This is a genomic window from Plantactinospora sp. A48 (genome assembly GCF_055793945.1).
On record NZ_JBTIXF010000007.1, the window covers coordinates 1 to 115,343 of the forward strand.

93 protein-coding genes, 3 tRNA genes and 4 pseudogenes (1 of these 100 running past the window's edge) are annotated in these 115,343 nt (G+C 72.2%); 52 read left to right on the top strand and 48 right to left on the bottom strand.

Features of this window, described 5'->3' with window-relative positions; translation table 11 throughout:
- Positions 1-94: 94 nt before the first annotated feature.
- Together ACXN5W_RS05725 and ACXN5W_RS05730 are read left to right on the top strand one after the other, a co-directional pair.
- Positions 95-259, top strand: a pseudogene (locus ACXN5W_RS05725) (DUF58 domain-containing protein); the annotation flags it as partial.
- Positions 253-2,787, top strand: a complete 2,535-nt coding sequence (locus tag ACXN5W_RS05730) for a transglutaminase TgpA family protein (RefSeq protein WP_473157089.1) — start codon at positions 253-255, stop codon at positions 2,785-2,787. The pseudogene ACXN5W_RS05725 and the gene ACXN5W_RS05730, both read left to right, overlap by 7 nt.
- Before the next feature lie 140 nt (positions 2,788-2,927).
- On the opposite strand, the gene ACXN5W_RS05735 is transcribed toward ACXN5W_RS05730, so the two are convergent.
- The gene (locus ACXN5W_RS05735) at positions 2,928-3,908 is read right to left on the bottom strand and encodes a sulfite exporter TauE/SafE family protein (protein WP_473157090.1); all 981 of its coding nucleotides are present in this window, start codon (positions 3,906-3,908) and stop codon (positions 2,928-2,930) included.
- A gap of 134 nt (positions 3,909-4,042) precedes the next feature.
- Entirely contained in the window at positions 4,043-4,867 is an 825-nt protein-coding gene (locus tag ACXN5W_RS05740; protein ID WP_473157091.1) for an SAM-dependent methyltransferase, read from the bottom strand.
- A gap of 124 nt (positions 4,868-4,991) precedes the next feature.
- Between ACXN5W_RS05740 and ACXN5W_RS05745 the strand changes: the two genes are divergently transcribed.
- The gene (locus ACXN5W_RS05745; RefSeq protein WP_473157092.1) at positions 4,992-6,035 is read left to right on the top strand and encodes a class I SAM-dependent methyltransferase; all 1,044 of its coding nucleotides are present in this window, start codon (positions 4,992-4,994) and stop codon (positions 6,033-6,035) included.
- A 315-nt stretch (positions 6,036-6,350) separates the two neighbouring features.
- On the opposite strand, the gene ACXN5W_RS05750 is transcribed toward ACXN5W_RS05745, so the two are convergent.
- Positions 6,351-7,808: a non-reducing end alpha-L-arabinofuranosidase family hydrolase gene (locus ACXN5W_RS05750; RefSeq protein WP_473157093.1), complete on the bottom strand. Its 1,458-nt coding sequence runs from the start codon at positions 7,806-7,808 to the stop codon at positions 6,351-6,353.
- A 335-nt stretch (positions 7,809-8,143) separates the two neighbouring features.
- Between ACXN5W_RS05750 and ACXN5W_RS05755 the strand changes: the two genes are divergently transcribed.
- The 3 genes from ACXN5W_RS05755 (at position 8,144) to ACXN5W_RS05765 (ending at position 10,798) form a co-directional block, all read left to right on the top strand.
- Positions 8,144-8,974: an alpha/beta fold hydrolase gene (locus ACXN5W_RS05755; RefSeq protein ID WP_473157094.1), complete on the top strand. Its 831-nt coding sequence runs from the start codon at positions 8,144-8,146 to the stop codon at positions 8,972-8,974.
- 109 nt (positions 8,975-9,083) lie between these two features.
- Positions 9,084-9,437, top strand: a complete 354-nt coding sequence (locus ACXN5W_RS05760) for a YciI family protein (RefSeq protein WP_473157095.1) — start codon at positions 9,084-9,086, stop codon at positions 9,435-9,437.
- Between the two features lie 131 nt (positions 9,438-9,568).
- Positions 9,569-10,798: an RNA polymerase sigma factor gene (locus ACXN5W_RS05765; protein WP_473157204.1), complete on the top strand. Its 1,230-nt coding sequence runs from the start codon at positions 9,569-9,571 to the stop codon at positions 10,796-10,798.
- 30 nt (positions 10,799-10,828) lie between these two features.
- Here the strand turns inward: ACXN5W_RS05765 and ACXN5W_RS05770 are convergent, their stop codons facing one another.
- Positions 10,829-11,671, bottom strand: coding sequence for a hypothetical protein (locus tag ACXN5W_RS05770; RefSeq protein WP_473157096.1), 843 nt, complete (start codon positions 11,669-11,671; stop codon positions 10,829-10,831).
- Between the two features lie 156 nt (positions 11,672-11,827).
- Here ACXN5W_RS05770 and ACXN5W_RS05775 point away from each other — a divergent pair, with 156 nt between their 5' ends.
- Entirely contained in the window at positions 11,828-12,664 is an 837-nt protein-coding gene (locus ACXN5W_RS05775) for a DUF1028 domain-containing protein (RefSeq protein WP_473157097.1), read from the top strand.
- A gap of 110 nt (positions 12,665-12,774) precedes the next feature.
- On the opposite strand, the gene ACXN5W_RS05780 is transcribed toward ACXN5W_RS05775, so the two are convergent.
- Entirely contained in the window at positions 12,775-13,500 is a 726-nt protein-coding gene (locus ACXN5W_RS05780) for a maleylpyruvate isomerase N-terminal domain-containing protein (protein WP_473157098.1), read from the bottom strand.
- Positions 13,497-14,405: a phosphatase PAP2 family protein gene (locus ACXN5W_RS05785; protein WP_473157205.1), complete on the bottom strand. Its 909-nt coding sequence runs from the start codon at positions 14,403-14,405 to the stop codon at positions 13,497-13,499. The genes ACXN5W_RS05780 and ACXN5W_RS05785 overlap by 4 nt, the downstream gene beginning before the upstream one ends.
- A gap of 173 nt (positions 14,406-14,578) precedes the next feature.
- Here ACXN5W_RS05785 and ACXN5W_RS05790 point away from each other — a divergent pair, with 173 nt between their 5' ends.
- From ACXN5W_RS05790 to ACXN5W_RS05800, 3 genes are all read left to right on the top strand, one after another.
- Positions 14,579-15,250: a DUF3159 domain-containing protein gene (locus tag ACXN5W_RS05790; protein ID WP_473157206.1), complete on the top strand. Its 672-nt coding sequence runs from the start codon at positions 14,579-14,581 to the stop codon at positions 15,248-15,250.
- Positions 15,251-15,353: 103 nt separating this feature from the next.
- Positions 15,354-15,971, top strand: coding sequence for a hypothetical protein (locus ACXN5W_RS05795; RefSeq protein ID WP_473157099.1), 618 nt, complete (start codon positions 15,354-15,356; stop codon positions 15,969-15,971).
- Positions 15,968-18,553, top strand: coding sequence for a M48 family metalloprotease (locus ACXN5W_RS05800; RefSeq protein WP_473157100.1), 2,586 nt, complete (start codon positions 15,968-15,970; stop codon positions 18,551-18,553). Before ACXN5W_RS05795 ends, ACXN5W_RS05800 begins: the two co-directional genes overlap by 4 nt.
- A 71-nt stretch (positions 18,554-18,624) precedes the next feature.
- On the opposite strand, the gene ACXN5W_RS05805 is transcribed toward ACXN5W_RS05800, so the two are convergent.
- The 6 genes from ACXN5W_RS05805 to ACXN5W_RS05830 form a co-directional block, all read right to left on the bottom strand.
- Positions 18,625-19,023, bottom strand: a complete 399-nt coding sequence (locus ACXN5W_RS05805) for a DoxX family protein (RefSeq protein WP_473157101.1) — start codon at positions 19,021-19,023, stop codon at positions 18,625-18,627.
- A gap of 209 nt (positions 19,024-19,232) precedes the next feature.
- Positions 19,233-20,087 (bottom strand): LLM class flavin-dependent oxidoreductase, encoded by an 855-nt coding sequence (locus ACXN5W_RS05810; protein ID WP_473157102.1) that lies wholly within the window; start codon positions 20,085-20,087, stop codon positions 19,233-19,235.
- A gap of 260 nt (positions 20,088-20,347) precedes the next feature.
- Entirely contained in the window at positions 20,348-23,257 is a 2,910-nt protein-coding gene (locus tag ACXN5W_RS05815; protein ID WP_473157103.1) for a glycoside hydrolase family 48 protein, read from the bottom strand.
- Between the two features lie 820 nt (positions 23,258-24,077).
- Entirely contained in the window at positions 24,078-24,500 is a 423-nt protein-coding gene (locus ACXN5W_RS05820) for a roadblock/LC7 domain-containing protein (RefSeq protein WP_473157104.1), read from the bottom strand.
- On the bottom strand, positions 24,497-27,406 hold the full coding sequence (locus tag ACXN5W_RS05825) for a sensor histidine kinase (RefSeq protein WP_473157105.1): 2,910 nt from the start codon (positions 27,404-27,406) through the stop codon (positions 24,497-24,499). The genes ACXN5W_RS05820 and ACXN5W_RS05825 overlap by 4 nt, the downstream gene beginning before the upstream one ends.
- Before the next feature lie 189 nt (positions 27,407-27,595).
- Positions 27,596-29,044, bottom strand: a complete 1,449-nt coding sequence (locus tag ACXN5W_RS05830) for an FGGY family carbohydrate kinase (RefSeq protein ID WP_473157106.1) — start codon at positions 29,042-29,044, stop codon at positions 27,596-27,598.
- Positions 29,045-29,285: 241 nt separating this feature from the next.
- Between ACXN5W_RS05830 and ACXN5W_RS05835 the strand changes: the two genes are divergently transcribed.
- Positions 29,286-31,265 carry an anthranilate synthase family protein gene (locus tag ACXN5W_RS05835; RefSeq protein WP_473157207.1) on the top strand — a complete coding sequence of 660 codons (1,980 nt, stop codon included), beginning with the start codon at positions 29,286-29,288 and terminating at the stop codon, positions 31,263-31,265.
- A 158-nt stretch (positions 31,266-31,423) separates the two neighbouring features.
- Here ACXN5W_RS05835 and wrbA read toward each other — a convergent pair whose 3' ends face one another.
- Positions 31,424-32,044, bottom strand: a complete 621-nt coding sequence (wrbA, locus tag ACXN5W_RS05840; RefSeq protein ID WP_473157107.1) for an NAD(P)H:quinone oxidoreductase — start codon at positions 32,042-32,044, stop codon at positions 31,424-31,426.
- Positions 32,045-32,341: 297 nt separating this feature from the next.
- Between wrbA and ACXN5W_RS05845 the strand changes: the two genes are divergently transcribed.
- The 4 genes from ACXN5W_RS05845 to ACXN5W_RS05860 all read left to right on the top strand — a co-directional run bounded on the left by ACXN5W_RS05845 (position 32,342) and on the right by ACXN5W_RS05860 (position 37,666).
- Positions 32,342-33,088 carry an SAM-dependent methyltransferase gene (locus tag ACXN5W_RS05845; RefSeq protein ID WP_473157108.1) on the top strand — a complete coding sequence of 249 codons (747 nt, stop codon included), beginning with the start codon at positions 32,342-32,344 and terminating at the stop codon, positions 33,086-33,088.
- 175 nt (positions 33,089-33,263) lie between these two features.
- Positions 33,264-34,139: an alkaline phosphatase family protein gene (locus tag ACXN5W_RS05850; protein ID WP_473157109.1), complete on the top strand. Its 876-nt coding sequence runs from the start codon at positions 33,264-33,266 to the stop codon at positions 34,137-34,139.
- Positions 34,140-34,235: 96 nt separating this feature from the next.
- Positions 34,236-35,012 (top strand): SDR family NAD(P)-dependent oxidoreductase, encoded by a 777-nt coding sequence (locus tag ACXN5W_RS05855; RefSeq protein ID WP_473157110.1) that lies wholly within the window; start codon positions 34,236-34,238, stop codon positions 35,010-35,012.
- 296 nt (positions 35,013-35,308) lie between these two features.
- A complete protein-coding gene (locus ACXN5W_RS05860) occupies positions 35,309-37,666 on the top strand; it encodes a beta-L-arabinofuranosidase domain-containing protein (protein WP_473157111.1) in 2,358 nt (785 codons plus the stop codon).
- A 96-nt stretch (positions 37,667-37,762) separates the two neighbouring features.
- On the opposite strand, the gene ACXN5W_RS05865 is transcribed toward ACXN5W_RS05860, so the two are convergent.
- On the bottom strand, positions 37,763-38,938 hold the full coding sequence (locus ACXN5W_RS05865) for a metallophosphoesterase (RefSeq protein WP_473157112.1): 1,176 nt from the start codon (positions 38,936-38,938) through the stop codon (positions 37,763-37,765).
- A gap of 190 nt (positions 38,939-39,128) precedes the next feature.
- On the opposite strand from ACXN5W_RS05865, the gene recQ reads away from it, so the two are divergent.
- Positions 39,129-40,967, top strand: a complete 1,839-nt coding sequence (gene recQ / locus ACXN5W_RS05870) for a DNA helicase RecQ (protein WP_473157113.1) — start codon at positions 39,129-39,131, stop codon at positions 40,965-40,967.
- Between the two features lie 12 nt (positions 40,968-40,979).
- Here recQ and ACXN5W_RS05875 read toward each other — a convergent pair whose 3' ends face one another.
- Complete coding sequence (locus tag ACXN5W_RS05875; RefSeq protein WP_473157114.1) at positions 40,980-41,777, bottom strand: class I SAM-dependent methyltransferase; 798 nt, start codon at positions 41,775-41,777, stop codon at positions 40,980-40,982.
- Between the two features lie 196 nt (positions 41,778-41,973).
- Here ACXN5W_RS05875 and ACXN5W_RS05880 point away from each other — a divergent pair, with 196 nt between their 5' ends.
- Positions 41,974-42,537, top strand: coding sequence for a histidine phosphatase family protein (locus ACXN5W_RS05880; protein ID WP_473157115.1), 564 nt, complete (start codon positions 41,974-41,976; stop codon positions 42,535-42,537).
- A 56-nt stretch (positions 42,538-42,593) separates the two neighbouring features.
- Here the strand turns inward: ACXN5W_RS05880 and ACXN5W_RS05885 are convergent, their stop codons facing one another.
- Positions 42,594-43,505 carry an alpha/beta hydrolase family protein gene (locus ACXN5W_RS05885; protein ID WP_473157116.1) on the bottom strand — a complete coding sequence of 304 codons (912 nt, stop codon included), beginning with the start codon at positions 43,503-43,505 and terminating at the stop codon, positions 42,594-42,596.
- A gap of 96 nt (positions 43,506-43,601) precedes the next feature.
- Between ACXN5W_RS05885 and ACXN5W_RS05890 the strand changes: the two genes are divergently transcribed.
- Positions 43,602-44,198 (top strand): TetR/AcrR family transcriptional regulator, encoded by a 597-nt coding sequence (locus ACXN5W_RS05890; protein ID WP_473157117.1) that lies wholly within the window; start codon positions 43,602-43,604, stop codon positions 44,196-44,198.
- 220 nt (positions 44,199-44,418) lie between these two features.
- Here ACXN5W_RS05890 and ACXN5W_RS05895 read toward each other — a convergent pair whose 3' ends face one another.
- Positions 44,419-45,258, bottom strand: a complete 840-nt coding sequence (locus tag ACXN5W_RS05895) for a helix-turn-helix transcriptional regulator (RefSeq protein ID WP_473157118.1) — start codon at positions 45,256-45,258, stop codon at positions 44,419-44,421.
- A 159-nt stretch (positions 45,259-45,417) separates the two neighbouring features.
- Between ACXN5W_RS05895 and ACXN5W_RS05900 the strand changes: the two genes are divergently transcribed.
- Both ACXN5W_RS05900 and ACXN5W_RS05905 read left to right on the top strand, forming a co-directional pair.
- On the top strand, positions 45,418-46,368 hold the full coding sequence (locus tag ACXN5W_RS05900) for an aldo/keto reductase (protein ID WP_473157119.1): 951 nt from the start codon (positions 45,418-45,420) through the stop codon (positions 46,366-46,368).
- A gap of 266 nt (positions 46,369-46,634) precedes the next feature.
- Positions 46,635-46,929, top strand: a pseudogene (locus ACXN5W_RS05905) (NF041680 family putative transposase); the annotation flags it as partial.
- A gap of 63 nt (positions 46,930-46,992) precedes the next feature.
- On the opposite strand, the gene ACXN5W_RS05910 reads toward ACXN5W_RS05905, so the two are convergent.
- Positions 46,993-47,652: a VOC family protein gene (locus ACXN5W_RS05910; protein ID WP_473157120.1), complete on the bottom strand. Its 660-nt coding sequence runs from the start codon at positions 47,650-47,652 to the stop codon at positions 46,993-46,995.
- Between the two features lie 562 nt (positions 47,653-48,214).
- Here ACXN5W_RS05910 and ACXN5W_RS05915 point away from each other — a divergent pair.
- Positions 48,215-48,403, top strand: coding sequence for a hypothetical protein (locus tag ACXN5W_RS05915; protein WP_473157121.1), 189 nt, complete (start codon positions 48,215-48,217; stop codon positions 48,401-48,403).
- Between the two features lie 12 nt (positions 48,404-48,415).
- On the opposite strand, the gene ACXN5W_RS05920 is transcribed toward ACXN5W_RS05915, so the two are convergent.
- The 6 genes from ACXN5W_RS05920 to ACXN5W_RS05945 all read right to left on the bottom strand — a co-directional run bounded on the left by ACXN5W_RS05920 (position 48,416) and on the right by ACXN5W_RS05945 (position 53,952).
- Positions 48,416-49,876, bottom strand: coding sequence for a hypothetical protein (locus ACXN5W_RS05920; RefSeq protein WP_473157122.1), 1,461 nt, complete (start codon positions 49,874-49,876; stop codon positions 48,416-48,418).
- A gap of 147 nt (positions 49,877-50,023) precedes the next feature.
- A tRNA-Val gene (locus ACXN5W_RS05925) sits at positions 50,024-50,098 on the bottom strand.
- Positions 50,099-50,125: 27 nt separating this feature from the next.
- Positions 50,126-50,196 (bottom strand) — tRNA-Cys (locus tag ACXN5W_RS05930).
- Positions 50,197-50,230: 34 nt separating this feature from the next.
- Positions 50,231-50,303, bottom strand: a tRNA-Gly gene (locus ACXN5W_RS05935).
- A gap of 401 nt (positions 50,304-50,704) precedes the next feature.
- Positions 50,705-51,742, bottom strand: a complete 1,038-nt coding sequence (locus ACXN5W_RS05940) for a TAXI family TRAP transporter solute-binding subunit (RefSeq protein ID WP_473157123.1) — start codon at positions 51,740-51,742, stop codon at positions 50,705-50,707.
- Entirely contained in the window at positions 51,739-53,952 is a 2,214-nt protein-coding gene (locus ACXN5W_RS05945; RefSeq protein WP_473157124.1) for a TRAP transporter permease, read from the bottom strand. The genes ACXN5W_RS05940 and ACXN5W_RS05945 overlap by 4 nt, the downstream gene beginning before the upstream one ends.
- Before the next feature lie 159 nt (positions 53,953-54,111).
- On the opposite strand from ACXN5W_RS05945, the gene ACXN5W_RS05950 reads away from it, so the two are divergent.
- On the top strand, positions 54,112-54,714 hold the full coding sequence (locus ACXN5W_RS05950; protein ID WP_473157125.1) for a TetR/AcrR family transcriptional regulator: 603 nt from the start codon (positions 54,112-54,114) through the stop codon (positions 54,712-54,714).
- Positions 54,715-54,897: 183 nt separating this feature from the next.
- Positions 54,898-57,024, top strand: coding sequence for an acyltransferase family protein (locus ACXN5W_RS05955; protein ID WP_473157126.1), 2,127 nt, complete (start codon positions 54,898-54,900; stop codon positions 57,022-57,024).
- 125 nt (positions 57,025-57,149) lie between these two features.
- Here ACXN5W_RS05955 and ACXN5W_RS05960 read toward each other — a convergent pair whose 3' ends face one another.
- Complete coding sequence (locus ACXN5W_RS05960; RefSeq protein WP_473157127.1) at positions 57,150-58,043, bottom strand: hypothetical protein; 894 nt, start codon at positions 58,041-58,043, stop codon at positions 57,150-57,152.
- A 251-nt stretch (positions 58,044-58,294) separates the two neighbouring features.
- On the opposite strand from ACXN5W_RS05960, the gene ACXN5W_RS05965 reads away from it, so the two are divergent.
- The 5 genes from ACXN5W_RS05965 (at position 58,295) to ACXN5W_RS05985 (ending at position 63,346) form a co-directional block, all read left to right on the top strand.
- Positions 58,295-58,963 carry a class I SAM-dependent methyltransferase gene (locus tag ACXN5W_RS05965; RefSeq protein WP_473157128.1) on the top strand — a complete coding sequence of 223 codons (669 nt, stop codon included), beginning with the start codon at positions 58,295-58,297 and terminating at the stop codon, positions 58,961-58,963.
- A gap of 9 nt (positions 58,964-58,972) precedes the next feature.
- Positions 58,973-60,139 (top strand): cytochrome P450, encoded by a 1,167-nt coding sequence (locus tag ACXN5W_RS05970; protein ID WP_473157129.1) that lies wholly within the window; start codon positions 58,973-58,975, stop codon positions 60,137-60,139.
- 159 nt (positions 60,140-60,298) lie between these two features.
- Positions 60,299-61,231: an ATP-binding cassette domain-containing protein gene (locus ACXN5W_RS05975; RefSeq protein ID WP_473157130.1), complete on the top strand. Its 933-nt coding sequence runs from the start codon at positions 60,299-60,301 to the stop codon at positions 61,229-61,231.
- Entirely contained in the window at positions 61,224-62,525 is a 1,302-nt protein-coding gene (locus ACXN5W_RS05980) for an alpha/beta hydrolase family protein (RefSeq protein WP_473157131.1), read from the top strand. The genes ACXN5W_RS05975 and ACXN5W_RS05980 overlap by 8 nt, the downstream gene beginning before the upstream one ends.
- The gene (locus ACXN5W_RS05985) at positions 62,522-63,346 is read left to right on the top strand and encodes an ABC transporter permease (RefSeq protein ID WP_473157132.1); all 825 of its coding nucleotides are present in this window, start codon (positions 62,522-62,524) and stop codon (positions 63,344-63,346) included. Before ACXN5W_RS05980 ends, ACXN5W_RS05985 begins: the two co-directional genes overlap by 4 nt.
- A 475-nt stretch (positions 63,347-63,821) precedes the next feature.
- On the opposite strand, the gene ACXN5W_RS05990 is transcribed toward ACXN5W_RS05985, so the two are convergent.
- From ACXN5W_RS05990 to ACXN5W_RS06015, 6 genes and pseudogenes are all read right to left on the bottom strand, one after another.
- Complete coding sequence (locus tag ACXN5W_RS05990) at positions 63,822-64,478, bottom strand: response regulator (protein ID WP_473157133.1); 657 nt, start codon at positions 64,476-64,478, stop codon at positions 63,822-63,824.
- Positions 64,472-66,079, bottom strand: a complete 1,608-nt coding sequence (locus tag ACXN5W_RS05995) for a sensor histidine kinase (protein ID WP_473157134.1) — start codon at positions 66,077-66,079, stop codon at positions 64,472-64,474. Before ACXN5W_RS05995 ends, ACXN5W_RS05990 begins: the two co-directional genes overlap by 7 nt.
- Before the next feature lie 32 nt (positions 66,080-66,111).
- A complete protein-coding gene (locus tag ACXN5W_RS06000; RefSeq protein WP_473157135.1) occupies positions 66,112-66,330 on the bottom strand; it encodes a hypothetical protein in 219 nt (72 codons plus the stop codon).
- Positions 66,330-66,734 (bottom strand): annotated as a pseudogene (locus ACXN5W_RS06005) (MerR family transcriptional regulator); the annotation flags it as partial. The pseudogene ACXN5W_RS06005 and the gene ACXN5W_RS06000, both read right to left, overlap by 1 nt.
- Before the next feature lie 91 nt (positions 66,735-66,825).
- Positions 66,826-67,530: a dethiobiotin synthase gene (gene bioD / locus ACXN5W_RS06010; protein WP_473157208.1), complete on the bottom strand. Its 705-nt coding sequence runs from the start codon at positions 67,528-67,530 to the stop codon at positions 66,826-66,828.
- A 134-nt stretch (positions 67,531-67,664) separates the two neighbouring features.
- Positions 67,665-68,804, bottom strand: a pseudogene (locus ACXN5W_RS06015) (aminotransferase class I/II-fold pyridoxal phosphate-dependent enzyme); the annotation flags it as partial.
- A 153-nt stretch (positions 68,805-68,957) separates the two neighbouring features.
- Between ACXN5W_RS06015 and bioB the strand changes: the two are divergent.
- Together bioB and bsaP are read left to right on the top strand one after the other, a co-directional pair.
- Entirely contained in the window at positions 68,958-69,953 is a 996-nt protein-coding gene (gene bioB, locus ACXN5W_RS06020; RefSeq protein ID WP_473157136.1) for a biotin synthase BioB, read from the top strand.
- Between the two features lie 17 nt (positions 69,954-69,970).
- Complete coding sequence (bsaP, locus tag ACXN5W_RS06025; protein ID WP_473157137.1) at positions 69,971-70,291, top strand: biotin synthase auxiliary protein BsaP; 321 nt, start codon at positions 69,971-69,973, stop codon at positions 70,289-70,291.
- A 72-nt stretch (positions 70,292-70,363) separates the two neighbouring features.
- On the opposite strand, the gene ACXN5W_RS06030 is transcribed toward bsaP, so the two are convergent.
- Positions 70,364-72,823, bottom strand: a complete 2,460-nt coding sequence (locus tag ACXN5W_RS06030) for a glycoside hydrolase family 9 protein (protein WP_473157138.1) — start codon at positions 72,821-72,823, stop codon at positions 70,364-70,366.
- Positions 72,824-73,063: 240 nt separating this feature from the next.
- On the opposite strand from ACXN5W_RS06030, the gene ACXN5W_RS06035 reads away from it, so the two are divergent.
- Complete coding sequence (locus ACXN5W_RS06035; protein WP_473157139.1) at positions 73,064-73,762, top strand: pyridoxamine 5'-phosphate oxidase family protein; 699 nt, start codon at positions 73,064-73,066, stop codon at positions 73,760-73,762.
- A gap of 286 nt (positions 73,763-74,048) precedes the next feature.
- Entirely contained in the window at positions 74,049-74,840 is a 792-nt protein-coding gene (locus ACXN5W_RS06040; RefSeq protein ID WP_473157140.1) for a hypothetical protein, read from the top strand.
- Between the two features lie 206 nt (positions 74,841-75,046).
- Here ACXN5W_RS06040 and ACXN5W_RS06045 read toward each other — a convergent pair whose 3' ends face one another.
- A complete protein-coding gene (locus tag ACXN5W_RS06045; protein WP_473157141.1) occupies positions 75,047-76,135 on the bottom strand; it encodes a GNAT family N-acetyltransferase in 1,089 nt (362 codons plus the stop codon).
- A gap of 451 nt (positions 76,136-76,586) precedes the next feature.
- A complete protein-coding gene (locus ACXN5W_RS06050) occupies positions 76,587-77,309 on the bottom strand; it encodes an ACT domain-containing protein (protein ID WP_473157142.1) in 723 nt (240 codons plus the stop codon).
- A 205-nt stretch (positions 77,310-77,514) separates the two neighbouring features.
- Between ACXN5W_RS06050 and ACXN5W_RS06055 the strand changes: the two genes are divergently transcribed.
- The gene (locus tag ACXN5W_RS06055; protein WP_473157143.1) at positions 77,515-78,747 is read left to right on the top strand and encodes a phosphotransferase family protein; all 1,233 of its coding nucleotides are present in this window, start codon (positions 77,515-77,517) and stop codon (positions 78,745-78,747) included.
- Positions 78,748-79,974, top strand: a complete 1,227-nt coding sequence (locus ACXN5W_RS06060; RefSeq protein WP_473157144.1) for an acyl-CoA dehydrogenase family protein — start codon at positions 78,748-78,750, stop codon at positions 79,972-79,974.
- Positions 79,975-80,034: 60 nt separating this feature from the next.
- Here ACXN5W_RS06060 and ACXN5W_RS06065 read toward each other — a convergent pair whose 3' ends face one another.
- From ACXN5W_RS06065 to ACXN5W_RS06075, 3 genes are all read right to left on the bottom strand, one after another.
- Complete coding sequence (locus ACXN5W_RS06065) at positions 80,035-81,078, bottom strand: LacI family DNA-binding transcriptional regulator (RefSeq protein WP_473157145.1); 1,044 nt, start codon at positions 81,076-81,078, stop codon at positions 80,035-80,037.
- Positions 81,079-81,160: 82 nt separating this feature from the next.
- Complete coding sequence (locus tag ACXN5W_RS06070) at positions 81,161-82,594, bottom strand: GH1 family beta-glucosidase (RefSeq protein ID WP_473157146.1); 1,434 nt, start codon at positions 82,592-82,594, stop codon at positions 81,161-81,163.
- A 100-nt stretch (positions 82,595-82,694) separates the two neighbouring features.
- Entirely contained in the window at positions 82,695-83,240 is a 546-nt protein-coding gene (locus ACXN5W_RS06075) for a plasmid pRiA4b ORF-3 family protein (protein WP_473157147.1), read from the bottom strand.
- Positions 83,241-83,387: 147 nt separating this feature from the next.
- Here ACXN5W_RS06075 and ACXN5W_RS06080 point away from each other — a divergent pair, with 147 nt between their 5' ends.
- Positions 83,388-84,257, top strand: coding sequence for a pyrimidine reductase family protein (locus ACXN5W_RS06080; RefSeq protein ID WP_473157209.1), 870 nt, complete (start codon positions 83,388-83,390; stop codon positions 84,255-84,257).
- Between the two features lie 16 nt (positions 84,258-84,273).
- Here the strand turns inward: ACXN5W_RS06080 and ACXN5W_RS06085 are convergent, their stop codons facing one another.
- Positions 84,274-85,290 (bottom strand): CapA family protein, encoded by a 1,017-nt coding sequence (locus ACXN5W_RS06085; RefSeq protein ID WP_473157148.1) that lies wholly within the window; start codon positions 85,288-85,290, stop codon positions 84,274-84,276.
- A 238-nt stretch (positions 85,291-85,528) separates the two neighbouring features.
- Between ACXN5W_RS06085 and ACXN5W_RS06090 the strand changes: the two genes are divergently transcribed.
- The 11 genes from ACXN5W_RS06090 (at position 85,529) to ACXN5W_RS06140 (ending at position 99,070) form a co-directional block, all read left to right on the top strand.
- Complete coding sequence (locus tag ACXN5W_RS06090; protein WP_473157149.1) at positions 85,529-87,292, top strand: ATP-binding protein; 1,764 nt, start codon at positions 85,529-85,531, stop codon at positions 87,290-87,292.
- Positions 87,293-87,302: 10 nt separating this feature from the next.
- On the top strand, positions 87,303-88,622 hold the full coding sequence (locus ACXN5W_RS06095; protein ID WP_473157150.1) for an exonuclease SbcCD subunit D: 1,320 nt from the start codon (positions 87,303-87,305) through the stop codon (positions 88,620-88,622).
- On the top strand, positions 88,622-91,093 hold the full coding sequence (locus ACXN5W_RS06100; RefSeq protein WP_473157151.1) for an AAA family ATPase: 2,472 nt from the start codon (positions 88,622-88,624) through the stop codon (positions 91,091-91,093). Before ACXN5W_RS06095 ends, ACXN5W_RS06100 begins: the two co-directional genes overlap by 1 nt.
- Complete coding sequence (locus ACXN5W_RS06105) at positions 91,094-92,110, top strand: hypothetical protein (protein ID WP_473157152.1); 1,017 nt, start codon at positions 91,094-91,096, stop codon at positions 92,108-92,110.
- Positions 92,111-92,228: 118 nt separating this feature from the next.
- Complete coding sequence (locus tag ACXN5W_RS06110; protein ID WP_473157153.1) at positions 92,229-93,086, top strand: spermidine synthase; 858 nt, start codon at positions 92,229-92,231, stop codon at positions 93,084-93,086.
- A 25-nt stretch (positions 93,087-93,111) separates the two neighbouring features.
- Positions 93,112-93,843, top strand: coding sequence for a sigma-70 family RNA polymerase sigma factor (locus tag ACXN5W_RS06115; RefSeq protein ID WP_473157154.1), 732 nt, complete (start codon positions 93,112-93,114; stop codon positions 93,841-93,843).
- Positions 93,840-94,628, top strand: a complete 789-nt coding sequence (locus ACXN5W_RS06120; protein ID WP_473157155.1) for an anti-sigma factor family protein — start codon at positions 93,840-93,842, stop codon at positions 94,626-94,628. Before ACXN5W_RS06115 ends, ACXN5W_RS06120 begins: the two co-directional genes overlap by 4 nt.
- Before the next feature lie 369 nt (positions 94,629-94,997).
- On the top strand, positions 94,998-95,678 hold the full coding sequence (locus ACXN5W_RS06125) for a COG4315 family predicted lipoprotein (protein WP_473157156.1): 681 nt from the start codon (positions 94,998-95,000) through the stop codon (positions 95,676-95,678).
- 435 nt (positions 95,679-96,113) lie between these two features.
- A complete protein-coding gene (locus ACXN5W_RS06130) occupies positions 96,114-96,998 on the top strand; it encodes a DUF4142 domain-containing protein (RefSeq protein WP_473157157.1) in 885 nt (294 codons plus the stop codon).
- 62 nt (positions 96,999-97,060) lie between these two features.
- A complete protein-coding gene (locus tag ACXN5W_RS06135; protein WP_473157158.1) occupies positions 97,061-98,035 on the top strand; it encodes a Pecanex-like protein 1 in 975 nt (324 codons plus the stop codon).
- Positions 98,036-98,158: 123 nt separating this feature from the next.
- Entirely contained in the window at positions 98,159-99,070 is a 912-nt protein-coding gene (locus tag ACXN5W_RS06140) for a DNA-3-methyladenine glycosylase family protein (protein ID WP_473157210.1), read from the top strand.
- Positions 99,071-99,207: 137 nt separating this feature from the next.
- Here ACXN5W_RS06140 and ACXN5W_RS06145 read toward each other — a convergent pair whose 3' ends face one another.
- Positions 99,208-99,708, bottom strand: a complete 501-nt coding sequence (locus ACXN5W_RS06145) for a DUF1990 family protein (RefSeq protein WP_473157159.1) — start codon at positions 99,706-99,708, stop codon at positions 99,208-99,210.
- A gap of 127 nt (positions 99,709-99,835) precedes the next feature.
- On the opposite strand from ACXN5W_RS06145, the gene ACXN5W_RS06150 reads away from it, so the two are divergent.
- The gene (locus tag ACXN5W_RS06150; RefSeq protein ID WP_473157160.1) at positions 99,836-100,903 is read left to right on the top strand and encodes an ATP-dependent DNA ligase; all 1,068 of its coding nucleotides are present in this window, start codon (positions 99,836-99,838) and stop codon (positions 100,901-100,903) included.
- Positions 100,904-101,401: 498 nt separating this feature from the next.
- Positions 101,402-101,998 (top strand): hypothetical protein, encoded by a 597-nt coding sequence (locus ACXN5W_RS06155; protein ID WP_473157161.1) that lies wholly within the window; start codon positions 101,402-101,404, stop codon positions 101,996-101,998.
- Between the two features lie 315 nt (positions 101,999-102,313).
- Here ACXN5W_RS06155 and ACXN5W_RS06160 read toward each other — a convergent pair whose 3' ends face one another.
- Positions 102,314-103,165 (bottom strand): SAM-dependent methyltransferase, encoded by an 852-nt coding sequence (locus tag ACXN5W_RS06160; RefSeq protein ID WP_473157162.1) that lies wholly within the window; start codon positions 103,163-103,165, stop codon positions 102,314-102,316.
- A 514-nt stretch (positions 103,166-103,679) separates the two neighbouring features.
- Here ACXN5W_RS06160 and ACXN5W_RS06165 point away from each other — a divergent pair.
- On the top strand, positions 103,680-104,282 hold the full coding sequence (locus tag ACXN5W_RS06165; protein WP_473157163.1) for a hypothetical protein: 603 nt from the start codon (positions 103,680-103,682) through the stop codon (positions 104,280-104,282).
- A gap of 276 nt (positions 104,283-104,558) precedes the next feature.
- On the opposite strand, the gene ACXN5W_RS06170 is transcribed toward ACXN5W_RS06165, so the two are convergent.
- From ACXN5W_RS06170 to ACXN5W_RS06180, 3 genes are all read right to left on the bottom strand, one after another.
- A complete protein-coding gene (locus tag ACXN5W_RS06170) occupies positions 104,559-105,365 on the bottom strand; it encodes an HAD family hydrolase (RefSeq protein WP_473157164.1) in 807 nt (268 codons plus the stop codon).
- Complete coding sequence (locus tag ACXN5W_RS06175; RefSeq protein ID WP_473157165.1) at positions 105,362-106,264, bottom strand: NAD-dependent epimerase/dehydratase family protein; 903 nt, start codon at positions 106,262-106,264, stop codon at positions 105,362-105,364. Before ACXN5W_RS06175 ends, ACXN5W_RS06170 begins: the two co-directional genes overlap by 4 nt.
- 194 nt (positions 106,265-106,458) lie before the next feature.
- Positions 106,459-107,292: an alpha/beta fold hydrolase gene (locus ACXN5W_RS06180; RefSeq protein WP_473157166.1), complete on the bottom strand. Its 834-nt coding sequence runs from the start codon at positions 107,290-107,292 to the stop codon at positions 106,459-106,461.
- Between the two features lie 55 nt (positions 107,293-107,347).
- Between ACXN5W_RS06180 and ACXN5W_RS06185 the strand changes: the two genes are divergently transcribed.
- Positions 107,348-108,139, top strand: coding sequence for a TetR/AcrR family transcriptional regulator (locus tag ACXN5W_RS06185; RefSeq protein ID WP_473157167.1), 792 nt, complete (start codon positions 107,348-107,350; stop codon positions 108,137-108,139).
- Between the two features lie 127 nt (positions 108,140-108,266).
- Here the strand turns inward: ACXN5W_RS06185 and ACXN5W_RS06190 are convergent, their stop codons facing one another.
- The 3 genes from ACXN5W_RS06190 to mmsA all read right to left on the bottom strand — a co-directional run bounded on the left by ACXN5W_RS06190 (position 108,267) and on the right by mmsA (position 112,430).
- The gene (locus ACXN5W_RS06190) at positions 108,267-109,367 is read right to left on the bottom strand and encodes a substrate-binding domain-containing protein (protein ID WP_473157168.1); all 1,101 of its coding nucleotides are present in this window, start codon (positions 109,365-109,367) and stop codon (positions 108,267-108,269) included.
- A gap of 106 nt (positions 109,368-109,473) precedes the next feature.
- Complete coding sequence (mmsB, locus tag ACXN5W_RS06195; protein WP_473157169.1) at positions 109,474-110,886, bottom strand: multiple monosaccharide ABC transporter permease; 1,413 nt, start codon at positions 110,884-110,886, stop codon at positions 109,474-109,476.
- Entirely contained in the window at positions 110,883-112,430 is a 1,548-nt protein-coding gene (mmsA, locus tag ACXN5W_RS06200) for a multiple monosaccharide ABC transporter ATP-binding protein (protein ID WP_473157170.1), read from the bottom strand. The genes mmsB and mmsA overlap by 4 nt, the downstream gene beginning before the upstream one ends.
- A gap of 299 nt (positions 112,431-112,729) precedes the next feature.
- On the opposite strand from mmsA, the gene ACXN5W_RS06205 reads away from it, so the two are divergent.
- Positions 112,730-113,476, top strand: coding sequence for a helix-turn-helix domain-containing protein (locus ACXN5W_RS06205; RefSeq protein WP_473157171.1), 747 nt, complete (start codon positions 112,730-112,732; stop codon positions 113,474-113,476).
- Positions 113,477-113,534: 58 nt separating this feature from the next.
- The gene (locus ACXN5W_RS06210) at positions 113,535-114,194 is read left to right on the top strand and encodes a dihydrofolate reductase family protein (protein WP_473157172.1); all 660 of its coding nucleotides are present in this window, start codon (positions 113,535-113,537) and stop codon (positions 114,192-114,194) included.
- Between the two features lie 71 nt (positions 114,195-114,265).
- Here ACXN5W_RS06210 and ACXN5W_RS06215 read toward each other — a convergent pair whose 3' ends face one another.
- On the bottom strand, positions 114,266-115,030 hold the full coding sequence (locus ACXN5W_RS06215) for a DUF427 domain-containing protein (protein ID WP_473157173.1): 765 nt from the start codon (positions 115,028-115,030) through the stop codon (positions 114,266-114,268).
- 80 nt (positions 115,031-115,110) lie between these two features.
- Positions 115,111-115,343: the 3' portion of a cellulose binding domain-containing protein gene (locus tag ACXN5W_RS06220; RefSeq protein WP_473157174.1), read on the bottom strand. The gene runs 967 nt beyond the window's last position; 233 of the gene's 1,200 nt are visible here — the last part of the coding sequence; its start codon lies off the right edge, out of view; it ends in the stop codon at positions 115,111-115,113.

A 115,343-nucleotide genomic window follows, 5' to 3' on the forward strand; every position in this document is an offset into this window, starting at 1 on the left:
GACCTGCTCCGTGGCCCGGTGCTGATCCTGGCTGTGGCGTTGCTCACCCTGCTGCTCGGCCGCCGGGCCGGGCTGCCAACCTTCGGCCTCGGTGCACCTGGGCCGGGTCGGCGCGCTGCGCGGGGCGTACCCGTCGGTGGTCGTGGGGATCTTCGGCGCCGAGGGCCCGGTCCCGGCGGCGGCGCCCGGCGTGCTGGTGATCGCGGCCGGTGACGGCGCCGAGTTCGCCGCCGAGTGGGACGGGGTACGCCGGTGGTGAGGTGGCTGCGCACCCTGGTCGGGCCGGTCGTCCTGGTGGTGCTGGTGGGTCTGGCCGGCGTCGTGCTCGGGCGGGTGTACGCCGACGCGCTGCTCGGCTGGCTGGTCCTCGGCGCCGCGGCGGGGTCGGTGCTGGTCAGCGTCGCGGCCCGGCGGCTGCCGTCCTGGCTCGTCGCGCCGCTGTCCGTGCTCGGCCTGCTCGGCTACGCCACCGTCGGCCTGTGGTTGGCGGCCCGGCACTCCGACGTCCCGGGGGCGTTGCCGGCGGTGGCGCTGGACGCGGTCCGCAACGGTATCCCCCGGCTGCTGACCGCGCTGATCCCGGTCCAACCCACCCCGGACACCGTGGTGGTGCCGCTGGTGGTGGCCTGGCTGTCCGGGCTGGCCGGAGCCGAGGTGGTGTTGCGGACCAACCGGGTCCTGCTCAGCTACCTGCCGGCCACCCTGTTCTACGCGGGCGCGCTGTACGTGGTGGGGCCGAACGCCGAGCGCGCGGTCTGGCCCTCGGTGGGCTTCGCCGCCGCCGCGGCGGTCGGGCTGGCGGTCTCCGGCCTGCGCGCCGACCCGCCGGGCGGTGACCGGACCGACCCGGCGGCGGCGCTCACCCCCGCCCTGCGCGCCGCGCTGCGACTGCGGCTGCTGGCCAGCACCGCGGCCGGGCTGACCCTGGTGGTGGGGCTGTCCGCCGTCCTGGCGCCGGTGGTGGCCGGGCGCGACGACGGAGCCCCGGTGGACCCTCGGCAGTACGTCGAACCGCCCACCGTCGACAGCCTGGACGAGAGCCCGCTGATCCGGATCTCCGGCTGGGCGCTGCACCCGGACCAGGAGTTGTTCCAGCTGTCCAGCCAGCGGCAGCCGCGTACCGGGCCCGACCATGACGGCGGCGCGGTGGCACCCACCGACGACGCCGACGGCGATCCGGACGGCGCCGATCCCGGTGACACCGATCCCGGCGGTGACGATCCGGGCGACACCGATCCCGACGGTGGCGCGGTCGCCGGGCTGCCCGTGCGGCTGGCCGTGCTCAGTGACTACGACGGGGTGACCTGGCAGGTCGGCGCCACCTACCGCAACGCCGGCCGGATCCTGCCGCCCACCCCGCCGGACCCGGACGTCACCGTCGACACCGTGCGGCAGGACATCACCATCACCGGGCTGAGCGGTCAGCTGCTGCCGGCCGTGGCCACCCCGGAGCGGGTCGCCGGGGCCAGGGTGGCGTACGACGCGGCCACCGGCACCCTGATCCGGCCCGAAGGCCTGGCCCCCGGGGTGCGGTACGAGGTGGTCTCGGCGCTGGAACGGCCCGATCCGAACGCGCTGGCCCTGGCCGACGTGCCGGCCGGGGACGAGGTGGCCCGGGTACTACAGGTCCCCGACGGCGCCCCCGACCAGTTGCGGTCCCTCGCCGAGCAACTGGCCGACGGCAACGGCGCCCCGTACGCCCGCGCCGACGCGCTGCAGAGCTTCCTGTCCGAGCACTATCGGCTGGTCTCCGACGCGCCCAGCGGACACGCCTACCCGAACCTGAAGTTCTTCCTGTTCGGTCCGCGCAACGGCGGCGGGCAGCGCGGCACCTCGGAGCAGTTCGCCGCCGCGTACGCGGTGTTGGGCCGGATGATGGGGTTGCCCACCCGGGTGGTGGTGGGCTTCTCGTCGGCCACCGGCAGCGGGCCGGTGCGCGCCGCCGACGCGTACGCCTGGCCGGAGGTGCTGTTCCAGGGCGTGGGCTGGGTGGCGTTCGACCCGCTGCCACGACCCAACACCCAGCCCCGGCCGGTCGAGGAGGACTTCAAACCCAAGCCGGAGGATCCGCCGCCCACGCCGGAGGACGACCCACCGACCGCCGCGCCGACACCGTCGGCCAGCGCGGAGCCGGCCGCCGCGGCACGGCACGGCGGAGGCGTACCCGCGCCGGTGCTGGCCTCCGGCGGTGCCGGTGGGGTGCTGCTGCTGATCGCCGCGCTGGCGCTGACCCTGGTCCTGCTGCGCCGGGCGCAGCGCCGCCGCCGGTTGGCCGAGGGCAGCCCGGCCGAGCGGATCGCCGGCGCCTGGCAGGAGGTGGTCGACGCGCTGCGACTGGCCGGCCGGCCCGCTGGCCTCGATCTGTCCGCCAGCGAGGTGGCCCGGCACGCCCGCGCGGTGATCGAGGCTCCCCCACCCGGCCGGCGCTCGGGCCGCCGCGGCGCCGGTGCCGGTACGGCTCCTCCCGCCGCCCCGGCCACCTCAGCCCCGGCCGCTTCCACCGCCCCGGCCACCTCCAGCCCGGCCACCTCCGCCTCGGCCGCTCCCGCCCCGGCCACCTCAGCCTCCGCCCCTTCCGCCGCTCCGGCGTTCACCGGCCCGGACCTCGACCGGCTCGCCGATCTGGTCAACCGCAGCGCCTTCGCCCCGGACTTCGTCGACGACCCGGCCGCCCGACAGGCCGCCGCCGACGCGGTCGCGTACGCCACGGCGCTACGCGAGCGGCGCCCCTGGTGGCGGCGACTGTGGTGGTCGGTCAATCCCGGCCCGCTGCGCTGGCGCCGCTGACCCCGCCCGCGGTCCCCGCCCGCCGTCTCTCGATCAACTCAATGCCGGCGATATCGGGGTGTCCGGATCAGCCCAACCCCCCGATATCGCCGGAATTGTGTTGACCATGGGGTTGGCCACGGCTCCCGTGGGCGGGGTATCTAGGCGGACCGGGGCGCGTCGACGAGCTCCCTCGGCGGAGCTAGCAGGGCGCGTTCGGTACGGGCCAGCGCGGGCAGCCCGTGCCGGCGACGGATCGCCATCCAACCGAAGGTCGCGGCCAGCACCACAACTGCCAGAATCGTCAGCAGCACGGCGTCGGGCGCGTCGAGCAGCTTGACCGCGCTGGCCACCAGCACCACGGTGAGCGCGCGACGGACCAGGCCGCCGGGTGCGCGCGCCGACAACTGGGCACCGATCCAGGCCCCCGGTATCGCGCCCAGCAGAAGCGAGGTGGTCAGGTCCATCCGGAAGTCGCCGAAGAGCAGATGGCCGCTGGCGGCGGCGGCGACCAGCGGCACGGCCTGGATCAGATCGGTGCCGACAAGCCTCGCCGGGGAGAGCAAAGGGTAGATCATCATCATTGCGATGATGATGAGCGAACCGGAGCCGACGCTGGTCATACCGACGACCAGCCCACCGACCGCGCCGACCAGTACGGTCGGCAGCGGCCGGACCCGCAGCGCCGCGTCCGGCACCGCCGCGTCGGACTCGGTGGCACCACCGCCGGCCGCCCGGTTCCGGCGCTCGGCGGCGTGCGCGACCATCCGGGTGTAGGTCCGGAACACCAGACCGGCGGCGGCCAGCAGCAGGGCCACCCCGAGTGCCGTCTTGATGCCCTGTTGGAGCCGCTCGCCATCGCCGAGCGCCCGCAGCAGCCAGACCCCGGCGAACGCGGTGGGCACGCTACCCACGCAGAGCCAGCCGACCAGGGGCCAACTCACGGTGCGACGGCGGATGTGTACGAGCCCACCGACCGGTTTCATGATCGCGCTGACCATCAGGTCGCTGGACACCGCCGCGAGCGGCGGAACCCCGAAGAAGATGACGAGCATCGGGGTCATCAACGCCCCGCCGCCCATGCCGGTCAGCCCGACAACGATACCGACGCCGCAACCGGCCAGCACCAACGCCCAGTCCACTCTATCGAGGATGGTGGCTCTCTCGGTAAAAGTCGAGCTTTCCGATGGGAAAGGTTTAACCCCCGTTCGGGCGCCACCGCCAAACGCCGAGGTCGCGGCGGCTCGTGTCGGTATTTGCGACAGGTGAACATTGGTCAGGGCTTGCGGGCCACCGCTCCGTACGCGGCCACGTCGGCTGGCGCGGGTCGCGATCCGGGGTCACCGTCGGGCCGCCAGTCCACCACGGACACGACGCCCGGCGGCACCAGGTCCAGCCCGGCGAAGAACCGGACGAAGGCGTCGCGGCTCCGTGGCACCAGTGTGCCCTGCTCGGGGGTCATCGCGCCGCGCACCTCGGCCACCTGCTCGGGCGGCATGAAATCCAGGGTGCCGTGCGACATGGCCAGGTAGCTGCCCGAGGGCAGGGCGTCGACCAGCCGCCCCACCGCGTCGAACGGGTCCTCGTCCGCACGGACGAAGTGCAGCACGGCGACCAGCATCAACGCGATCGGCCGGCCGAGATCCAGGGTCGCGATCAGGTCCGGATGCTCCAGGATCTTCTCGGGCTCCCGCAGATCCGCGTCCAGGTACGCCGTCCGCCCCGCACCGGAGCCGGTGAGCAGGGCCCGCGCGTGTGCCAGCACGATCGGATCGTTGTCCGCGTACACGATGCGGGTCTCCGGCGCGATCGACTGCGCCACCTCGTGCGTGTTGTCGGCGGCCGGGATGCCCGTACCGATGTCCAGGAACTGCCGCAGCCCGGCCTCACCGGCCAGGTACGTCACGGCCCGGCGCAGGAACCTGCGATTCTCCACCGCCGCGGTGCGGACCGTCGGGAACACCGCGGCCATCGCGTCCCCCGCCGCCCGGTCGGCGGCGAAGTTGTCCTTGCCCCCCAACAGATAGTCGTACCGCCGGGCCGGGTTCGCCACCGTCGTGTCGATCCGTGGCCCCGCCCGCCCATTATCCACTCCGGACACCGATGACCTCCCCCGTCGATCTGCCGTCCGTTCATCACCGTACCCCGGGGACCGGCCGGCGGTCGGTGCCGTCGACGGGCGGCACCGGGCCGGCTCGCCGCCGACCACTGGCATGATCGTCACCATGTCCGTCGAACCCGCCCCGCCACCGGACGCGCACCCCACACCGCCGCCCGGCAGCGGCAACGGCAGCAGCGGCAGCGGCGGCAGCAGCAACGGCAACGGCCCCGCACCGAACGCCGAATCCGCCGCGCCGTCCGGCACCGGCCCCGCATCGTCGCTCGCCAACGCCAACGCCAACGGCACCGGCACCGACACCGGCATCGCGCCGTCGGCCGGCACCGACCGAGCGTTGACGGCGTTCGATGACTGGGAGCGGCGGGCCTGGCGGGACCGGGCCGCTGTCTACGCCGACAGCTACGCGGTGGTCTGCGCGTACCCGGCCGAATCACTGCTGGACGCGGCCGGAGTCGGCCCGCGGACCCGGCTGTTGGACGTGGGCACCGGTCCCGGCACGGTCGCGGGGTTGGGCGCCGCGCGCGGCGCCCGGGTGACCGCGGTGGACGCCGAACCCAGCATGGTACGGCTGGCCGCCAGCCGGGTACCGGACGCCGAGGTGCGGGCGGCGGTCCTGCCCGACCTGCCGTTCCCGGACGGCGCCTTCGACGCGGTGACCGGCAACTTCGTGATCAACCACGTCGGACGACCGGTCGCCGCCGTCGCCGAACTGCGTCGGGTGACCCGCCCCGGCGGCCGGGTGGCGCTCACGGTCTGGCCACAGCCACCGGCACCCACGCAACGGCTGTGGATCGAAGTGCTGGCCGCCGCCGGGCTGACCGGTCCGGATGACCTGCCAACGGTCGCCGACGCGGACAACTTCGCCCGTACCCCGGAAGGATTCAGCGGGTTGCTGCGGGCCGGCGGCCTCACCGACGTCATCTGCCAGCGGTTGGACTGGGAACTGCGGATCGATCCGGACCGCTGGTGGCAGGGGCCGGCACACGGGCTCGGCCAGCTCGGCCGGGTCCTCCCCCGGCTCGACCCGGCCGGACAGGCCGTGCTGCGACGGCACTACGACCGGCTGTCCGCCCGGTACCGCACCGCCGACGGGCAGCTCGCGCTGCCCACCACCGCCCTGCTGGCCACCGGCCGCGTCCCGACCGGCTAGGGCCGTGGCAAGCCTCTGGCCGGTCGCCTAGGGTCGCGTCAAAACCCCTGGCCCGCCTGCGTTGGCGTCGGCTCGATCGAGGACTTTGACACCGACCCCAGCCGTCCTGGAGGCGCACCGCCAGACCGGCCCACCGGAACCGGCAGACGGGCCGCTGGTCGACCGGCCCCGGCGGTGGTCGGTCCCCGCGCGAACGCGGCGGGGCCCAGCCGTGAGGCCGGGCCCGCCGTTTCAGATCCGCCCGATCCGGACCACCCGCCACCGGGCGGGCGGTGGGTGGTCCGGACTGCTCGGGCTGGTTACGGGGTCGGACGATCAGCGCTGCAGGGTGAGCACGCCCGGCCGCCAGGGCAGCAGGTTGTAGTCGCCGCTGGCGGTGGGCGACTTGCCCTGGTAGAGCAGTTGCAGGTTGCAGGGGTCGATCGTCTTGGTCTGGTCGGGGTTGTTGCGGACCAGGTCACCGTGGCTGATGTCGTTGGTCCAGGTGGCCCCGCTGTTGGCCTTGCCGGCGAACGGGTTGCTCTCGCTGGCGGCGTTCGGGGTCCAGTTGCCGCTGAGGCTGCTGGCGGTGAACGAGCGGAAGTAGCGGTTCTCGCTCGCCCCCCGCGCCTCGACCATCATCAGGTACTGGTTCTGACCGGCGACCTTGTAGACCTCGACCGCCTCGAACAGGTTCTTGGTCGTGTCGCTCAGGACCGTGGTGTAGTTCGAGCCGAAGCTGCTGGGGAAGTTCCCGATCGGCATGCTGGCCCGGTAGATCTTGCCGTTGTCACCGGCGAAGAACAGGTACATGTTCTGGCCGTCCCCGATCAGGGTCTGGTCGATCGGGCCGTAGGGGGCATCGGGGACGCTGCCGGTGAACAGCGGCTGCGGCGCGGACCACCCGTTGGGGTTCGTCGGGTCGCTGGAGGTGCGGTAGATGAACGGCCAGGAACCCCACTGGTACGCCAGCACCCAGATGTTCTTCGGGGCGAAGTAGAACAGCGTCGGGGCCACGGTGCCGGAGTTCATTCCGGTCTGGGGGGCCGATGCCATGTCGGACCAGTTCGTGAACGGGCCGAAGGCCATCGACCCGTACGAGCCGGAGGAGTTGACGTTCGACGCGTAGACCAGGTGCTTGCCGTTGTAGACGACGTTGGTGAAGTCCTTCACCGACACCCACCCGTTCTTCGGGTTCGCCAGCGAACCCGTCGAGGTCCACCGGTACGACGACGGCAGCGAGCAGTTGTTCGGCGGCGGGCTGGTCGGCGGGGCGCTCGTGGGTGGCGCGCTGGTCGGCGGCGCGCTGGTCGGCGGCGCGCTGGTGGGTGGGGTGCTGGTCGGCGGCGCGCTGGTCGGCGGTCCGCTGGTCGGCACCGTGCCACCGTCACACGCCACGCCGTTGAGGGCGAAGTTCGTCGGCGTCGGGTTGCTGCCGGTCCACGAGCCGTTGAAGCCGAACGAAACCGTGCCGTTGGTCGGGACCGAGCCGTTGTAGCTCATGCTCTTCGCGGTGACGGCCGAACCGCTCTGGGTCAGCGCCGTGTTCCAGGCCTGCTGCACCGTCTGCCCGGCACCGAACGACCAGGTCAGCGTCCAACTGGACACGGCATCGCCGAGGTTGGTGATGGTGACGTTGGCCCCGAAGCCGCCCTGCCACTGCGACGACACGGCGTAGTTGACCGAACATCCGGCGGTGGCGGCGGAGGCCGGCAAGGCCATGATCGCCGGCAACGCCAGCAACGCGACGCCGGCCGACACCAGGCCGGCATTCGTCGCTCTGAATCTCCTCATAACGCACCCTTCCTGGGGGATGGCGACCTACGCATTTGCTGGGACCACTTTGTGAGCGCTAACAGTCGTATCGGGTATGTTACGGGAGCGCTCCCAGACCCTCAATGCTCTTCGATGAGTCGCTGCCACGAAGCCGCGCTCCGTCGCTGGTCAGTGACGCAGAAGGCAACCGCCGGCAGATACGGACCGCAACGGTGCTCACGTTAAGGAAGGGCCCCCTGTTATCGCTTTCGGTAGAGGAGGGGCCCCTTCCTGGCGCCCCGGACCGCGTTCCGGCCCGGTGGGGCGCGAGCGGGACTAGTATCCGGCTCATATCCGGGCAAAAGGGGGAAGCGGTGCCGTATCTATCGGTCGGGGCGGAAAACTCGGGGACCATCGACATCTACTACGAGGACCACGGGGACGGGCCACCCGTGGTCCTGATCCACGGCTTTCCGCTCAGCGGGGCGGCCTGGGAGAAGCAGGTGACCGCGCTGGTCGCCGCCGGCTTCCGGACCATCGCGTACGACCGGCGCGGCTTCGGCCGCTCCAGCCAGCCCGTGGACGGGTACGACTACGACGTCTTCGCCACCGACCTGGCCGAGTTGCTGACCGTGCTGGACCTGAACGACGTGGTGCTGGTGGGGCACTCGATGGGCACCGGCGAGGTCACCCGCTACCTGGCCCGGTTCGGTTCGGACCGGATCAGCAAGGTCGTGCTGATCTCGCCGATCCCGCCGTACCTGCTGAAGAAGACGGACAACCCCGAGGGCGTCGACCAGAGCGTCTTCGACCAGATCAAGGCGGCCATCATGGCTGACCGGTACGCCTACCAGACCCAGTTCCTGCGCGACTTCTACAACCTGGACCAGAACCTCGGCAAGCGGGTCAGCGAGGAGGTGGTCCGGGCCAACTGGACCGTCGCGGTCAACGCCTCCCCGATCGGTACGCTGGCCTCCGTCGACGCCTGGCTCACCGACTTCCGCCCGGACGTGGCCGCGATCGACGTACCGGCGCTGATCATCCAGGGCGACGCCGACCGGATCCTGCCGTTCCCCGCCACCGGACAACGGCTCGCGGCGGCGATCCCGGACAGCAGACTCATGGTCATCGAGAACGGCTCGCACGGGATCCCGTGGACCCACGGCGACGAGATCAACCGGGAGTTGCTTACCTTCCTCAAGTAGGCGCCGGGAAAACCGGGCGAGCTGTCGAATCCGCGTACCGGCGATCGTGTAGAGGGCGCCGGCCCGGCCGCACCGGCCGGTCCACCCACGGTACGAGGAGGATGGCGACATGAAGCAGTACCTGCTCAGCATCTACCAGCCCGACGGCGGCACTCCCCCGCCCGAGGTACTGGAACCGATCATGCGCGACCTCCGGGCGCTGAACGCCGACCTGCGCGCCGCCGGCGCCTGGGTCTTCTCCGCCGGCCTGCACCCACCGGAGAGCGCCACCGTGTTGCGGGCCAGCGGCGACGACGTGTCGATGATCGACGGGCCGTTCGTGGAGGGCAAGGAACACCTGGGCGGGTTCACCGTGATCCGCGCCGCCGACCTGGACGAGGCCCTTGACTGGGGTCGCCGGCTGTCCCTGGCCACCACGTTGCCGGTGGAGGTGCGACCGGTACAGGACGGACCCCCCGCGTGAGCCCGGCCCCGCCGACCGATCCGCCGAGCGGCGCACCGAACAACCCGGGGGCTGGACCGGCGGCCGATCCGCCGACCGGCTCGGTGCGCGACCCGGGGGCTGGACCGGCGGCCGATCCGCCGACCGGCTCGGTGCGCGACCCGGCCGTCGGCACGGCGGACATCGAACGGGTCTTCCGGGCCGAGTACGGCCGGGCGGTGGCGGTCCTGGTCCGCCTGGTCGGGGACATCGACACCGCCGAGGAGGCCGTCCAGGACGCCTTCACCGACGCCGTACGCCGCTGGCCCCGGACCGGCCTGCCGCCCCGCCCCGCCGGTTGGATCATCACGACCGCCCGCAACCGGGCCATCGACCGGCATCGTCGGGAGGCCCTGCGGCTGGACCGGCACGCCGAGGCCATTCTGCTGAACGCCACCGACGAGCCGACCGGGGAGAGCGCCGTGCCCGACGACCGGCTCCGACTCGTCTTCACCTGTTGCCACCCCGCGCTCGCCCCCGATGCCCGGGTCGCGCTGACCCTGCGGCTGCTCGGCGGGCTCACCACCGCCGAGATCGCGCGCGCGTTCCTGGTGTCCGAGCCGACGATGGCGCAGCGGCTGGTCCGGGCGAAGAACAAGATCCGGACGGCCGGCATCCCGTACCGGCTGCCCCGGGAGGCGGACCTGCCCGCCCGGCTGCGCGCGGTGCTGGCGGTGATCTATCTCGTGTTCAACGAGGGCTACGCCGCCACCTCCGGTGCCGCGTTGGTCCGGGCCGACCTGTGCGCCGAGGCGGTCCGGCTGGGCCGGTTGCTCACCGCCCTCATGCCCGACGAGCCGGAGGTGTGGGGACTGCTGGCGCTGATGCTGCTCACCGAGTCCCGCCGGGCCGTCCGCACCGACCCGGACGGTGTCCTGGTACCGCTCGGCGAGCAGGACCGGACCGGTTGGGACCGGCCGCTCATCGCCGAGGGCCAGGCCATCGTGCGGGGCCTGCTGCGCCGCGACCAGCCCGGTCCGTACCAGATCCAGGCCGCCATCGCCGCGGTCCACAGCGCCGCGCCGACCGCCGCCGACACCGACTGGGTCCAGATCCGCATCCTGTACGACCAGCTCCTGACGTACCGGCCGGATCCGGTGGTGGCGCTCAACCGGGCGGTGGCGGTGGCCGAGACCGACGGGCCGGCCGCGGCGCTCGCCCTCGTCGACGGCCTGGACCTCGACGGATACCACGTCTTCCACGCGGTCCGGGCCGACCTGCTGCGCCGGCTCGACCGGATCGCCGAGGCGACGACGGCGTACGGGACAGCCGCCGAACGCGCCGGCAACAGCGCCGAACGGGCGTTCCTGCTGCGTCGCCGCGCCGCCCTCGGCACGGAATAGCCCGTACCGTCCGACGACGTTCCGGGCCGCCTACCGCCGGTCGGCCCGCAGCATGCCCACACCGGAGCTGGCGTCCAGCTCGACCCGGTCCTTCGTGCGCGCCCAGTCCGGCTGCTGGATGACGGTCCCGCCGCCCACACCCCCACGCCGGTCGCCGTCGACGTCCACCAGGCCCGCGCCGCCGCCGAACCGGACCCGGATCGGGGCCCGGCCGCTCAGGTGGACCAGGACCTGCCCGGCACCCCCGCGCACGCCCAGGACGACCTGACCCTGCGGCGCCGGCAGGGAGACCTCGATCCGCGCCGCCCCGCCGACGAACTCGATCCCGGCCACCCGGCCCGCCCGCAGCTCGAGGGTCTCCTCCCGCGCCCCGCCGGCCAGGCGAAGGCGCCAGCGCACCGTACGGTTGAGCGTGATGCTCACGATTGCCGTGCCCGAGCCATCGGTCGGCGCCAGCCGCGCCACCACGGTGTCGTCGTCGACCGTGACGACCGGCCGCACCCGGGAACCCTCCGGAGTGGAGACCCGGGACAGTTCGTCGCCGAGGTCGGCCGTGGAGATACGTACCGCGTCCGCGTTGTCGACCAGTTGCAGGGTGGCCTCGCGTTGGTCCGGTGCGGGCGGACGCCGGCCGGGGGAACCCGCCATCCTCTGGTCGTCGGCGGGCTCCGGTGTGCTGCGGCCGGAGGCGGAACCCACCCGGCGGCCCTGGGGCGGAACGGGTTCGGTGGGTGCGCCCCGGCCGGTCCGATCATCCAGCCGTCCGCCGTCGCCCGAGCGCCGCTCGGGCGAGGTGCAGCCCGAAACCAGCACGGCCAGGACGGCGAGTCCAGCCAGGACCAGCAGATACCGGCCCTTCCTCCGCGTGGTCATCGAAGCCTCCTCGCTCGTGACCCGTGTCCTGACCCGACACTCTCCGCGAGAACCTCATGTTATGCAAGATCATGGCGGACCGCCAGCAGCGCCCGAACCCGTACCAACCGCCCGCTGGACCTCGCCCGGCCCGACCGCGACCGTTATCGTTCGCGGGTGACCTTCTCGATCGTGGCCCGCTCCACCGACGGCCGGCTGCACGGGGTGGCCGTGGCCAGCAAGTTCCTCGCGGTCGGCGCGGCGGTGCCGGGCGCCGAGGCGCGGGTCGGCGCGGTCGCCACCCAGGCGTACGCGAACCTCGCCTACCGGCCGCAGGCGCTGGCCATGCTGCGTACCGGGGTGGCCGCGGCCGACGTGGTGGCCGGGCTGATCGCCGCCGACCCGGGTCGCGACCAGCGGCAGGTCGGGGTGGTCGGCGTCGACGGTGACGGCGCCACCTACACCGGCGGCGGCTGCCACGACTGGGCCGGTGGCCAGGCCGGGCCGGGCTGGGCCGCACAGGGCAACATCCTGACCGGACCCGAGGTGATCGACGCACTCCGGGACGCCTGGCTGGCCGGCGCCGACGAACCGCGGTTCGCCGTACGGCTGCTCGCGGCGCTGCGCGCCGGGGACCGCGCGGGCGGTGACCGGCGGGGTCGGCAGAGCGCGGCGTTGCTGGTGGTGTGTCCCGGCGGCGGGTACGGCGGTGGCAGTGACGTGCTGGTGGACCTGCGGGTCGACGACCACCCGGACCCGGTCGCCGAACTGGGCCGACTGCTGGACATCCACACCATGCTGTTCGAGAAGCCCGATCCCGACACCCTGCTGGACCTCACCGGTGAGCTGGCCGCCGAGGTGGGTCGCCGGCTCGCCGCGCTCGGCCACCCGCCGACCGGTGCCGACCTCGACGCCGCCCTGGAGTCCTGGGCGGGTGTGGAGAACCTCGAGGAACGCCTGGTGCCCGGCCGGATCGACCCGGTGGTCCTGGAACACCTGCGCAAACTGCCCTGAGTCCGGTCCGTCAGACAGCAGGTGCCCGCGCCACGGGCGAACCACGGGCGCGGATCCGCCAACCGGAACGGATCCGGGAACGGTCGTCGTTCACGTACCAGGGGGTCGGGTCAGCCGAACGAGAGCCAGCGCAGGCCGAGGCGGTCGGCCGCGGTCCGCTCGGCTGGGCTGATCGGTGCCCGGCCGGTGGCCTTGGCGATGAAGGTCCGCCGGTCCCAGCCGAGGTCCGCGTACCGGGTCGGCCGGTCGTCGACCGCACCGTCGTCAACCGCACCGTCGCCGGCGGTCCCGGTCTCGGCCGTCTCGCCGAGCAGCAGGCGTTCGATGGCCTCCGCGGCCTCCGGGCTGAGCCACGGCTGCCGGTCGAGCGCCGCCGCGAGGTCCAGCCCGTGTACGCCGAGTTCGACCACCCGGGTCAGCAGGAACTCGTCCAGTTCCATCGGGTCGCCGTGCCGGGTGAGCACCAGCCGGTCCGGCGGTTGGTCGGCGACGGCTTGCCGGACGGCCCGGCAGGTACGGTCCAGTTCCTCGGCGATGGCGCGCCCGCTGGACGCGCTGGACGCCTCGTTCCGCGCGGCCACCACCCGGGCCGCGTCGGTGGCCGGGAGGAACTTGGTTGGCGCGTAGTAGCCGGCGGCGTCCACCTCGGCCCGCTCCGGTGCCGGTTGGGCCAGCATCTCCAGCACCCGCGCGGTGGCCGTACGCACATGGGCGAGCAGGTCGGCCACGGTCCACGGCGGACAGTCGGTGGGCCGGACAAAGGATTCCTCGGGGAGGTCCAGCATCACCTCGGTGAGTCGCCCGGCCTCGGCGGCGAAGGCTGCCCGGACCGTCATGTCGGCTTGAAGCCGGTGGAGTCGGCGAGGCGGGGCACCACCCGATGCACGGTGGCCAGCACCAGGCCGACGACCAGACAGGTGGTGCCGGTGATGCCGAGGGCACTGCCGGCGTACGCGACCAGCAGCCGGTTGCCGCTCAGTTCGTCGGGCGGGGTGGGGCGCAGGGCGAGGGTCCAGTCGGCGGCGTACCAGGCCGCCGCCAGCGACGCCACGGCGCCCATCAGCAGCAGGCCGGTGGCGATCCGGTGGGCGTCGGCGGACCGAGGCTGGGTGTCCAGCCGGTCGGTCTGCAACAGGCCCAGCCCAACGAGCGACGCCCAGACCCCGACGATGAGCAGCGAGGCGACCGCGTCGCTCGGCCGGTGCCAGCCGGCCGACAGGGTGGCCACCCCCGCCAGCGCCGTGTAGATGGCGCCGATGAACGTCCCCCACACCCGGGCGGTACGCGGCAACACCATGATCAGTGCGACCGCCACCGAGGCGGCCACCGCGGTGTGTCCGCTGGGCAGACTGTTGCCGGCCGCGGCCCGCTCCGGGTCGATCCCGAGGTCGGGCCGGGCGATGAGGTACTTCAACACCTGCACGGTGATGTTCGCCCCGGCGATCAGCAGTGTGGCGAGAATGGCCAGGGCGACCCGCCGGCGGATCAGCGCGATGAACCCGATCACCGCCGTGGCCACCAGCAGCGACACCGCCGACATGGCGTTCAGTACGGTGCCGACCAGCCCACTGATATGGTCACGGCCGATGTAGTTCCCGGTCAGGGCGACCGTGTCCAACCACTGGCCGGCCTCGGTCCGCACCGCGAACCGCCAGAGCGCGACGAACGCGAGCAGTTGGACGGCGGTCAGGAATACCAGCCAGGTGGCCATCAGGCCGGTCCGCCGATTTTGCATGCGCAGAGGCTAGCGGTAGGTCGCCCGCCGCGCCCCCGGGGAGGGTCGCCTTTTTCACGCGTCGTCAGGACGCGGGTTTCACGTTTGGTCGGGACACGGACCGGTGCCGCACCGCGCGGTTCGTCGATGATCCGAGCGGTTGGTCAGGGTACCCTCAGCAGTTGCGAGAGGAGACTCAGATGCCGGCCGACACCGAGCGGACCGACGGCGAGTCGTTGACCGAGCTGCTCGGTGGCCGATCCGGCGCGGTGGATGCCACGTTGCCACCGGTGGCGTTCGGTCTGGGCTGGCTGCTCGGTGGTCGGTCCATCCCGGTGGGCGTGGTCGCGGCGCTGCTGGTCGGCGTGGCCGTCGCCGGCTGGCGGCTGCGACGCGGGGACCGGCCGCGGTCGGTGTTGATCGGGCTGCTGGCGGTGTGCGTCGCGGCGCTGGTGGCGCTGCGCACCGGCCGGGCCGCCGACTTCTTCCTGCTCCAGGTGGTGTCGAACGCGGCCAGCGCGCTCGCCTTCGCCGTCAGCATCGTGCTGCGCTGGCCGCTGCTCGGCGTGGTGGTCGGCACCGTGCTGGGCCAGCGCGGCCGGTGGCGGCGGGACCGGGCGCTGCTGCGCGCGTACGGCCGGGCGAGTTGGCTGTGGGCGGCGGGCTACCTGCTGCGGGTGCTGGTGTTCGTACCGCTGTATCTGGCCGATCAGGTGGTGGCGCTGGTCGCCGCCCGGGTGGTGCTGTCCTGGCCGCTGGTGGCCCTCACCCTGGCCACGAGCTGGTGGGTGATCCGGCGGTCGCTGCCCGCCGGCCACCCCGGCCTGCGGCATCCGGTCGAGCCCACCCCGGCGGACCACCCGGCCAGGTAGCCGGTACGGCGCGTCCCCGACCGACGCCGATCGATCAATTGATTCTGCTCTCTATCCTGGCTGGTACGTCGGTTCGACGCACCGGACGGCGAAGGGGGGCGGGATGAGCGCAGTAGGGGATCGATCTCTGCTGGACGATCTGGCCCGGCCCGTCGTCGTCGAGTTCGCGCCAGGCGAGGCGGAACTGTTTCCGCTGCTCGCCGACGCCTACCACGCTGGCCAGCCCCGCAGCCGCGGCGGGTCGCCCGGTCCGCTGGAGTTCGGCCTTCCGGAGGCCACCGCGCTGCTGACGCCGATCCTGCTCGGCGCCCTCACCGAGACGATCGGTTATCTGGTCACCGAGGCGGCTGCCAGAGGCGTCACGTTGACCGCCGATGCTGTCCGGCGGATGTTCCGCCGCCCGGCCGCGCACACCACAGCGCCTGCCGTGCCGCCTGCCGTGCCGGCCCGACCGGCCGCCGCAACCGCCCTGCCACCCGGACCGCCGGCTGAAACGCCCGGACTGCCCGTGGAGGCGCCCGAGCTGGGGCTGACGGATCGGGAGTGGCGGCGGATCCGCGAGATCGTCGAGCAGACCGCGCGGCGCGGCGGCGTCGACCCGGACCGGGCGGCGCTGATCGCCGACGCGGTGGTCGGGCAGGGCCGCTCCGGCGCCGACGACCGGGCCAGCCCGGAGCGTTCCGACGACCACGTTGACCCGGGCCGGGCGAGCCGGAAGTGACAGCTCTCGACGTACCGGTGGCGCCGGACGTCACGCGCCGGTGGCGGCCAGTCCCCAGCGCGACCACCATCCGATTCGCCCTGCTGATCGGTGCCGTCCTGGCAACCAGCACCTTCCTGTGTCTCACCGTCAGCCTGGCCCTGCCCGGCCGGGCCGACGCGGTCATCGCCGGGCTCGACCGCTGCGAGGCGGCCCAGTCGGTCGACCCGGACCACACCCGCCCGGTACGTACCCAGGCCGACGCGAAGCTGGTCCTCGCGGCGACCGCCCGGTGGCGGGCCTGCACACGGCGGGTCCTCACCCCGCAACTGGTCGCGGTGGGCGGCGGTCTCGGCACGTTGACGGCCACCGCCGGTTTCGGCTATCTGCTGCACCCGTGGCTGCTGGTCCGGCGGCGCTCACTGCGCCGGCTGACCGTCGCGGACGCGCCCAGGCTGGTCACCGAACTGGACCGGCTGGCCCGAGCCTCGGGTCTGCGCCGCTCGCCGGAATGGCTGCTCGCGCCGGCCAGCCAGACGGCGGGCGGGCAGGCATTCGGGTTGCCGGGACGACGCCGGGTGTGCCTGGACGCGGGGCTGGCCGTCCGGGCGGTCACCGACCCGCCCGCCTTCCGGGCGGTGGTCCGGCACGAACTGGCGCACCTGCGCAACCGGGACGTGGACGTCACCTATCTGACGGTGTGGATCTGGCGTGCCTTCCTGGCCGTGGCCGTGCTGCCGTACGCGGCGTTGACCCTGCATCCGCACCTGCTGAGCGCGCCGCTCGACTGGCGGTGGCAGCGGTGGGGGCCCGGGACGACATCCCGGGCCTCAGTCGTCGAGTTCGCCGCGATCCTGATGCTCACCGTGCTTGTCCACCTGACCCGCAACGCGATCCTGCGGATCCGTGAGTTGCAAGCCGACGCGGTCGCCGCCCGGCACGACGAGGGGGCGTTCGTCGCCGTCCTGTCCGGGATGCCAGCGCCGGGCCGCCGGTTCCGGTTGGCCCGCTGGGGGCTGCATCCGTCCCCGGCCCTCCGGCTCGCCGTGGTCCGCGATCCGGCCCGGGTGCTGCGCCCGGGGTGGTGGGAACTGCTGGCGGCCGGTCTGGCCGGCGGGCTCGCGAGCGTCAACGCGATGCTGCTGCTCGGGCTGGTCGCCGGGCTCGAACCGGTGCTCGGGGTGGCGCTTCTCGGGCTGGTGGTCGGCCCGCCGCTCGGTGTGCTGCTCGCGGTGACGGTCTGGCGGGCGGGTGTGGCAGCCGCCGGTCAACCGATCCCGGCGCGAAGCTGGCTCGCCTGGCCCGCCGCGATGACCGGAGGACTCGTCGTGGGGCTGTTCGCGACCTGGTCCAATCCGCTCGTCGGGCGGCACGAACTGGTCGACGTGCTGGGCTCGTGGGTTGTCGCCGCCCCGGTGCTGCTCGCCGGGGCGGTCCTGCTGACCGGCTGGACCGTCTCCGCCGCCCGGGAGGTGCTGGCCGCGGACCGGCGATGGTGGGCGATGCCGGCCGTGGTGGGCACGGCGGGGGCGGCCGGTGCGGTCCTGCTCGCGGTGTGGCTGCCGTACAGCATCGCCGCGCACCAACTGGGCTGGCACTGGGGTTCCCGGCCGGCCACGGGCGCGGACATCGGCTGGTACGTCCAACTCAGCGCATACAGCGGCGTACAGCTGGGACCGGCGGCCCGGTTCGTCCGCAACCCACTGACGCTGCCGGTGCTGACGCTGCTCTGGCTGGTGCCGGCGCTCGCCGCGTTGCGCCGCCCGACAACGCTGGCGGCCACCGTACGCCCGGCCCCCGCCATCGCCCCGGCGGCCGACGCCCCTTCCTGGGACCGCCCGTTGCCGCTGCGCCGGGCCCTGGTCCCGGCCGTCGTCGGCGCGCTCGCCGTCGCGGTGGCCGAGGCGCTCCTGCCGTACGTGCTGCGCTCCGCCCTGCCGTTGGAGATCCGCACCGACCTCCCGGCCGGCACCGACGGGCTGCCGTTCGCCGCGGTGCTGGACAACACCACCGTCGGCCTCCCGTCGCTTGCGGTGGCCCTGGTGACCGTCGTCGTGGTGGCCCGCACCCGGCGCCACCGCGCGGCCCTGGCACTGCTGGCGGCGACGGTGACCGGCCTGCTCGGTACGGCGGTCGTCTGTCTGGTGGGGTTGCCGATCCAGTGTCGGACCAACGTCTGGGGTTCGGCTCCGGCGCCGACCCGCTGCTTCTCGTCGCAGCCGCCCGAGCTGATCTCGATGGCGCTGCACTGGATTGTCGTTCAGGGCCTGATCCTCGCCGCTCCGCTCGTGTTGCTGGTTCTCGCGGCCGGCGCGTTGGCCGCGCGCTGGCGGGCCCGGACGGGTGCCGGCGAATCCGACCGGTCGAGAACCCGGGAGCAACCGGCCACATCCGACCAGCCGGCAATATCCGACGAGCCGGCCACATCCGACGAGCCGGCCACTCCGGACCAGCCAGACACGCCCGCCGGGTTGGTCCGGCCGCCGAACACGTTGCGCCACCTTGGCGGCGTCGCGCTGCTGGTGGTGCTGGTCGGGCTGGTCGGATGGCTCACCTGGGCCATCCTGCCCACCGCCGCGGACCTCTGGCTGGGCGTGGGCTGACAACGCCGTTGACCGGGCCCGCCCGGCGAGATCGACCGGCTGGTGGTTGCGCCGTGGGACCGGTCAGGCGGTCAGGCGGTCAGGCGGCCGATGATGACGAAGACGCAGAGCGCCAGGATGACGGCGTTCGCGGTGATGTTGCCGGCTTCCCGGTTGCCGTGACCGGCCGCCCGGTCGGCCCGCAGCAACCGGCTGTGGCTGGTCAACGCGCCGGTCATCACGATGGCCAGGCCGACCGCGGCCAGCGGCGTGAGCACCGGCGCCACACCGGTCAACCCGGGCAGGATCAGCCCGAGCACCGCGAGCAGTTCGGCGTACGCGGTCAGCCGGATCACCGGCAGCGGGAAGGGCGCCACGCCGGTCTGACCGGACGCGATCAACCGGTCCTTGGGCTGGGTGCCCTTCACGAGCCCCGACCAGAGAAACAGGGTGGCCAGCAGGATCTGCACCACCCACAGCGCGATGTTCATGACTCGTACTCCCGGTCCTGGTGGTTGTCTGTACCAGGACCGGCGCAGCGGGCCGAGATGTGACGAGCTGTGCCCGGCGTCACCGGCGGACGCCGATGCGCTGGTGGGCGCCGATGCGCCGGCGGACGCCGATGCGCCGGTGGGCGCCGGGCCGCCGGCAGGCGCCGGTGCGGGCCCCCGCCCGACACCGGCGTGTCAGAGACGGGCGGTCACAGCACCGCGTCGGCCAGCCGGTCGACCTCGTCGAGGGAGCCGACGCTCGGGTAGAAGAACATCTCGGTGATGCCCGCCTCGGCGAACCCGTCCGCCAGGTCACGAGCCTGCTTGGGATCGCGTATCGCCGACTCGACGATCGTGTCGACCCACTGCTCGAGGAACCCGTAGTAGTCCCGCAGGGTGGCCCGGGAGGCGGCCTCGTCGCCAAGGCCGAAGTAGACCATGGCGGCGAACCGGGGCTCGCCGTCGCGGCCGGCGTCCCGCCACGCCTGCCGCACCTTGGCGATCATCGGTGCGGCCTGCTCGGGGCCACCGGCGCCGGCCGTCCACCCCTCGGCGTACTTCACCGCGCGGGTCACGGTGGCCTCGGAGGCGCCGCCCATCAGGATCGGGACCCGGTTGCCGCGGACCGGCTCGGGGCCGACCGGGAACTCGTCGCCGGTGACGCTTTCGCCGGCCCAGGAGCGGTGCAACAGGTCGAGGGTTTCGTCCATCAGCCGGCCCCGGCGCTGGAACGGCCGGTCCAGCGCCGCGTAGTCGTCGGGCCGCCCGCCGACCCCGAGGCCCAGGGTGAGCCGGCCGCCGGACATGACGTCCAGGCTCGCGGTCTGCTTGGCCAGCAGGACCGGAGGGTACGCCGGGGCGAGCAGGATGTCGGTGAACAGCCCGATCCGCGAGGTCGCGCCGGCCGCCACCGCGAGGGTGGTCAACGAGTCGAGGTTGGGATACACGATCCGGTCGACGGTCGCCAGGCCGGCGAAGCCCCGTTCCTCGGCCCGGCGCGCCCAGTCGGCCACCAGGGGCCCGGCGTTCCGCACGGTGTTCGGCAGTCCGATGCCAATATCCATGCCTGCCACTCTATGTCGGGCGACGCCGATCGGGCAGAGTCGTTGTAGAGGTGGCGGGCCGGCCAGGACCGCTGCGTCGGCCAGTCAAGGCCGGCCCGCCACAGGTGGCCCAACCGCGGGTAGGTCGGGCCTGACCCGGCGGTGGGGGCGCCGGGCCGGTACTCGGGGCCGCACACCCTGGGTACGCGGCCGGTTGGTCAGTCGGTTGGGAAGGGCCCCTTGTACATCAGAAACCGATAACAGGGGGCCCTTCCTTTCGATCAGCCGATCAACAACCCGTAGTCGGCCAGGGCCAGTGCGATGTCCGTCTGTGCCCAGAACCGGTGGTAGTTGAACGTCGGTGCCGGTCCGGTGCCGTCCAGGTAAGCCTTGACCCTCGCGTAGTCCGGGTCGTTCTTGTAGAACGACCGGATGTCCAGGAAGGACTTGCCGGACGCGATCACGTCACCGTTGGGCATCTTGCCGTTGAAGCCCGACGGGATGAAGAGCCCGTCGTGGGTGCTCGAGTTGTAGACGTCGTCCAGCCGGTCGTAGTCGGCCCGGGTCTCCGTCACCGAGACACCCTTGGCGTCGGCGTGCGTGAGGATGCCATCGAGCAGCGCCTTGGCCATGGTCTTGGCCTGGGTGTTGCCGGACTTGGCGCCGTAGTAGGTGAGCGTACGGGCGTACGCCCCGGCCACCCCGACGTCGTTGGTGTAGTCCTTGATGGTCACGTGCAGGCCGCTGTTGTTCACCGAGGTGGTGCCGGCGCTCCAGTTGCCACCCGGCTGGCCGGTCCAGGTCAGCGTCGACGGGATCTGGTAGTTCCCGCCGGTGCCGATCGTGGTGTTGGCCATCGCCCAGGCGGCCCACTTGTCGAGGATCGCCTTGGCGCGGGTGTCACCGCTCTGGTGGTAGTACTCGGCGACCCGCTCCATGCTCCACGCCTGGAAGCCGAACCACTGGTTCGACGGCGGGTCGTGGTAGACGGGCTGCCAGTCGTACGCCAGGCCGTAGAAGGTCGGCGTGCCGGACGGCGGGGTGCCGTACCCGCCACCCCAGCTGTTCGTCGCACCGCCGGCGATGGCGCCCTCGGAGGACTGCAGCCAGGTGTAGAAGTCGATCTGCCGGGTCAGGCTGGTCGCCCAGTCCGACTTGGCGGAGGCCGACTTCGGGGTCAGCTCCGGAACCGTGGACAGCGCGTACGCCGCCATCGGGTTCTGGTAGCCGCTGTGGTTGTGGCTGGAACCGATCCGCCAGCTCCACGAGCCGTCGATCGCCGCACCCCAGGCGTAGTACCAGGAGAGCAGGTAGTTGGACGAGTCCTTGCCGGTGCCCGCGGCGCAGGACGGCGTGGTGCAACCCGGCTTCTTGAAGTACTTGTCGTACATCGCGTAGCGCAGGTAGTCACCCATCTTGGCCGCCTTGGCCACGGTGGCCGCGACGTCCGCCTGCTTGCCCTGCTCGGTGGCCCACTTCAGCGCCCAGTAGGCCGCCTCGACCGCGCGGGCGTCGGCGTCCGGCGCGTCGGTGAACTTCCACTGCTTGGCCGGGTTGGCGTCCTGGGTGAACAGCGGGCCGAAGCCGCTCGGGCCGCCGGAGGTGAAGGTCTCGCAGGACGGCTGCGGGATGGTCTCGAAGACCGACTCCTGCGGGCCCCGCTGGTAGGTGTTGATGTACGCGACCCGGGTGGTCTTGTCACCGCACTTACCGAAGCCGTACACGTTGTCGACGTCCATCAGCCAGTGCATGCCGTAGATGTCGCTGTTGCCGTAGGTGGCGGTCAGCTCGTCGTACAGCGGGTCGGTGCCGGCCTTGACGTTGCTGTCGAAGGCGACCGGGTACTGGTCCGGGTACGCCTTCTCCGGCGCGTACGTGGCCGGGCTGTTCTTGTTGTAGCCACCGGTCTTGTAGTCGCTGCCGCTGGGGATGATGTACTTCTCCATCGTCATCCAGGCGTTGTTGAACGGCGTCCAGTCCTTCTGGACCCGTCCGTACTCCGCCTCCAGCCACAGCCAGTAGCTGAACGCCTCTGACGTGGTCTCGTGACCCTGGTCCGGGGCCTCGACGAGGAACGTCTCGACCGAGTGGTACGGCACGCCCTCGGGGCTGAAGTAGCCGTTGGACGGCGCGTGGATCTTGTTGTACTGCTTCAGGAACTCGGCCACGTAGGTGCCGCCGGCCACGTCGTCGTCCGACTCGGTGGCGGTCACCAGGGAGGTCGTGTAGCCGGTGGCGGTGGCGGTGATGGTCGCCGAGCCGTTGGTGCTGTCCGAGTCCTGCGCCGCCGAGACGGTCACCGGCACGCCGGTGTTCCAGTTGCTCGTGCCCAGCGTGACGCTGCTGGCCGACAGCGTGATGTCGGCGTCGCCGCTCTTGGCGAGCGCGACCGAGACGTTGCCGCTCGGTGCGGTGCTGAGCTTGTACGTCAGCGTCGCGGAGCTGCCCTCGTTCACGGTCACCGCCGTCGGGCTGGCCACGATGGCCGGACCGGTGGCCGGCGCGACGGTGAACGCCTTCTCGGCCGTGGCGGTCAACGCCGGGGTGCCGTTGTCGTACGCCTTGGCCTGGACCGTGTAGTCACCGGCCGGCAGTCCGGCGAGCGAGTAGCTGTACGGGGCCGTGGTGTCGGTGTTGACCAGCAGGCCGTTGCGGTAGAACTCGACCTTGCTGATCGTGCCGTCCGGGTCGCTGGCGGTGGCGGTCAGCGGGACGTCCGCCGGGGCGGTGAACGGGCCGCTCGGCACGCTGAGGCTCACCGACGGCGCCTGGTTGGACTGCTGGCCGCCGCAGGTGACGCCGTTGATCGAGAACGATGTCGGCTTGCCGTTGGTGCCGGTGAACGTGCCGTTGAAGCCGATGTTGGTGCTCGCGCCGGTGCCCAGGTTGCCGTTCCACGGCATGCTGGTCGCGGTGACCTGGTTGCCCGTCTGGGACCAGGTGGCGGACCAGCCGTTGGTGACCCGCTGGTTGCCGGGGAACGCGAACTTGAGGTTCCAACCGTTGATCGGGTCACCCATGTTGGTCAGGGTGACGCTCGCGGTGAAGCCGCCGCTCCAGTCGTTCGTCGTATATGCCACGTCACATGACGCCGCCGCCATGGCGGGCGTGGCCGGCACGGTGAGGCCTGCGGTGGCCAACACGGCCGCCGCGACCATCGCCGTACGGCGACGTTTCGCCCACGTTCTCATTCTCTCGGGTCCTCCTCGCCGGACCATTGGTCGGGCCGGTGCGGCCTCGACCGGACGCCGCCAGCGACGGAGCAGTCGCGGGCTGCCGTCGATCCGGCGGGACGAGCGGGCTGGTGCCGGCAGGTGGGCCGGGAACCGGTGGGCTCGGTGCGGATCGGCGAACTGCTGTTGCGGCGGCGCGGAAACTTACAGGGGGTGGTCCGTCCGGACGCCGGCGACGGTGAGACTGTCGCCGCGACGGGACGGGGGTGCCCGGGATGGGGACGCCGGTCCGGTTCACACCGGATGCCCTCGGCTGCCCACGACGCGCGCTGGCTCCGCGAAGTACTTCGAGAGTCTTCCATGGGAGCGCTCCCGCCGCAAGTGAGCGGTCTGGTCCTAGCGCTCTGAGCAGGGTCTTCGTCAATCAGATGTTTCGATCTTGTTTTAGGTCTTTTCCAAACCCGTTACGACCGACTACAGTCCTCAATCACCATCCGATGGGAGCGCTTCCATAGAAGAAGCGTTATCCGTACCACCCGATGGGTCCGCTGCCCGGCGGACACATCGTACTAGTTCGTCAGGCCGGCGGCGGTCCTGCCCGGACTCCGCCACCGGCCGGAGGCACCATCGAAGGGAGGTGCATCAGCGCCACTCGCGTGGCCCGGCTCCCGCGCGGCACGTACGGCCCTCGTACGTGCGGACGTCGATGATGGGGACGGAGTTGCCCTCTCCGTCCCCACACCGACGACCACATCCGGTCCGAAGAGGACCGGGTTCGAACAGATTAGCGGTTCGACCCGTGCCGGTCAGCTCATCCGGCCGGTCAGACCTCCGCCAGCTAACCGGACAGCGCCTGCTGCAACTCCGCCCGCAGCGCCGGGGTGAGCATCTCCCCCGCCTGCTTGGCCAGTCGCGCCATCTCGTAACCGACCACCCCGATATCGGCGTCTGCGCCGGCGAGCGTGGCCAGGATCGAACCGTCCCGTACCTGCATCACCAGGAAGTACCCGCGACCCATCTCCACGACGGTCTGCTTGACCACGTCGCCGTCGAACATCTGCGCGGCGCCGGCGGTGATGCTCATCAGTCCCGAGGTGACCGCCGACAGTCGGTCGGCGTGGTCGCGCGGCAGGTGACCCGACACGGCCACCAGCAATCCGTCCGACGAGACCACGATCGCGTGCGCGACCCCCGGTACCCGCTCGGCGAACGCACTGACCAACCAGCTCAGGTCCCGCGCCTCTTGACTGAGGGATGTCACCTGTTCTCCCTTTCCGCCCAGGCACCGTTCGGCGCCATGGAAATCTCTGTGGTTTCTTCCTCCTCGGCCCGCCGGACACCGCCGTAGAACCGGGACAGCATGCCGCTGACCGCCTCCGGATCGGGTTCCGGACGTGGCGCGGGCGCCGTTGGCCGGGCCGGTGTGGTGACCGCCGGCAGGTGCGCCATCGGCACCCGCATCGGCAGCCCCCGGCCGGTCAGCGTCGGAGCGACCGGTTCCGGGTCCACCGCCGTCCCGCCGGGGCCGGTCGCACCGACCGGCACGCCGCCCTGTCCTGCCGGCCCGCCGACGGACCTGCCGTTACCAGCCGACGTGCCATTACCAGCCGACATGCCGTTACCAGCCGACGTGGCCCGGCCGGCCCGGGGCAGTCCGTCCCGGGTCGACCGGCGGCCGGACCCACCCGGCCCGCCACGTCCACCCCGGGTCCACCACAGGCTGCTCTCCGTGGCCGGCGCCGACTCGGTGACCGACCCCATCCCGGCGACCGGTGCCAGCTCGGCCGGGGTGGCCGTCCGGCGCGGCAGCCCGCCCTCGGCCGGCTGACCGGTCCCGTCCGACGCACCCGTGGGCGCGGGTGGCACCGGGCCCGTCCCGTCCCGTCGGACCGGCGCCAGGTAGCCGGCCGGGGCCGCCAGGCCGGGTGGTTCCAGCACCGCCGAACCGGGCACCACCACGGCCTCCGGCCACCCGGTCGGCCGCGCCGCCGGACCGGAGACCGCCGACGTGCCGTTGTTCCGGCCCGCGCCGGCGGCCATCCGGGCCGTCAACATCCGCCGGTCCGGCCCCTGGTCGGCCTCCAGGCCGGACTCCTCGGCCAGCAGCGCGGCCGGCAACCGTACCGTCGCCACCACGCCACGGGCCGCGGCCCGCAGCCGCACGGTGATGCCCTGGCGGGCCGCCAGATGGCTGACCACGAACAGACCCATCCGTTGCGAGGCGGCCACATCGGCCACCGGCGGCGCGGACAGCAGCTCGTTCGACTCGGCCAGCACGGCCTCGGTCATGCCCATGCCCTCGTCGGAGATCTCCACCACCGCGCCACCGGCACCGTCCAGCTGCCCGGTGAGTTCCACGGTGGAGTCCGGCGGGGAGAAGGAGGTCGCGTTCTCCAGCAACTCCGCGAGCAGGTGGACCAGGTCCGCCACCGCGTGCCCGAGCACGTACGGATGGCCGGTCACCCGGTGCTGGATCCGCTGGTACTTCTCGACCTCGGCCACCGCCGCGAGCATCACGGCCGTCAGCGCCACCGGCTGCGACCACCGGCGGGTGGACTCGGAGCCGGCCAGCACCAGCAGGCTGTCGTCGTTACGCCGCATCCGGGCCGCCAGGTGGTCCAGCCGGAACAGGTTGTCCAACTGGTCCGGGTCGCTCTCCTCCCGCTCCAGCTCGTCCAGCAGCTCCAACTGGCGCTCCACCAGCACCTGGCTGCGTCGAGCCAGGTTGACGAACATCGTGTTGACGCTCTGCCGCATCTGCGCCTGCTCCACCGCGAGCATGACCGCGCTGCGGTGTACCGCCACGAACGCCTCGGCCACCTCACCGATCTCGTCCAGTGACCGCACCACCGCCGGAGACACCTCGATCCGGGCGCGGTCCACCTCGACCGCCCGCAGCCGCTCCAGCGCGTCGGGCAACTCGATCTGCGCCACCTGGATCGCCTGTCGGCGCAGCCGGTTGAGCGACTGCGCGAGCGACCGACCGATCGCCACCGAGGTCAACACCGCGGCCAGCAGGACGACCAGGACGACGCCGGCCACCAGCAGGGTCCGGCGCAGCTGGTCGGCGCTGGCGGAGTTCGCCAGGTCGATCGCGTCGCCGAGAGCGCCGTCCTCCACCCCGCGCAGCAGGTCCAGCCGCTGGGTGCTGGCCGCCCACCAGCGATCCGGGTCGAGCACCGCCGGCTCCCGGCCGCCGACCGAGATCGTGGATTCCTCCAGCCGGGTGGCCGAGGCGAACTCCGGGCCGTCCGCGGCCTGCTCGTAGCGGCGTACCTGCCGCTGGGTCGCCGTCGCCCGGAACTCGGCCAGCGCCGCGAACTGCTGGGCCCGCAGGTCGGTCAACCGCACCAGGTCGTCCGGTCCGTACCGGCCGGCCCGGGAAACGCTGTACAGCTGCGCCCGGATCTGCGACCCGAGATCCTGCACCCGCGCCAGCTGCACGTACCGCAGCACCGAGTCGGTCAGCTCGCCCTGCTCGGCTCCCGGCGACGGCTCCGCGAGCAGGGCCAGCAACGCGTCCACCACCCGCGCGTAGTTGCCCAGCACGGTGCTCGGGTTGAGCACCCCGGCCAGCACCGCGCCGCGGATGTCGGGCAGCTGGCGCAACGCGTCGTTGGCCCGCGCGTACGAGATCCGCCACGAGGCGTCCGAGTCGGCCAGCGGTTGTGCGCTCTCCCGCAACCGCGTCACCGCGGTGTCCACGTCCGAGTAGATCGGCTGCAACGCGGACCGGGCCTGGTCCGGCGTGGTCCGTTTGCGCGGCAGCGCCCGCGGCCCGGGTGGGGTGCCCGGGGTCGTGCCGTCGCCGTCGGCCTCGTCGGGCGCCGACGACACCTCCTGGGTGGCCAACCCGGCCAGCTCACCGGCCGTGCGGTCCCGCTCCCGGTGCAGGTTGTCGAGCACCGCGGTGATCTCCCGGCTGACGCCGACCTGCCCGGCGAACTCGTCCAGCGCGCTGGCCTCGCCGAACAGCGCCCCGGTCTGCAGGCTGGCCAGCACGAGGAAGGCAACCGACGGCACCACCAGCACCGCGGCCAGCTTCGTCCGGATCCGCCAGTCCCGCACCCGCAGCGGCGAACGGCGCCGATGCGGGACGACCCGGACGTCAAGCCGGTGCCGGTGGCTGGACACCTCGTCTCCTGTCCTGCCCGGATCAGCACTCACCTTGCCTGCCTCCAACCGGATCACGGTCCATCGCGAGGTGGAGTTCATCCAACCAGGCACGGAACCGCTGTCAACGTCTCCGGTCCGGCCGTCTCCCCTGGGCGAGGGGAGCTGGCCGGGTTCGCCAACCCGTGGCGGACGGAGACGCACGGCCGGCGGGGGCCGGCGCGCGGTGCAGGAAGAATACTGTCACCAGGGCCGTTCTGTCGCCGGGGTCGCCCGCCGCCGGTCCACCCGGGCCACCGGAACCAGATCTGTCGCCTCCGCGATCCGGCCCGTCGCCACCAGTGCGGCACCCGTCGCCCCGATCTCCGGGTGCGTCACATAGCACACCTCGCGCGGACTGAGCGTCTCGGCGAACGCCCGTCGCCACCACGCCGAGGCGGTCACCGCACCGCCGCCGAGGACCACGGCGACCCGTCGCTCCACCGTCGACTCGATCTCGCCGAGGCCGACCTCGACCTGCCGGCACAACGCGCCCATCAGGCCCGCGACGATGTCGACGGCAGTGGTGTTGAACCCCAGCCCGGTCAGCCCGCCCGATCCCGCCGGTGCCAGCCCCGGCGGCCGGTCACCGCCGAACCGGGGATCGGCCCCCACCCCGCCGAATCGGGGATTCGTCACCAGGTCACCGCCGAGCCGGGCGTCCGTCGCCACCTCGCCGGGTGGAATCTGGTCCAGGGCCGTGTGCAGCTCGTCGCCCTCGGGCAACCTCAGCTCCCGGCGGGCCCAGGCGAACAGGTTGCCGCCACCGGAGAACGCCGTGCCGGTCACGATGTGCGCGTGGTCCACCCGGTAGCGCCACAGCGCGTCGGGCAGCGGCGGCAGGCAGCCGTCCTCGGGCACCTGCTGCACCAGGCGCACCGCGGCGGACGTCCCGACGGTGATCGCCGCCCGCCGCTGGTCCACCGCCTGGCAGCCCACGTTGGAGGCCGCGCCGTCACCGACCGGTGGCGCCCACCGCGCGGCGCGCAACGCGGGCCACCGCCGGGCGTGTCCGGTGCGCAACCGACCCCACCAGTCGGCCGGCGCCAGCTCCGGCAACTCCCCCGGCCGTACCCCGGCCAGCTCGCCAGCCTCGGCGTCCCAGTCCAGCGCGCTCAGGTCCAGCAGACCTGTCGCGGACGCCTGGGACACCGACATCGGCGCCGAGTCCAGCAACTTGCCGTAGACGTACTCGACCAGCCCGACGAACCGCACTGCCGACCCGCACCGCTCCCGTAGCCAGGGCAGCCGCACATTCCAGTAGAACCGGTGCCACCAGGTGCCGGTGCGATGGTGGAAGGCGGTCGGGTCACCCGGCCCGCGCGCCCCGGCCGGCGGCGCCGGACGGGTGTCCAGCCAGGTCAGCACCGGGCTGACCGGGTCCCCGGCGGCGTCCAGGGGCACCACCGAGTGCCACTGCGCCGAGGCCGCCACCAGCTCCACCCCGTCCAGCCGACCCGCCTCGGCCAGCTCGTCCAGACACTCGCCCAGGGCCGCCAGGTAGGCCGGGCCGTCGAGCGTGGCGGCGCCGTCCGCGCCGAGCGCGATCGAGACGGGCCGCCGGGCGAGCGCGCCCGGCAGCGGCACGGCGTCCAGGTCGAGGACCAGGCCGCGTACCGAGGAGGTGCCCAGGTCGAGAGCCAGAATCGTCATCGCGGCACACCGTACCCGTCTACCGGGCGCCGCGGGCCCGACCAACTGATCTCCGACTGGGGCCCCACGGCGACGCCCGATCGCGTACGCTGAACGCCATGCCCGCGCGCCCGTCCTCCTGGTGGCCCACCCGACCGGTGGCCTCCGACAGCGCGTAACGCCCAGCTGGCCGCCCCCCGGTGGCCCCGCGTTTCTGCTCAGCCGGCCACCGAAGCTGGCCCCGAGCCTTTCGAGGAACGCGATAATGAAACTGTCCGAGCTGCTGTCGACCATCATGGCCGGCAACGATCCTGGCCCGTTCGTGTTGTTGCACCGCGCCGACGAACCGGACCTGGAGATCATCACCGGCACGGTCGACCCGGTGGACCGGCTCGCCGACCTGCCCCTGCCGACCGGGCCGGGACCCCGCACCCTGGCCCTGGTGCCGTACCGGCAGATCGTCGAGCGTGGCTTCGAGTGCATCGACGACGGGACACCGCTGGAGGCGCTGGCCGTCGACACGTACGGCCGGGCCCCGCTGGCCGACGCCGTCGCCGCACTGCCGGACGTTCCCGTGGTCACCAGCGACGGCCGGTTCGACGTTCCCGACGAGGAGTACGCCGAGATCGTCCAGGACGTGCTGGCCGACGAGATCGGCCGGGGCGAGGGCGCCAACTTCGTGATCCACCGGGTGTTCATGGCCAACCTCGACATGCCGCCGCTGGTGGCTGCCCTCGCGGCGCTGCGCCGGTTGCTGACCGACGAGCGGGGCGCGTACTGGACCTTCCTCGTCCACACCGGCACCCGCACCCTGGTCGGCGCCAGTCCGGAACGGCACGTCAGCGTCACCGACGGCTTGGTGATGATGAACCCGATCAGCGGCACCTTCCGGCACCGCGGCGCCGGGGCCGACGAGGCGGCTCTGCTGCGCTTCCTCGCCGACCCCAAGGAGATCGACGAGCTGGACATGGTGCTCGACGAGGAACTCAAGATGATGGCCGTGGTGGCCGAGTACGGCGGCCAGGTCATCGGGCCGTACCTCAAGGAGATGTCCCAGCTGGCGCACACCGAGTACCTGCTGGCCGGGCGGGGCTCCCTGGACGTCCGCGAGGTGCTCCGGCAGACCATGTTCGCCCCGACCGTCACCGGCAGCCCGATCGAGAACGCCTGCCGGGTGATCGCCCGACGGGAACGCCGAGGCCGGCGCTACTACTCGGGCGTCCTGGCGCTGCTCGGTCGGGACGAGGCGGGACGGCAGACCCTGGACGCGCCGATCCTGATCCGGACCGCCGAGATCCTGCCCGACGGCACCCTGCGGGTGCCGGTGGGCGCCACCCTGGTCCGGCACTCCACCACGGCGGGCGAGGTGGACGAGACCCACGTGAAGGCCGCCGGGGTCCTGGCCGCGCTGGGCGTCTCCACCCGGCCCGGCGTGCCCGTCGGTCCGAGCACCCCGCCCGGCACCCCGGCGTCCTCGGCCGACGGTACGGCCGCCGTACCCGAGATCCCGGCCCGGCTGGCCGACCTGCCGACCGTGCAGGCCGCCCTGGTGTCCCGGGCGGACCGGCTGGCCCGGTTCTGGCGGGAGCAGCGGGACCCGGGCACCCCGCCGTCGACCACGCTGGCCGGTCGGGAGGTGCTGATCATCGACGGCGAGGACACCTTCACCGCGATGCTCGCCCACCAGTTGCGTTCGCTCGGCCCGCGGGTCCGGATCGCGCCGTGGCACGACGTACCCGCCGGACTGCCCGGTGATCTGGTGGTGGTCGGCCCCGGGCCCGGTGACCCGAGCAGCCCCGACGATCCCAAGATGGTGGCGCTGCGTTCGATCGTGACCGGGCTGCTGGCCGAGCGCCGGCCGATCCTGGCCGTCTGCCTGGGCCACCAGATCCTGAGCGCGCGGCTCGGCCTGCCGCTGCACCGACGGGCCAGCACCTACCAGGGCCTTCAGCGGGAGGTGGAGGTGTTCGGGGCGACCCGTCGGGTCGGCTTCTACTCCACCTTCACCGCGCTGGCCGAAACGGACCGGCTGGACACCGCGTACGGCCCGGTCGAGGTCGCTCGGGACAGCGTCGACGGCGCCGTACACGCGATCCGGGGTTCCCACTTCGCGGGCGTGCAGTTCCACCCCGAGTCGGTGCTCAGCGCCGACGGCCTGACCGTGCTCACCGACCTGGTGACCGGGCTGCTTCCGGATCCCGCCGGAGTCGGTGCCGGACCCGATGGCGGTCTCGGCGATTAACCGCCCGATCCGAGGGTAGCGGACAGGAGCCGGTGGTCCGGGTGGGTTGAGAGCCCCCACCCGGACCACCGGCCCGCCGCACCGGTCGGCCCCGACCGCCGGCCGCGAGCGTGCGGGCCGTCAGTCAGGACAGCGGTCGCGACCGGTCGGGCCGTGGGTCAGACCGCTGCCCGGCCGCGGCGCAGCACGTCGGCCACCTGTACCGCCCGGCGGGCCGTCAGCGCGGTCGCCCCCAGCGCCACCGAGTCCGGCTGGGTCTCGCCGTTGTTGCTGGTGTGCGAGGCGCCGTACGGGTTGCCCGCGACGAACTGGCTCGGATCGGTGTAGCCGGGCGTCACCACGATGCCGCCCCAGTGGTAGAAGACGTTGAACATCGACAACAGGGTCGCCTCCTGGCCGCCGTGCGCCGTGGCCGTGGTGCAGAAGCCGGCGTAGACCTTGTCGGCCAGCGCGCCCTGGGCCCACAGTGGGCCGCTGGTGTCGATGAACTGCTTCAACTGCGCGGCCATCACGCCGTACCGGGTGGGCGTGCCGAAGATCACCACGTCGGCCCAGGCGAGGTCGTCGAGTTCGGCCTCCATGACGTTCTCGGTCTCCAGCCGGTGCGCCTGCCAGCCGGAATTCGACCGGATCGCCTCCTCGGGCGCCAGTTCCCGCACCTTGCGCAGCCGCGCCTCCGCGCCGGCTTCCTCGGCGGCCTGCGCCGCCTCGACCGCCATCTGGTACGTCACGCCGGTGGCACTGTAGTAGATCACGGCGACCTTGGTCCGCCCATCCATGCGGGTCTCCTTCCGTCGAGCTTCCGGTGCCAGCCTCTCGGCGCCGGTCCCGGTGCCAGCCTCTGGTGCCGGTCCCGGTGCCAGCCCGAACGGCCGGACCTCCGGTGCCAGCCTGAGCGCCTACCCGACGCTTGACCGGGCAAACACCCGGCCCGATCCACAAACCGCTCGCCCACCGTCACCCCCGCCGCCTAGGGTGGCGGTTCACGGACTCCCGCGGAGGTGGTTTTGTGCCCGTCTTCCCCACGTCAACCCGGTCTGCCCGCCTTTCCGACCACGACGTGAGGAACGACAGAAGTGGATCTTCCACGTAGTTTCACCATCCGCGAGCGCGACCATCGCATCCACAACCCGTTCAGCCCGGAGAAGCTGGCCACCCTGGGCCGGGCCATCCGGCTACGCCCCGGGATGAGCGTGCTGGACCTGGCCAGCGGCAGCGGCGAACTGCTCTGCACCTGGGGCCGCGACCACGGCATCACCGGCACCGGGGTCGACATCAGCACCGTCTTCACCGCGAAAGCCCGCGAGCGCGCCGCCGAACTCGGGGTCGCCGAGCGGGTGACGTTCGTCCACGGCGATGCCGCCGGGTACCTGGCCGACCACCCGGTCGACGTGGCCGCCTGCGTCGGCGCCACCTGGATCGGCGGCGGCGTACCCGGCACCCTCGACCTGCTCGGCCGCAGCCTGCGACCGGGCGGGACGCTGCTGGTCGGCGAGCCGTTCTGGCGGCTCGACCCACCGGACCAGGCCACCGTCGAGGGCTGCCACGCGCGTACCAGGGCGGACTTCAGCGACCTGCCCGGCCTGGTGACGCTCTTCGGCGAACTGGGCTTCGACCTCGTCGAGATGGTGCTGGCCGACGAGGACAGTTGGGACCGGTACGTCGCCGCCCAGTGGCTCACCGTCCGCCGCTGGTTGGACGCCAACCCGGACGACGAACTGGCCCCGGCGATGCGCGCGGAACTCGACACCGCCCCGCTCGACCACATCCGCTACCAGCGCCGGTACCTGGGCTGGGGCGTCTTCGCGCTGATCCACCGCTGACCTCGCGAGGAAGGGTCCCCGCTGCTCGTCGGGCGGCAGGGGCCCGGGTCAACGGCATCGCTTGTTTACGTGCTGCCCCGCTATCGGTCAATGGCGATGCACGCCCGCGTCGATCGGTCAACGGAGGATCCGAGCACCGGCATCCGCCGACCACGCCATCCCACAAGGAGGCAGCATGTCCGCCCGTCGCCTGGGAACCGCCCTGGTCGCAACGCTGATCGCAGCGACCGCGACCACCGCCACGCCGGCCGCAGCCACCCCTTCCGTTCCGCCGGCTGGGCCAGCCACGGTCGCCGCCGCCGTGCCGGCCTTCGACCACATCGTGCTGGTGATGTTCGAGAACCACTCCTACCGGCAGATCAACGGATCGTCCAACGCCCCGTACCTCAACGCGCTGGCCAGCCAGGGCGCGAAGTTCACCGCCTCGTACGCGGTGACCCACCCGAGCCAACCCAACTACATCGCGCTGTTCTCCGGCTCCACCCAGGGGGTCACCTCGGACACCTGCCCGGTGACGTTCACCGGTGCCAACCTCGCGACCCAGCTCACCGGCGTCGGACGCAGCTTCACCGGCTACTCCGAGGCCATGCCGTCGGACGGCTACACCGGCTGCTCCAGCGGCACCTACCGGCGCAAGCACAACGCCTGGGTCGACTTCACCACCGTCCCGGCGTCGAGCAACCTGACGTACACGTCCTTCCCCACCGACTACACCAGACTGCCCACGGTCGCGTTCATCACCCCCGACATGTGCCACGACATGCACGACTGCTCGATCGGCACCGGCGACACCTGGGCCCGCAACAACCTCGACGGGTACGCCCAGTGGGCCAAGACGCACAACAGCCTGCTGATCGTCACCTTCGACGAGGACAACAACCTTTCCGGCAACCAGATCTTCACCGTGTTCGTCGGCGCGAACGTGCGGACCGGCTCGTACAGCGAGCGGATCACCCACTACACCGTGCTGCGCACCATCGAGGCCGCGTACGGTCTGCCGGGCATCAACAACGCCGCGTCCCTGTCACCCGTCACCGACGTCTGGCAGTGATCGCGTACGGGTAAAATCGCCGCTGCGGCGGTGCCACGCCGGCATCGCCGCCGTGGTGGACCGGCATCGCCGCGGCGGCGGGCCGGGGAGGCGTGGATGGACCGGTGGTACGTGGTGACCGGCGGCGGGCGCGGCGTGGGCCGGGCCATCGTCCGGCGGTTGCTCGACGGCGGGCACGGGGTTGTCGCGATCGAGTTCGACCCGGCCGCGCTCGACTGGGCCGGCACGGATCCCGCCGCCGACCGGCTGGTCACGGTGTCCGGTGACGCCGCCGACCCGGAGACCACCGACCGGGCCGCCGACGCGGTTCGTGGCGAGCTGGCCGGCTGGGTGAACAACGCGGCGGTCTTCCGGGACGCCTCGCTGCACACCACCCCGGCCGCCGAGATCTCCGGGCTGGTGGCCCGCAACCTGGACCCGGTGATCACCGGCTGCGCCACCGCCGTACGCCGGTTCCTGTCCGCCGGCACCGGCGGCGCGATCGTCAACATCTCGTCCCACCAGGCGCAGCGGGCCGTTCCGGGTTGCCTGCCGTACGTCACCGCGAAGGCCGCCATCGAGGGCCTGACCAGGGCGGTGGCGGTGGAGTACGGCCACCGTGGCATCCGGGCCAACACCGTGGCACTCGGGTCGATCGCCACCGAACGGTACGCGGCGTACCTGGCCAGCCTGGATCGTTCCGAGGCGGACCGGGTGACCTCGGAGATGGCCGCCATCCACCCGGTGGGCCGGGTCGGCCGGCCGGACGAGGTGGCCGACATCGTGGCGTACCTGCTGTCCGACCAGGCGAGTTTCGTGACCGGCGCGACCATCCCGGTCGACGGGGGCCGATCGGTGCTGGCCCGCGACCCGGAGTCAGCCGACCCGGCCTGACCGGTTCCGGTCGCCGACGCCGCCTCGCCGGGGCACGCCAGTCAGGGCGAGACCGGACGGCTGCTTGTCGACGGCGCCCCACCGGAGACCAGGAAATCGGTTTCCCGTTCGGGTCTACGCCCACCCGCAGGCCACCGGGATCCCTGCCCGCGCCGGACGGGAAACCGCGAAAAGCTGGTCTTGATGAGTTGCCGAGGTTATGAAACCATCAGGAATCGTCGATGTTAACGCTAACGACATGCTGTCCGACTCGTGCGTTCGTCGCTCCACCTCACCCCCTCGCCCTGGAGGATTTTGTGTCATCCCTTCCCCTGAACCGACGGCAACTCCTGCAGGTCGCCGGTGCGGGCGCGCTCGTCTCCGCCACCGGAATCTCGATGGCCGCCGCGACGCCGGCGGCTGCCGCGGCGCCGGCCGGAGCCGCGGCGGCTGCCGTCCTCCCGCCGGCCCGCTCCGAGGTCGGCACGTCGGCGTTCGAGTTCACCCCCGGCGAGGTACGCCTGACCGCCAGCCGCCTGCTCGACAACCAGAACCGCACGCTGAACTACCTGCGGTTCGTCGACGTGAACCGGATGCTCTACGTCTTCCGCTCGAACCACCGGCTGTCCACCAACGGTGCCACCGCGAACGGCGGCTGGGACGCCCCGAACTTCCCGTTCCGCTCCCACATGCAGGGTCACTTCCTGACCGCCTGGGCGCAGGCGTACGCGTTCACCGGCGACACCACCTGCCGCGACAAGGCCAACACGATGGTCGCCGAACTGGCCAAGTGCCAGGCGAACAACGGCGCCGCCGGGTTCAACTCCGGCTACCTGTCGGGTTTCCCCGAGTCCGACATCACCGCACTCGAACAGGGCCATGCCGTCGCCGTCTCGTACTACTGCATCCACAAGACCCTGGCCGGACTGCTCGACGTCTGGCGCCTGATCGGCAACGACCAGGCCCGCCAGGTCCTGCTGAGCCTCGCCGGCTGGGTCGACTGGCGTACCGCCCGGCTGAGCTACAGCCAGATGCAGTCCGTCCTGAACACCGAGTTCGGCGGCATGAACGCCGTACTGACCGACATCTACCAGCAGACCGGCGACTCACGGTGGCTGACGGTGGCGCAGCGTTTCGACCACGCCGCGATCTTCGACCCGCTGGCGGCGAACCGTGACGAGCTCAACGGCAAGCACGCCAACACCAACCTGCCGAAGTTGGTCGGGGCAGCCCGCGAGTACAAGGCGACCGGCACCACCCGCTACCGCGACATCGCCAGCAACGCCTGGAACATGGTGGTGGGCGCGCACTCGTACGTGATCGGCGGCAACAGCCAGGCCGAGCACTTCCACGCGCCGAACGCCATCGCGGGCTACCTGACCAACGACACCTGCGAGCACTGCAACACGTACAACGTCCTGAAGCTCACCCGCGAGCTGTGGCAGCTCAGCCCCGACCGGGTGGCCTACGTCGACTACTACGAGACGGCGCTCTACAACCACCTGGTCGGCGCGCAGAACCCGGCCGACAGCCACGGCCACATCACGTACTTCACCCCGTTGAAGGCCGGTGGCCGTCGTGGCGTGGGCCCGGCGTGGGGCGGCGGCACGTGGAGCACCGACTACAACTCGTTCTGGTGCTGCCAGGGCACCGGCATCGAGACCAACACCAAACTCATGGACTCGATCTACTTCCGCAACGGCACGACGCTGACGGTCAACCTGTTCGTGCCGTCGGAACTCACCTGGACCGACCGTGGCATCACGGTGACGCAGAGCACCACGTACCCGGTCGGCGACACCACGACCCTCACGCTCTCCGGCAACGTCAGCGGCACCTGGGACATCCGGGTCCGCATCCCGGCCTGGGCCACCGGGGCGACGATCGCCGTCAACGGCGCCGACGCGGGCGTCGCCGTCACCCCCGGCAGCTACGCCACGGTTTCCCGGACCTGGGCCGCCGGGGACACGGTCACCGTACGGCTGCCGATGCGCGTGGTCATGAAGGCGACCAACGACAACCAGAGCGTCCAGGCGATCACGTACGGACCCAGCGTGCTGGCCGGCAACTACGGCAACACCACGCTGAGCGCCCTGCCGTCGCTGAACGTCTCGTCCGTCACGCGCACGAGCACCAGCGCCCTGTCGTTCACCGCGACCGCCAACGGCGCCAACGTGAACCTCGGCCCGTTCTGGGACGCCCAGGGCTTCAACTACACCGTCTACTGGAACGCCAACGGCGGTAGCACCCCCAGCGGCACCTACAAGCTGGTCAACGTGGCCAGCAACATGGTGCTCGGCATCCAGAACATGTCCACCGCCGACGGGGGCCTCGCCCTGCAGTGGGGCGACACCGGGACCGCCGACCACAACTGGACCCTGGTGACCGACGGCGACGCGGTGAAGATCCGCAACGTCAACAGCGGCAAGGTCCTCGGCGTGGAGAACATGTCCACCACCGACAACGCCCGCGTTCTGCAGTGGAGTGACAACGGCACCGCCGACCACCGCTGGACCCTGGTGAACAACGGTGACGGCACGTACAAGATCCGCAACGTCAACAGCGGCAAGCTGCTGGCCATCGCGAACAACTCCACCTCGCAGGGCGCACAGGCCGTCCAGGACTCCGACAACGGCGGCGCGGACAACCGGTGGCGGCTCGTCGCCAACGGCTGATCCACGTCCAGCCCCGGTCTCCCCGCTGTCGGGGGGACCGGGGCTGGATCCTCCGCGTCGCCAACTGCCGGTCAGGGGCATCAGGCCCTTGTCGGGCTACCCCGCCCGCAGGGTGAGCAGGGTGATCTCGCTCGGTGCGAAGATCCGGAACGGTGGGCCCCAGAAACCGGTGCCCCGACTGGTGTAGAGCTGGGTCCGGCCGTGCCGGCTCAGCCCCTGCACAACCGGCTGGTCGAGCCGGACCAGGTAGTGGAACGGCCACATCTGGCCGCCGTGGGTGTGCCCGGACAGTTGCAGATCCACCCCGGCCGCCACCGCGTCGCCGATCTGCTTCGGCTGGTGGGCCAGCAGCAGCACGGGCAGCCCCGGATCGGTGCCAGCGAGTGCCGCGGCGTGGTCGGCCCGGTGACCGGCGACGCCGGACGAGGCGGCGGTCACGTCGTCCACCCCGGCGACGACGAGCCGGGCGCCGTCCCGCTCCACCACGAGATGCCGGTTGTGCAACGGTTCCCAGCCGAGGTTCCGCATGTGCTCGACCCAACCCTGCGCCTCACCGTAGTACTCGTGGTTGCCCGTCACGTACACCCGGGCCAGCCGGGCCTCGACGGCGCCGAGCGGCGCGGCCTGCGGCCGGCGCTGGTCGACCGTGCCGTCGGCGATGTCGCCGGTGTGGCAGACGATGTCGGCGGCCAACCCGTTGACCACGTCGATGGTGCGGGCGGACCAGCGGGCCCGGTCGATCGGGCCGTAGTGGGTGTCGGTCAGCAGCACCACCCGGACCCCGTCGAGACCGGCACCGAGCCGGTCGACGGTGACCTCCACCCGCCGGACCCGGGGCACCCGCATCGCCTCGGCGTACCCCCAGACGGCCAGGACGACCGAGACGACCGCCGTGCCGACCGCCACGGCCCGGGACCGGAGCGGGTCCGCGACGCCCGCCACGGCCAGCGCGAGCCGAGCCACATTGCCGAGCAGCGCCCAGACGAACAGGATCCAGACCAGGCCGAGGAGGGTGTCCCCGGCGCGGGCCGCCGCGTCCAACCGCCGGCGGCCGTGCCCGAGATACATCAGGGCGGGGAACGCAACCAGCGCGACGGCGAACACCGTCGTGCCGGCGGCCACCACCGGCGCCGGCCAGCGCGCCGCCACGGTCAACGTGTACCACGGCAGCCCGAACAGCAACACGAGGACCGTGACCAGCATCGCCCCGGACCCCAGCGGTCGCAGCGACCGTCGCGCCGGCCGCACGTGTACGGCGTCGCCAACTGCCATCGTCGTCCTCCCGTCGGGTCCGTGCAGCATGACACGATCCGCGCCGCATCGACCACGCCGGGAAACCGGTACGGATCCGGCACCGGTCCGTGCGGCCGTCCCCTTCCGGTGCTGACCTGGCCCGGTCCTCGCCGCTCGGCGTCCGCCCGTCGCGGCCGGAACTGTCGGGGGCCTCCGTAAACTCCGACGGATGGACTCCCTCGCCGACACGCAGACCGAGTCGCCCCTGGCGGTGCTCCGGCGGGTCTTCGGCTACGACGCCTTCCGGGGCGAGCAGCGGGAGATCATCGAGCACGTCGTCGCCGGTGGGGACGCCCTCGTGCTGATGCCCACCGGTGGGGGCAAGTCGCTGTGCTACCAGATCCCGGCGCTGGTACGGCCCGGTGTCGCCGTCGTCGTGTCCCCGCTGATCGCGCTGATGCAGGACCAGGTCGACGCGTTGACCGCGGTCGGGGCGCGGGCCGGTTTCCTCAACTCGACCCAGGACCTGACCGAACGTCGCCGGGTCGAGGCGGCGTTCGTCGCCGGCGAACTCGACCTGCTGTACCTGGCGCCCGAGGCGCTGGGCAGCCGGTCGACCGTCAACCTGCTCGACCGGGGCACCATCGGGCTGTTCGCCATCGACGAGGCGCACTGCGTGGCCCAGTGGGGGCACGACTTCCGCCCCGACTACCTAGCGCTGTCGATGCTGCACGAGCGCTGGCCGGACGTACCCCGGATCGCCCTGACCGCCACCGCGACCACCGCGACCGCCGCCGAGATCGCCACCCGGCTGGACCTGACGGCGGCCCGGCACTTCGTGGCCAGCTTCGACCGGCCCAACATCCAGTACCGCATCGTGCCGAAGCGGGAGCCCCGCAAGCAGCTGCTCGACCTGCTGCGCACCGAGCACCCCGGGGACGCCGGCATCGTGTACTGCCTGTCCCGGGCGTCGGTCGACAAGACCGCCGAGTTCCTGGTCCGCAACGGCATCACCGCGTTGCCCTACCACGCGGGCCTGGACGCGGCCACCCGCGCCACCAACCAGCAACGGTTCCTGCGCGAGGACGGCCTGGTGATGGTGGCCACCATCGCCTTCGGGATGGGCATCGACAAGCCGGACGTCCGCTTCGTCGCCCACCTCGACCTGCCCAAGTCGGTCGAGGGCTACTACCAGGAGACCGGCCGCGCCGGCCGGGACGGGCTGCCGTCCACCGCCTGGCTGGCCTACGGTCTCCAGGACGTCGTCCAACAGCGCAAGATGATCGAGACCTCCGACGGCGACCTGGCCCGCCGGCGGGTGCTCGCCGCCCACCTGGACGCCATGCTCGCGCTCTGCGAGACCGTCGACTGCCGCCGGGTCCAACTGCTGCGCTACTTCGGCCAGGACGGTTCGCCGTGCGGCAACTGCGACACCTGCCTCACCCCGCCGGAGTCCTGGGACGGCACCGTCCCGGCGCAGAAACTGCTGTCGACCGTGCTGCGGCTCCAGCGCGAACGCAACCAGAAATTCGGTGCCGGCCAGTGCATCGACATCCTGCTCGGCCGGCACACCGACAAGGTCAAGCAGTACGACCACGACTCGCTCACCGTCTTCGGCATCGGCGGCGAACTGTCCGAGGCCGAATGGCGTGCGGTGGTGCGGCAACTACTCGCCCAGGGACTGCTCGCGGTCGAGGGCGACTACGGCACACTGGTGCTCACTGCGGCCAGCGCCGAGGTGCTGAGCCGCCGTCGTACGGTGTCGATGCGCCGGGAGCCCGAGCGGCCCACGTCCCCGTCCCGGGCGGCGAAGGCCCGGTCCGCGGGCGCCACGGCCGTCGAGTTGCCGGCCGGCGCCCAGCCACTGTTCGAACGGCTCCGCGCCTGGCGAGCCGCCACCGCCAAGGAACAGGGCGTCCCGGCGTACGTGGTGTTCCACGACGCGACGCTGCGGCAGATCGCCGCCGACCCGCCGGCGACGCTGGCCGACCTGTCCCGGGTCAACGGGGTCGGCGAAAACAAACTGGCCAGGTACGGCGAGCAGCTCCTCGCCACCATCGCCGACTGACCGTACCCTGCGTCATCCTGCCTTGTGGGCGAGGGTCATCTGGGTGAGGTACCGCTTCCTGACCTGGCCGTGGTGGTCACGGTCGATGAGGCCACCGATGCAGGACAGCAGTGCGGTGCGGGCCGGGTGCGGCAGCGAGCGGGTTGGGGAATACGTCATCAGCAGGTCCAGATAGCTGCGGGTGGTGTACGCCTGCTCCCACTCGTACCGGCGGAACCGGGCCGGACCGAACCGCCGCGACCGGTCGAACTCGCTCGGATCATCGGCCAGGTCGGCGGCGGGCGTCAGGCGCAGTCCCGGCGGCGTCTTCGGGTCGAAGCGTTCGTAGCAGTCCTGCGCGTCGACGAAGAACCGCTCCGTGCCGCCGGCGACGTGTTCGGAGTAGATCACTGCCAGGGCGCCACCGGGACGCAGAAGGTCGGCCGCCTTGTGAAAACGCAGTTCCGGATCGATCCAGTGGAACGCGGTCGCGGACACGACCAGATCGAACGGGGCTGCCGGTGCTGTCCACTCCTCGAACGGGGCGACCTCGATTGTGACGTTCGGGAAATCGTGCAGGTTGCGTCGGGCGACGGCTGCCATCTCCGGGCTCAGCTCGACGGCCACGATGGTGCAGCCGAGTTGCGCGAGCGGCCGGGTGGCCTGGCCGGTGCCGCAGCCGATCTCCAGTACCCGAGACCGTGGAGTCAGTCCGGCGAGTTGGGCCAGGTCGGTGAACAGTTGGGCGGGGTAGCCGGGGCGGGCCCGCTCGTAGAGTTCAGCATCCTGGCCGAAAGTAGCGCGCAGAAGTTCACGGTCAGCGTCGGTCACGGTGGGACGTTACCCGTCACCCCGCGGGGGGTTCGGATATTTACGTACGGCGGGTGCGTGCTGGACAGCGTCGGGGATCAGCCATCCAGCCCGGGTCGACGACCCGAACACGTCAGCACGGAATTCTCGCCCCATCCTCCCGCGCCTCGCTGATCTATCGTGCTCTTCGGCACAACGATCTGGAGGGTGGGCCACGATGGCTCGTACGCAGCTGTACCTCGTCCGCCACGGCGAGCAGGATCCGGCGGCCCTGGACGGAGGCCTTTCCCCACTCGGCCGCGAGCAGGCGGACCGGCTGGGACGGCGGCTGCGCACCGTGCCCTTCTCGGCGATCCACCACAGCCCGTTGGCCCGGGCGACCCAGACCGCCGACGTCGTCGCCGGCCACCTCCCACAGGTGCCGCGACACGGCTGCGCGTTCGTAGCGGACCGAACGCCGGTGCCCTCCGCAGGGCAACGCGGCCGATACCCGGACCGGTGGCACGCCTGGCTCGACGGCGTGCCCCGCGACGAACGTGACGAAGACGCTGCCGCCCTGCAAGCTGCCGTCGCACACTTCGGTGTCACCGGCGACACCGACCGGCACGAACTGCTGATCACGCACAACTTCGTCATCGGGTGGTTCGTCCGCCACATGCTTGACGCCCCGCAGTGGCGGTGGATCGGCCTCAACCAGGCCAACTGCGCGATCACCATCGTGCAGTGGGATTCCGACCGACCTCCGACCCTGGTCAGTTTCAACGACACGGGGCATCTGTAGCGGTACGGCATTCGCCCAACGGAGCGGTGCATGCGTCGAGCCCGGCTGCCGGGTACCTACTTGGTGTCGATGGTGAAGGTGTCGGAACCGTTGGTGGCCTGCTTTTCCAGGGTCTGCCAGGGTGCCGCGTCCAGACCGAGGACGTCGAGCAGGTAGGCGGAGATGGCGTCCGCGACGAGCGCGACGCGGGTGGGGTCCTCGTCGGTGGTCTCCTGCACGGCTTCTCCGGCGATCCCGCCCAGGGTGTGTTCGCCGTCGGCGATGCTGAGCAGCCGCTTCGGGGCGGGGCTGAGGTGGTAGGCGTCGGTGAACCAGTCGGGGCCGCGGGTGGACATGGCGGACTGGTCCTTGCCGCCGGCGACCACCAGGGCCGGGATGGTCATGGTGGAGTAGTCGGGGCGCATGAACGGCAGGTGCTCCACCGCGAACGGGGTCAGGCTGTCACCGGTGCCGGTTGCGGCGATGAGTGCGCCGGCCTTGACCGCGGGGTGGGAGAAGTCTTCACCTGGGGTGCCGGCGGCGTTGAGGACGCGGGCGCCGAGCAGCGCTGCGGTGGTCTGCGCGCCCCAGGAGTGTCCGACGATCGCGACGCGGTTGTGGTCTGCGCGTGCGGGCAGGCCGCTGACCTGGTCGAAGATGTCGCCGAGGTGGTCCAGGATGGCGTGCAGGTCCGCGATGCGTACCCGCCAGATGCTGGCGAAGCGGGGGTCGTCGAAGCCGATGCGGTTACGGCGGGAGTCGAGGTGGGTGGGCTGCACGACGACGAACCCGGCGGCCGCCCACCGGTCCGCGAGGGGTTCGTAGCCGTCCATCGACCAGGCGTTGCCGTGGGAGAAGACGATGATCGGCAGCTTTTCGCCGTCGGCGGGCGCCGTGATCTTGACCTGAAGCGGGACGCTGCGGCCGGTGGTGGGCACGGGGAGTGGCTTTACCGAGACGAGTCGGCGGTCGAGCGGTGTAGTGGGCATGAGGGTGTCTCCGCGACTGGTCGTGGGTTTGCTAGCTTTGACGGAACGTTGTTCCGCAAATGTAGCGGAACAATGTTCCGCCAACAAGGAGGGGTGTTGTCCGACACACTTGGTGTGCGCCAGGCAGGTGCGCGTCGCAGCCGCGAGGCGGTGCTGACGGCGGCAGCCGCGGCATTCGTCGAGCAGGGTGTGCAGGCCCCCGTCCGTGACATCGCCGCTCGTGCAGGCGTGGGGGTCGGAACGGTCTACCGGCATTTCCCGACGAGGGCAGACTTGGTGAGCGCCGTTTACCGCCATCAGGTCGACGACTGCACGGCCCTGGCCACGCAACTGCGGCAGCAGCCGATCCCGGCCGTCGACGCCCTGGATCGATGGATCGCAGCCTTCGTGGACTTTCTGGTGACCAAGCATGGCCTCAGCGTCGCCTTGGGCTCGGAGGACCCGAGCCTGGCCAACCTCCACGCGCTGATACTCGACGAACTCGTCCCAGCCTGCGCGACCCTGCTGACGGCCAGTCAGGAGGCCGGGGAGATCGACCGGCAGATCACCGCGTACGCGCTGCTGCGAGCCATCGGGAACCTGTGCATCCTCGGGCCGGACTACGACCGGGACGACGCCAGGCAGATGGTCACCCGCCTCCTGGCCGGGTGCCGCACCCGTGACTCCACCATTTCCGGACCCGACACGGCGTGAGCCGCGCAGTGCCCGGTTTTCCGCCAGGCAAAATGCCGCCTGAAATCCGGATCTACAGGATCATCCACGTCAGCGGCACGAACTCCCATCGACACGAACGTGCGCTGGGCGGGCCCCCGAACGTACGCCACGCCGTGTGACGGTCGAGCAGGGTGCGACGTCCGTGGATGGTCTGCTTCGGCGCTGGCCGGGTGAAACGGTGGGTTGATGACACTGCCGGTCAGCTGACGGCGAACTCTTCGGTGCCCAGCACCCGCAGCAGGTCGAGGCGCTCGCGGGACCCGGCGTCGGCGGGCGTCAACACCAGCAGTTCCTGGCCCAGGTCGGGGGTCACCAGCGTCTCGCAGTCCAGCGTGATCGGCCCGACGCGGGGGTGCATGAATGTCTTGCGATCCGCCCGTCGTACGCCGACCTCGTGCTCGGCCCACAGCCGTCGGAACTCGGGGCTCGCCGCCGCTAAGCGGGCGATCAGGCCGGTCACCGTCGGGTCGCCGGAACGTCGGCCGGCGACGGCGCGCAGATCCGCTACCAGCTTGCGGGAATGATGCTCCTGCCCCGTGGGCGGGTGGAGGAGGCGGGAGTGGGGTTCGGTGAACCAGCGGTATACGAGATACCGCCGATCGCCAGTGAAACCGGTGTGATCGCCGGTCAGCAGCTTGGAGGTCGGGGTCTGAGCCAGCACCTCTCCCAGATCGGATACGACCAGCGCCGCCGTGTCGCCCAGCAGGTCCAGCATGCGCAGCAGGCCGGCACGGGCGAGTCGGGCCACGCCGTCCGCAGGTGGGGGCTGGTGGCCGGCCAGGTGGAACAGGTGGTCGCGCTCGTCGTCGGACAGGCGCAGAGCGCGGGCCAGGGCGCCCAGCAGCTGGATGGAGGGCTGGCTGCTGCGGCCCTGCTCGAGGCGTACGACATAGTCCACCGACATGCCGGCCAGCATCGCGACCTCCTCGCGCCGCAGGCCCGCGATGCGGCGGCGGGGGCCGTCGGCGATGCCCACGTCGACGGGACGGATGGCCTCGCGGCGGCGGCGTAGGAAGTCGGCAAGTTGCTCACGCTGCATGTTCTCCATGCTCCCCCGGTGGTTGCCCCGCGCGCGAGGGCGAGACAGGGAGCGGCGCTCCCACGATAAGCGGTCCGCTCCCGGGTCGCCCGTATTCGGGAGCAGAGTGGGGACATGCGGAAACGAACCTTGGGAACGACCGGTCCGGCCGTCGGCGCGTTGGGTCTGGGCGCGATGGGAATGACCAGCGGTGTGTACGGCGTCTCCGACCGCGCCGAGAGCGTCGCGACCGTGCATGCGGCACTGGATGCGGGGCTCACGCTCATCGATACCAGTGACCACTACGGCGCTGGGCACAACGAGATGCTGCTGGCCGAGGCGCTGCGCGGTCGGCCGCGGGAAAGCTACGTGCTGAGCGTCAAGTTCGGGGCGCTGCTGGCGCCGGGTGGTGGCTTCCTCGGGCAGGACAACCGGCCCGCGGCGGTGAAGAACTTCCTGATCCACTCGATGACCCGGCTCGGCGTCGACCACGTCGACATCTATCGGCCGGCGCGGCTGGACCCGAACGTGCCTATCGAGGACACGGTGGGCGCGATCAAGGAGATGATCGAGGCCGGATACGTGCGGCACGTGGGCCTTTCCGAGGTGCCCGCCGAGACGATCCGTCGGGCGCACGCCGTGCATCCGGTCGCCGACCTGCAGATCGAGTACTCGCTGATCTCGCGTGGGGTGGAGGCCGATGTGCTGCCGACACTGCGAGAGCTGGGTGTCGGGATGACCGCGTACGGCGTCCTGAGCCGAGGCCTGATCTCCGGGCATTGGAAAAACGCCGCACCGCGGCCCGGCGACAACCGCAGCCGGATGCCGCGCTTCTCGGGCGACAACGTCGAGCACAACCTGACCCTGGTGGAAGCGCTGCGGCGGGTGGCCCAGTCCAAGGGCTGCACCGTGGCCCAGCTGGCGATCGCGTGGGTAGCGGCCCAGGGTGACCACATCGTCCCGCTCGTCGGCGCCCGTACCCGCGATCGCCTGGACGAGGCCCTGCCCGCCGCCGACCTGGAACTCTCCGCGGACGACCTGGCCGAGATCGAAAAAGCGGTGCCGGTCGGCTCGGCACACGGCGACCGCTACCCGGCCGCGATGATGGCCAACCTCGGCGCCGGCAACTGACACCGACCAGACGAGACCCGGGTGCTCGCCCCGCCGCAACCACTCCCGGGTCCGGGCATGGACAAACCAGGCACGCCCGACACCGCCACACGCAGCAGCTGTCGCCCTCGGGCGGCGGCTGCTTGTTTCATTGCGGATAGGACCGTGGTCCGGCCAGGTTTTGGTCAAGACGCCCGGGCGCAGCCGCCACCTCCCGGCGGTAGTAGATCCAGGCACGGCTGTTGCGATCCTCGTCTGGTCGGGACCGGGCGCAGCGCGACCCTCGGCCCCGCCTACGCGATCCGAACGCGGCAGACACCTGGACCTGGCTGATCCTCGCCGCACACACCCTACGACTGGCTCCCGCAGCCTCACCGACGACCTGCGTCGTCTCTGGGAACGCCCTGCCGACCCCACCCGACCCGAACGCCTGAGCCCCGCCCGGGTCCGCCGCGGGTTTCGCATCCTCCGACCGAAGACCAGCCAACCCGCGCCGGCGCCAAAACCGACCCGACCCGACCCGGCCCCGGACGACCACCCGGCAGCCCCAACCGAGACCGCGCACCCCACCACGACATCGGTAAAACCATCCACCGCGCCCGCACCCGAACCAACCAGCAGAAAGGCGAAGGTCAAAAATCAAGACTAGTCGTCGTCGCGGGTCTGCCAGGTGCACAGGCAGATCTTGTTGCCTTCCGGGTCGGCCAGGACCCAGTACGCCGGGGCCCGTTCGTCGCTGACCAAGCGGCCACCCGCCGCGATCGCGGCGTCGATGCGGGGTTGCACCTCGGCCGGATCGATCCACAGGTCGTGGTGCCAGCGCTGGCGTGGCTCCTCGTCGCCGGACTGCTGGAACCACAGGGTCGGCAGTTTGTCGGCCGGGTCGGTCAGGTCGATGCTGATGTCGGCGTTGGGGTCCCGGACCAGGCCGAACACCGCTTCCCAGAACGGCATCACCTGTTTGCGGTCCGGCGTGTCCAGGGCGATGTCGAGCCGGGAGACCGGGCCGCTCGCCGGACGCAGGCCGGCGTCCGCGGCCAGGGCGCTGATGGCGCGGGCCAGCTGCACGTCGCGGGTGGTCACGCTCTGCTCGTCGTGGCTGGTCAGCCGGACGTCGACGTGGGTGTAGCGCAGGTTGACGTCCGGGTGGTGGCCGGCCTGCTCGGCGGCGGCGCCGATGGCGGCGACGAGCGCCAGCCCGACCGCGAAGTCCGGCGTGGCGATCCGGGTCTCCAGGCTGTCATAGAAGTAGGCCCAGCCGGTGAGTCCCTCGCTGGCGATCTGCTGTCCGGTCAGACTGGTCATGCACCCATCCTGGCCGATGGGGGGCAGCGCGACGAGCCTGGCCCGCTACCATCGCTGAAGCGATGACCGAAAGAACCGCAACCACCGCTGCCCATCCGCATTCCCGCGATCATCTTCGTACCGCCGTTCCGGCTCGCCTGGGAGCTGCTGGCCGCCGCCAGCCGGGTCCTCAGCTGGCGCGGCAGCACCTGATCGTCATCCCGCTGACCCGGGCCGGGCACCATCTCGTCGTGATCCAGCCCAGCTGGGCCTGGCGACATCTGACCATCCTGCCGTGGGGTGGTGGGGCCTGCCCCAGCTCGGCATCGCCTCTTTGTTCGTCCAGGACCACCGCAAACTCGCCGTCAACCACCAGGCCACCCTCGATCTGGTCGAAGTGCTCGATTGGTTACGCGCCTTCCCTGCCAGGCATGATCTGCGGGACAGAACCCAGTGGACCCGGCCTCATCGCCACGATCGACAGCTTCATCGATGCCCACAACCAGCTCTGTCGGCCCCTCGCTTGGGCCAGGACCGCCGACGAGATCCTCGCCAGAGCCAGCCGTCCAACCCGGAGCGCCCGATGAGCAGACGACGGTACGTGGCCAGAGGCGTGCCCGGCGGCTACCGGATCTGGGACAACAAATCCCGCCGGTGGTGGGGCGACCTCTACGAGCTGTGCCCGGACGACCTACTCGACGAACTGAACGGCGCAAAGGACTACGCAAGGATCACCGCCCTACTCAAGCAGTACCGAGCCCAGAAGCGATAGGTACCTCAAGCATCAATTCACTTCTGGCACGCAACGCTCGGCACCGCGAGACTGCGGTGTCGAGTTGGGGTCGGGGGCATGACCGACGGTTGCGAGGTCGTATCCGTGTGGGTAGGTGTCCGTGGTGATGCCCTCGGCGAGGTGCTGCTGTTTGCGGGCGGGGGTGAGCCGTGCCAGGTGTCGCCGTACGCCCAGGGCGGCCGTCACGGCTGCCGACAGGAGGGCGGGTGGTTCGGGTACGCCGGTGGCGGTGCGGGTTTCGGGGTCCAGCAGCGTATCGGCCACCCGGGCGGCGGTGGGGGCGAGCCAGGACGGCAGGTCGGCCAACAGTTGTTTGGTGCCGGCCATGAGCTGCGCGCCGGCGGGACTGTGGCCGAGGTGCTTGTCTTCGTAGGCGCGTAGCCAGGTGTCGGTGTCGTGGTAGCTGTCGGGGATGTCGCGGATGTTCATGCGGTGCCCGAGCTGCCGGTAGAAGGCGTGCGTCGCGGCCCGTTCGTGGCAGCACAGCGGGCGCCAGCCGTGCTGGTCGATCCAGCGGGTGGGGATGACGATCAGGCTGGCCAGCACGTACAGATGATCGTCGTTGCCGACCGGTAGGTGGCGATGGATCTGGTTGAGTCGCCGGGTCGCTTGGCGTCCGCGTGGATGGTCGAGGCCGTGCAGGATCAGCTCGTACATCAGGATGCCGGTGTCGTCGGCGCGTTTGCGGGTGTGTCCGGTCATCTGTCCGGTGGCGGCCAGGATGTCGGCGAGGTGCGGGATGGTGAAGGTCCGCCAGAACGTCAGGAGCAGACCGATCCGCAGGTCCGTCGGGAACTCCCACAGCGCGATGGTCCGGTAGATCGTTTCATGGTCACGCGACGGGTCGAGGGTTCGCGTCTGGTTGAGGCGGTCAAGGCGTCCGGGGTAGGTGAACATGTCACACCTTGGTGTGGGTCGGCATCGGGCGGGTGGTCGGCAGCCGGCGTAGCGCGTGGGCCACGGCGAGGGTACGCAGACCGCGTCTGCGCCAGCTGCGCCCCGAGACCGGGGCGTGCGCCACGAGACGCGGGCACTCGTGATCAGCCCGACGGCGAAGGCGGTCAGGTAGACCGGGAGAAAGATGCTGACGGCGGGGTGGGGTCCGTAGTACGTGTCGGAGTCCAGCGAATGTTCCTCGGGCACGTCGGCAACAGCGAACGTGACCGCCATGGTCAGAAACACGGCGGTGTAGCCGGTCAGCCGTTTCCGGATGGGACCGTCGCACCTCGTCCGGCTGTCGGCTCCAGCGCAATGCCAGGTGATGACCACCAGGCTGTAGACGGAAAAGGCGGAGCCGTCTGGGATGCCGGTCAGATGGTTGAGGGCGGCGGCCACGGCCGGGGTGGCGAGCAGGAAGGCAGTCGCCGGAAGGGCGACGACGATGGTCAGGATGAGGTAGCCCGGATCACGGTCTCTGTGCCGCGCCACCGCCTTGGCCGCCCGGTAGATCACGACTGCCCAGGAAAGCTGCCGACAGCGAGGAACGGCGCGTTGAACGTGTCGCTCGGTGCTCCCCAAATGCTCTCGCCGTCAGGACCCGAACAGCAGTTGACCTGTTACCGGTAACAGGTAACAGGTCAACTGAACTGTCTATATACCTGGTGGGCGATACTGGGTTTGAACCAGTGACCTCTTCCGTGTCAAGGAAGCGCGCTCCCACTGCGCCAATCGCCCTTGCTTGGTGCTCCTCGCTTGGTGCCGAGGTGGAGACGGGATTTGAACCCGTGTACACGGCTTTGCAGGCCGTTGCCTCGCCTCTCGGCCACTCCACCGAGGTTGCCCCCGACGTGCATGGTGGCATCTCCGAGCGGACGACGGGATTCGAACCCGCGACCCTCACCTTGGCAAGGTGATGCGCTACCAGCTGCGCTACGTCCGCGTGTCTCCGGTATTCCCGGTGACGGATGAGAACTTTAGCCGAGCGCGGCAACGGATGCCAACTCGGGGTCCCCGGCCGCGTCCGCCCAGCTTGACCTAACCGACCGCCTCCCCCACCGGCCCCCAGCTCCGGCCGCACGGTGTCGTCCACCCCACCCACCAGCCTTCCTAGGAGGCTGGCCGGGTCAACAAGCGCCGATCTTGGAATCCTGCTACCGCCCCGAGGGTCGAAGGATTCCAAGATCCCAAGGCGGTGCTGGCACCGCCGAGGGTGGGTGCCAGGCGGGGCGGGGGGCGGGGAGGGGGGCAGGGGGGGGCAGGGGGGCAGGGGGGCAGGGGCGGAGGGAGAGACGGGGGCGGGGGAGAGAGACGGGGCAGGGCGGGGCCGTCAGGGACGGACCGTCAGCGGGGGGCGTTCAGGTCGTCCAGGGCCTTGACCGCGCCGCGGTGCAACTCCACCGGGGCGGTCCGGCGGGCCGCGTCGAGGGTGATCTCCCGGGCCGCCGCGTTCGCCTGGGCCAGCCGGTCCTTCCGGTCGAACAGGGTACGGGTGAGCACACAGGCCAGGTCCGCGTCGAGATCGTCCCTCACCAGCAGCAGGTTGGGCACCACGATTGTGCGCACGTCGGCCTCGGTACGGTACGCGGACGAGGGGATGGTGCTCTGCTCGTACACCGGATTGATCGCCTTCAAGGCCGGCAGCAGCGGGGTGATGTCCAGGAAGCTGACCGTGCCCCCGGCGGTGGCCAGCAGGTCGGTGATGCCCGGTGTGGGCAGCCCACCGGACCAGAAGAGCGCGTCGATCGACCCGTCCTTCATCCCGTCGACGGTCTTGGTCAGATCCAGCCGCTGCGCCTGGACGTCCTTCGCCGGGTCCAGGCCCGCCGCCTTGAGCAGCCGGTTGGCGATCACCTCGGTGCCCGACTTGGGCGAACCGGTGGAGACCCGCTTCCCCCGCATGTCGGCGACCGTCCTGATCCCGGCGCCGTTGCGGACGAGCACCTGGGTGTAGTTGGTGTGGATCCGGGCCAACGCGCGGACCGGCTGTTTCACCCCGTCGAACGACCCGGTCCCGGCCACGGCGTCCGCGGCGGTGTCGGCCAGGGAGAAGGCCACCTGGTACGTCCCGGCCACCAGCTGCTGGATGTTCTGCACCGACGCGCCGGTCTCGGCGGCGGTCGCCTTCAACCTGCCTCCGGTGGCGGCGTCCAGTTCGGTCGCGTACGCGTTGCCGAGCGCGAAGTAGACCCCGGTGGAGTTGCCGGTCGCCAACCCGATCCGGGTGTCCTTGGTGATCTCGCACCGGATGGTGCCCCCGGTGTCGGTGCTGGCGGCGTCCTGTCGGCCGCCACAGCCGGCGGTCGCGATGAGCAGCAGACCGGCCGCCAGCGCGGCGGTACCGGCGGCGGTGGGTGCTTGCGGGGCGCGGAACGGCCTCATGGTGGATCCTTTCGAGACGACGATTCACGATCGGCCGGATCGGCCGGGACGGGATCCGCCGGACCGGCCGGGACGGGATCCACCGGACCGGCCGGAAGACGCCGGCGGGACCGCTGGGCGAGGGCGACCAGTACGGCGGCGGCCAGCAGGGTCAGCCCGATGGTGACGACGATCGGCCGCAGGTACAGCAGCGCCAGCCCGCCGGCGGTGGCCAGCACCCGGGGTGCCGGGCCGACCGGGCCGACGCCGAGCAGCCAACCGCCGGTCGCGACGGCCAGCGCGGCGACGCCGAGGCAGCCGGCCAGTCCGGCGGCCAGCACGCCGAGCAGGGGCCCGCGACCCAGCAGGTACTCCCCCGGGCCGGTGAGCACGAACGCGATCGGCGCGAGGAAGGCCGGCAGGGCGTACTTCAGGGTCTGCCACATGGTCGGGATGGTCCGGCCGCCGGTGATGGCGGCGGCCCCGACCGCGGCCAGGGCGGTCGGCGGGGTGACCTCGGACAGCACCGAGTAGTAGAAGACGAACATCGCGGCGGCCGGCGCCGGTACGCCGAGAGCGAGCAGCGCCGGCCCGATGATCACCCAGCCGATGATGAACGACGCGGTGACCGGCACGGCCAGACCGAGCAGGGACAGCGCCACCGCGGCGAGGACGACGGTCAGCGCGAGCACGGCGGTCGGGTTGTCGGCGACCGAGCGGGCCCCGCTGACCAGCAGGGTGGCGAACTGGGCGCCCAGACCGGTCCGGGTGGTGATCGCGGTGACGATGCCGGCGGCCGCGCAGACGGCGGTCACCGGCAGCACTCCCCGGACTCCCCCGGCGAGGGCCTGGAAGATCCGGCGCGGGGTGAGCCGTCCCCGGCGGTCCAGGAAGGAGAGTACGAACGCGAGCGCGGTGGCGTAGACGACGGCCCGGGTGGCGCTGGTGCCGACGGCCAGCAGGACGATGATGACCACCAGCGAGGAGAAGTGGTAGCCGAAGCGGACGAGCAGCCGTAGCGGGGAGGTGGCCGCGACCTCGACGGAGCGCACCCCGAACCGGCGGGCGTCGATCTCGACGGCGAGCAGGATGCCCAGGTAGTACAGCAGGGTCGGGATGGTGGCCCAGCCGAGCACGGTCAGGTAGGACACGTCCAGGTACTCGGCCACGATGAACGCGGCGGCGCCGAGGGTGGGCGGCGACAGGATGGCTCCGACGCCGGCGGCGGCGAGCATGCCGCCGGCCTGCTCCGCCGGGTAGCCGGCCCGGCGCAGGATCGGCCAGGTGACCGCGCCGACGCTGACCGCCGTCGCGGTGCCGGACCCGGAGACGGTGCCGAGCAGGAAGCCGGAGACCACGGCGGTCCGGCCGGCCGCGCCCCTCGAGCGGCGGAACGCGGCCACCGAGAGGTCGACGAAGAACCGGCCGGCACCGGAAAGGTCCAGCACGGCACCGTAGATGGTGAACAGCACGATGTAGCTGGCCGCGACGTCCAGCGGGGTGCCGTAGAAGCCGCTGCCGGAGTTGTAGAGCGCGTCGATGATCTGGTCGAAGTCCAGGCCGGCGTGGGCGACGGTCCAGCTCTGCGGCAACAGGCCGCCGTAGTAGCCGTACCCGAGGAACAGCAGGCAGACCGCGGGCAGCACCCAGCCGGTGGTCCGCCGGCACGCCTCGACGAGCAGCACCAGCAGCACCGCGCCCAGCGCCACGTCCGGCGGGGCGAGCAGTCCCTGCCGGTCGAGGAAGGCGTCGTACCCGCCGCCGGCGGCGCCCACCGGCAGGACGGGATAGAGGCAGACCACCAGGGCGAGCCCGGCCAGGACGAGGTCGGGCACCGTGGGCCGCTCGTCGCCGGCCCGGTCGGGGTCCTCCGGGGGTACGGGCCGCCGCGCCCGGAACACCCGCGACCTCACTGGGATCCGCAGCCGCGCGGAGATCCGCAGCCTCGCCGGGATCCGCAGCCTCGCCGGGATCCGCAGTCTCGCCGGAATCCGCAGGCCGGAGCGGTAGCAGAGGAAGACCAGCGGGAGGGTGCCGGCGAGGAAGATGATCAGGTAGAACTGGCTGCCCTGGGCCAGGGGTCGGAAGACCTGCCAGAGCGCCAGGACACCCACCGCGCAGGCGACCGTGGACACGACCACCTCGACGGGCCCCGCCAGCCGACGGGCTGGACGTTCCTCGTCGTCATGGCCGACCGCCGCCGCCGGCTCGGGACGGGCCTCGGCTAACATCGACAAATGTTACTACGGCCGGTCCGGGAGGTTGGTCGAGGATTACGTAGAGCACATTGAATGGCACGCTGTGAAGTGTCCGATTATTGACTCTTCGTCATAGCCCAACACCGCCCTTGGTAACTCCCTGTATCCGGATCAATGGATTACCGTAGCCGAGTGACGAGACGTGCGGCAGAGGTCCGCCTTGATTCGCTGCTGCGCACCGCATGTGACGTGATCATCGAGCGGGGGCTGGCCAACACGCGTACGGCGGACGTCGCGCACGCGGCCGGGGTGAGCCAGGCCCTGGTCTTCTACCACTTCTCCACCAAGGAGCGGTTGCTGGCGCAGGCGTTCGCGTACGCCGCCGAGCGGGACCTGGCCCGGCTGGACGCGGTCACCCGGTCCGCCGCCCCGCCGCTGTCCAAGCTGAAACGGATCCTGCGGCTGTACGCGCCGACCGGCCGCTCGACCTCGTGGGCACTGTGGATCGACGGCTGGGCCGAGGCACTCCGAACCCCCGAACTGGAGAGGGTGTCCCGCCGGCTCGACCTGCGCTGGAAGGAGGAGTTGACCGAGGTCATCTCCACCGGCGTCCGGGAGGGCGTCTTCACCTGCCCCGACCCGGCCGGCGCGGCCTGGCGGATCAACGCCGTGATGGACGGACTCGCGATCCAGGTGTCGGTACACGACCGCGTGATCAGCCGCCGGCAGATGAGCGAGTGGATCCGGCTGACGGCCGCTCGGGAGCTCGGGCTCGATCCGACCGACCTGGTCTGACCGCCCCACCACAGCATCGGCGTTCGCGCAGGTGACGGCCGGTGCCGTCCGGTCGGGCGGCGTCCCCAACGCACCCCGGCGATCGTTAGCCGGTACGAGCGGCGACCGCCGCCGGTCGGGCCGCCGTCCCGGTCCGGCCCACCGGTCACGCCACCGGCACCGAGACCGCGAGGGTGGGCAACCATGTCACAGCTGGGCATCCGGGTCGAGGCCAGCCCCCGGAAGACCTTCCGGGGCGACATCGAGGGCCTACGGGCCGTCGCCGTGCTGCTGGTGCTGCTCGGCCATGCCGTACCCGACCTGGTGCCCGGTGGGTACGTCGGGCTCGACGTCTTCTTCGTCATCTCCGGGTTTCTCGTCACCGGGCTGCTGGTCACGGAACTCGACCACACCGGCCGGATCTCACTGGCCGGCTTCTACTCGCGCCGGGCCCGCCGGCTGCTGCCGACCGCCAGCCTGGTGCTGCTGGTCGGCCTGCTGCTGACCGGGCTGCTGCTGCCCCGGGACAGGTGGGCGGCCACCGGCTGGGACGCGGTGGCCAGCGCGTTGGGCGTACAGAACTGGCGGATCGCCGGTCAGGTCACCGGCCAACTCGGCACCGACCGGCCGCCGGGCATCTTCGACCACTACTGGTCGATCGGCGTGGTGCAGCAGTTCTACCTGCTCTGGCCGCTGCTGCTGATCCTGGTCATGCTCGGCGCCGATCGGTTCGCCGGTGGTCACCGGGCCCGGCAGGCGCGGCTGCTGATCGGCCTGGCACTGGTGGCCGTCCCCTCCCTCGCCTGGTCCGGCTGGCTCACCATGGCCGACGCGACGCGGGCGTACCACGGCACCACCACCCGGCTGTGGGAACTCGCGGCCGGCGGCGGCCTGGCGTTGCTCGGCACCCGACCCCGCCGGTTGCCCCGCGCCGCCGCTGCGGCGCTGGGCTGGCTCGGGCTGGCCACGGTCGGCGTCGCCGCGCTGTTGGTCGACCCCGCGACGGCGTTCCCCGGCTGGTGGGCGTTGCTGCCGGTGCTGGGCACGGTCGCCGTGCTCTCCGGCGGTCCGGCCGCCGGCCGGACCGGACCGGTCGCGGTCCTCGGGCTGGTCCCCCTGCGGGGCCTGGGCGCCATCGCCTACCCGCTCTATCTGTGGCACTGGCCGCTGCTCGTCGTGGCCGAGGCCCGGTTCGGGTCGCTCGGTCCGGTCGCCGCGCTGGTGGTCACGGCGCTGGCCGTGGTGCCCGCCGTCCTCACCTACCGGTACCTGGAGAGCCCCGTCCGGACCTCGACGGTGCTCATCGACCAGCCGGCCAACGCGCTGCAACTGGGCGCGGCGTGCGGCAGCGTCGCGGCCGTCGCCGGGCTGCTGTTCCAGCTCACCGTCTGGCCGCCGCCGCAGGCACCCCCGCCGGGCGCGCTGCCCACGCCGGCCGGCGGTGTCGCGCCGTCCGCGCTGACCGTCCCGGCCGGGTACGGGGCCGCCGCGCTCGGGGCGCACCCCCGGGACAGCCCGGCGGGTGTGCCGGTGGACCGGGTGAAGTCCATCCGGCCGGATCCGCTGGCCGCCCAGTGGGACCGGCCCGACGTGTGGCGGCACGGCTGCCTCGCCGCGCCCGAGACGGCGGAACCGCTGTCCTGTGTCTACGGCCGGCGGGACTCGGGATACACCGTAGCCCTGGTCGGAGACTCGCACGCCGCGAGCTGGCTTCCGGCGTTGCAGGACATCGCCGACGTCCGCGGTTGGCGGCTGGTGACGTACCTCCGGCAGTCCTGCCCGTTCGTCCGGGTCGGCGACGCGCTCGGCGGCCCGCGCGACCCCGAATGCGCCCGGTGGAACGATCGGGTGCGGGCGGAACTGACCGGGTCGGCCCGGCCCGACCTGTTGGTGACCAGCGGAGGGCGGCTCGATTTCCGGGACGGCCGGCGCGGCGCCGCCGCGCGGGACACGGCGATGGTGGACGGACTGCACGCCGCCTGGTCCGCGATGACCAGCCGGGGCATCCGTACCGTGGTCATCCGGGACGCCCCCGCCGCGGGCGTGGACGTGCCGACGTGCGTCACCGACCACCGCCAGCGGCTGACCCGGTGCGCGGTGGTCCGGGACGAGGCGCTGGCCCGGGGCGCCGGGCCGCTCCAGCGACGCGCGGCCAGGTCGGTGAAGGGGCTGAGCGTGATCGACATGACCGACTCGATCTGTCCGGCCGAGCACTGCCCGGTGGTGATCGGCGGGGTGCTCGTGTACCGCGACCGCGAACACCTCACGGCCACGTACGCCCACACCCTGGCGCCCCGGCTGGACGCCGCCCTCGACCGGGTACTCGCCTGACCCGACCGGGACCACCGTGACCGGGTCGCCGGTCGCCGGTCGCGGGTCGCCGGTCGCGGGTGGGCGGTCGCCGGTCGCGGGTGGGCGGTCGCCGGTCGCGGGTGGGCGGTCGCGGGTGGGCGGTCTCAGCGTCCGCCGGTGTACCGGCGTCGGCGGCGGGACCGGGACGGCACGGCGAACCCCGCGCCCGCCAGCTCCGGCTCCCCCGTCCCGGTGTCCCGCTCGGCGCCCAGCACATGACGCAGCCGCAGCAGCAGGCCCACGCCGAGAAACAGCAGCAGGCCGCCCAGCAGGAACGCCGCGTGTACCGCGCTGAGCCCGGCGAGCGAGCCGGCCGGATCGCGCCGGCCCGTACCGCCGGAGCCGCCGCCCGTACCGCCGTCGGCCAGGTCCGTCGGCTCGGCCGCGACCACCGCGTCGTCCGTTGGGGCCTCGGTGGGCGACTCGGTTTCCGCCTCCTCCGTCGGGGACGGCGCGGCCGAGGTCGGCGCCGCCGCCGACCGGCTCGGCGGGGTCACCCGGCCCGCGACCTCCCGGGTGACGGCCGTACGGGCCAGTAGCCGCTGGTTCTCGCCGAACGCCTCGACCTGGAGGGTGATCCGGGCGTCGTCGTCGACGTCCCCGTCGAAGGCCAGCCCGTACCGGGCGGTGACCGTGCGACCCGGACACAGCGCACCGGGGTCGAGCTGCTGGTCGGTCAGCCTGGCCGAGTCGCCGTCGGCGCGGACCCGGACCGGAAAGTCGCCGGTGTCCTCGACCCGCTGCACCCGTACCTGTTCCAGCCGCATGCCGGTCACCCGCAACAGCATCGACCAGCGGACCTTGCGGCAGCCTCCGGTCCGGTTGGCGGTGGACACCACGGCGGTCACGGCGGCCGGGGCGGCGCCCACGGCGAACCGGGGGGCCTCGACCCGCACGGTGTCCGCGCCCGCCGCCGCGACCGGATTGGTCGCCAGGGCCAGCCACCCCCCGACCGGAACCAGCAAGGCCACCATCCGGACCGTCCATCGCCGGGTCATCCCCACCGCCTCACCTTCGGGCCTGATCCTGGACCAAACGCTAGGGCGGTCGGTACGGGGTGGAAAGAGGGCTTTCTGCGCACCCAGCGCCAATGATCGAGGGCACTTTCACCGACAGTGGTGAACCGGCGACGCCTCGCCGCACTGCGCGCATTCCTCGGCGTTAAGAAGGGCCCTTCCTATCCGAAAAGCGATAACAAGGTGCCCCTCCTTTCGGGGCGGGCGAGGGGTGGCGGGCACAATCGGTAACCGTGTCCGACACCGCCGCGGCGTTCGTCCGCCTGCATGCCCGGCTCGCGCCGGTGCCCTTCGTGCCGGAGATCCGGCTGCACCAGGCCGATGAACCGATCGGGTTGTGGGAGTTGACCGAGGGCGAGTTCCGCAGCGAGCAGCCCCCGCCGTTCTGGGCGTTCGCCTGGGCCGGCGGCCAGGCCCTGGCCCGGTACGTCCTGGACCACCCCGGCACGGTCGCCGACCGACGAGTGCTGGACCTCGCCTCGGGGTCCGGGCTGGTCGCCGTCGCGGCGGCCCGGGCGGGCGCGACCCGGGTCCGGGCCGTCGAGGTGGACCCGCGGGCCGTGGCGGCCGTCGAGCTCAACGCCGCCGCCAACGGGGTACGGCTGGACGCCGAGTTGGCCGACCTGCTCGACGGTGACGCCGCGGATGCCGAGGTGGTGCTGGCCGGTGACGTGTTCTACAGCGCCGCCATGGCCGACCGGATGATCCGATTCCTGCTGCGCGCCGCGTACGACGGCGCGACCGTGCTGGTCGGCGACCCCGACCGGGCCTTCCTGCCCCGCAACCGGTTCGATCGGCTCGCCAGCTACGAGGTGCCGGTGTCGCCGGCCCTGGAGAGCGTCCGGGTGAAGCCCACCACGGTCTGGCGGCTCCGCCCGCCGACCGCCAGACCCGGTGGCTAGGGTCTGCCGGTGCTGTTCCGCAGTTGGACGGGGGCGGTCGACCAGCCGTGGCCCGACGTCACCACCGTCCGCGACCACGTCGGCGTCGACCACACGGTGGTGACCCGGCACGCGCTGGTGCGAAGGGTGCTCACCGACCCCGGGACGTACCGGCCGGACAACGCCCTCGACGCGGTGACGCCGATTCCCGTCGGGGCGCTGCGGATCCTCGCCCGGCACGGCTTCCGGTTGCCGCCGACGCTGGCCAACAACTCGACGCCATCGCACCCGGACATCCGGGCCGCCGTCGCGGACGCCCTGCACCCGACCCGGGTCGCCGGGCAGCGGCCCTGGCTGGTGGGACTGGTGGCCGAGCGGGTCGCCGGGCTGACCGCCCGACTCGCGGCGGGTGGCGACGTCGACCTGTACGCGGATCTCGCCGCCGACCTGCCGCTGCTGGTGCTGGCCCGGCTGGTCGAACTGCCGGGTGCCGGCGTCGAGGTGGTGAAGGAGTTCTCCCGGGCCGCCCTGGAGCTGTTCTGGGCGCCGGTCGACGCCGACCGGCAGCGGGAGTTGGCCGCCACCGTCGGCCGGTTCGCCGCGCTGCTGCGGGACTTCGCCCGGACCGGTCCCGGGCTGGCCGGCCGGCTGCGCGAGGCGGGGCACTCCGTCGACGTGGTGGTCGGCGCGCTGTTCTTCCTGCTGGTCGCCGGCCAGGAGACCACCTCGCAGTTCCTCACCCTGCTGCTGCACCGGTTGCACGGCGAGCCGGCGGTGCTGGCCGGTCTGGCCACCGGCACGGTGCCGGTGGAGGACGTGGTCGAGGAAGGGCTGCGGCTGGAACCGCCGATCGTGACCTGGCGCCGGGTGGCGGCCCGGGACACCGAACTGGGTGGCAGCGCCGTGCCGGCCGGACGCAGCCTGGTGCTCTGGCTGGCCCGCGCCGGCCGCGACCCCGGGATCGTCGCCGCGCCGGACGAGTTCCGCCCCGGCCAGCGCGGCTCCCGGCGGCATCTGGCGTTCGGCGCCGGCCCGCACCGGTGCGTCGGCGCGCAACTGTCCCGGATGGAGGCCGCCGTGGTGGTCGACGGTGCGGCACCGCTGCTCACCGGCGCCACGGTGGTCCGCGCGCCCCGGTGCCCGGACAACCTCTCCTTCCGGATGCCCGACTCCTTCGTCATCCGCCGTCCCGGCTGAAAGGAAGGGCCCCCTGTTATCGCTTTCGGTATAGGAAGGGCCCCCGCTTAACGCCGCCGGCCGGGTACGCCCGCCGGCCGGCCACCACGACGAAAGTCAGGGACGGTTGTCGCCGTCCGGCAGCGGCGCGGAGCACGTCGGGTTGCCTACCGTCGCCACATGATCACATTGAGAAGCTTGACCAAGCGGTTCGGGGCGGTGACCGCGGTCGACGACCTGAGCCTGGACATCCGGCCTGGTCGGGTCACCGGGTTCCTCGGCCCGAACGGCGCCGGCAAGTCCACCACCATGCGCATGGTGCTCGGCCTGGACCGGCCCACCTCCGGGGCGGCGTTGGTGGGCGGGCGGCCGTACCGGGACCTGCGGTACCCGCTGTACGAGGTCGGCGCCCTGCTGGACGCCCGCGCGATCCATCCGGCCCGTTCGGGCCGCAACCACCTGCGCGCCCTGGCCCGCAGCAACGGCATCCCGGCCCGCCGGGTGGACGAGGCGCTGACCACGGTCGGCCTGGACCCGGCCGCCGCCGGCAAGCCGGGCCGGGCCCTCTCGCTGGGCATGGGCCAGCGGCTCGGCATCGCCGGGGCGCTGCTCGGTGATCCGCCGGTGCTGATCTTCGACGAACCGGTGAACGGCCTCGACCCCGACGGCGTGCGGTGGATCCGGCAGTTCATGCGCGGCCTCGCCGAGCAGGGCCGGACCGTCTTCGTCTCCAGCCATCTGATGAGCGAGATGCAGCTCACCGCCGACCAGCTCGTGGTGATCGGCCGGGGCCGACTGCTCGCCGACGCGCCGATCGCCGAGATGATCGGGGCCAGCTCGCTGACCTCGGTCCGGGTCCGTGGCCCACGGCCGGACGCGCTGGCTGGACTCGCCACGCGGCTGCGCGCCACGGGAGCGCGGGTGACGGTCGACGACGGCGGGCTGACCGTCACCGGTGCCCCCACCGAGCGGGTCGGTGACCTGGCACACGAGCTGGGGGTGCCGCTGCACGAGCTGACCACCTCGACCGCCTCGTTGGAGGAGGCGTACCTGGAACTCACCGGTGACAGCGTCGAATACGCCGTGGCCGAACCGGCGGTCCGCCGTGGCTAGCCGGGGACGGGCCCTGGTCGTGCTCGGGACGGTGCTGGCGGGGCTGCTGCCCGCGCCGACCGCCACCGCCGAACCCACCACCGCCGGTTCGGTCCGGCCGGCCACCACCGCCGAACCCACCCGGCCGACCACCGCCGGTTCGACCCGATCGGCCGCCACCGCCGGTTCGACCCGGTCCGCCGACGCTCCCGCCCGGCCGGCGGCCGTCGATGGCGACGACGGACCGGCCGTACCGGCACTCGCGCTGCCGGCACCGACCGGCCGGTACCCGGTGGGTACGACCTGGCTGCACCTGACCGACCGGCGCCGGAGGGATCCGTGGCGCCCGGAGTTCCGCCGCGAACTGATGGTCTCGCTGTGGTACCCGGCCGCACACGGTGGCGGTCCCGCCGCCCTCTACACCACACCTGCGGTCTCGGCGCGGATCATCGCGGCCGAAGGGCTGCCACTGCCACCCGACCTGCTGGCCACGGTCCGCACCACCGCCCACCGCGACGTGCCGATCCGTCCCACCACCACCGGCTGGCCGCTCGTCGTGCTCTCCCCCGGGTTCGGGTTGAGCCGGGAGTCGCTGACCGCGCTCGCCGAGGAGTTGGCCAGCCACGGGTACGCGGTGGCCGGCGTCGACCACCCGTACGAGGCGCGCGGGGTGCAGTTCCCGGACGGCCGGGTCGCCGAGTGCCTGGCCTGCGAGCAGGACGATCCGGACCTGTCCACCGTCGTCCAGGGACGAACGGCCGACCTGTCCTTCGTACTCGATCAACTACTGGCGCCGCCCGGGCCGGGCCGCTGGCCGGGCTCCCGGTGGTTGGACGCTCGGCGGGTCGCCGTGGCGGGACATTCCATCGGCGGCGCGGCGGCGGTCCGTACCCTGGCCACCGACCCCCGGGTACGCGCGGCGGCCGACCTGGACGGCACGCTGTTCGCGCCGGTCGGGCCGATCGACCGTCCCGTGCTGTTGATGGCCTCCGACCGGCCGGCCGATCCGAGCTGGCAGCGCGACTGGCCCGGGTTGTCGGGATGGCGCCGCTGGCTCAGGGTGGCCGGCGCCGGTCACCTGTCGTTCACCGACCGGCCGGTCCTCGGCGCACAGCTCGGGATGGACCCCGGGCCGCTGCCCGCCGAGCGCCAGCTGGCCATCACCCGCGACTACCTGCGGGCGTTCCTGGACCGGCACCTGCGGGGCCGGCCGGCCCTCCTGCTCGACGGGCCCAGTCCCCGCTTCCCCGAGGTCACCTTCGAGGGGGAGCACCGGCATCCGTCCAACCGAACCGGAAGTGAGGCAACCGCATGACCGGAACCGAAACCGTCCGCACCCACGCTGAGGCCGCCGGGCGTACCCGTCCGGCCGGCGGCGGACTGCCGGGTGCGATCGCCGCCGAGTGGGTCAAGATGTGGTCCGTCCGGTCCACCTGGTGGACGATGCTGGCCGGTGGACTGCTGATGGCGGCCACTGCCGGGCAGTTGGCGATCTACGCGGTCAACAGCAACACCAGCGCCGACCGGACCGACGACGTCGGCGTGGTGACCGCCGGCAGCATCGTGGCCGGCTCGGTGGACCTGGTCCAGTACGCGGTGCTGGCCCTCGGTCTGCTGGCCATCACCACCGAGTACGGCACCGGCACGATCCGGCCCAGCCTCCAGGCCACTCCGTCGCGAGCCCGGCTGCTCCTGGCCAAGGCCGCCGTGGTCGCCGTGGTGACGTTCGGACTCGGGCTGTTGCTCGGCGTCGTGGGCGTCGCGGTCGCCCGGCCGGTGCTCGGCGAGTGGGGGCGGGTCCCGATCGGCGGTACGGTCCGGGACGTGCTGGCCGTGGCGACGTACTCGGCGTTGATCGCCGTGCTCGCCCTCGGGTTGGGCGCCGCGCTGCGCGGCGCCGTGTTGACCCTGACGGTGCTGTTCCTCACCCTCATGGTGGTCCCACTGTCGCTGGCCGAGCCGGACATCCGGGTGCTCAACCGGATCGGAGACGGTTTCCCGGGCGTGGCCGGACAGCACTTCGTCAGCGGGGACACCGGCCCATATCCGGCGGTGGTGGGGCTGCTCCTGCTGGCCGCCTGGGCCGGCGCCGCCCTGCTGGTCGGCAGCCTCGCGCTACGCCGCCGCGACGCCTGACCCGCCGCCGATGGTCGGGAGGGCTCCGCGAATGAGCCCTCCCTCACCATCGGGCCGCCCCAGTTAGCTGGTGCGGTGCCGGCGAATACCTGGTGCGGTGCCGGCGAACGCCTGGTGCGGTGCCGGCGAACGCCTCCACCGGGCTCACACCAGCCGGCAGACCCCGTCCCCCACCTCACGGTGGGTAACAGTGATTCACCAAGAAGAATGTTGCACCGAGTGATGCTCGATGCGGCATCCGGAGCTCGGGTTCGCGCGCCTTTGCAATGCTTCCCCATCGGCTACGCCGCCCTGAGCTGCGGTCGTATCGATAGCAGTCGGAAGTGGCTCTCGGCGATGAATTACGGTGCGTGTCTGTCGCCTGGAGGGAAGCATTGCAAAGCCTGGCTGACACGGTGTCCGCATTGGCAGGAGACCATCACTGACAGTGGTGGCTGGACTCGGCGACCGCCCGGGAGGCTTCGTGGAGGCTGCGCTATCGTCCGTCCACCAGGCCGGCCTCGTGGGCGATGATCGCCGCCTGCACCCGGTTGCGCACCTCGAGGCGGGTGAAGATGCTGCTCAGATAGCTCTTCACGGTGCCCTCCACCAGGAAGAGCCGACGGGCGATCTCGGCGTTGGACAGGCCGGCACCGACCAGTGCCAGCACGTCGCGTTCCCGGTCGGTCAGCCCGGCGGTCCGGAGCCGGGCGGCCGGGCTCCGCCCCATCCGGGCACCGTTGAGTTCGATCACCCGGCGGGCGACGGACGGCGACAGACAGGCACCGCCCCCGGCGGCCGCCCGGATCCCGGCCAGCAGCTCCCGCGGGTCGCCGGCCTTGAGCAGGAAGCCGCTCACGCCCGCCCCGAGCGCGCGGGCGATGTAGTCGTCCTCGCCGAAGGTGGTGAGCAGGACGACCGCGGTCTCCGGCACGAGTCGCCGCAGTTCCGCGGCGGCCGTCAACCCGTCCAGCCGGGGCATCCGCACGTCCAGCAGGGCCACCCGAGGGCGGTGCGCCCGGACCAGTTCGACGGCCGCGCCGCCGTCGCCGGCCTCACCCACCACCGCCAGCTCCGGGTCGCTGGCCAGGATGGCCCGGACACCCGCCCGGATCATCGCCTCGTCATCAGCGATCACGACCGGGATCACCACGCCTCCTCGTCACCGTTCACCCTGTCCTTGGCGACCAGCCGGCCGCCGGAGAAGCAGAGCCGGTAGGTCGCCCGCGCCAGCGGGAAGTTGCCGTCCGTGTAGTACTCGCACGAGCTGCCCACCGGGACCCGGGCCGCCATGGCCGGCTCCACCTGCCGGTGGGGCAGCCCGGTCAGCTCGGCGCGGGGCTGACCGACGCGCATCCGGTCGTAGGCCGTGCGGTCCAGCACCGCCCCCGCGGTGGCGAACGGGTAGTAGACCAGGGCGAGCATCGCGGCCAGCGCCACCGGCGCGCTCACCGCCACGAGGAGGCTGCGCCGGACCCGCCGCCGGGCCAGCCGGAGCCGCTGTTCCGGCGCCCCCGGCGGCGGCCGGAGCGCCCCGACGGGACCGGCAGAAGGCGGCCGGAGTGCCTGGCCGGGATCGGCGGGATCGGCGGGAGCCGGTCCCGGGTACCCGTCCGTCGGCGACAGCGGCAGGTGGGCCCGGACCGCGAAACCGGCCCGCTGCGGACCGGCCGCGAAGTGGCCGCCCACCAGCCGTACCCGCTCGCCGACGGCGACCAGGCCGGAGCCCACGGACGGGGGTCCGGGCGGCGGGCCCGTCGGTGCGGCGCCGTTGACCACGGCGACCTCCACCCCGTCGCGTACCGGGGCGACGGTGACCGTGACGACCGCGCCGGGAGCGTACCGGGCCGCGTTGGTGAGCGCTTCGCGGACCAACCGGTGCGCCGCGCCGGCCGGCAGCGGCGGCAGCGGCGGCGCCGCGGGATCGACGGCGAGTTCCACCGACATCCCCGCCGCGCGGGCCGCCGTGACCAGCTCGGGCACGCTCTCCACGACCGGTTGCCCCGGTGCCGGCTCGGCGTCGCCCTCACGGAGCACCCCGATGATCTCCCGCAACCGGTCGGTGGCCGCCGCCACGCTGGCCCGCAGCTCACCCGCCGCGGCGCGGTGTGCCGGATCAAGGTCCGCCGCGACCTCGAGCGCGCCGGCGCGCAGCGCGATGAGGCTCAGGTCGTGTCCCAGGGAGTCGTGCATGTCCTGGGCGATGCGTGCCCGCTCCCGCAGCCGGACCCGCTCGACGATGCCCCGCTGTTCCCGTTCCAGTGCCTCGGCCCGTTGCCAGCCGGCCAGCACCAGGTCCCGGTGCTGGCGGCGGTACCGGCCGACCAGCCAGGGAAAGACCCCGCCGAAGAGCAGGATCGTGGCGTTCAGGAACCAGACCGCCGGCGTCGTGCGCAGCAGCAGCAGGTTCAGCGCCGTACCGAGCCCGGCGATCCCGGCGAACACCAGCGCGGCGGGTCGGGCCGTGGACGTCCGCGACCCGACCAGGTAGCTCAGCACCGGTACGGCGAAGACGAAGTTGCCGTCGAGCAGCGAACCCGCCACCACGAGCAGCAGACCGGCCAGCGGGTACCGCCGGCTCGCCGCCACCGCGGCGGCGAGCGTCAGCAGCGCGACGAGCAGCACCGGGAGGGTGGACCGCTGGTACGGCGGACTGGCCTGGGCGTAGCCGACCGGCGCGGCCAGCACCGCCCACAGCGCCACCTCCCCCAGCACCCGCTGACGCGCTCCCAGCCATGTCCACCAGCCCCGCACGCGGCCAGGCTACCCACGCCCGACCCGGACCGTTACCGTCGAAAGTCAGTGGTCGGTCCGCGCGTGCCGGTGTCGACCCCGCCGACGGACCCGCACGACTGCGGCACCGCGTTCACCGCGAAGAGCCGCTTCAGGTACTCCCAGACCTCTTCGCTGACCACGCCCAGGGTGGCCGCCTCCGGCCCCTTCCCGTCGAGCTTGGCGTACATGCCGGCGAGGATGGCCCGGTCGCCGCCGGTCATCTCCGTCATCAGCTCGGTCCAGTCCCGCGCGGTCCTGCGCACCTCCTCGTCCGCCGGGCCTTCAGCCGGCGCAGCTGTTCCGGGGTGAAGTACTTCGTCCGCATCACGGCCTCCATCGCCTCGATGACCTCGTTGGTCGACGGCTCACCCGAGCCGCCCAGCACCAGTGACAGCCGGGTCAACCGGTCCTTGCGCCGCCGCTGCGCCGTCAACTGCTCCACCACCTGCCGCAGGTGGTCGGCGACCGCGCTGGGCAGGTCGCCGCCACCGGTGGCCAGGACCGCGTCGATCTCGCGTAGCGGCAGGCCGAGCTGCCGCAGCGCGAGCACCCGGTGGAGCCGCCGTACGTCGGTCGCGGTGTAGAGCCGGTGCCCACCGGTCGACCGCTCCGACGGGCGCAGCAGTCCGATCTCGTCGAAGTGGTGACCCGGTGGGGGCCGGTGTGGTCAGTGAACGTCCTCGGCCCAGGCCCTGGTCAGTGAACGTCCTCGGCCCAGGCCCTGGTCAGTGAACGTCCTCGGCCCAGGCCCGCCAGTCGTCGAGCACGCCGTACAGCGCCGGGGTCAGCCAACCCGACGCCGACCGCCGGAACACCCCCGGGTCCATCGCACCGGCGCCGTCCGGCAGCACGCCGAGCAGCGTGGGTACCAGATCGGTGAGGTTGGCCCAGTGGACCAGTTCGGGCTCGCCCGGCCAGGCTCCGAGCACCACCCCGGCCGGCACGGCCCGCCGTTCCAGCGCCTCCAGGGTGAGCGCCGTGTGGTTCAGGGTGCCGAGCCCGGCCCGCGCCACCACCACGGCCGGAGCACCCAGTGAGACGGCCAGATCGGCCACCGTCCACGGCTCGCCGGATGGTCGCAGACCCATCGGTACGAGCAGCCCACCCGCCCCCTCCACCAGCACCAGATCGTGCCTGTCCGCCTCGGCACGGACCGCGTCGACGGCGGCGTACAGCTCCAGCGGCTCGGCGGCGGCGACCCGGGCCGCGGCCAGCGGGGCGAGCGGGTCCGGGTAGCTGGCCAGGGTCCGCGCGGTGCTCGGGGCCGCCAGCCGGGTCACCGTCGCGACGTCGTCCGGCTCGCCGGTGGCCGTACCGGTCTGGCCGGGTTTGATCACCGCCACCCGCAACCCGGCGGCCTGCGCGGCCGCGGTGATCGCGGCCGTGGTGACGGTCTTGCCGACCCCGGTGTCCGTGCCGGTGACCAGCACCGGTCCGCGCCACGCCACGCCGGTCACCGGGACACTCCCAGCGGGCGGCGCCGGGCGGCGGTGACCGGAGGAGCGGTGGCCTGAGGAGCGGTGGCCGGAAGGGGAAGGTCCGGCTCCGCCGGGGCCGGCGGCCGGGGCGCGCACGCCACGATCACCTCGACGGCCCGGTCGAAGTCCGCGCGGGACAGGCCCGCGTTGATCGTGAGGCGCAGCCGCGATCGATGGTCCGGTGTCGACGGCGGCCGGAAACAGCCCACCGCCACCCCCCGGTCGAGGCAGGCGGCGGCCCAGGCCACCGCGGCTTCGGGACCCGGCGCGGTCACCGAGATGACGGCGGCGTCCGGGTCCGGTACGTCCAGGCCGGCGGACCGCAGCCGGCGGACCGCCGCGGTGACCCGGTCGGCGGACTCGGCCCGGGACCGCTCGCCGGCCGCGGAGCGCGCCAGCTCGGTGGCGGCCAGCACCCCGGCGGCCACGGCGGGCGGCAGGCCGGTGTCGTAGACGAAGGTACGGCCGGTGTCGATCAGGTGCCGGACCAGTTCGGCGGGGCCGGCCACCACGCCACCGGCGCCACCGAGCGCCTTGGACAGGGTGGCCGTGACCACGATGCCCGGGGCGCCGGCCAGGCCGGCCGCGGCCAGCTCACCGGCGCCGGCCGGACCGCGTACGCCGAGCGCGTGGGCCTCGTCGACCAGCAGCACCGCGCCGTGTTCGCGGGCCACCGCGTGCAACTCGCCCAGCGGGGCCCGATCGCCGTCCACCGAGAAGATCGACTCGGTGACCACCACGGCGGGCCGGCCCGGCGTCGCCGCCAGCGCGGCCCGGACCGCGGCCACGTCGTTGTGCGGGGTGACCACGGTCTCGGCGCCGGACAACCGGCATCCGTCGATCAGCGAGGCGTGGTTGTGCGCGTCCGAGACGAGCAGCGTGCGGGGCTGGACCAGGGCCCGGACGGCGCCCAGGTTGGCCAGGTAGCCGGAGGAGTAGACGAGTGCCCCGGGAGTGCCCAGCCAGTCGGCCAGGGCCGCCTCCAGGGCCGCGTGCAGGTCGGTCGAGCCGCGTACCAGGCGCGAGCCGGTGGCGCCCAGGCCGTACCCGGCGAGCGCGGCGCCGGCCGCGGCCACCACCTCGGGGGCACGGGCGAGCCCCAGGTAGTCGTTGCCCGCCAGGTCGATCGTCGGGTCCGCCGCGTCGCGGGGCCGCAGCCGCCGGCCGAGCCCGGCCCGGGCGCGTAACCGGGCCCGCCGGTCCAGCGCCGCCAACCAGTCAGCCATCCGCCCACCCTTTCCTCGGCGCCGGATCCGCGCGGTACCCGGGCCCTCGGCGCCGGATCCGTGCGGCGTCCGGAACGTACCATCCGGGTCCGGCGCGGCCCGCGACCCGCCCGGCGACCGGGCCGGCCGGCCGCGGCCTTGTAGGGTACGGCCATGCCTCAGATCCTTGACCAAGCCCGCGAGCAGGTGTTGGAGAACGGGGTCGGCCTCGACGAGGCCGGCGTGCTTGAGGTCCTACGGCTACCCGACGAGCACCTGCCGGCCGCGCTGCAACTCGCCCACGAGGTGCGGATGCGCTGGTGTGGGCCCGAGGTCGAGGTCGAGGGCATCGTCTCGCTGAAAACTGGCGGCTGCCCCGAGGACTGCCACTTCTGCTCCCAGTCCGGATTGTTCGCCTCGCCGGTCCGCTCGGTCTGGCTGGACATCCCGGCGCTGGTGGAAGCGGCCCGGCAGACCGCGAAGACCGGTGCCACCGAGTTCTGCATCGTGGCCGCGGTGCGCGGCCCGGACGCCCGGCTGATGAAGCAGCTCCGCGAGGGCGTGGCGGCGATCAAGGCCGAGGTCGACATCCAGGTGGCCGCCTCGCTGGGCATGCTCACCCAGGAGCAGGTGGACGAGCTGGTCGCCATGGGCGTGCACCGGTACAACCACAACCTGGAGACCTCCCGGTCGTACTTCCCGAACGTGGTCACCACGCACACCTTCGAGGAACGCTGGGAAACCCTGCGGATGGTCCGCGACTCGGGCATGGAGGTCTGCTGCGGCGGCATCCTGGGCCTGGGCGAGTCGGTCGAGCAGCGGGCCGAGTTCGCCGGCCAGCTCGCCGAGCTGGACCCGCACGAGGTACCGCTGAACTTCCTCAACCCCCGGCCCGGCACGCCGTTCGCGGACCGTCCGGTGGTCGAGGGCAGGGACGCGCTGCGGGCCATCGCGGCGTTCCGGCTCGCGATGCCACGGACCATCCTGCGGTACGCGGGCGGCCGCGAGCTGACCCTCGGTGACCTGGGTACCCGGGACGGCCTGCTCGGCGGGATCAACGCGGTCATCGTCGGCAACTACCTGACCACCCTGGGCCGGCCGGCGACCGCCGATCTGGAACTGCTGGACGACCTGCAGATGCCGGTCAAGGCCCTGTCCGCGACGATCTGACCCGCTCGGGAGCGACGATGTCGACGATTGAGCCATCGTGGGCGCGAACCGGCGGGGCGGATCCGGCCGGCACCGGCGGGGCGAACCTGACCACCGCCGCCGGGACGGATCCGGCCGCCGCTGGCGGGACGCGGCTGGCCAGCGCGGACACCGGGGGCGCCCGGTGGTGTGACCGGTGCGGAGGGCCGACCGGCGCCGGCCCGCACGACCCGTGCCACGCCGCCCGGGAGCTGGAGCCGCCCCGGTTCTGCCCGGCTTGCCGCCGCCGGATGAAGGTCCAGGTCGTCCCGACCGGCTGGACCGCGAGCTGCGTCGAGCACGGCGAGATCCACGGCTGACGCCGAACCGCTGTGGTGCTCCCGGCCCGGGTTTGCCGAGGCCCGGGCCGGGAGCGGAGACCGGCGTTCGGGTCAGCCGGTCGTGCAGGTGATGCCGTTGAGGGTGAACGCGGTCGGCTTCGGGTTGCTACCGGTGTGCGTACCGTTGAAACCGAAGCTGGTCGACGCGCCCGGCGCCAGCGTGCCGTTGTATGACAGGCTGGCGGCCCGGACCGCCGACCCGGTCTGGGTGACCGTCGCCGACCACGCCTGGCCGACCTGCTGGCCGGCGGTGTAGGACCAGGCCAGGGTCCAGCCGTTCAGCGTGGTCGACCCGGTGTTGCGGATCGTGACGTTCGCGGTGAACCCGTTGGTCCAGTCGCTGGTGGCGTAGGTCACCTGGCACGGTCCACTCGGACCCGACGTCGGCGAGGCGGTCGGGGTCGGCGAGGCCGTGGGGGACGCCGTGGGCGACGCCGTGGGGGTGGGCGAGGCCGTCGGGGACGCCGTGGGAGTGGGCGAGGCCGTCGGCGAGGCGGTCGGGCTGGCCGTCGGGCCCGGGCCCGGCTCCTGACCCCAGACCAGCTTGCCGGCCTCGTACAGCGGCACGTTCCGGTTCGGCCCGGCGGTCGTCTGGTACGACGGGTCGTTGGCCGGGTTCCAGGTGCCACCCTCGGCAACGCCGACCTTGAACTGGACCTCCATCCGGTGCTGCGACTGGCCAGCCGGGGCGATGGTGTAACCGGTGCAGTCGACCTCGACGTACCAGAGGGTGCCGGAGACCTGGTGCGCGGTGCTCGGCGACGGGCAGCCCTGGGTGTAACCCGGGGTGACCACCAGCGGCGACCCGTCGGTGTTCACGTAGTACCGGAACTTGGACTGGGTCAGCGCCCGCGCCGGGAACGCCGACTTGTTGTAGACGATCAGCTTGAGTCCGGTGGCCCGGGGCTCGCTCTGCGCGACCGTGGTCTCCACGGTCAGCTCGTCCATGTCCGGCTTCTCCGCCGTGGGGAAGCCGGCGACCGGGCTGCCGCCGTACTCCGAGGTCAGCCGGGCCAGCGCGGAGGTGAAGCCCGCGTTGTAGTCGGTGGCCACCTCGTTCATCACGTAGTCCGACCGGCTGTCGGTGTACGCGTCGTTGGCCGAGGAAGGCCCGCCGACCAGCGCGCCGTAGAGCACGTGCCGGGTGTCGGTGGGCACGGTCTGGCTGTCCCACCAGGAGCCGTGTGCGGTGCGGTGGTGCGGGTTGCGCGGCGGGTTGGTCCCGAAACCGATCAGGTAACTGGACTTGCGCGGGTTGTCGCCGAGCGCGTACCCGATCTGCCGGACCGCGAAGTCGTGGTAGCGGGCCTTGCGCACGGTGTCGGTGGTCTTGTCCGAGTAGACCAGCGCGGCGAACGCGGTGTTGGCCGCGTACCGCAGCGAACCCCAGGAGTCGAGCACGGCCTCGCCGCCGGGCGAGTAGTTGACCCGGGCGCCGTCGACCCCGACGGTCCACCAGTCCAGCCACCGGTTGGCGTCGTCGACGTACTTCGGCTTCCCGGTCAGGTTGGCCAGCAGCACGTACGCGCCGAACTGCTTGTTGTCCCAGGCCAGGGTCCACTTGTAGGCGCGGGTGGTGGACTGCGGTTCGGTGTTGAGCTTGTCGTACTCGCTCTCGGCCTTGGCCAGGTAGGTCGCGTCGTTGGTGGCCCGGTAGAGCCAGATCGCGCCCCAGACCAGCTCGTCCTGGTAGCCGCTCCAGGACTTGTAGAACGCCTGCGCGTCGGTGATGCAGTCGCTGTACGCCTTTCGCACGGTGTCGGCGAAGGTGTAGAGCTGCTTGGCGTGGGTGAGCAGCTTGTCCGCGTACGCGGCGTCGGTGGACCGGAAGACCATCGAGGACGCCGCCATCGCGGCCGCCGTCTCCCCGGCCAGGTCCGAGCCGCCACAGCTCGCGTCGATCTTGTACGCGGGCCGCGCCATCGGCAGCACCTCGGCCGGCCCCCACCACTTGTGGTCGTCGTCGCCCTTGCCGACCTGCCCGTACAGGACGTTCGCCGACGGGTGCGCCTTGATGAAGTAGTCGTTGACCCAGCGCAGGTTGCTCAGCAGGTACGGCAGTTGGCCCGAGTTCTGGTAACCGGACCGGTAGTCGACGGCGCCCCAGGCCAGCATGGTGGTGCTGAACGCCATCGGGAAGCCGAACTTCACGTGGTCGCCCGCGTCGTACCAGCCGCCGGTCAGGTCCACCCCGACGTCGGATCCGTCGCGCAGCGCGGAGTCACCACGCCAGGAGACCCGGTTGTCACTCGGCAGCTTCCCCGACCGCTGCGCCTCGTAGAAGAACATGGTCTTCTGCAGCGCCTCGCCGTAGTTGAAGGCTGGCGCGGCGGCGGCCTGGGCGGCGACCTCGGCCCGGACCGGGTCGGTCGTGGCGCCGCCCGGGGCCGCGCCGGCCGCGCCGGCGGGCGCGCCGGCGGCGAGCGTGAGGGCGGCCAGTGCCGCGATCCGGCGCCAACCGCGCCGGCGGGGTGGGGGGTACGGGGCGTCCGGCCCGGTCCGGGTTGCCATCGCGCGGCTCCTTCAGGCGAAACTTTGGGGGATGAGCTGCTATGGGAGCGCTTCCATAGGGTTCCAACAATGTAAACGGTCAATTCCCGGTTTGTGAAGCACCCCGCAGCCGGCCGCTCTCCCGCATCCGCACGCCACCGCCTAGGGTCAAAGACGTCCACAGGCAAGCACATGCAAGGAAGGGCCCCCTGTTATCGCTTCTGGTAGAGGAAGGGCCCCTTCTTAACGGGGGAGGCAACGATGACGCTGACCAGCGGCGCGGCGACCGGACAGGCGACGGACGACGACGCGGCGACCGGACAGGCGGTGGACGGCAACGCCGCAGCGGTCACCGAGGTGACCTCGCACGAGGAACTGCGGGACCTGCTCGGCGCGCCGGGCCGGCGGTCCATCACCAAGGAGCGCCAGGCGCTGCACGAGATGGACCGGCAGTGGATCGCGACGTCGCCGTTCTGCCTGGTCGCCACGGCCGGGGCCGACGGAAGCTGCGATGTCTCCCCCAAGGGCGACCCGGCGGGTTTCGTCCTCGTGCTCGACGACACCACGATCGCCATCCCCGAACGGCCCGGCAACCGGCGGGCCGACGGGTTCCACAACATCCTGGACAACCCGCATGTCGGGCTGATCTTCCTGATCCCCGGCCGCGACGACACTCTCCGGATCAACGGCCGCGCCCGGGTGGTGCGCGACGCGCCGTTCTTCGACCGGATGGTCGTACGCGGACACCGGCCGAGGTTCGCCGTGCTGGTCGAGGTCGAGCAGGTCTTCTACCACTGCTCCAAGGCGTTCCTACGCTCCGACCTGTGGCGACCGGACAGCTGGCCGGCCGACACGCTGCCGTCGCGGGCCAAGATAACCAAGGCGACCCAGCCGGAGGAGAACCTCGCCGAGCTGGAGCGGCACTACGGTCCGGACTACGTCAAGGGCCTCTACCGCTGACCCGCCTCCCCGCGACACCGGATCCGGCACCACCGGACGGTCGGTATCCGCCCGACTGGCGCGGCATCGCCCGGGCAACGGTTCCCGTCCGGCGTCAGTGGCACGGCGAGGGCGGGCCGCAGCGTCACAGGGTCGTTCGGTGTTACGCGGACACGCCGCGCAAATGCCGATCGACGGTCGGACAACCGCCACGTCCATGCAGGTCAGGACGTTTGTCCGATGTCGAGGGCAGGCACACCCGATGCGATCATGTGCTGCCCCCCTCGACCATCCAACGGAGGAACCCATGCCACGGTGTCGGCGCGCGGCGCACACGGTCTTCTGCGCGGTGGCGACCGCGGCTGGGCTCGCCCTCGCCAGCCCGGCCTGGGCTGGCACCATCGGCCCGGTCAGCACCGGCAACGACGGGCACAACCCCAAGGGGGACAACGGCACAGTCAAGATCGACGGTGCTCCCCTCGACGACAAGGTCGACAACCAACCGCATGTGACCTGCGATTTCGAGTTGGAATTCTTCAACTTCGACACCGACCAACGCGCCGACATCACCCTCACGGCCCAGCCGCCGTCCGGCAACGGCAAGCTGGTCCTGGCCATCCGGGACCGGGTCATCAGCGATGATCCGGCGCGTGGCGCGGAGAACGACCACGACGCGGTCATCCCACTCTCGGCCACCGACCTTGACCTGACCGGCCTGACGGCGCACCCCAAGCAGGGTTACCACCTGAAGCTGACAGTCGAGCTGGCCGACGGCAACGGCGCCGGCAAGCACAAGGTCTTCTGGCTCCAGCCCTGCGCCACGGACGGTGGCGGTGGCGACAATGGCGGCGGTGGCGACAACAACGGCGGCGGTGGCGACAACGGTGGTGGCGACAGCGATGGCGGCGGTGGCGACAACGGTGGTGGCGACAGCGATGGCGGCGGAACCCCTGCTGACGGCGAGGGCGCCGGCGGCGGTTCGCTGCCCATCACCGGAGTCGCGGCCGGCGGCATCGCCGTGGGCGGGCTCGCGCTGCTCGGCACCGGTACGGCGTTGATGCTGGTCCGTCGCCGGCGCCGGATCAATTTCATCAGCTGATCCCCGTTCCGGCTCTCCACCGGAATCCGTTGGGTGAGGCGCGCGGCGACCGGGCCGGCGCAGGCCGTGGCCAACGTCAGGCGCCAACGACGTCAGGCACCGACCACAGTAGGCGCGGCCCACGCAGACCACCGTCGACCCGGTCCACGTTGACCACCACTGACACCCGGCCGGCGCCGGCCGCCGACCACGGTCGAGGGGCGGCGTCAGGCGCCGGCTGCGGCTGGTGTGTCGGGCGCCGGGGTGCCCGGGGCCAGCGGGACCACCACGGTGACCAGCGGGCCGTCCCGGTCCGTCCGGGCCGCCGGGGCGACCCGGCGCAGCAACCGGGGAAGCGCCTCGGTCGCCTCCGTGGTGTGCCCGACCAGCGCCGCGTACCCGTCCCGATGGGCGTGCCGAAGCAGTCGGCGGACGAGCGCGGTACCGATGCCCAGGCGTTGCCAGCCGTCCTCCACCAGCACCCCCGCCTCGGCCAGGTCACCGTCGGCCGACAGACCGGCCACGGCCACCACCCGGGGACGGTCGTTCGCCGGGTCATCCACCGTGGCCAGCAGGCTGACGCCCCGGGGCGGATCCAGCAACCGGCGCAGCTGCCGGTCGCTCTGCTCGGCGTCGGTCAGGTAGCGCCGCCGGCGGCTCTCGGCGGAACACCGGGCATGCATCCGGCGTACGGCCGCGAGGTCGCCCGACGCGGCGGATCGGATCTCGACCTCGGTGCCGTCGGGCAGGAGCAGGGTGACCCGCTCGGCGGCCCGGTCGGCGGCCACCGCGGCGAGGTCGACCAGCGCCTGCGCGCGGGCGAACTCGGCCGGGGTGAAATCAGGCGCGGTACGGGTCACCTCGAAACAACCCCCGGCCGGGTCGGTGAGCAACATCGTGCGGCTGTCGAAACCGGTACGGGCCGGTTCCCCGGTGCGGGGCGCCGGGGGACCCACCGGTCGCCAGGTGACCTGGGTCGCGCCGAGCAGATCCCGCAGCGCCACGTCCAGCCGGTCCGGATCCCGGACCAGCCGGCCGGCCAGGCTCAGCGTCCTGGTCGGCGGGTCCACCAGCACCTTCGCCTCGCTACGCGCCACCCAGCAGTCTCGACCTCGGCCGCGTTCGACGGCGGCGACCAGATCGGTCTCGCTCAGCCCGTCCGGCGCGTCGACGAGGAAGTCGTCGACCGCGCCCGCCTCGGTGGTGTGTACCTGCACGGTCAGGATGTTCACCGAGCGCAGCGCGAGGCTCGCGGTGAGGACGGAGAGATATCCGGGCCGGTCGTCGACGGTCGCCCGGATTCGCCACAGTGCCATGTCGGCCTCCTCTCCCGGTCCGGCGGCAACCGCCGGCCGGTCCCGGCGGGGCGGGCCGCGGGTGCGGCTCGCGCCCCCACCCACGTCCAGCTTGCGCCGACACCGGGCGTGCCGGGGGCAGATCCGCGTAGAGCACCACCCCGCGCTCGTACGGACCACCCCCGGCGCCCGGTTTCGCCCGCGAAGTCCATCCGCGGACGATGCTGCCGGGCCGGGCGGACGCCACGCCGCGTACCGCCCGGTCGGTCGGTCGGTTTCCCACCACCGCCCAACCATTCCCCACCGTCGGTCGGCCGGTTCCCGCCACCGACCAACCTTTCCTAACCGTCGGTCGACCCGGTTTCCCGCCACCGGGTCGGCCGTTCCCCACCGTCGGCCAGCCGGTTCCCGCCACCGACTGTCCGACCTCCCCACCGCGCCGGCGCAGCTCCCGCTGACGGCCGGCGCTGGGTCATCCTGCGGCTGGCAGGGGCGAAGCGTTCACCAGATCCAGCCGATCGCCGAGAATCACCGCGGCCGCGCGGACCAGCTGGGCCGCCCGGTCCACCTCGGTGACGTGGAACGCGGCCGCGGGTAGTCCGTCCTCGTCGCCCCGCGCCACCACCAGCACCAGGCCGGCCCGCCCGAACGGTGCCACCGCGTAGTGCCAGCCGTCCGGACCGTCGGTGGCCCGGGCCCGCAACGGGGTCACCGGCGGCAGTTGCGGCGGCTCGGGCACCCGCCAACTGGCGTACGCGATGGTCGGTTCGGCGCCGATGTCGCCGGGTTGCGGGTCCATGTGCCGGCTCGCCCAGTCGGCCGGTACCACGGCGACGGCGGCCCAGTCCGCGGCGAGCAGCCCCGGCACCGCGTCGACCAGCGTGTTCAGGCCGGTGGACACGTTCGCCGCCACCTGCGCGAGCAGCTCGGCGTCCGCACCACCCCCGGTGAGCGCGCCCACCGCCTTCCACACCCCGATCACGTGTACGCCCGGAATGGCCGCCAGACCGGCGAGCAGTCGCTCGACGCGGATGCTGCCGGGCCAGACCACCGTGAAGTCGTCGACCGCACGCCCACCCAGGCGCTCCAGCACCAGCACCTGGACGATGTCAGCCCCGGCCACGCCCATGGTCCGGGCGACCTGACCGAGCGTTCCGGGCCGGTCCGGGAGACTAACCCGAAGTCGCAGCACCATGTCGTCCCCTTCCCGCGGTCTGCCCCCGCTGACCACTACGGCAAGTTTGCCTTGTGACCGTTTCGCGCCTGTTGCGCAGACGTGTCCCCGCCGCAAAGAACGCCGGCAGCAGGGACGACGCGGCCGATTCCACCCGAGCGGCCGGTTCCGGGCCGAACGGGTCTGTCGGGTTGACAGGTCGGCACGGCTGCCATCAACTGGTCGGATGGATGATCGCCCGGCCCCGACCGGGCTGGACCTGGACCGGCTCACCGGGTATCTGCGCGAGCACCGGCCCGACCTGCTCGCCGGCCCGCTGCGGGCGGGGTTGATCGCCGGTGGTCGGTCCAACCTGACCTATCTGGTGAGCGCCGGCGACCGGGAGTTCGTGCTACGCCGTCCGCCGCTGGGTCACGTGCTCGCCACCGCGCACGACATGGGCCGGGAGTACCGGGTGATCTCGGCGTTGGCGCCGACCGACGTACCGGTGCCGGAGGCGTTGTCGCACTGCGCGGACCCGGATGTCATCGGCGCGCCGTTCTACCTGATGAGCCGGGTGCCGGGCACGGTGTTCCGCAGCCGCCGGCAGACCGACCGACTCAGCCGGGAGCAACGGTACGACCTGGCGATGGCGATGATGGACACCCTCGCGGACCTGCACCGGGTGCCGCCCGAGGCGGTGGGCCTGGCCGACTTCGGCCGGCCCGTCGGGTTCCTGGGGCGGCAGGTCCGGCGGTGGGCCGGCCAGCTGGACCGGTCCCGCAGTCGGCCGCTGCCCGCCATCGACGAACTACGGGACCGGTTGGCCGCCACCGTCCCGGAGGCCACCTCCGCTCCGGAGACCGACACCGTCCCGAAGACCGCCACCACCCCGAAGACCGCCACCGCCCCGGAGACCGGAACCGCCACGGAGACCGGTACCACCCCGAAGACCGCCACGGCCCCGGAGACCGGCACCGTCCCGAGGGCCGACCCGGGTGCCGGCGCCGACCGCGCGGGCCGCGACACCAGTGCCGACCGCGCGGGTCGGATCGTGCACGGGGACTACCGGCTGGACAATCTGCTCGCGGAGGCCGATCCGGTCGCCGTACACGCGGTGCTGGACTGGGAGATGGCGACCCTCGGCGACCCGCTGACCGATCTGGGCCTGCTGCTGACGTACTGGGAGGTCCTCGGCGACAGCGACCTCGCCGCCGGCAACCCGGTGGCCGACGGGCTGGGTCCCCGGGCGGGCTTCCCGGACGGGCGGGAGCTGATCGACCGGTACGCGGACCGGTCCGGGATCGATGTCGGACCGCTCGACTGGCATGTGGCGCTCGGCTGTTTCAAGCTCGCGGTGATCTGCGAGGGTATCCACTACCGGCACACGCTCGGGCAGACCGTGGGCGAGGGCTTCGACCGGATCGGTCAGCTCGTACCGCCGCTGGTCGAGCGCGGCCTGGCCAGGATCGGGGGCTAGATGGACTTCGGCTTCGACGCGCGGACGACCGAGCTGTGCGCGGCGCTGACCGCGTTCCTCGACGAGCAGGTGTACCCGGCCGAGGCCGTCCACGCCGAGCAGGTCGCCGCGGCCGGCGACCCGTGGCACCGGCCAGCGGTCATGGCCGAACTGATCGCCGAGGCCCGCCGGCGTGGGCTGTGGAACCTGTTCCTGCCCGACCCCCGGTACGGCGCGGGGCTGACGAACCTGCAGTACGCCCCGCTGGCCGAACTGACCGGACGCAGCCCGCAGCTGGCCCCCGAGGCGTTGAACTGCGCGGCCCCGGACACCGGGAACATGGAACTGCTCGCCGAGTTCGGCTCCGCCGAGCAGCGGGAGCGGTGGCTGCGCCCGCTGCTGGCCGCCGAGATCCGCTCCGCGTTCTGCATGACCGAACCCGAGGTCGCCTCCTCGGACGCCACGAACATCGCCACCCGGATCGCCCGGGACGGCGACGGGTACGTCATCAACGGTCGCAAGTGGTGGTCGTCCGGAGCGATGGATCCGCGCTGCGAGATCCTCATCGTGATGGGCGAGACGGACCCGGACGCCGAACGGCACCGGCGGCAGAGCATGATCCTGGTACCCCGGGACACGCCGGGGGTGACCGTGCGGCGCGGGATGACCGTTTTCGGCTACACCGACGCCGCGCACGGCGGGCACGCCGAGATCACCTTCGCCGACGTACGGGTGCCGGCGGCCAACCTGATCGGCGACGAGGGTGCCGGGTTCGCGATCGCCCAGGCGCGTCTCGGACCGGGCCGGATCCACCACTGCATGCGGTTGGTCGGGATGGCCGAACGGGCGCTGGAACTGCTCTGCCGTCGGGTGTCGGCCCGGGTGGCGTTCGGTCGGCCGCTGGCCGAGCAGGGCGTCATCCGGGAGTGGATCGCCGAGTCTCGGGTGCGGATCGAGCAGGCCCGGCTGCTCGTGCTCAAGACCGCCTGGCTGATGGACACCGTGGGCAACCGGGGCGCGCACACCGAGATCCAGGCCATCAAGATCGCTACGCCGGCGATGGCGGAGTGGGTGATCGACAAGGCGATCCAGGCGTACGGGGCGGCCGGGCTCAGCCAGGACAGCCCGCTGGCCGCGCTCTGGGCGCAGGCCCGCACGCTGCGCCTGGCCGACGGCCCGGACGAGGTGCACCGCGCCTCGCTGGCCCGGCGCGAGTTGCGCCGCTGGGCCGACGACGGTTCCGGCTGAACCGTTAGGAAGGGACCCCTTTACATCGGAAAGCGACAAGAAGGGTCCCTTCCTTACCGCTCAGGCGGAGGCGCGGGGCACGACGTGGGTGTCCAGCAGGACGTACGGGGCCTGGAGGTCCTCGCCACGGATCCGGGACACCAGCAGCCGGGCCATCCGCCGGCCCATCTCCTCGACCGGCTGGAAGACGGTGGTCAGCGGCGGGTCGGACTGCCGGGCGATGGGCGAGTCCTCGAAGCCGACCAGGGCCACCTCGTCCGGCACCCGCCGGCCGAGTTCGCGCAGCACCCGCAGGGCACCGCAGGCCATCAGGTCCGAGGCGGCGAAGACGGCGTCCAGGTCGGGGTTGTTGGCCAACAGTTCCCGCATGGCGGCGGCGCCGCTGGTCTCGCTGAAGTCGCCGTACGCGATGAGTTCCTCGCGCATCGGCTTGCCGGTGGCCTGCATGGCGGCCCGGTAGCCGGCGAGCCGGGCCAGACCGGCGCCCATGTCCTGCGAGCCGGCGATGGTGGCGATCTGGCGGCGCCCCCGGTTGAGGAGGTATTCCACGGCCCCGCGGGCACCGCCGACGTTGTCCACGTCCACGAAGTACGCCGGCGGCGCGCTGGGTTGGAGCATCCAGGCGGGCCGCCCACCGAGCACGGTGGGCAGCCCGCGCTGCTCCAGCAGCGTCGGCAGCGGATCGTCGTCGTGCAGCGACAGCAGCAGCACGCCGTCCACGTGCTGGCTGGTCAGGTGGTGCTCCATCCGCTCCCGCTCGGCCGGCGACTGCGCCATGGCAAGCCACAGCTGCATCGGCGACTCCAGCAGGCCGGAGCTGATGCCCCGGACGATCCCCGCGAAGAACGGCTCGCCGAAGACCCGGTCCCCGGACTCGGACACCACCAGCGCGACCGAGTCGGTTCGCTGGGTGACCAGTGCCCGCGCCGCCCGATTGGGCACATAGCCCAACTCGGCGATGGCGGCCTGCACCGCTGCCCGTGCCTCGGGACTGACCTGAGGCGAGCCGTTCACCACCCGGGACACGGTGCCCCGGCCCACGCCCGCCCGTGCCGCCACCGCGTCCAACGTCGGCCGCCCGAGCGAGCGGCTACGCGTACCCATCGTCTGTTGCTCCTCCGACGTCGGCCCTCCGGCGCCGGTCCTCGCCGCGCCGTCGCGCCGGTCGGATCGTCGCCCGGCGCCGCTATCCTGCTGCCAGGCCGTTGTGCCGGATCACGTCCGAGTACCACCTGGCGCTGGACTTGGGGATGCGGCGCTGGCTCTCGTAGTCGACGTACGTGATGCCGAACCGCTTGGTGTACCCCCAGGCCCATTCGAAATTATCCAGCAGCGACCAGGCAAAGTATCCCCGGAGTGGGACACCGGCAGTGATGGCCTCGTGGCAGGCGCGCACATGCAGGTCCAGGAAAGCCACCCGGTCGGGGTCGTCAACCTCGTCGTTGACGACCTGATCCACGAAAGCGGCACCGTTCTCGGTGACGTACAGCGGCACCTCGGGGTACTCCTGGTGGACCCGCGTCAGCGTCTCCACCAGGCCGGGGGCGTCGATTTCCCACTCCATGTCGGTCACCGGCACGCCTCGGGTGACGAACCGGACCTTCTCGCTCCCCGGCCAGCAGGACGGCGCCTGCCAGTACGCCTGGGGTTCGGCCTCGGGCACCTGGGCGGCAACGACGTGCCGGCTGTAGTAGTTGATGCCGAGCATGGACAGCGGGGTGGAGATGGTCGCCAGGTCACCGTCGCGGACATGCCCGAAGTCACTCACCTCGCGCAGGTCCTCGCGCACGTCGGACGGGTACTCGCCACGCAGGATCGGGTCCAGGAAGATCCGGTTGGCCAACCCGTCGATCCGCCGGGCCGCGTCCGCGTCGACCTCCTTCTCGGAGGCCGGGGAGACCGCGTACAGGTTGAGGGTGACGCCGAACTCGTTCTCCGGCCGGGCCGCCCGCATGGCCTGCACGGCCAGGCCGTGCCCGAGCATCAGGTGGTGGGCCGCCCGGACGTCGGCGCCGGGCTCGGTCCGGCCGGGCGCGTGTACGCCGGAGCCGTAGCCGAGGAAGGCCGAGCACCAGGGCTCGTTCAGGGTGGTCCAGCGGCTCACCCGGTCGCCCAGGGCCTCGTGGGTCAGCGCGGCGTAGTCGGCGAAGCGTGCCGCCGTGTCCCGCTCCGGCCAGCCACCGGCGTCCTCCAGCGGCTGCGGGAGGTCCCAGTGGTAGAGGGTGAGCCACGGCTCGATGTTGTGTCCGAGCAGTTCGTCGATCAGGCGGCGGTAGAAGTCCAGGCCCGCCTGGTTGGCCGGACCCCGGCCGCCGGGCTGGATGCGGGTCCAGGAAACCGAGAACCGGTACGCGGTCAGCCCGAGGTCGGCCATCAGCCGCACGTCGTCACGGAACCGGTGGTAGTGGTCACACGCGATGTCGCCGGTGTGTCCCTCGACCACCCGTCCGGGGGTGTGGCTGAAGGTGTCCCAGATCGACGGGGTACGACCGTCCTCGGCGGTGGCGCCTTCGATCTGATAGGCCGCGGTGGCCGCTCCCCACCGGAAGCCGGACGGGAAGGTGAGCTCCCGCTCGGCACCGAGCAGAGGGACCCGCTGATCGGTTGCTGGGTTTGTCACCACCTGAGCGTGCCGGGCGGCGCGCAGACCGTCAAGGGTGCAATGGGAGCGTTCCCATTCTGTTACGGTGATCCATATCAGCTGTTACGGGTTTTCCGCATCAGCTCATTCGCCGTGCCAAGGTGGTGACGCGAGTGGCGTCGAAAGCCGACGGATCGAAGGTCCGACCGACCCAGCCGCGAAGCTCGTCGCGCTCCGGATCGGCCGGGTCCGCCAGCGCCGCGAGGAGCCGGCGATATCCGGGCGGGCCGCCGACGTCCTCGGGCGGACCCGCCCGCGCGCCGTCCAGACAGACGGGGTAACGCTCGTCCGGGTCGGCCGCCAGCACCTCCTCCACCACCGCGTCGTGCTCCCACCAGTCCCCGAAGTCGTAGGTGTAGCGGAACCGGCCGCCCTGAGCCGTCACCGCGTCCAGCCGGTGGTCCAGCTCGTCCCGCACCAGCAGCTCACCGGCCGGGTCCGGCACGCCGTACGAGATGCCGTCGATCTCGAACGAGTGCAGGTGGCAGTCGTGCCAGCCGAAGACGTGCTGGAAGACCCGGTGTACCCGGTCCAGCGTGTAACCCCCCGGGATCAGCACCCGGCGCCAGATCGGCGGCGAGACCCCCGCGAGGGACACCCTGAGTTGATAGACCTGACGGGGCATGCTCCCCCACCCGAGGACATAGGCTGCCGGCATGATCTGCCGAGCGTGCCGGGAGAGCCGGCACGACGACTGCCGGGGTCGCAACTGGTGCGACTGCCAGCACCGTACCCCCGCACCCACGCCTCCGGTCACCGGTTCGGCCGGCGAATGACGGCCGGGACGGGCATCCGACGCGGTTGGCCCGAACCGTCGACCACGCCGCTGGACGACGCCGCGCTCATCGCCGGGTACGGCCGGACGGACCGGCCGACCCTGCGGGTCAACTTCGTCAGCAGCCTGGACGGCGCCACCCACCTGGCCGGCCGCTCCGGCGGGCTGTCGTCACCGGCCGACAAGCGGGTCTTCGGGCTGCTCCGGATGGTCAGCGACGCCGTCGTGGTGGGGGCCGGCACGCTTCGGGACGAGGGCTACGGCCCGCTGCGGCTGGGCACCCGCCAGCGGGAGTGGCGGGTCGCGCGAGGGCTAACCGAACACCCCACCCTGGTGATCGTCTCCGGGACGTTACGACTGGACCCGGCGGCCCCGATGCTGGCCGAGGCGCCGGTCCGACCCGTGGTGCTGACCACGGTGCGCGCCGTCGCACCCGCCGGGCTGGACCGGGTCGCGGACCTCATCCGGTACGACGCAGGCCCCGAACCCGGCGCCCGACCCGTCGCCGGGGCCGGCGGCGGGACCGACGTTGTGACCAGCGGCGGGACCGACGTTGTGACCGCCGGCGGGACCGGTGCTGGCGGGGGGACCGGCAACGGCAGCGTCGACCTGATCGCCGGCCTGGCCGAGCTGCGCCGACGGGGGTACGGGCAGTTGCTGTCCGAGGGCGGTCCGCAGTTGTTCGGTTCGCTCACCGCCGTCGACCTGGTCGACGAGCTGTGCCTCACCCTCAGCCCGCTGCTGACCGGACCCGGCGCCGGCCGGATCACCGCCGGACCGCCCGGACCGCCACGCGGGATGGCCCTGCGCCAGGTGCTCACCGCCGACGACGGCACCCTGCTGCTGCGCTACACCCGGGACCGGTGAAAGGAAGGGCACCTTGTTATCGCTTTTCGTATAGGAAGGGCCCCTTCTTAACATCCCCCGAGTCCGCCGGCTGGGCAGCCACCGACGCCAGCACGGCCTCCGCCGAGGCGCCGTCCAGCAGCCGTACCTCGTTGTCCTGGCCGCGCCGGGTGACGCGGACGGTGACCCGACGTAGTCGGCGGTCCTCGATCTCGCAGTCCAACAGCAACCCGTCCAGATACCGACCCGCCATCGCCGGCCAGTCGAACACCAGGTTGCCGAGGCTGTAGCAGATCGGTCGCCCGGCGTGCGTCTCGATGCCGCCCACCGAGTGGGGGCCATGCCCGATGACCAGATCGGCGCCGGCATCCACCGCTGCCCGGCCGATCTGCCGCTGGTAGTGGCACGGGGGCTGGTTCGCCACCCCCCAGTGACAGGAGACGACCAGCACGTCGCACCGGGCGCGCAGCGCCGTCACATCGACCACCATCCGGGCGAGCTGATCCGGGTACGCCTCGGTGAGCACCGTCGGCGGTCGTCCCGGCACCTCGGCCACCCGCGGGTCCGGGGCGTACGAGGTGGTTGCGCGGATCGTCGCCACCCCCGCCACGCCGGGGCCAGCCGCGTGGCCGTACGGAAAGGCGATCGAGGTGTACGCGAGAAAGCCGAACCGGGTCCCGGCGCGCTCGATCGACAGCGGCCGGTGTGCGGCCTCGAGGTCGGTGCCGGCCCCACAGTGCCCGATGCCCACGGAGTCCAGCACGGCCAGGCTGGCCAGCATCGAACCGGCGGGATAGGTGACATTGTTGGCGCAGCTCACCCCGTCGATCCCGGCGGCGACGAGCGCCTCGACCATCCGCGGGTCTGAGTGGTTCCAGCCGGGCTTGTGCGGAATGTCGACACCGTCCGGCGAGGGTGGCGCCAGCGCTCCCTCCAGGTTGACGAACCGCACGTCCGCCCCGTCGAGTACCGGTCGCAGTCCCGCGAACGCCGCCGCCGGCTCGCGCCGGCGCTGGAGGTTGACGTCCCCACCGAGCACCATCCGTTGCCGCATCCGACCGACCCTAACGACCGCCACCTCGGCGGGCGGCACTCCGACTGCGGCCAGCACTTCGGCTCCAGCGCGTGACGTCTGGCCACCGGAGTGTTAACAGGGGGCCCTTGCTATACGAAAAGCGCTAACAAGGTGCCCTTCCTTTCACCGAGCCGGCCGCGTCGCTTGGCGTCGGGTCGTACCGGTGGGGCAGTATGCAACAGGTGTGCGATGACCATGCGGACGGAAGGTCGACGCGATGACCGACGAGGCCACCACCGGTGAGCCCATGGGCGAGGCGGTCGGCCGGGTCCTCGGCACCGCCGACGCCACCCCGTTGCAGTTCTGGACGGCGGTCGCGCCCGGCAGCTATCTGCAACTGGACGACGTGGTGGTGACCCGCCGTGAGCTGCCGGACCGGGAGCCGGTGCTGATCGCCGGGGTGGTGACCCAGGTCCGCGCGCGGCACGAGGGTGCCCAGTTCGACTCGGACGTGTTCGCGATCGCCGACGGCACGCTGCCGGCGATGGTGCAGGAGGCGGCCGAGGTGACCACCACCCGGGTCGACCCCGAGCTGTACGTGCCACCGGAGCCGGGCGCGCCGGTGTACCGCGCCGAGGGTGACGCGCGGGCCCGGGCGCTGCACTTCGACCGGATGGACCGTCGGGTGCCGATGGGGATGGGCCGGGACGGCGTACCGGTCTACCTGAACGCGGACTTCCTGGACGGCAGCCGGGGCGCGCACGTCTCCATCTCCGGCATCTCGGGCGTGGCCACCAAGACCAGCTTCGCCACCTTCCTGCTCTACTCGGTGTTCCGCTCGGGCGTGCTGGGCGGCGACGCGGTGAACGCCAAGGCGCTGATCTTCAACGTGAAGGGCGAGGACCTGCTCTTCCTCGACCACCCGAACGCCCGGCTGGACGGTCCGACCACCGCCGCGTACGCCCGGTTGGGGCTGCCCGCCGGGGCCTTCTCGGACGTGCGGGTGTACGCCCCGCCCCGCGCCGGCGACTCCTCGGGCACACCCGACGTGACCAGCCGACTGTCCGGGGTGGACAGCTTCTACTGGACGCTCACCGAGTTCTGCGCCGACCGGCTGCTGCCGTACGTCTTCGCCGACGCCGACGACGAGCGCCAGCAGTACACGATGGTGGTCCACTCGGTGGCCGCGCACCTGGCCCGGTACGCGCAGCCGGCCGACGGCGGGGTGAGCATCGACGGCGTCCGGCTGAACTCGTACCCCGATCTGGTGGACCACGTCGTGGCGCAGTTGTCCGACGACGAGACCCGGGCCGACTGGGCGGGCAGCGCGGTGGGCCTGGGCACGGTGAACGCGTTCGCCCGCCGGATGATCAACAGCAAGCGGGACCTGTCCCGGTTGATCCGTGGCGATCTGGCCACCCGCCGCCCGCACGCGATCAACACGACGGCCAGCGCCCAGGTCACCGTGGTGGACCTGCACAACCTGCCGGACCGGGCGCAGCGGTTCGTGGTCGGCGTGACGCTGAAGACGGAGTTCGAGCGCAAGGAGAAGGCCGGCACCGCGAAACCGCTGCTGTTCGTCGTGCTCGACGAGCTGAACAAGTACGCCCCGCGCGAGGGCTCCTCCCCGATCAAGGAGGTGCTGCTGGACATCGCCGAGCGGGGCCGGTCGATGGGGGTGATCCTGATCGGCGCGCAGCAGACGGCCAGCGAGGTGGAGCGGCGGATCGTGACGAACTCGGCGATCAAGGTGGTGGGCCGGCTGGACCCGGCCGAGGCGTCCCGCCCGGAGTACGGCTTCCTGCCGCCCGCCCAGCGCCAGCGGGCACTGCTGGCCAAGCCCGGCACGATGTTCGTGAACCAACCGGACATCCCGGTGCCGCTGTGCCTGGAGTTCCCGTTCCCGGCCTGGGCGACCCGGGTGGCCGAGGCCGGCGCGGCGCCGTCCGAGACGCTGCGTTCGATCACCCAGGCGGCCGACCCGTTCGCCGTGGTGGGCTCGCGCTCCGGTGGCATCTCCGACGACGACATCCCGTTCTGAGCGGGTCGGCATGAAGATCCTGCACACCTCCGACTGGCACGTCGGAAAGGTCCTCAAGGGGCAGAACCGGACCGCCGAGCACATCGCGGTGCTGGCCCAGGTGGTCGAGGTGGCCCGCGCCGAGCGGCCCGACCTGGTCATCGTGGCCGGTGACCTGTACGACACGGCCGCGCCGAGCCCGGACGCCACCCGGCTGGTCACCCGGGCCCTGTCGGCGCTGCGCAACACCGGCGCGGACGTGGTGGCGATCGGCGGCAACCACGACAACGGCGCCGCCTTGGACGCGCTGCGTCCGTGGGCCGAGGCCGCCGGCATCGTGCTGCGGGGCAGCGTCCGGGAGAACGCCGCCGACCACGTCATCGACGGGCGCACCGCCGGGGGCGAACCGTGGCGGCTGGTCGCGCTGCCGTTCCTGTCCCAGCGGTACGCGGTGCGGGCCGTCGAGATGTACGACCTGACCGCCGCCGAGGCGACCCAGACGTACGCGGACCACGTCGGCCGGCTGCTGGGCCGGCTCACCGAGGGCTTCGACGAGCCCGGCCGGGTCCACCTGGTGACCGCGCACCTCACGGTGGTCGGCGCGCAGGCCGGCGGCGGCGAGCGGGAGGCGCACACCGTGCTCGGGTACGCGGTGCCGGCGACGGTCTTCCCGACCGGCGCGCACTACGTGGCACTCGGCCACCTGCACCGGTCGCAGCAGGTGATCGGCCCGTGTCCGGTGCGCTACAGCGGCAGCCCGCTCGCGGTGGACTTCGGTGAGGAGGAGAACGTTCCCTCGGTGACCATCGTCGAGGTGGGTGCCGGGATGGCGGCCCGGACCCGCGAGGTGCCGATCACGGCCGCCGCCACCCTGCGTACGGTGCGGGGCACGCTGGCCGACCTGACCCGGCTCGCCGAGCGGTACCGCCCGACCGAGGGAAACGAACCGACCGGCCCGGCCGGCGCCGGGTCCGGGGACGACGGGGCCGCTGACGGGTCCGGGGCCGACGGTGCGGAGGCCCGCGTCGACGCGGCCGGGTCCGACGGCACGACCGGGGACGACGCCACGGCCGCCGCCGGTGGGCCGGAGCCGGCCCGGTGGTTGCGGGTGTACGTCCGGGAGACCCCCCGGGCCGGGCTGCGCGAGGAGGTCCAGGAGCTGCTGCCGAACGCCCTGGAGGTGCGCATCGATCCCGAGCTGGTCGCCGCGGCCGGTAGCGGCGCCCGGACCGCGCAGCGGGCCGGGCGGTCACCTCGGCAGCTGTTCGGCGACTACCTGGACAGCCGGGGCGGCGCCGAGGACGGTGTCCGCGAGCTGTTCGACGAGCTCTACGAGGAGGTCGACCGGTAGTGCGCCCGCTGCGACTTGATCTGGCCGGTTTCACGGTCTTCCGCGAGGAGACCACCATCGACTTCACCGACGCGGACTTCTTCGCCCTGGTCGGGCCGACCGGTTCGGGCAAGTCGACGGTGCTGGACGCGATCTGTTTCGCGCTCTACGGCCAGGTGCCGCGCTGGGGCAGCAGCCGGGGCATCGGCAACGCCCTCGCGCCGTCCACCGCCGAGGCCCGGGTCCGGCTGGTGTTCGAGTCCGCCGGCGCCCGGTACGTCGCGACCCGGGTGGTCCGGCGGGACGCCCGGGGCAACGCCAAGACCGGCAACGCCGGCCTGCAACTGATGCCGGCCGGTTTCGACGTGACCAAGCTGGACACCGGGATGAGTCCGGACGACCTGGGCGAGGTGCTCGCCGGCACGCCGGCCGAGATGGAACAGGCGGTCCTGGAGGCGGTGGGCCTGCCGTACGACCAGTTCACCAGCTGCGTGGTGCTGCCACAGGGGCAGTTCGCCGACTTCCTGCACGCCAAGCCGGCCACCCGGCAGCAGATCCTGGTCAACCTGCTGGGCCTGGGCGTCTACGAGGAGGTGCAGAAGCGGGCCACCGGCCGGGCCAGCCAGGCCGAGGCGAAGCTCGAGGTGATCGACAAGCAGCTCGCCGGCCTGACCGACGCCGACGACGCGGCCCTGGCCGCCGCGCGGGAACAGGTGACCGCGATGACCGGACTGGTCGAGGCGGTCGGCGCCGCCGCGCCGGAACTCGCCGCCGCCCGGGAGGCGGCCCTCGCCGCCGAGACCGCGCTGGCAGCGCTGGACGCCGAGGTCGCCGAGCTGGACCGGATCCGGCCACCGGCCGACGCCGGCACGCTGGCCGCGGCGGTCACCGCCGCCCGGACCGCCGCGGCGGAGGCCACCACGGCGGTGACCCTGGCCGAGGAACGGGAGGAGAAGCTGCGCGGCGAGTTGGCCGCCGCGGGCGATCCGGCCGCGCTGCGGCTGCTGGTGCAGGCGCACGAGGAGCAGGACCGGCTGTCCGGCGAGGCCGCGCAGTTGCGTACCGCGCTGGCCGAGGCGCAGCGCGGGCACGACGACGCCGCCGCCGCGCTGGCCGAGGCCCGACGGCACGCCGAGCGTACGGTGGCCGAGCTGGAGGATGCCCGCCGGGCGTACCAGGATGCCCAGACCGCGGACCGGGCGGCCGCGTTGCGCGCCCACCTCGTCGCGGGCGCGGCGTGCCCGGTCTGCGCCCAGCCGGTGTCCGAGGTGCCCGACCTGCCGGCCGGGTCGACCGTGGCCGCGGCCCGGACCGCCGGCGAGGCCGCGCGGGCCGCCGCCGACGCCGCCGCCGAACAGGTACGTCAGGCCGAGCGGACCGCCACCGACGTGGAGCGGGCCGCCGAACGGGTCCGGGTCCGGCTGGAGCACCTGGACGGGCAGCTTCACACGCTGGCCGACCGGCTGGCCGACTCCCCCGGGCCGGCCACGCTGCACCGGGAGCTGGACGCGCTGGCCGGGTTGCGCCGGGAGGTGGACGCCGCCAGCGGTGCCGTGCGCGCCGCCCGGGAACAGGCCCGCCGGGCCCGGGCCGACGCCGAGGCGGCCGAGGAGCAGGTCCGCGCCGCCTGGCGCCGCTTCGACGCCGTCCGCGACGGGCTGGCCCGGTACGCTCCCCCGGCCGCGGACCGGGACGACCTGGCCGCGGCCTGGAGCACGCTGTGCGACTTCGCCGGCGCCGAGGCGGACCGGCGGCGCGCTGACCGCGAGGGCGCCGACCGGGCGGTCCGCGACGCGCACGTCCGGGTGACGGCGCTCCGGGAGGGCATCGACACGCTCTTCACCGCGCACCGGCTGACCGCCGGGGACGATCCCGCCCGCACCGCCGCGGTGGCCGCGGAACGGGCCCGGGCCGAGCACCACCGGATCGAGGAACGCCGGGCCCAGGCCGGTACGCTGCGCGAACAGCGCGCCGAGCACGAGCGCGCCGGCCGGGTGGCCCGGGCGCTGGCCGGGCACCTGCGGGCCAACAACTTCGAGCGCTGGTTGCTGGCCGAGGCCCTCGACCTGCTGGTGGACGGCGCCTCGCGGATCCTGCGCGAGCTGTCCGGCGGACAGTACGACCTGGTCCACGACAAGGGTGAGTTCTTCGTGATCGACCAGCACGACGCCGGGCTCCGGCGGGGGGTGCGGACGCTGTCCGGCGGGGAGACCTTCCAGGCGTCGCTGGCGCTGGCGTTGGCGTTGTCCGAGCAGTTGGCGGGGCTGTCCACCACCTCGGCCAGCCTGGAGTCGATCGTGCTGGACGAGGGCTTCGGGACCCTGGACGTGGCCACCCTGGACACGGTGGCGGCGACCCTGGAAAATCTCGCGGCCCGGGGGGACCGGATGGTCGGTCTGGTCACCCACGTGCCATCGCTGGCCGAGCGGGTGCCGGTGCGCTTCGAGGTGCGCAAGGACGCGCGTACCGCCCGGGTCGAGCGGGTCGGCTGAGTGGGCGCGGAGTTCTTCGTCGACGCCTGGGACCCGGCGTACGGCGCGTCCTTCGAGGCCCCCGCCGGGCCGGCCACGCCGAGCAGCGCCCAGGTCGAGCCGGACGTGGAGCTGCCGGCCGCCGCCTGGCGCCCGCTCGACGTCCGTCCCGACGTGCGCGCTCCGGACGTGGTCCTGATGGTCGACGGGGTACGCCGGATCGACGCGGGACTGTGGACCCGGGAGGACGACGGCACCTCGTACCCGGGGCTGGCCGCCTCGTACGCGGCCGGCGTGGTCCGCTGCGACCTGCGTCGGGGGGTGGCCGAGCTGGCCGGCGCCCGGGTGGCCCGGGGGCTGTTCACGGCGAGCCCGTCGGCGGACGATCTGTGGGCCGGACGGATCCACTACCCGGTTCACCGGCTGCGCCCGCCGGGCGAGCAGAACAAACTGCCGGCGGCCGTGCAGGGTCCGCTGACCGCGCTCGAGGTGGAGGTTTCCGGCGCCGCCCGCGGTGGTACCGGGCCGGCCGCAGCAGGCGGAGGTGTCCCGCCCGCGGTCTCCGACGATGGTCCCGACCTGCTGGTGGTGGACGGTCCGTTGCGCAACCGGCGCCAGCTGCCGCGCACCATCGGGTACGTGAAGACCCAGCACAGCCAGTACCTGGACGCCCGGCTCACCGCCGTGGTCACCTCGCTGGCCGCCGGGCAGCGCTCGCCGGTGTTCCATCTCGGTACGGCCTGGGGTGGCTGGTCGTGGTACCTGCGGCTGCCCGGGTCGGTGGGCGCGCCGTGGGCCGGCATCGTCCGGGTGGAGTGCTCCCCCGATCTCCCGGCCGACGAGGCGATCGCGTTGGCGGACCTGTCCCTGGTGACGCTGCCCCGGTTCGCCTCCACCCCGTACAAGGACCCTCGGGCGCCACAGAACCTCGTCCCGATCGCCGGGTTGGAACGGCGGCTGCGGGGCCTGCTCGGGGATGCCCGGTTGCTGCACCGGGCGCTCACCATGGCCACCGCCCGCACCACCGGTCGGCGCTGACCGGCCCACCCCGAACGCCGTCGACCCGCGCTGGCGGCCCGGTGCCGTTAACAGGGGACCCTTCCTATACCGAAACCGATAACAAGGTGCCCTTCCTTGCTTCGGCATACTGGGCGGCATGGCACGCAGGCGGGCGGACGACCGGGTGGTCGCGCAGGTCGACACCGGCCGGGCCGAGCTGGTGGCGGACCGGGACCGGCCGCGTTCGTACACGCTGCTGCTCGACGGCGCGCCGCAGTCGCATGTCGATCTGGCCGACCCGACCCACCTGGAGTTCGAGTACGTCCGGCGGATGGCCGCCGCCATCGACCTGATCGCGCCCGCCGGGGACCCGCTGCGGGTGCTGCACCTGGGCGGCGGAGCCCTGACCCTGCCCCGGTACGTCACGGCCACCCGGCCCGGCTCGACCCAGCGGGTGGTCGAACGCGACGGTGCGCTGGTCGAACTGGTCCGCGCCCACCTGCCGTGGCGGCCCGATCCCCGGCTGCGGGTCCGGGTGGGTGACGCCCGCGCGGTGCTGGCGACCGTCCGGGACGCCGCGTACGACCTGGTGGTCTCCGACGTGTACGCGGGTGACCGGACGCCGGCGCACCTCACCTCGGTGGAGTTCGCCAGCGAGGTGGCCCGGGTGCTGCGACCCGACGGGACGTACCTGGTGAACGTGGCTGACGGGCCACCGCTGCGGCACGCCCGGGGCCAGGTGGCGACGGTGTGTTCGGTGCTGCCCCGGGCCTGCCTGGTGGCCGACGCGGCGGTGCTGCGCGGCCGGCGGTTCGGCAACCTCGTGCTGGTGGCGGGCCGCACCGATCCGCCGGTGTCCGGCCTGTCCCGGCGGGCCGCTGGCGACTGGTTCCCGGGCCGGGTGCTGGCGGACACGGAGCTGGACCGGTTCACCGGCGGGGCGCCGGTGGTCTCCGACGCGCGGGCCCGGCCGTCGACGCCGCCGCCGGCCGGAATGTTCGGCGCGACTCGTTGATCCGAGCCGCCGCCTCGTCCGTACCATGTGGCGGCGCCGCGGGTCGCGGGACGACGCCACCTGGCCAGGACGGGAGAACGGGATGTACGCGCTGGCGGCGGGCTGGCAGGGCGGCATGTTCGCCACCGCGGAACGGCGTCCGGTCCAACAGTGGACACGTGTCGACGGAAAGGCCGCGGGCGGCGATGATGACCCGGTGACGCCACGATCGGCCGCGGGCCGGCACTCCGCCGTGTCGGGAGAGATGACCCATTCCGAGGATCTGGTCCGCCGGTTGTACGAGGAGCACTCCGGTCCGTTGCTGTCGTTCGTGCTCCGGCTCACCGGCGGTGACCGGCAGCGGGCCGAGGACATCGTGCAGGAGACCCTGCTGCGGGCCTGGCGCAACGCGCACCGGCTGGGCGCGCAGGGCCAGGCGTCACTGCGGCCCTGGCTGGTGACCGTCGCCCGGCGGATCGCGATCGACGATCATCGCAGCGAACGGGCCCGGCCGACCGAGACGTACGACCGGGACCTGGAATCGTTCGCGGAGGCCGACGACACTGAGCGGGTGTTGCGGACGATGACCGTCGCCGACGCGCTGCGGGCGTTGAGCCAGCCGCATCGGGAGATCCTGATCTCGACCTACTTCCGGGGCCGGACGGTGCCGGAGGCCGCCGAGGAGTTGGGGCTGCCGCTCGGCACCGCCAAGTCCCGGGTCTACTACGCCCTTCGCGCGCTGCGGGCGGCACTGCAGGAGCGGGGGGTGACAGAATGAGCCGCGCCGATCACTGGGATGTCGCCTCGTACGCGCTGGGCGTGCTCGACCCGCAGGACACCGAGCGGTTCGAGGAGCACCTGGCCGGCTGCTGGGTGTGCGCCTCGGAGTTGGAGGGACTGCTGCCGGTCGTCGACCTGCTGGGCGAGGTGGACGCCACCGCGCTGCCGCCGGTGGAACGGGCCCCCGCCGACGACGTCCTGCTGGACCGGATGCTGGTCACCGTGGCCCGGGACCGGCGACGGTCCCGACAGCACCAGGTGGTGGCCATCGCCGCTGGTTTCGTGGTGCTGGTGCTGGCGACCGGCGCGGCGCTGGCCGTGGGCCGCAATTCGGCCCAGCAGCCGATCGCCGGGCCGAGCACGCCGGCCGCGACGGTCACCGTGCCGTCCCCGGCGGACAGTTGGGTCAACGGCGCTCCCGGTCCCGGCTTCGGCGGTCCCGACCTGGAAGGCGGCCAGAAGCTCACCGCGACCGACGACAGCACGGGAGTCCGGGCCGACCTCATCCTGGCCTCGAAGCCGTTCGGTACGCAGTTGTCGTTCGCGCTGTCCCGCCTGCCCGGACCACGCCACTGCCGGCTGGTCGTGCTGCGCCACGGCGGTGGCGCCGAGGTCGTCTCGACCTGGACGGTGCCGGTCCAGGGTTACGGCACCGCAAGCCAGCGCATGCCGTTGATGCTCCAGGCCGCCACGGCGGTGCCCCGGGAGGACATCGACCGGGTCCAGGTGCAGTCGGTGGATGAGCGGGGCATCGCCACCCCGCTGGTGACCGTCCCGCTCTGAGTTCCGCTGCGGCGTTCCGCCGGCCCGCCCACTGGGCCGCCGGCGGGACGCCGTCGCCGCCGACCGGGCGTTTCCCACCGGCCCCCTCCGGCGCATTTCCAGCCGAGCGTTCCGGAGGCACCGGGATCGGCGTTCGAGCCGGCACTTCCGCCGCCACTTTCCGTCAGCGTGGGACAACTGTCCGGCCATTTCAGGCGCCCATGGTGCGGCTCTTTCCAATTCGGGACGAGAGGCGCCGTGAACCCTTATACGCAGCAACTGCGGACGTGGTTCAACAGATTCTTGTGACTTTGTCCACTGTCTATCGACTCATCCGCGGGACCGGCGCCCGCCGTACCTCGTGACGACCTGACAATCGAAGGAGGGCACGTGGCACTGATCAAGCGATCCGTCATCGTTGCCGGCGCCATGGTTTCTCTCACGGCCTGCGCCCCCGCCGGATACAACGCCAACAACGGCACCAACGACACCCAGCAGGTGGCCAACGAGGCCGCCGCGGCGCCGGATCCGTCCGCCTCCGCGTCGCCGGAGGCCGAGGCCGAGGCCGAGGGTACCGGCGCCGCCCCGAAGACCCAGAACGTCGCCCTGACCGAGAAGCTCGTCGCCAAGAAACTGCCCCGGATGGGCGCGGTGGTGACCGACCAGAAGGGTTGGGTGCTCTACCGCTTCGACAAGGACTCCGCCAAGCCGCCCACGTCGAACTGTGTCGACGCCTGCGCCCGGGTGTGGCCGCCGGCACTCACCGACGGCAACACCGAGTTGCAGGGCGTCAGCGACGACAAGATCGGGACGATGGACCGGCCGGACGGCACCCGGCAGCTCACCGTCGGCGGATGGCCGGTCTACCGGTACATCGGTGACAAGAAGCCCGGCCAGTGGAAGGGCCAGGGCGTGGGCAACACCTGGTGGGTCATCACCCCGGAGGGCAAGAAGAACCTGACCTGCGTGCCGAAGACCCCGCCGAAGGCCGTCGCGCCCCCGCCCGCCGAGGACGGCGGTTCGGGTGACGCGGGGTCGAGCGACTCCGGCGGCTCGGGCTACTCGTACTGATCCGCCGCGTGCCGCCGGCGACGGCCGATCATCGCCATCCCGGCGAAGGTCGACCGTCGCTGGCGGTGGCGGTGGCGGTGGCGGTGGCCGATCGTCGCCGGCGCCAGCGAAGGTCGATTGTCGCCGGTGGCGGATCGTCGTCGCCGACGCCACCGAGGCATGGTCGACCACCGAGACATGGTCGTCACCGAGACACACCGGTGATCGACGGTCCGGCCCGTTCACGGTACGACACCTGATCGCCGGAAAAAACGTCGGAGACACCGAACCCCGGGCATCATCCGTTCGGCCGATGCCGGCGGATCGACCCCATCGCCGAATTCTATTCTTAAATTGGCCATAAATAATTTCCCGATACTCACCAGAGCGTTGACCATGGCTTTGGTGTTACCTACCGTTCGTCATTAACAGAATTGCACGAAGAAAGGGTGAGCGATGACGCCAATCGGTCCCTCCCGTTACGTACGGTGGGCGACTGCGGCTGTCACCGGTCTGACCGGGGTCCTGCTCGGCGGGCTGGTGGCCGCTCCGGCTCTCGCGACCGCCGCCGACCATCGGACAGTGGTCGCCGCCGGTGTCGCGCCGTTCGCCGCCGGGATCGCCGACCAGCGGGTCGCGCCGCGACCGTCCGGCGATCCCAACGGCCCGGTGCCGAATCCGATCGAGTTGCTGCCGGGCAATCCGTCGGCGAACGGGCCGGTGAGTGCCGCCGACCGGGACTTCGTGATCAAGGTACGGCTGGCCGGACTGTGGGAGATGCCGGCCAGTCAGATGGCGGCCGAGAAGGGCACCACGGACCGGATCAAGGAGATCGGCCAGGCGATCGGTCCGCAGCACAAGGTGCTCGACGCCATGGACCGGCAGGTCGCGGGCCAACTCGGCATCGCGCTGCCGGACGAACCGAACACGGACCAGCAGGGCTGGCTGCGGGAGATGCGGCAGTCCTCCGGCCCGCAGTTCGACCGGGTCTACATCGACCGGCTCCGCGCCGCGCACGGGAAGATCTTCCCGGCCATCGGGACCATCCGGGCGTCCACCCGCAACGACCTCGTCCGGCGGCTCGCCGCCCAGGCCAACGCCTTCGTGATGACCCACATGACGCTGCTGGAGAGTTCCGGCCTCGTCGACTACCAGGCACTGCCCCAGGCACCGCCACCACCACCAGCCGCGGCGGCGGCCCAGGCCGCCGAGACCGCCAAGAAGAGGACGTTGCTCACCAGCTCCAGCGGCGCGGTCAACCCGACCGTGATCTGGATCGTCCTCGCCGCCGCCGTGCTGGCCGGCGCGTACAGCACCGTTCGACTGATCCGCCCCCGGTGATCGGATGCGGCCCGCGGCCGTACCCGATCCCCCAGCCCGACTGAGATGGAAGGTGCCTTCCGGTGAACTCCACCACCCGGCGCTCCGCCCGGCGACGCCCGGAGCGTAACCCCCGCAAGCGACGCCTGATCGCCGCGATCGCCACCATCGGCGCGTTCGGCGCCCTGGTCGCGGTCACCCAGGTCTCCCTGGCCGACACCCGCAGCCGCCGGCACAACGCCGGCAACTGCCCGCCATCGGCCGCCGCGACCACGGCCCCGGGCGGATCCTCGTCGGCCAGCGCCGGGGCGTCCCCCTCCAGCGGTGGCACCAGCGGCTGGGCGAAGAACGGGGCGAACCCGTCCGGGTCCCCGTACACCGACCACGGTGTCACCCAGCACCCCGGTGACGGCCAGCAGCCCGGTCCGGCCGTGCAGAGCCGGCGCCGTGGCTGCTCGGGTGGGTCGGGCACCCCCACCCCCGCCGGCAGCAGCGGCGCCAGCGCCGGCACCGGGCTGCAGGTGCTGGCGAACAGCTGCGACGGGAGCAAGTTGCAGTTGCACGACGGCTTCCAGAACGGTGACCGCTGCGTCAACACCGAGTTCGGCGAGGTCGGTAACGCGGCGAACAACCCCACGCTGCTGATCACCTCGGCGCCGCGCCGGGTCGCGCCCAACCAGACGTTCACGCTCCGGGTGAGCACCCGCAACCTGATCCGGGACCGCTTCCTGGCGGCGGGCCAGGGCGGCTACTACAAGGAGAGCTCGCTGCTGAACGACCAGGGCCTGGTCCGTGGCCACTTCCACACCGCGTGCCGGATGCTGGCGACCACCCGGTCCGCGCCGGCCCCCGACCCGGTGCCGGCGTTCTTCGTGGCCACCGAGGACAGCAAGGGCGGTGCCACGCCGGACGAGGTCGTCATCACCGTGCCCGGCCTGCCCGCCCGGGGTCTCGCGCAGTGCGCGGTCTGGGCCGGTGACGGCTCGCACCGGATCCCGATGATGCAGCGGGCCAACCAGATCCCCGCCTTCGACGTCACCCGGATCACCGTCAACTGACTCTGCTGTAAGGAAGGGCCCCCTGTTATCGCTTTTTGCATAGCAGGGGGCCCTTCTTAACGCCGCCGGGCTGGTGCCGCGTACCCGCTGCGACGCCGGTCGTGGCAGAGTGACCGGGTGGCGATGACCGGGGCCGTGGAACGGGTGCTGTACCCACCGGGCGGGTACCGGTTCACCGGCACGGTCCGGGAGTTGGCCATGGGGGCGCACGACCCGTGCGTCCGGATCATCGACGGCACGTTCTGGTGGTCCACCCGCACCCCGGACGGGCCCGGCGTGCTCAGCCTGCGCCGCATTGGCGAGACCCTGCTGGCCACCGGGTACGGTCCGGGCGCCGGCTGGGTGGTGGACCGGGCGAACTCCGTGGCCGGGCTCCGGGATGACCTCACCGGCTTCCCCGCCCTGGCCGCCGGACACCCGGTGGTCGCCCGGCTGGCACACACCTTCGCCGGCCTGCGCCTGGCCGCCACGGGCCAGATCTTCCCCCGGCTGCTGCGGGCCATCCTCGAACAGAAGGTGACCGGCAAGGAGGCGTTCCGGGCGTACGCCGCAACCGTGCGCCGGTTCGGCGCCCCGGCGCCCGGCCCGGTGCGTGACCTCTGGACACCGCCCGCACCGGCCGACATCGCCGCGGCGCCGTACTGGATGTTCCATCCGTTCGGCGTCGAACAGCGCCGGGCCGACACCCTGCGTCGGGCCGCCGTCGTCGCGGACCGGTTGGAGCGCTGCGCCGACGCCGTCGAGGCCACCCGTCGGCTGGTCGCCATCCCCGGGATCGGTCCGTGGACGGCCGCCGAGGTGGTGCGGACGGCGTACGGCGATCCGGACGCGGTCAGCGTCGGCGACTACCACATACCCAACATGGTCAGCTGGGCACTGGCCGAGGAGCCACGCGGCGACGACGCCCGGATGCTCACCCTGCTGGAGCCGTTCCGGGGCCACCGTGGCCGGGTCTGCGTGCTGCTGGCCGCCGGTGGACTGCACGCGCCGCGCTTCGGACCCCGGATGCCCATCCGGTCGTTCGCCCGGTTCTGAACTCCGGATCCCGCTGGTCGGCCGCGCCGCCCGGTTCCGAACCCCGGACCACCCCGGTGGTCAGCCCGCCGCCCGGTTCCGAACCCCGGACCATCCCCTGGTCAGCCCGCCGCCCGGTTCCGAACTCCGCCCGGGGGTCAGCCGCGACTGATCCGCCGCAACACGGCGGCGCAGCGGTGGGCGTACCCGTGCTGGAAGGCCACCACGAGCGGCCCGGCGGCCCGGGTGAACCAGCGGGCCGGGCGGCTGAACGCGGTCACCGTGAACCACACCCGGCCGTCGTCGGCGCGTTCCACCAGGAAGGCCTCCTCGCCGCGCTCCGGGTGGCCCGGCAGCGTGCCGTACCCGAAACCGGCCCGGCGGTCGTCGTCCACGGCCCAGACCACCTCGCACGGCGCGGACAGCCGCAGCGGTCCCACCCCGAGCCCGGACACGACGTGGACCCCGGGGGCGGCCCGCGGCGCGGCGGCGGTGATCCGGATGCCCATCGCGCGGTGCAACCGCCAGCTCAGCAGGGCGTCCCCGGCGGCGGCGAAGGCGTCCCGGCCCAGTTCGGCGCGGTGGCGCAGGTGGTGGTAGCCCGCCGGCAGCTGCCCGTCCCGGGTCGCGCCCACCTCCGGATACGTCAGTTCCGCCACGCTGTCACCTCGCCGTTGACCGCCGCTGGATGTCCGCGCGACAGCGTACGACGGTCGGGGATCCTCGGGCGGCGTCGGGCGGGTGAAGCGGTGGACAGGGCGGCCGACCAGCGACGACGATGGCGGGATGGACCTGCCCGTGATGCCGCCCGTCGCCCCCATGCTCGCCAAGCCGGTCGGTGACATCCCCGGCGGTCAACTGTACGAACCGAAATGGGACGGCTTCCGGTCGATCATCTTCCGGGACGGTGCCGAGGTCGAGATCGGCAGTCGCAACGAACGGCCGATGACCCGCTACTTCCCCGAGGTGGTCAGCGCGGTGCTGGCCAACTTTCCGCCGCGCGCGGTCATCGACGGTGAGATCGTGGTGGCCGACACCGAGCGCAACACCCTGGACTTCGAGGCGTTGCAGCAGCGCATCCACCCGGCGACCAGCCGGGTGAACCTGCTGGCCGAGCAGACCCCGGCGAGCTTCGTCGCGTTCGACCTGCTCGCGCTCGGCGACGAGGACCTGACCGGACTGCCGTTCGCCGACCGGCGGCGTCGGCTCGAGCAGGCCCTCGCCGACGCGAAACCGCCGGTCCATGTCACCCCGGTCACCGACGACGAGGCCACGGCCCGCCGTTGGTTCGACGAGTTCGAGGGCGCGGGCCTGGACGGGCTGATCGCCAAGGGCCCGGACCTGACGTACCAGCCGGACAAGCGGGTCATGACCAAGATCAAACACAGGCGTACGGCGGACTGCGTGCTCGCCGGCTACCGGTTGCACAAGTCCGGCGACGACCGGATCGGTTCACTGCTGCTCGGCCTGTACGACGACCGGGATGTCCTGGTCTCGGTGGGTGTGATCGGGGCGTTCCCGATGGCGATCCGCAAGGAGCTGTTCACCGAACTCCAACCACTGGTCACGTCGTTCGACGAGCACCCGTGGAACTGGGCGGCGCACACCAGCGGGGAGCGCACCCCCCGCCGCAACGAGCAGAGTCGGTGGAACGCCGGCAAGGACCTCTCGTTCGTCCCACTCCGCCCGGAGCGGGTGGTCGAGGTGCGCTACGACTACATGGAGGGGGAACGGTTCCGGCACACCACCCAGTTCGAGCGCTGGCGGCCGGATCGTGACCCGCGCTCCTGTACGTACGCGCAACTCGAGCGGCCGGTCCGGTTCAACCTCGCCAACGTTCTGAACGGCGGCTGATCGGCGGAATCCCCGCATACGGGCGGGCCACCGATCTCGCGGTGTTCGGGGGCGAACCCGCCCATGCGTCCCGCCACCATTAAGGGAATCCGCCGGCTATAACCCTGATTGTCCGGTTTTGGGGTGACCGGCGACACGGCTCGGGTGGAATCCCGGGGGCCGGGCGGTGGTTACATCCACCGTACGACCGAGTACCGGCACCGCCCTTGGGTCCACGCGGCGCGACGAGGTCCTGGAAGTCGCGGTCGGTCTGTGAGCGGCCCGTGGTGCCTGCGCCCGCCGGGAATGCCGGGGGCGGGCCGGTCGTTGTACCGGGTTCGCCCGAGAGCATGAGCAGCGCCCCCGGCCTGCGCGAACCACGGGTCGAGTCATCCCCCCGGTTCGAGTTCCCCCCGGTTCGAGTTCCCCCTGATCTTCTTGCCCGCGTCCGCGTGGCCCTGCGTGCCCGCGTGTGCGTCGGCGTCTCCCCCAACCCCCTTGTGGATTGGAGCCCCCACCATGAACACGATCCTGCGTAACACCCTGCTGCGTAAGAGCCTGCTGAGCATCGCCGGTCTGAGCATCACCGGCGGACTGATCGCCGGCCCCGTCACCACCGCCCTCGCCACCCCCACCACCGCCCACACGACTGCTGCTGCGGTCGCCACCGCCGGCCAACCCCCCACCGCCGCCCCGTCGCCGCAGGGCGCCCAGAGTCACATCGACCTGACCGACGAGCAGACGACCAACGCCAAGGCGATCATCGCCGCCACCAAGCACAACGGCCTGGACCAGCGCGCCGCCGTCATCTCCATCGCCACCGCCCTGCAGGAATCCAAACTCCAGAACCTCGGCGACCTCGGCGACGCCAACGACCACGACTCCCTGGGCCTGTTCCAACAACGCCCCACCTCCGGCTGGGGCACACCCGAGCAGATCACCAACCCCGAATACGCCACCACCGCCTTCCAGAAGGCCCTCAAGGACGTCCCCGACTGGCACAACCTGCCCCTGACCGACGCCGCCCAGAAGGTTCAGGTCTCGGCCTACCCCGACGCCTACGCCCAATGGGAAACCCAGGCCACCGACCTGGTCACCCACCACTGGAACAGCTGACCCCCGACCGACCAACCACCGGCCAACGAAACCCACCGAGCCACCCGCACCTCGAGAACGCAACACCCCCGCACCCCACCACCAGCCGCTGGCCGGACCCCCACCCGGGGCCCGGCCAGCAGCATCCCCACACCCACAACCCCGGGCCCGGTCCACCCGCGCCGACTCGATCTTGCCGAAGGTTGGCGGCCCTGTGGTCGAACGGCCCTTCAAAGCGGGCTCGCAGGTCACGTGAGGGCAGGGTCCGGCCGACGATCCAGCGGCCCGCACCGGGCGGTCACCGACCGCTTCCCCGGCGGCGCGGGGGAGCGGGGGTCAGCGGGTCGGGAGCTGGGCGAGCACGGCGTATCCGGGGAACCTCTCGACGTTCTCCGGCAGGGCGCCGATCGCCTCCGGGCGCCACAGCGGGCAGCGGACGATACCCGGTGGCACCGGCTCCCAGCCCCGTAGCATGGTCGCGATCTCCTGCCGGCTACGCATGATCACCGCGTTGTCGGCTCGGGCGTACACCTCCTGCGCCTCGCGCTGTCCAGGCGGCGGGCCGCCGTCCTCGCTGGCGTGCGAGATCGCGAGGTAGCTGCCGGGCGCGAGCCGGTCGGCCAGTTCCAGCGGTACGGCGCCGGGCTGCTGGTCGTCGGGGATGAAGTGCAGGGTCGCCAGCAGCAGGACCGCGACGGGACGGTCGAGGTCCAGCAGGTCCCGGACGGCCGGCTCGGCCAGGATGTCGGCCGGCCGGCGCAGGTCACCCGCGATGGCCGTGGCCAGCGGGTTGTCGAGAAGAATGGCCTGGGAGTGGGCGACCGCGATCGGATCGATGTCGACGTACACGACTCGACAGGCCGGGTTGACCGCCCCGGCGATCTCATGCACGGTCCCGACCGTGGTGATACCCGAACCGAGATCGAGGAACTGGTCGATCCCCAGCTCGGCGGTGAGGTGACGGACCACCCGGCGGAGGAACGCGCGTCCCTCGCCCAGCACCGACGGCAGCTCCGGCATGGCCGCGACGGCGCGCTCGGCGACCTCCCGGTCGGCGGCGAAGTTGTACTGGCCGCCGAGCAGATAGTCGTAGATCCGGGATGATGCCGGCCGGGCGATGTCAACCTCCGGTGGTGCCCAGTCCGGCCGCTGCATCCGATCGCCCCCCGTGTCTGGTTCGTCGCGCACGGCGAGTGTAGATCACAGGTCTGAGCGGTTTGTCGAACGCTTGGCGGATTCGCCGAGCGGGAGTCCGGCGTTAGGAAGGGCCCCCTCCTATACCAAAGGCGATAACAAGGGGCCCTTCCTTGCAGGTGCGCCGCCTGGGGCGAATGACCGGTACCGCCCGGCCCCGGTGGCGGCCGTCACGCCACGAGCGGTCCGTTATGTCTGTTTGGCTGGAATCGGTTGGTGGGGTGCGACGTTGTAAGCCGCGTACGACCGCAGTACCTGCGACGGCGACACCAGCACCCACCGCCCAGCACCCCCCGCCGGGTCGTCCGGGAATGCCGGGGGCGGGCCGGTCGTTGTACCGGGTTCGCCCGAGAGCGTGAGCAGCGCCCCCGGCCTGCGTGAACCACGGGTCGAGTCATCCCCCCCGGTTCGAGTTTCCCCCTGATCTTCTTGCCCGCGTCCGCGTGCCCTGCGTGCCCGCGTGTGCGTCGGCGTTTCCCCCAACCCCTTGTGGATTGGAGCCCCCACCATGAACACGATCCTGCGTAACACCCTGCTGCGTAAGAGCCTGCTGAGCATCGCCGGTCTGAGCATCACCGGCGGACTGATCGCCGGCCCCGTCACCACCGCCCTCGCCACCCCCACCACCGCCCACACGACTGCTGCTGCGGTCGCCACCGCCGGCCAACCCACCACCACCACCGCCGCCTCGTCGCCGCAGGGCGCCCAGAGTCACATCGACCTGACCGACGAGCAGACGACCAACGCCAAGGCGATCATCGCCGCCACCAAGCACAACGGCCTGGACCAGCGCGCCGCCGTCATCTCCATCGCCACCGCCCTGCAGGAATCCAAACTCCAGAACCTCGGCGACCTCGGCGACGCCAACGACCACGACTCCCTGGGCCTGTTCCAACAACGCCCCACCTCCGGCTGGGGCACACCCGAGCAGATCACCAACCCCGAATACGCCACCACCGCCTTCCAGAAGGCCCTCAAGGACGTCCCCGACTGGCACAACCTGCCCCTGACCGACGCCGCCCAGAAGGTTCAGGTCTCGGCCTACCCCGACGCCTACGCCCAATGGGAAACCCAGGCCACCGACCTGGTCACCCACTACTGGAACAGCTGACCCACCCCAACCAACCCCACACCCACACCACCACGCTGCTGGCCGGACCCCACCCGGGGCCCGGCCAGCAGCATCCCCACACCCGGATCGCTGTCAGCGGAGACCCACACCGCCACGGCCCGCCAACCCTCACCCGGTCGCAACCGGTAACGGCAACGGCGGGCCAGACCCTTTCAGCCAGCCATGTCTGAGAGACATTTTGATGACTCTCGGACATGGACACCGGGCCGAGATGTGGTCGGGATTTCCGAACATCCACCCATCCCTACACCGCGGTTACCAGAGCTTCTCCAGGATCTGGGCCACGCCGTCGTCGTCGTTGCTCGGCGCGTGGTTGACGGTGGCGGTCAGCACCGCCGGGTGCCCGTTGGCCATCGCGTACGCGGTGCCGGCCCAGCCGAGCATGGACAGATCGTTGGGACCGTCGCCGAAGGCCAGCACGTCGGCCGGCTCGATCAGCCAGTCGGCACAGAGTTCGGCCAGCCCGGCGGCCTTGGAGACGTGCGGGGCGGAAATCTCCAGCGGTGCCGTCAGGTCGGCCCAGGTGCAGGCGACCAGCCCGTCCAGGGCCGGTCGGAGCCGCACCCAGGCGGCGTCCGGGTTGCGTTCGGGCAGCCACACCATGAGTTTGACCAGCGGTTCGGCCAGCAGGTCGGCGTCGCTGGCGACCGGCACCCGGGCCCGGTCGAGCCGGGGGTTGAAGCGGTAGCCGGGTCCGATCAGCGCCCGGTGGCCGGTCTCGACGGCGAAGCCGGCACCGGGAATCAGCCGGCGGATCTCGGCCATCACCGCCGCCGTCAGGTCGGGCGCCAGGTCGTGCCGCAGCGATATCCGGCGGCGCGTGAGGTCGTACCGGATGGCGCCGTTGACGCAGACGGCGGCGTCGATCAGCGGTGGGCGGCCGTCGTCGGCCCCGAACAAACCGTCCACCACCCGCGGGGCGCGGGCGGTGGACGCCACCACCCGGGTGCCGGCCGCCCGGGTCCGGCGAAGCGCGGCGCGGGTGCGTTCGGACAGCGACGACTCCCCGGTCAGCAGGGTGCCGTCGAGGTCGGACGCGACCAGCCGCGGCCGGCCGGTCATCCGACTGGCTCCGAGAATCCGGTCAACCAGGACGGGTACCGGGGTGTCCAACCGCGGTCCCGGCGCGCGCGACCGTTGCTCGCGCCGCGCGCCCAGGCGGCCCCGCCGGGGACGGGGGACGGCACCGGTGCGCCGAGCGTCCGGCAGTACACCGGCACCCACTCGCGAGCGGGTGCCGGCTCGTCATCGACCACGTTCACCGGTCCGGGCGCCCAGTCCAGCGCCGCCACGGCCGCCGCGGCGGCGTCGTCGACGTGTACGAAGCTGGTCACCGCGTCGTCGGCGACCAGCGCGCCGGCCGCTGCGTCGGCGGCCCGCGCGCCGCCCGGCGCGAACCAGGTGCCGGGGCCGTAGAACATGCCGTATCGCAGCAGCACCGGCTCGGGCACCTCGGCGACCGTGGCCTCCAGCGCGGCGACCGCCCGGACGGTCACTCCACGCACCCCCTCGGCCTCGACATCCAGCGGTACGTCCTCGTCGGCGGGTCCGACGCCCGGTGCGTACGCCCAGGCGATGCTCTGCGCCACCATCCGCCGTACGCCGGCCGCCCGGGCCGCGTCGACCAGGTTGCGGGTGCCCACGGTGCGCAGCCGGGCGTTGGCCGCGAGATCGTAGCCGCCGAGGTCGGTGAGCTGGTGCAGCACCGCGTCGGGGCCGGCCGCGGTCACGGCGGCGACCAGCGCGTCCCGGTCGTACACGTCGACCATGGTGGCCTCGGCACCCGCCCGGCGCAGCGCCGCGGCCCGGTCCGGGTCGCGGCTGAGCGCCGTGACCCGGTGCCCGGCGGCGAGCAGCATCGGCAGCAGCCGCCGGCCCACCACTCCGGATGCGCCGGCCAGCAGCACGTGCCGCCCGAGGGGTGCGGGCGAATCCGTTCCGGGTCCCGGTGGCTGGCTCATGAGTCGACGGTAGTGGCCGGCCCGACCGGCCCGTGGTCCGCCTCGCTGTCGGTCACCTCACACCGCCACCGAACCATGGCGCCGCCCGCCGGCAGACCATTGTGGTGCCGCCCGCGAGCGCACCATCGGGGTGCCGCCCGCGAGCGCACCATCAAGGTGCCGCGCGTTCCCGGACCCGCGTCGCCGGCGGCGTCTCAGACGGTCTCGCGGCGCGGGCGTACCGGCGCGGCGAAGAACTCCGCGATCGGTTCGACGAGACGCGCCGGCGCGATGTTGAGGGCGTCGTGTCGACAGCGGGGGATCCGCAGCGTGCGGGGCCTCGGCAGGACCCCGGCCAGTACCTCGTTCAGCTGGGCGAAGTACGGCGGCGCACTGGCGCCGGTGGCGAGCAGCACCTCGGCGGTGACGCCCGCGTACCGTTCGGGTGGTCCGTCGTGGGCCTGCACCTGGCGGCTCTCCGGCAGCGTGGTCGGCAGCAGTCCGCCCAGGGTACGTCCGACGGAGGTACGCAGCAGGAGTCGGCACATCGCCAGCTGGACGCTCATCGGGAGCTTCGCGGCGAACGAGTGGTCGTTGACTCCGGCGCCGACGATCGCGAGGGCCCGCACGGTGTCGCCGGCCCGCAGGGCCGCCTCGGCGGCGTCGAGGTAGCCGGTGGGGAAGATGCCGGACACCTGGACGGCGGCGTCGTAGAGGGCGAGCCGGTCCAGGGGCAACCGCAGCGCGGCGCGCAGCGCGACGAATCCGCCGTAGCTGTGCCCGAGGACGTTGCGGGAGCCGGTGTGCGTGACGACCGCGGTGAGGTCCTGGATGTCCTGCTCCACCGTGTACGGCTCGCGCTTCGGCGCCGCTTCGGCGCGGCCCCGGCGGTTGTAGAGGTGGACGGTGAACCGGTCGGCCAGCCGGTTGGCGAGGCGCCGGTAGAGGTCGATGGTGACGCCGCCGCCGTGTACCACCACGATGCCGGGCCCGCCGCCGACGGAGTGCAGCGTGATGGCGGTGCCGTCGTCGGACGTGATCCGTTCCATGGGACCTCCGCTCGTCGCAAAACTGCTAACGCTGTTCGCAGTTTACAGTGGGTGGGTGAGCGAAGCGCAAGTGCCGTCCGGCCGGGCTCGGCAACCCATCTGGACGCGTCCCGAGCGGGGGGCCCGGGGGCCGGCCCCGGCACACACCCGGGACGAGATCGTCGCCGCCGCCGTGGCGCTGGCCGACGCCAACGGCCTCGGTGCGGTGTCGATGCGGGCGGTCGCGACCTCGCTGGGCACCGGCGCGGGCTCGCTCTATCGCTACCTGTCCTCCCGGGATGACCTGTTCGACCTGATGGCGGACCGGGCGGCCGGAGAGCTGCGGCCGTACCCGCCGGTGGCCGGACCTACGGCCCGCGCGGGCCGGACCGGCGCTGACCCGGAAGCCGAAGGCGCGGGCCGGACTGGCGCTGACCCGGAGGCCGAAGGCGCGATCGGGGTCGGCGGCGATGCCGGCGACGACTGGCTGGCCGGGATGCTGGCGCTGGCCCGCCGGCAGCTCGCGCTCTACCGGTCGCACCCGTGGCTGGTCGACATGCTGCACCGGGGGGTGGCGCCCGGCCCCAACACGCTGGCCTACCTCGACCACTGCCTGGCCGTGCTGTGGCGGGTGCGCTGTCCGGTCAGTGCGAAGTTCGAGGCCATCGCGATGATGACCGGTACGGTGTCGTTGTTCGCGCGCGCGCCGGCCGGCTCCCGGGCGATGGCCTTCGACGGGAACGAGCTCGCGAAGCATCCGACGTTGGCCGCCGCGCTCGCCGCCGCGCAGCCCACCGAACCCCGGCCGGATCTGTTCGACCGCACCCTGCGGGGGGTGCTGACCGGTCTGCTCGCACCGTCCGGTTAGGAACCGGAACCGTTAACAGGGGACCCCGGCTATACAAGAGGCGATAACAGGGTGCCCTTCCTTTCCCCCCCAAAACGGTGCGGGACCCCGGAGCTGGCGCTCCGGGGTCCCGCATCGTTCGAGACGATTACTTGGTCAGTGCCGCGAGCTTCGGGTCGTTGGCGTACGCCTCGGCCGCGTTGGCCTTGGTGACGGCGACCGGCGGGAGCAGGTACGTGTCGACGACCTTGCTGCCGTTGTTGTAGGACTTGGTGTCGTTGACCTGCGGGGCCTGACCCTGCTGGAGGGACTTGACCATCGCGACGGTCTGCTTCACCAGGTTGCGGGTGTCCTTGTTGATCGTCATGTACTGCTCGCCAGCCATGATCGACTTAACCGACTCGACCTCGGAGTCCTGACCGGTGACCACCGGGATCGGCTTGCCGGCACCCTTGATCGAGGTGATGATGGCGCGGGCCAGGGTGTCGTTCGGGGACAGCACGCCGTCCAGTTCCTTGCCGCCGTAGGTGGAGGTCAGCAGCTGGTCCATGCGGGCCTGCGCACCCTCGGCCTTCCAGCCCTGGATGCCGGTCTGCTTGATATTGGTCTGCTTCGAGGCGACCACCACGGTGCCCTTGTCGATCTCCGGCTGCAGGACGCTCATGGCGCCCTGGAAGAAGACCGCCGAGTTGTTGTCGTCGGGCGAGCCGGAGAACAGCTCGACGTTGTACGGGCCATTCGGCTTCTTGGCCTTCATGCCGTCCAGCAGGGCCTGGCCCTGGAGCTGGCCGACCTTGTAGTTGTCGAACGCGACGTAGTAGTCGAGGTCCGGGGTGTTGGTGATCAGGCGGTCGTAGGCGATGACCTTCACGCCCGCCTGGTGGGCCGCGGCCACCTGCGTGGACAGCTGCGCCGCGTCGGTCGCGCCGATCACGATGACCTTGGCGCCCTTGGTGATCATCGAGGTGATCTGCGCCTGCTGGTCGGCGACCGTGGTCGACGCGCCCGCGTACTGCACGTCGCTCTTGAAGCCGGCCTCCTTGAGACCGTTGGTGAACAGGTCACCGGCGAGGACCCAGTTCTCCGAGGTCTTGGCCGGCAGGGCGACACCGATCAGGGAGTCGGCCGAGAAGCCGCTGGCCTTGCCGTCCGAGCTGCCGGAGCCCGAGTCACGGCCGGTGCCGCAGGCCGTGAGGGCCAGCAGCCCGATGGCGCCGATCGCCACCGATGTGCCGATGAACCTACGCATGAGATGTTGCCCTTCTCTACAGGAATTGGTGGGAAGTTGTTCGTGGGATCCGTCAGGTGGCGCCGCGTCCGACGCCATCCCGGCCCTGGCCGACCGGTTGCGGCCGTCAGGCGGGTACCGCGGCGCGGTCGGGCTGTCGGCCGGGGCCGGACGGCGGGGTGCGGCCGTCCGGGCCGCCGGGGCCGTCCGGACCGGACGGGCCACCGGGGCCGCCGGATGGGCCACCGGGACCGCCGCCTGGCGCGCCGGGACCGCCGGAACCGGGGGGTACGGCCGGGCCGCCGGGGCTGTCCCGCCGGAACGCGCGGGTGAGGCTGCCGATCACCGAGAAGCGACCCTGGCTCTTGTTGTAGACGTCCAGCCCCACGGCGAGCAGCAGGACCAGGCCCTTGATGATCTGTACGCGGTCGGTGCCGACGCCCAGCAGTTGCAGACCGTTGTTCAGCACGGCCATCACCAGGCCGCCGACGATCGAACCGCTGATCGTGCCGATACCACCGGCGACGGCGGCGCCACCGATGAACACCGCGGCGATGGCGTCCAGTTCCCAGCCGTTGCCGTCCTGCGGTCCGGAGGCCGCCGACCGGGCCACGAAGATCATGCCGGCCAGCGCGGCGAGCACGGACATGTTCATCATGACGAGGAAGTTGACCCGCTTGAGCTTCACCCCGGACAGCTCCGCGGCCCGGGAGTTGCCGCCGACCGCGTAGATGTGCCGGCCGCCGGCCGTGTTGCGGGTGTAGAAGGAGTACGCGATGACCAGCGCGACCAGGATGATCCCGGACACCGGGAAGCTGGTGCCGACGCGGCCGCTGGCGAAGCGCAGCGAGGCGAACACGATCGCGCCGACCATGACGGCCAGCCGCAGCAGCGAGATCCACATCGGGGCCGGGTCGGCGTCCATCTCCCGGCGCGTCCGGCGGGCCCGCAGTTCCCGCCAGACCACGGCGGCGCAGGCGGCCAGACCGAGCAGCAGGGTCAGGTTGTTGTAGCCGGTGGCCGGGCCGACCTCGGGCAGGAACCCGGAGCCGATCGCCCGGTAGCCCTCGGGCACCGGGATGGTGTTCGCGTTGCCGATGAACTGGTTGCCGCCGCGGAACAGCAGCATGCCGGCCAGGGTGACGATGAACGCCGGCACCCCGATGTAGGCCACCCAGAAGCCCTGCCAGGCGCCGATGGCCGCGCCGATGACCAGCCCGAACAGGATGGCCACGGGCCACGGCAGGGACCAGTCCGCCATCGCCTTGGCCACCAGGATGCCGGTGAACGCGGCCACCGAGCCGACCGACAGGTCGATGTGCCCGGCGACGATCACCATCAGCATGCCGATGGCCAGAATGAGGATGTACGAGTTCTGCTGGAACAGCGCGATCAGGTTGTCCGACCGCAGCGTCAGCCCGTTGGTCAGGACCTGGAACAGGACCACGATCGCGACCAGGGTGAAGATCATCCCAAACTGGCGGGCGTTCGAGGTGGTCCCGCCGAAGAGGTTCTTCTGCAGGTCCTTGAATCTGCTCATCGTGTCTGCGTCCTCTTCGTGGAGGTCATCTGCTTCATGAGGGTTTCCGGGTCCGCGTCGCGCCGGGCGATCTCGCCGGTGATGGCGCCTTCGAACACGGTGTAGATGCGGTCGCAGAGCCCGATCAGCTCAGGCAGCTCCGAGGAGATGACCACGACGCCCTTGCCCTGGTCGGCGAGCCGCTGGATGATGCCGTAGATCTCGTACTTGGCGCCCACGTCGATACCGCGGGTCGGCTCGTCGAGGATCAGCAGGTCGGGGTCGGTGAACATCCACTTTGCCAGCACGACCTTCTGCTGGTTGCCGCCGGAGAGCTTGGCGACGCTCTCGTCGACGGTCGGGGCCTTGGTCCGCAGCTCCCGCCGGTAGCTCTCGGCGGCCCGGTACTCCTCGACCTGGTTCAGGACACCGTGGTGGGAGATCTTGGACAGCTTGGCGGCCACCGTCGACGCCTTGATGTCGTCGAGCAGGTTGAGGCCGAGCGCCTTGCGGTCCTCGCTGACGTACGCGAGCCCGTGCGCGACGGCGTCGGCCACGGACTTCAGCACGATCTCCCGACCGTCCTTGATGATGGTGCCCGACTCGTACACCCCGTAGGAGCGGCCGAAGACGCTCATCGCCAGTTCGGTGCGGCCGGCACCCATCAGGCCGGCGAAGCCGACGATCTCGCCCCGGCGTACGACGAAGCTCTCGTTCTTGCAGACCTGGCGGTCGGCGGAGATGGGGTGCCGGACGTTCCAGTTCCGGACCTCGAAGAAGACCTCGCCGATCTTCGGCGTGTGGTCCGGGAACCGGCTGCTCAGCTCGCGCCCGACCATCCCGCGCACGATCCGGTCCTCGTCCACGCCACCGTCTTCGACGTCCAGCGTCTCGACGGTGTGGCCGTCGCGCAGGATGGTGATCCGGTCGGCGATCGCCGCGATCTCGTTCAGCTTGTGGGAGATCATGATCGAGGTGATGCCGCGTGACCGGAAGCCGCGCAGCAGGTCCAGCAGGTGCCGGGAGTCGGCCTCGTTCAGCGCGGCGGTCGGCTCGTCGAGGATGAGCAACCGGACGTTCTTGGCGAACGCCTTGGCGATCTCCACGAGCTGCTGCTTGCCGACGCCGATGTCCTTGACCAGGGTGTCCGGGTTCTCGTCCAGGCCGACCCGGGCCAGCAGGTCGAGGGCCATCCGGTTCGCGGCCTTCCAGTCGATCGCGCCGTGCCGCCGGGGCTCGTTGCCGAGGAAGATGTTCTCGGCGATGGACATGCCCGGGATCAGCGCGAGCTCCTGGTGGATGATCACGATGCCGGCCTGCTCACTGGCCCGGATGTCGGTGAAGCGGCTCTCCGCGCCCTGGTAGTTGATCAGGCCGTCGTAGCTGCCGTACGGGTAGACCCCGCTGAGCACCTTCATCAGCGTCGACTTGCCGGCGCCGTTCTCCCCGCAGATGGCGTGGATCTCACCGGCCCGTACCGTCAGGTTGACGTCGGACAGCGCCTTGACACCGGGGAACTCCTTGGTGATGCCGCGCATCTCCAGCAGAACCGGAGCGTCGCTCATCGTCCGTACCCCCTCGCCAGCGCCATGGATGCCTCCCCGAACAGGGGATCTGGCCTCGCTTTTGTTTGCTGACGGCAACGTATGTCGGACGGAACATGAGCAACAAACGGTCAGAGATCGTGAATAAGGCATGAGTGCGTAAAAATGGCACTACTTCGCATGTGTCACTGGTCACCCACCCGGTCGTCACCCGCTCGGCCGCCGCCCGGCACGGGGTGGCCCCTGCCGGCGCCTCGGTCCCGGGTTCGATGTCGGTAGCCTCGGGAGGGAACCTCGGCGGACCGAGGACGGGGGAGGCCATGGCCCTGCGGTTCGAGCATCGTGACACCGAGTTCGGCGTGGGCCTCGTCGACCGCGTGTGGCGCACCCGCTCCGACACGGAGCAGATCATGACGTCCGCGGCACGCACCTGCTGGCACCTGATCCTCTCGCGGGCTCGGGGACGCCTACACGCCGGCCTGCGCGGGCCGGAGACCAGAGCGACCAGGGCACCGGTCCCGGCGGGCACCGAGTTCCTCGGCGTCCGGTTCGCCTTCGGCGCGGTTCTCCGGCCGCATCCCGCGGCCTCGATCGTCGATGGGTACGTGCCGATCCCGGTGACGGAATCGGGCCGGATCGTCATCGACGGCGAGAGCTGGGAGGCGCCGACGTACGAGAACGTCGAGCACTTCGTCCGGCGCCTGCGGGACGCGGGCCTGCTGCTGCGATCGCCTCTCGGGGACGAGGAGCAGGGTGACGAGCATCCCGCGGTCAGCCCCACCGAGCGGACCCGCCCGACCGACCGGACCCGGCAGCGTCGCTACCGGGCGATCACCGGGCTGTCGCGAACCGCCGTACGGCGGATCGACCGCGCGAACGCCGCGGCCACGATGCTGCGCGACGGCCTCGACTGGCGCACGGTCGTCGACAGGTTGGGGTACTTCGACCAGGCCCACCTCGCGCACGCGCTGCGTCGCCACGTCGGATGCACCGCCGGGGAGTTGCGGGCCGGCCGGGGTGCCGCGATGTCGTTCCTGTACAAGACCCACCCTGGACCCGGCAGCTAGCGTCCGTCAGCCAGCCAACCCCGGCCGGCTGTCCGCGACCCGAGTTCAGGGGAGAATCGTGCTGCTCAGCGTCAACACCTTCGTCAGTCTTGACGGCGTCATGCAGGGACCCGGAGCCTCCGACGAGGACCGCTCCGGCGGCTTCGACCGCGGCGGGTGGCTCGTTCCGCATGCCTCGGCGCACACCAACGAGGTCGTCGAGAGCTGGGTCCGCGCGGCCGGCGCGTTCCTCTTCGGCCGCACCAGCTTCGGCCTGCTCGGCGGGTACTGGCCGAAGGTCACCGAACCCGACGACCTGATCGCCGCCAAACTCAACACGTTGCCGAAGTATGTCGTCAGCTCCACGCTGACCGACGATGAGGCGGACTGGAGCCCGACCACGGTCCTGCGCGGTGACCCGGTCGACGAGGTGCGCCGCCTCAAGGCGCTCCGCGGCGGGGAACTCCAGGTCCACGGCAGCTGGAAACTCGTGCGGACGCTGCACCGGGCGGGACTGGTCGACGTCTACCGGCTGCTCCAGTTCCCGGTCGTCGTCGGTGCGGGGAAGCGCCTGTTCCCGGACGGATCGACACCCGCGACCCTCGTGCCGGTGGAGGAGAGCTCACGGGTGCTGCCCGGCGGCGTCGTCTCGCTGACCCTCAACCCCACGAGCCTCGGCGCGCTCTCCGCGGGCGCGTACGCCGTGGCCGAGGGGCGTTCGGTGACGATCCTCGACTGACGTCGGTGCCCGACCGGCTTCGTGGCCCTGATCTCCGGCCGGGACGGCCGTCGGCCGCGTCATCCGGCGGGTCAGGAGAAGTGCGTCCGGGGCCGGGCGAGCCGCTGCCCGTCCACGGTCAGGTCGACCTTCTCGTTGTAGAACGCGACCAGGCCGGCGATCGGCAGCAACTGCCGGGTGGGGAAGTCGTACGACCAGGCCAGGTCCGGGTGGGTGGTGTCCCCCACCCGCACCGACCAGTAGCCGGTGGTCCGCCCCTTGTACGGGCACTGGCTGACGGTGCCGGACGGCACGAGGTGGCCGAACCGTACGTCGGTCCGGTTCAGGTAGTAGCGGGTCGGCAGTCCCGTCTCGAAGACCAGCACCGGCGAGGTCGACTCGGCCAGCAGGACGCCGTCGAGTTCCACCCGCACCGTACGGGTGGAGCGGAGAGCGTCCACCCGCGCGTACGGGCTGCGGGGATGCACGAACACCTCCTCGTCCTCCTCGAACCAGGAGTCCAGGGCGGCCCAGTCGAACCGGATGGTGCCGGTCAGCCCGTTCGGCGCCTCGTCGGTGTGCAACCGCCCGCACCCGGGTCGGGTGGTCTCGCCGGACCGCAGCCCGTACAGCCGGACCGTCCCGCGCCGGGACTGCTCGGTGCGTTCCTCGTCGACCAGCAGGTCGGGGTGGACGTCCGCGATCGGAATGTAGTACTGGGGGTAGAACGGCCACTCCCAGACGTACCGCGCGCGGACCGTGTCGAGCACCAGCTCGCCGGCGAGGAAGGCGCGGATGCGGCGGGGGACCGGTTCGACGTGGTTCACCGGGACGATCGGCTGCGGATGATCCGACACCTGGGTCTCCTACAACCGTGGATCGGCTGGGACGGGGGCCGGCGCGTTGCCGTGCCGGCCCCCATTCTCGACCCTTCGGATCAGCCGGTGGTGCACGGCGCGCCGTTGAGCGAGAAGCTCGTCGGCGCCGCGTCACTGGTGGACCAGCGTCCCTGGAAGCCGAACGAGGCGGTGCCGTCCGGCGCGATGGTGCCGTTCCAGTTGGCGTTCCGGATGGTCACGCTGGAGCCGGACTGGGTGTAGCTGGAACTCCACGCGGAGGTGATCTGCTGGTCGCCGGGGAAGCTGAAGGTGAGGGCCCAGCCGTCGGTCG

What these genes read in the sequence shown, in the direction of transcription:
- ACXN5W_RS06130 (WP_473157157.1), top strand. Translation starts at nt 96,114, where the DNA reads ATGACGCCAATCGGTCCCTCCCGTTACGTACGGTGGGCGACTGCGGCT.
- ACXN5W_RS05865 (WP_473157112.1), bottom strand. Translation starts at nt 38,938, where the DNA reads ATGGCAGTTGGCGACGCCGTACACGTGCGGCCGGCGCGACGGTCGCTG.
- ACXN5W_RS06085 (WP_473157148.1), bottom strand. Translation starts at nt 85,290, where the DNA reads ATGCGGCAACGGATGGTGCTCGGTGGGGACGTCAACCTCCAGCGCCGG.
- ACXN5W_RS05745 (WP_473157092.1), top strand. Translation starts at nt 4,992, where the DNA reads ATGTCCGTCGAACCCGCCCCGCCACCGGACGCGCACCCCACACCGCCG.
- ACXN5W_RS05815 (WP_473157103.1), bottom strand. Translation starts at nt 23,257, where the DNA reads ATGAGAACGTGGGCGAAACGTCGCCGTACGGCGATGGTCGCGGCGGCC.
- ACXN5W_RS05895 (WP_473157118.1), bottom strand. Translation starts at nt 45,258, where the DNA reads ATGCAGCGTGAGCAACTTGCCGACTTCCTACGCCGCCGCCGCGAGGCC.
- ACXN5W_RS05805 (WP_473157101.1), bottom strand. Translation starts at nt 19,023, where the DNA reads ATGAACATCGCGCTGTGGGTGGTGCAGATCCTGCTGGCCACCCTGTTT.
- ACXN5W_RS06030 (WP_473157138.1), bottom strand. Translation starts at nt 72,823, where the DNA reads ATGGCAACCCGGACCGGGCCGGACGCCCCGTACCCCCCACCCCGCCGG.
- ACXN5W_RS06000 (WP_473157135.1), bottom strand. Translation starts at nt 66,330, where the DNA reads ATGACGGAGATGACCGGCGGCGACCGGGCCATCCTCGCCGGCATGTAC.
- ACXN5W_RS06120 (WP_473157155.1), top strand. Translation starts at nt 93,840, where the DNA reads ATGAGCCGCGCCGATCACTGGGATGTCGCCTCGTACGCGCTGGGCGTG.
- bioB (WP_473157136.1), top strand. Translation starts at nt 68,958, where the DNA reads ATGCCTCAGATCCTTGACCAAGCCCGCGAGCAGGTGTTGGAGAACGGG.
- ACXN5W_RS05960 (WP_473157127.1), bottom strand. Translation starts at nt 58,043, where the DNA reads ATGACCCGGCGATGGACGGTCCGGATGGTGGCCTTGCTGGTTCCGGTC.
- ACXN5W_RS05975 (WP_473157130.1), top strand. Translation starts at nt 60,299, where the DNA reads ATGATCACATTGAGAAGCTTGACCAAGCGGTTCGGGGCGGTGACCGCG.
- ACXN5W_RS06175 (WP_473157165.1), bottom strand. Translation starts at nt 106,264, where the DNA reads ATGAGCCAGCCACCGGGACCCGGAACGGATTCGCCCGCACCCCTCGGG.
- ACXN5W_RS06165 (WP_473157163.1), top strand. Translation starts at nt 103,680, where the DNA reads ATGAACACGATCCTGCGTAACACCCTGCTGCGTAAGAGCCTGCTGAGC.
- ACXN5W_RS06180 (WP_473157166.1), bottom strand. Translation starts at nt 107,292, where the DNA reads ATGGAACGGATCACGTCCGACGACGGCACCGCCATCACGCTGCACTCC.
- ACXN5W_RS05915 (WP_473157121.1), top strand. Translation starts at nt 48,215, where the DNA reads ATGAGCAGACGACGGTACGTGGCCAGAGGCGTGCCCGGCGGCTACCGG.
- ACXN5W_RS05750 (WP_473157093.1), bottom strand. Translation starts at nt 7,808, where the DNA reads ATGAGGAGATTCAGAGCGACGAATGCCGGCCTGGTGTCGGCCGGCGTC.
- ACXN5W_RS05790 (WP_473157206.1), top strand. Translation starts at nt 14,579, where the DNA reads ATGCCGGCCGACACCGAGCGGACCGACGGCGAGTCGTTGACCGAGCTG.
- ACXN5W_RS05880 (WP_473157115.1), top strand. Translation starts at nt 41,974, where the DNA reads ATGGCTCGTACGCAGCTGTACCTCGTCCGCCACGGCGAGCAGGATCCG.
- ACXN5W_RS05760 (WP_473157095.1), top strand. Translation starts at nt 9,084, where the DNA reads ATGAAGCAGTACCTGCTCAGCATCTACCAGCCCGACGGCGGCACTCCC.
- bsaP (WP_473157137.1), top strand. Translation starts at nt 69,971, where the DNA reads ATGTCGACGATTGAGCCATCGTGGGCGCGAACCGGCGGGGCGGATCCG.
- ACXN5W_RS06150 (WP_473157160.1), top strand. Translation starts at nt 99,836, where the DNA reads ATGGACCTGCCCGTGATGCCGCCCGTCGCCCCCATGCTCGCCAAGCCG.
- ACXN5W_RS05770 (WP_473157096.1), bottom strand. Translation starts at nt 11,671, where the DNA reads ATGACCACGCGGAGGAAGGGCCGGTATCTGCTGGTCCTGGCTGGACTC.
- ACXN5W_RS05985 (WP_473157132.1), top strand. Translation starts at nt 62,522, where the DNA reads ATGACCGGAACCGAAACCGTCCGCACCCACGCTGAGGCCGCCGGGCGT.
- ACXN5W_RS06090 (WP_473157149.1), top strand. Translation starts at nt 85,529, where the DNA reads ATGACCGACGAGGCCACCACCGGTGAGCCCATGGGCGAGGCGGTCGGC.
- ACXN5W_RS06035 (WP_473157139.1), top strand. Translation starts at nt 73,064, where the DNA reads ATGACGCTGACCAGCGGCGCGGCGACCGGACAGGCGACGGACGACGAC.
- ACXN5W_RS06050 (WP_473157142.1), bottom strand. Translation starts at nt 77,309, where the DNA reads ATGGTGCTGCGACTTCGGGTTAGTCTCCCGGACCGGCCCGGAACGCTC.
- ACXN5W_RS05910 (WP_473157120.1), bottom strand. Translation starts at nt 47,652, where the DNA reads ATGACCAGTCTGACCGGACAGCAGATCGCCAGCGAGGGACTCACCGGC.
- ACXN5W_RS06040 (WP_473157140.1), top strand. Translation starts at nt 74,049, where the DNA reads ATGCCACGGTGTCGGCGCGCGGCGCACACGGTCTTCTGCGCGGTGGCG.
- ACXN5W_RS05780 (WP_473157098.1), bottom strand. Translation starts at nt 13,500, where the DNA reads ATGACGGTCCGGGCAGCCTTCGCCGCCGAGGCCGGGCGACTCACCGAG.
- ACXN5W_RS06065 (WP_473157145.1), bottom strand. Translation starts at nt 81,078, where the DNA reads ATGGGTACGCGTAGCCGCTCGCTCGGGCGGCCGACGTTGGACGCGGTG.
- ACXN5W_RS06095 (WP_473157150.1), top strand. Translation starts at nt 87,303, where the DNA reads ATGAAGATCCTGCACACCTCCGACTGGCACGTCGGAAAGGTCCTCAAG.
- ACXN5W_RS06190 (WP_473157168.1), bottom strand. Translation starts at nt 109,367, where the DNA reads ATGCGTAGGTTCATCGGCACATCGGTGGCGATCGGCGCCATCGGGCTG.
- ACXN5W_RS05955 (WP_473157126.1), top strand. Translation starts at nt 54,898, where the DNA reads ATGTCACAGCTGGGCATCCGGGTCGAGGCCAGCCCCCGGAAGACCTTC.
- ACXN5W_RS05830 (WP_473157106.1), bottom strand. Translation starts at nt 29,044, where the DNA reads ATGACGATTCTGGCTCTCGACCTGGGCACCTCCTCGGTACGCGGCCTG.
- ACXN5W_RS06075 (WP_473157147.1), bottom strand. Translation starts at nt 83,240, where the DNA reads ATGCCCCGTCAGGTCTATCAACTCAGGGTGTCCCTCGCGGGGGTCTCG.
- ACXN5W_RS05810 (WP_473157102.1), bottom strand. Translation starts at nt 20,087, where the DNA reads ATGGATATTGGCATCGGACTGCCGAACACCGTGCGGAACGCCGGGCCC.
- ACXN5W_RS05850 (WP_473157109.1), top strand. Translation starts at nt 33,264, where the DNA reads ATGTCCGCCCGTCGCCTGGGAACCGCCCTGGTCGCAACGCTGATCGCA.
- ACXN5W_RS06110 (WP_473157153.1), top strand. Translation starts at nt 92,229, where the DNA reads ATGGCACGCAGGCGGGCGGACGACCGGGTGGTCGCGCAGGTCGACACC.
- ACXN5W_RS06045 (WP_473157141.1), bottom strand. Translation starts at nt 76,135, where the DNA reads ATGGCACTGTGGCGAATCCGGGCGACCGTCGACGACCGGCCCGGATAT.
- ACXN5W_RS06080 (WP_473157209.1), top strand. Translation starts at nt 83,388, where the DNA reads ATGACGGCCGGGACGGGCATCCGACGCGGTTGGCCCGAACCGTCGACC.
- ACXN5W_RS05885 (WP_473157116.1), bottom strand. Translation starts at nt 43,505, where the DNA reads ATGCCCACTACACCGCTCGACCGCCGACTCGTCTCGGTAAAGCCACTC.
- mmsB (WP_473157169.1), bottom strand. Translation starts at nt 110,886, where the DNA reads ATGAGCAGATTCAAGGACCTGCAGAAGAACCTCTTCGGCGGGACCACC.
- ACXN5W_RS05795 (WP_473157099.1), top strand. Translation starts at nt 15,354, where the DNA reads ATGAGCGCAGTAGGGGATCGATCTCTGCTGGACGATCTGGCCCGGCCC.
- ACXN5W_RS06205 (WP_473157171.1), top strand. Translation starts at nt 112,730, where the DNA reads ATGGCCCTGCGGTTCGAGCATCGTGACACCGAGTTCGGCGTGGGCCTC.
- wrbA (WP_473157107.1), bottom strand. Translation starts at nt 32,044, where the DNA reads ATGGATGGGCGGACCAAGGTCGCCGTGATCTACTACAGTGCCACCGGC.
- ACXN5W_RS06170 (WP_473157164.1), bottom strand. Translation starts at nt 105,365, where the DNA reads ATGACCGGCCGGCCGCGGCTGGTCGCGTCCGACCTCGACGGCACCCTG.
- ACXN5W_RS06140 (WP_473157210.1), top strand. Translation starts at nt 98,159, where the DNA reads ATGACCGGGGCCGTGGAACGGGTGCTGTACCCACCGGGCGGGTACCGG.
- ACXN5W_RS06115 (WP_473157154.1), top strand. Translation starts at nt 93,112, where the DNA reads ATGTGGCGGCGCCGCGGGTCGCGGGACGACGCCACCTGGCCAGGACGG.
- ACXN5W_RS05940 (WP_473157123.1), bottom strand. Translation starts at nt 51,742, where the DNA reads ATGAGGCCGTTCCGCGCCCCGCAAGCACCCACCGCCGCCGGTACCGCC.
- ACXN5W_RS05855 (WP_473157110.1), top strand. Translation starts at nt 34,236, where the DNA reads ATGGACCGGTGGTACGTGGTGACCGGCGGCGGGCGCGGCGTGGGCCGG.
- ACXN5W_RS06055 (WP_473157143.1), top strand. Translation starts at nt 77,515, where the DNA reads ATGGATGATCGCCCGGCCCCGACCGGGCTGGACCTGGACCGGCTCACC.
- ACXN5W_RS05945 (WP_473157124.1), bottom strand. Translation starts at nt 53,952, where the DNA reads ATGTTAGCCGAGGCCCGTCCCGAGCCGGCGGCGGCGGTCGGCCATGAC.
- mmsA (WP_473157170.1), bottom strand. Translation starts at nt 112,430, where the DNA reads ATGAGCGACGCTCCGGTTCTGCTGGAGATGCGCGGCATCACCAAGGAG.
- ACXN5W_RS06155 (WP_473157161.1), top strand. Translation starts at nt 101,402, where the DNA reads ATGAACACGATCCTGCGTAACACCCTGCTGCGTAAGAGCCTGCTGAGC.
- ACXN5W_RS06060 (WP_473157144.1), top strand. Translation starts at nt 78,748, where the DNA reads ATGGACTTCGGCTTCGACGCGCGGACGACCGAGCTGTGCGCGGCGCTG.
- recQ (WP_473157113.1), top strand. Translation starts at nt 39,129, where the DNA reads ATGGACTCCCTCGCCGACACGCAGACCGAGTCGCCCCTGGCGGTGCTC.